Source organism: Arthrobacter sp. P1_D4, from assembly GCF_056406115.1.
This window is the reverse complement of the sequence record NZ_JBFUAU010000003.1, coordinates 1-111,304: the sequence shown is the minus strand read 5'-3', so window position 1 is coordinate 111,304 and position 111,304 is coordinate 1. Positions and strand designations below refer to the sequence as shown.

General features: G+C 67.1%; 105 protein-coding genes, 7 tRNA genes, 1 other RNA gene and 1 riboswitch. Of the genes, 35 read left to right on the top strand and 78 right to left on the bottom strand.

All coding sequences use genetic code 11. The features are described from left to right. Positions 1–107: 107 nt before the first annotated feature. The 7 genes from nrdF to AC1D0A_RS04750 form a co-directional block, all read right to left on the bottom strand. Positions 108–1,082 carry a class 1b ribonucleoside-diphosphate reductase subunit beta gene (gene nrdF / locus AC1D0A_RS04780; protein WP_018773326.1) on the bottom strand — a complete coding sequence of 325 codons (975 nt, stop codon included), beginning with the start codon at positions 1,080–1,082 and terminating at the stop codon, positions 108–110. A 90-nt stretch (positions 1,083–1,172) separates the two neighbouring features. Then, positions 1,173–3,293 (bottom strand): class 1b ribonucleoside-diphosphate reductase subunit alpha, encoded by a 2,121-nt coding sequence (gene nrdE / locus AC1D0A_RS04775; protein ID WP_476945329.1) that lies wholly within the window; start codon positions 3,291–3,293, stop codon positions 1,173–1,175. 65 nt (positions 3,294–3,358) lie between these two features. Then, a complete protein-coding gene (gene nrdI, locus AC1D0A_RS04770) occupies positions 3,359–3,763 on the bottom strand; it encodes a class Ib ribonucleoside-diphosphate reductase assembly flavoprotein NrdI (RefSeq protein ID WP_476943516.1) in 405 nt (134 codons plus the stop codon). 168 nt (positions 3,764–3,931) lie between these two features. After that, positions 3,932–4,177 carry a glutaredoxin-like protein NrdH gene (nrdH, locus tag AC1D0A_RS04765; RefSeq protein ID WP_018773329.1) on the bottom strand — a complete coding sequence of 82 codons (246 nt, stop codon included), beginning with the start codon at positions 4,175–4,177 and terminating at the stop codon, positions 3,932–3,934. A gap of 408 nt (positions 4,178–4,585) precedes the next feature. Next, positions 4,586–6,028 carry a class I SAM-dependent methyltransferase gene (locus AC1D0A_RS04760; protein ID WP_476945283.1) on the bottom strand — a complete coding sequence of 481 codons (1,443 nt, stop codon included), beginning with the start codon at positions 6,026–6,028 and terminating at the stop codon, positions 4,586–4,588. After that, positions 6,025–6,786 (bottom strand): DUF1365 domain-containing protein, encoded by a 762-nt coding sequence (locus tag AC1D0A_RS04755; protein WP_476945282.1) that lies wholly within the window; start codon positions 6,784–6,786, stop codon positions 6,025–6,027. Before AC1D0A_RS04755 ends, AC1D0A_RS04760 begins: the two co-directional genes overlap by 4 nt. Then, positions 6,783–8,228 carry an NAD(P)/FAD-dependent oxidoreductase gene (locus AC1D0A_RS04750; protein WP_476945281.1) on the bottom strand — a complete coding sequence of 482 codons (1,446 nt, stop codon included), beginning with the start codon at positions 8,226–8,228 and terminating at the stop codon, positions 6,783–6,785. Before AC1D0A_RS04750 ends, AC1D0A_RS04755 begins: the two co-directional genes overlap by 4 nt. Positions 8,229–8,545: 317 nt before the next feature. Here AC1D0A_RS04750 and AC1D0A_RS04745 point away from each other — a divergent pair, with 317 nt between their 5' ends. After that, on the top strand, positions 8,546–9,466 hold the full coding sequence (locus tag AC1D0A_RS04745; protein ID WP_476943513.1) for a LysR family transcriptional regulator: 921 nt from the start codon (positions 8,546–8,548) through the stop codon (positions 9,464–9,466). Between the two features lie 29 nt (positions 9,467–9,495). On the opposite strand, the gene AC1D0A_RS04740 is transcribed toward AC1D0A_RS04745, so the two are convergent. After that, positions 9,496–10,893 carry an aldehyde dehydrogenase family protein gene (locus AC1D0A_RS04740; RefSeq protein WP_476945280.1) on the bottom strand — a complete coding sequence of 466 codons (1,398 nt, stop codon included), beginning with the start codon at positions 10,891–10,893 and terminating at the stop codon, positions 9,496–9,498. 112 nt (positions 10,894–11,005) lie between these two features. Here AC1D0A_RS04740 and AC1D0A_RS04735 point away from each other — a divergent pair, with 112 nt between their 5' ends. After that, positions 11,006–11,512 (top strand): DUF2004 domain-containing protein, encoded by a 507-nt coding sequence (locus AC1D0A_RS04735; protein ID WP_026537142.1) that lies wholly within the window; start codon positions 11,006–11,008, stop codon positions 11,510–11,512. Between the two features lie 165 nt (positions 11,513–11,677). On the opposite strand, the gene metE is transcribed toward AC1D0A_RS04735, so the two are convergent. Both metE and AC1D0A_RS04725 read right to left on the bottom strand, forming a co-directional pair. After that, positions 11,678–14,020, bottom strand: a complete 2,343-nt coding sequence (gene metE, locus AC1D0A_RS04730) for a 5-methyltetrahydropteroyltriglutamate--homocysteine S-methyltransferase (RefSeq protein ID WP_243177243.1) — start codon at positions 14,018–14,020, stop codon at positions 11,678–11,680. A 58-nt stretch (positions 14,021–14,078) separates the two neighbouring features. After that, positions 14,079–15,053, bottom strand: coding sequence for a methylenetetrahydrofolate reductase (locus AC1D0A_RS04725; protein ID WP_243177242.1), 975 nt, complete (start codon positions 15,051–15,053; stop codon positions 14,079–14,081). Between the two features lie 429 nt (positions 15,054–15,482). On the opposite strand from AC1D0A_RS04725, the gene AC1D0A_RS04720 reads away from it, so the two are divergent. Beyond that, on the top strand, positions 15,483–15,680 hold the full coding sequence (locus AC1D0A_RS04720; RefSeq protein WP_018773338.1) for a hypothetical protein: 198 nt from the start codon (positions 15,483–15,485) through the stop codon (positions 15,678–15,680). Between the two features lie 18 nt (positions 15,681–15,698). Here AC1D0A_RS04720 and AC1D0A_RS04715 read toward each other — a convergent pair whose 3' ends face one another. The 20 genes from AC1D0A_RS04715 to AC1D0A_RS04620 form a co-directional block, all read right to left on the bottom strand. Beyond that, positions 15,699–16,901 (bottom strand): ROK family transcriptional regulator, encoded by a 1,203-nt coding sequence (locus AC1D0A_RS04715; protein ID WP_043436509.1) that lies wholly within the window; start codon positions 16,899–16,901, stop codon positions 15,699–15,701. Positions 16,902–17,056: 155 nt separating this feature from the next. Then, complete coding sequence (locus tag AC1D0A_RS04710) at positions 17,057–18,202, bottom strand: class I SAM-dependent methyltransferase (RefSeq protein ID WP_243177241.1); 1,146 nt, start codon at positions 18,200–18,202, stop codon at positions 17,057–17,059. Between the two features lie 115 nt (positions 18,203–18,317). Continuing rightward, entirely contained in the window at positions 18,318–19,433 is a 1,116-nt protein-coding gene (locus tag AC1D0A_RS04705; protein WP_243177240.1) for an NAD(P)-binding domain-containing protein, read from the bottom strand. Positions 19,434–19,447: 14 nt separating this feature from the next. Continuing rightward, entirely contained in the window at positions 19,448–19,807 is a 360-nt protein-coding gene (locus AC1D0A_RS04700; protein WP_028277874.1) for a zinc ribbon domain-containing protein YjdM, read from the bottom strand. A 108-nt stretch (positions 19,808–19,915) separates the two neighbouring features. Continuing rightward, positions 19,916–20,713 (bottom strand): amino acid ABC transporter ATP-binding protein, encoded by a 798-nt coding sequence (locus AC1D0A_RS04695; RefSeq protein ID WP_243177239.1) that lies wholly within the window; start codon positions 20,711–20,713, stop codon positions 19,916–19,918. Next, complete coding sequence (locus AC1D0A_RS04690) at positions 20,700–21,365, bottom strand: amino acid ABC transporter permease (protein ID WP_173403096.1); 666 nt, start codon at positions 21,363–21,365, stop codon at positions 20,700–20,702. The genes AC1D0A_RS04695 and AC1D0A_RS04690 overlap by 14 nt, the downstream gene beginning before the upstream one ends. 36 nt (positions 21,366–21,401) lie before the next feature. Then, positions 21,402–22,223, bottom strand: a complete 822-nt coding sequence (locus AC1D0A_RS04685) for an amino acid ABC transporter substrate-binding protein (protein ID WP_476945279.1) — start codon at positions 22,221–22,223, stop codon at positions 21,402–21,404. A gap of 219 nt (positions 22,224–22,442) precedes the next feature. Then, a tRNA-Ala gene (locus AC1D0A_RS04680) sits at positions 22,443–22,518 on the bottom strand. Positions 22,519–22,674: 156 nt separating this feature from the next. Beyond that, positions 22,675–22,747, bottom strand: a tRNA-Ala gene (locus AC1D0A_RS04675). Between the two features lie 162 nt (positions 22,748–22,909). Continuing rightward, on the bottom strand, positions 22,910–23,311 hold the full coding sequence (gene rsfS, locus AC1D0A_RS04670; RefSeq protein ID WP_018773346.1) for a ribosome silencing factor: 402 nt from the start codon (positions 23,309–23,311) through the stop codon (positions 22,910–22,912). 64 nt (positions 23,312–23,375) lie between these two features. Next, complete coding sequence (locus tag AC1D0A_RS04665) at positions 23,376–24,665, bottom strand: hypothetical protein (protein WP_476945278.1); 1,290 nt, start codon at positions 24,663–24,665, stop codon at positions 23,376–23,378. Between the two features lie 7 nt (positions 24,666–24,672). Continuing rightward, complete coding sequence (gene nadD / locus AC1D0A_RS04660) at positions 24,673–25,356, bottom strand: nicotinate-nucleotide adenylyltransferase (RefSeq protein ID WP_476945277.1); 684 nt, start codon at positions 25,354–25,356, stop codon at positions 24,673–24,675. A gap of 55 nt (positions 25,357–25,411) precedes the next feature. After that, positions 25,412–25,651 (bottom strand): hypothetical protein, encoded by a 240-nt coding sequence (locus AC1D0A_RS04655; RefSeq protein ID WP_028277870.1) that lies wholly within the window; start codon positions 25,649–25,651, stop codon positions 25,412–25,414. An 80-nt stretch (positions 25,652–25,731) separates the two neighbouring features. Continuing rightward, positions 25,732–27,117 (bottom strand): glutamate-5-semialdehyde dehydrogenase, encoded by a 1,386-nt coding sequence (locus AC1D0A_RS04650; RefSeq protein ID WP_028277869.1) that lies wholly within the window; start codon positions 27,115–27,117, stop codon positions 25,732–25,734. 26 nt (positions 27,118–27,143) lie between these two features. Next, positions 27,144–28,361, bottom strand: a complete 1,218-nt coding sequence (gene proB / locus AC1D0A_RS04645) for a glutamate 5-kinase (RefSeq protein ID WP_243177236.1) — start codon at positions 28,359–28,361, stop codon at positions 27,144–27,146. Next, complete coding sequence (gene obgE, locus AC1D0A_RS04640) at positions 28,351–29,940, bottom strand: GTPase ObgE (protein WP_028277867.1); 1,590 nt, start codon at positions 29,938–29,940, stop codon at positions 28,351–28,353. Before obgE ends, proB begins: the two co-directional genes overlap by 11 nt. A gap of 117 nt (positions 29,941–30,057) precedes the next feature. After that, positions 30,058–30,321: a 50S ribosomal protein L27 gene (gene rpmA / locus AC1D0A_RS04635; protein WP_009372867.1), complete on the bottom strand. Its 264-nt coding sequence runs from the start codon at positions 30,319–30,321 to the stop codon at positions 30,058–30,060. 61 nt (positions 30,322–30,382) lie between these two features. Further along, positions 30,383–30,691 (bottom strand): 50S ribosomal protein L21, encoded by a 309-nt coding sequence (gene rplU, locus AC1D0A_RS04630; RefSeq protein WP_018773353.1) that lies wholly within the window; start codon positions 30,689–30,691, stop codon positions 30,383–30,385. Positions 30,692–31,093: 402 nt separating this feature from the next. After that, positions 31,094–32,776 carry a bifunctional hydroxymethylpyrimidine kinase/phosphomethylpyrimidine kinase gene (locus AC1D0A_RS04625; RefSeq protein WP_476945276.1) on the bottom strand — a complete coding sequence of 561 codons (1,683 nt, stop codon included), beginning with the start codon at positions 32,774–32,776 and terminating at the stop codon, positions 31,094–31,096. Next, positions 32,759–32,856: riboswitch (TPP riboswitch) on the bottom strand. It overlaps the preceding gene by 18 nt. Before the next feature lie 148 nt (positions 32,857–33,004). After that, positions 33,005–36,265, bottom strand: a complete 3,261-nt coding sequence (locus AC1D0A_RS04620) for an Rne/Rng family ribonuclease (protein ID WP_476943501.1) — start codon at positions 36,263–36,265, stop codon at positions 33,005–33,007. 483 nt (positions 36,266–36,748) lie between these two features. Between AC1D0A_RS04620 and AC1D0A_RS04615 the strand changes: the two genes are divergently transcribed. The 4 genes from AC1D0A_RS04615 (at position 36,749) to AC1D0A_RS04600 (ending at position 39,597) form a co-directional block, all read left to right on the top strand. Beyond that, the gene (locus tag AC1D0A_RS04615; RefSeq protein ID WP_028277864.1) at positions 36,749–37,420 is read left to right on the top strand and encodes a vitamin K epoxide reductase family protein; all 672 of its coding nucleotides are present in this window, start codon (positions 36,749–36,751) and stop codon (positions 37,418–37,420) included. A gap of 165 nt (positions 37,421–37,585) precedes the next feature. After that, the gene (locus AC1D0A_RS04610; protein WP_476945275.1) at positions 37,586–38,131 is read left to right on the top strand and encodes a flavodoxin domain-containing protein; all 546 of its coding nucleotides are present in this window, start codon (positions 37,586–37,588) and stop codon (positions 38,129–38,131) included. Between the two features lie 64 nt (positions 38,132–38,195). After that, positions 38,196–38,912 (top strand): dienelactone hydrolase family protein, encoded by a 717-nt coding sequence (locus AC1D0A_RS04605; RefSeq protein WP_476945274.1) that lies wholly within the window; start codon positions 38,196–38,198, stop codon positions 38,910–38,912. Positions 38,913–39,108: 196 nt separating this feature from the next. Further along, a complete protein-coding gene (locus tag AC1D0A_RS04600; protein WP_476945273.1) occupies positions 39,109–39,597 on the top strand; it encodes a hypothetical protein in 489 nt (162 codons plus the stop codon). 92 nt (positions 39,598–39,689) lie between these two features. Here AC1D0A_RS04600 and ndk read toward each other — a convergent pair whose 3' ends face one another. From ndk to ileS, 4 genes are all read right to left on the bottom strand, one after another. Continuing rightward, positions 39,690–40,103 (bottom strand): nucleoside-diphosphate kinase, encoded by a 414-nt coding sequence (gene ndk / locus AC1D0A_RS04595; protein ID WP_018773361.1) that lies wholly within the window; start codon positions 40,101–40,103, stop codon positions 39,690–39,692. Positions 40,104–40,187: 84 nt separating this feature from the next. Beyond that, a complete protein-coding gene (locus AC1D0A_RS04590; RefSeq protein WP_028277860.1) occupies positions 40,188–40,643 on the bottom strand; it encodes a DUF4233 domain-containing protein in 456 nt (151 codons plus the stop codon). Positions 40,644–40,646: 3 nt separating this feature from the next. Further along, positions 40,647–42,005: a bifunctional folylpolyglutamate synthase/dihydrofolate synthase gene (locus AC1D0A_RS04585; protein WP_028277859.1), complete on the bottom strand. Its 1,359-nt coding sequence runs from the start codon at positions 42,003–42,005 to the stop codon at positions 40,647–40,649. Between the two features lie 3 nt (positions 42,006–42,008). After that, a complete protein-coding gene (gene ileS, locus AC1D0A_RS04580; RefSeq protein ID WP_476945272.1) occupies positions 42,009–45,383 on the bottom strand; it encodes an isoleucine--tRNA ligase in 3,375 nt (1,124 codons plus the stop codon). 480 nt (positions 45,384–45,863) lie between these two features. Here ileS and AC1D0A_RS04575 point away from each other — a divergent pair, with 480 nt between their 5' ends. Next, a complete protein-coding gene (locus AC1D0A_RS04575) occupies positions 45,864–46,886 on the top strand; it encodes an endonuclease/exonuclease/phosphatase family protein (RefSeq protein ID WP_476943496.1) in 1,023 nt (340 codons plus the stop codon). On the opposite strand, the gene AC1D0A_RS04570 is transcribed toward AC1D0A_RS04575, so the two are convergent. The 3 genes from AC1D0A_RS04570 to AC1D0A_RS04560 form a co-directional block, all read right to left on the bottom strand. Then, positions 46,883–47,947, bottom strand: coding sequence for a glycerophosphodiester phosphodiesterase (locus tag AC1D0A_RS04570; protein WP_476945271.1), 1,065 nt, complete (start codon positions 47,945–47,947; stop codon positions 46,883–46,885). The genes AC1D0A_RS04575 and AC1D0A_RS04570 overlap by 4 nt on opposite strands. A 171-nt stretch (positions 47,948–48,118) precedes the next feature. After that, complete coding sequence (locus tag AC1D0A_RS04565) at positions 48,119–48,910, bottom strand: SDR family oxidoreductase (protein WP_243177226.1); 792 nt, start codon at positions 48,908–48,910, stop codon at positions 48,119–48,121. A 27-nt stretch (positions 48,911–48,937) separates the two neighbouring features. Further along, positions 48,938–49,327, bottom strand: a complete 390-nt coding sequence (locus tag AC1D0A_RS04560) for a DUF488 domain-containing protein (protein WP_243177225.1) — start codon at positions 49,325–49,327, stop codon at positions 48,938–48,940. Between the two features lie 106 nt (positions 49,328–49,433). Between AC1D0A_RS04560 and valS the strand changes: the two genes are divergently transcribed. Continuing rightward, entirely contained in the window at positions 49,434–52,052 is a 2,619-nt protein-coding gene (valS, locus tag AC1D0A_RS04555; protein ID WP_476945270.1) for a valine--tRNA ligase, read from the top strand. Positions 52,053–52,139: 87 nt separating this feature from the next. Here valS and AC1D0A_RS04550 read toward each other — a convergent pair whose 3' ends face one another. Next, positions 52,140–52,433, bottom strand: a complete 294-nt coding sequence (locus AC1D0A_RS04550; protein WP_476945269.1) for a putative quinol monooxygenase — start codon at positions 52,431–52,433, stop codon at positions 52,140–52,142. A 285-nt stretch (positions 52,434–52,718) separates the two neighbouring features. On the opposite strand from AC1D0A_RS04550, the gene AC1D0A_RS04545 reads away from it, so the two are divergent. Next, positions 52,719–53,192 (top strand): DUF6325 family protein, encoded by a 474-nt coding sequence (locus AC1D0A_RS04545; RefSeq protein ID WP_243177222.1) that lies wholly within the window; start codon positions 52,719–52,721, stop codon positions 53,190–53,192. A 1-nt stretch (position 53,193) separates the two neighbouring features. Beyond that, positions 53,194–53,340: a hypothetical protein gene (locus tag AC1D0A_RS04540; protein WP_476945268.1), complete on the top strand. Its 147-nt coding sequence runs from the start codon at positions 53,194–53,196 to the stop codon at positions 53,338–53,340. A 509-nt stretch (positions 53,341–53,849) separates the two neighbouring features. On the opposite strand, the gene AC1D0A_RS04535 is transcribed toward AC1D0A_RS04540, so the two are convergent. The 6 genes from AC1D0A_RS04535 to AC1D0A_RS04510 all read right to left on the bottom strand — a co-directional run bounded on the left by AC1D0A_RS04535 (position 53,850) and on the right by AC1D0A_RS04510 (position 59,053). Further along, positions 53,850–54,455: a mycothiol-dependent nitroreductase Rv2466c family protein gene (locus AC1D0A_RS04535; RefSeq protein WP_243177972.1), complete on the bottom strand. Its 606-nt coding sequence runs from the start codon at positions 54,453–54,455 to the stop codon at positions 53,850–53,852. 113 nt (positions 54,456–54,568) lie between these two features. Next, positions 54,569–55,852: an ATP-dependent Clp protease ATP-binding subunit ClpX gene (gene clpX, locus AC1D0A_RS04530; protein WP_243177221.1), complete on the bottom strand. Its 1,284-nt coding sequence runs from the start codon at positions 55,850–55,852 to the stop codon at positions 54,569–54,571. 131 nt (positions 55,853–55,983) lie between these two features. Further along, positions 55,984–56,643, bottom strand: a complete 660-nt coding sequence (locus tag AC1D0A_RS04525) for an ATP-dependent Clp protease proteolytic subunit (protein ID WP_026266422.1) — start codon at positions 56,641–56,643, stop codon at positions 55,984–55,986. 38 nt (positions 56,644–56,681) lie between these two features. Next, positions 56,682–57,320 (bottom strand): ATP-dependent Clp protease proteolytic subunit, encoded by a 639-nt coding sequence (locus tag AC1D0A_RS04520; RefSeq protein WP_243177971.1) that lies wholly within the window; start codon positions 57,318–57,320, stop codon positions 56,682–56,684. Between the two features lie 195 nt (positions 57,321–57,515). Next, positions 57,516–58,910 carry a trigger factor gene (gene tig / locus AC1D0A_RS04515; protein ID WP_243177220.1) on the bottom strand — a complete coding sequence of 465 codons (1,395 nt, stop codon included), beginning with the start codon at positions 58,908–58,910 and terminating at the stop codon, positions 57,516–57,518. Between the two features lie 68 nt (positions 58,911–58,978). Next, positions 58,979–59,053 (bottom strand) — tRNA-Pro (locus tag AC1D0A_RS04510). A gap of 132 nt (positions 59,054–59,185) precedes the next feature. On the opposite strand from AC1D0A_RS04510, the gene AC1D0A_RS04505 reads away from it, so the two are divergent. Further along, a tRNA-Gly gene (locus tag AC1D0A_RS04505) sits at positions 59,186–59,256 on the top strand. Positions 59,257–59,365: 109 nt separating this feature from the next. Here the strand turns inward: AC1D0A_RS04505 and AC1D0A_RS04500 are convergent. From AC1D0A_RS04500 to AC1D0A_RS04490, 3 genes are all read right to left on the bottom strand, one after another. Continuing rightward, the gene (locus AC1D0A_RS04500) at positions 59,366–60,283 is read right to left on the bottom strand and encodes an Fpg/Nei family DNA glycosylase (protein WP_476945267.1); all 918 of its coding nucleotides are present in this window, start codon (positions 60,281–60,283) and stop codon (positions 59,366–59,368) included. Further along, complete coding sequence (locus AC1D0A_RS04495; RefSeq protein ID WP_028277845.1) at positions 60,283–60,774, bottom strand: ribose-5-phosphate isomerase; 492 nt, start codon at positions 60,772–60,774, stop codon at positions 60,283–60,285. Before AC1D0A_RS04495 ends, AC1D0A_RS04500 begins: the two co-directional genes overlap by 1 nt. A gap of 228 nt (positions 60,775–61,002) precedes the next feature. Beyond that, a complete protein-coding gene (locus AC1D0A_RS04490; RefSeq protein WP_243177219.1) occupies positions 61,003–62,004 on the bottom strand; it encodes a hypothetical protein in 1,002 nt (333 codons plus the stop codon). A gap of 378 nt (positions 62,005–62,382) precedes the next feature. Here AC1D0A_RS04490 and pepN point away from each other — a divergent pair, with 378 nt between their 5' ends. Together pepN and AC1D0A_RS04480 are read left to right on the top strand one after the other, a co-directional pair. Beyond that, a complete protein-coding gene (gene pepN, locus AC1D0A_RS04485; RefSeq protein ID WP_476945328.1) occupies positions 62,383–64,875 on the top strand; it encodes an aminopeptidase N in 2,493 nt (830 codons plus the stop codon). Further along, positions 64,865–65,350 (top strand): OsmC family protein, encoded by a 486-nt coding sequence (locus AC1D0A_RS04480; protein ID WP_243177217.1) that lies wholly within the window; start codon positions 64,865–64,867, stop codon positions 65,348–65,350. The genes pepN and AC1D0A_RS04480 overlap by 11 nt, the downstream gene beginning before the upstream one ends. 23 nt (positions 65,351–65,373) lie before the next feature. Here the strand turns inward: AC1D0A_RS04480 and AC1D0A_RS04475 are convergent, their stop codons facing one another. Further along, positions 65,374–66,399 (bottom strand): NAD-dependent epimerase/dehydratase family protein, encoded by a 1,026-nt coding sequence (locus AC1D0A_RS04475; RefSeq protein WP_476945266.1) that lies wholly within the window; start codon positions 66,397–66,399, stop codon positions 65,374–65,376. Between the two features lie 137 nt (positions 66,400–66,536). Here AC1D0A_RS04475 and AC1D0A_RS04470 point away from each other — a divergent pair, with 137 nt between their 5' ends. Then, positions 66,537–67,196, top strand: a complete 660-nt coding sequence (locus tag AC1D0A_RS04470; protein WP_243177215.1) for a mechanosensitive ion channel family protein — start codon at positions 66,537–66,539, stop codon at positions 67,194–67,196. A 4-nt stretch (positions 67,197–67,200) separates the two neighbouring features. Continuing rightward, on the top strand, positions 67,201–67,659 hold the full coding sequence (locus AC1D0A_RS04465; RefSeq protein WP_476943958.1) for a globin: 459 nt from the start codon (positions 67,201–67,203) through the stop codon (positions 67,657–67,659). 22 nt (positions 67,660–67,681) lie between these two features. Here AC1D0A_RS04465 and AC1D0A_RS04460 read toward each other — a convergent pair whose 3' ends face one another. Then, positions 67,682–68,341 (bottom strand): DUF8185 domain-containing protein, encoded by a 660-nt coding sequence (locus AC1D0A_RS04460; protein ID WP_476943959.1) that lies wholly within the window; start codon positions 68,339–68,341, stop codon positions 67,682–67,684. 62 nt (positions 68,342–68,403) lie between these two features. Between AC1D0A_RS04460 and AC1D0A_RS04455 the strand changes: the two genes are divergently transcribed. Then, positions 68,404–69,366, top strand: coding sequence for an acyl-CoA thioesterase (locus tag AC1D0A_RS04455; RefSeq protein ID WP_243177212.1), 963 nt, complete (start codon positions 68,404–68,406; stop codon positions 69,364–69,366). A 190-nt stretch (positions 69,367–69,556) separates the two neighbouring features. On the opposite strand, the gene ettA is transcribed toward AC1D0A_RS04455, so the two are convergent. After that, complete coding sequence (ettA, locus tag AC1D0A_RS04450) at positions 69,557–71,239, bottom strand: energy-dependent translational throttle protein EttA (RefSeq protein ID WP_026266424.1); 1,683 nt, start codon at positions 71,237–71,239, stop codon at positions 69,557–69,559. Positions 71,240–71,322: 83 nt separating this feature from the next. Beyond that, complete coding sequence (locus tag AC1D0A_RS04445) at positions 71,323–71,463, bottom strand: DUF6993 domain-containing protein (RefSeq protein ID WP_243177211.1); 141 nt, start codon at positions 71,461–71,463, stop codon at positions 71,323–71,325. Between the two features lie 141 nt (positions 71,464–71,604). Between AC1D0A_RS04445 and AC1D0A_RS04440 the strand changes: the two genes are divergently transcribed. Continuing rightward, positions 71,605–71,745: a hypothetical protein gene (locus AC1D0A_RS04440; RefSeq protein WP_476945265.1), complete on the top strand. Its 141-nt coding sequence runs from the start codon at positions 71,605–71,607 to the stop codon at positions 71,743–71,745. A gap of 268 nt (positions 71,746–72,013) precedes the next feature. Here the strand turns inward: AC1D0A_RS04440 and AC1D0A_RS04435 are convergent, their stop codons facing one another. Continuing rightward, complete coding sequence (locus AC1D0A_RS04435) at positions 72,014–72,580, bottom strand: single-stranded DNA-binding protein (RefSeq protein WP_476943961.1); 567 nt, start codon at positions 72,578–72,580, stop codon at positions 72,014–72,016. Positions 72,581–72,825: 245 nt separating this feature from the next. Here AC1D0A_RS04435 and AC1D0A_RS04430 point away from each other — a divergent pair. Then, a tRNA-Arg gene (locus tag AC1D0A_RS04430) sits at positions 72,826–72,898 on the top strand. 76 nt (positions 72,899–72,974) lie between these two features. Here AC1D0A_RS04430 and AC1D0A_RS04425 read toward each other — a convergent pair. After that, positions 72,975–73,991: a magnesium and cobalt transport protein CorA gene (locus AC1D0A_RS04425; RefSeq protein ID WP_243177208.1), complete on the bottom strand. Its 1,017-nt coding sequence runs from the start codon at positions 73,989–73,991 to the stop codon at positions 72,975–72,977. Between the two features lie 317 nt (positions 73,992–74,308). On the opposite strand from AC1D0A_RS04425, the gene AC1D0A_RS04420 reads away from it, so the two are divergent. Continuing rightward, positions 74,309–74,824 (top strand): LapA family protein, encoded by a 516-nt coding sequence (locus AC1D0A_RS04420; protein WP_243177207.1) that lies wholly within the window; start codon positions 74,309–74,311, stop codon positions 74,822–74,824. 31 nt (positions 74,825–74,855) lie between these two features. Further along, entirely contained in the window at positions 74,856–75,518 is a 663-nt protein-coding gene (locus AC1D0A_RS04415) for a GNAT family N-acetyltransferase (RefSeq protein WP_476945264.1), read from the top strand. On the opposite strand, the gene map is transcribed toward AC1D0A_RS04415, so the two are convergent. Next, positions 75,515–76,282, bottom strand: coding sequence for a type I methionyl aminopeptidase (map, locus tag AC1D0A_RS04410; RefSeq protein WP_459385064.1), 768 nt, complete (start codon positions 76,280–76,282; stop codon positions 75,515–75,517). The genes AC1D0A_RS04415 and map overlap by 4 nt on opposite strands. Before the next feature lie 78 nt (positions 76,283–76,360). Here map and AC1D0A_RS04405 point away from each other — a divergent pair, with 78 nt between their 5' ends. Continuing rightward, on the top strand, positions 76,361–77,044 hold the full coding sequence (locus AC1D0A_RS04405) for a DNA alkylation repair protein (protein WP_243177204.1): 684 nt from the start codon (positions 76,361–76,363) through the stop codon (positions 77,042–77,044). A gap of 12 nt (positions 77,045–77,056) precedes the next feature. On the opposite strand, the gene mptB is transcribed toward AC1D0A_RS04405, so the two are convergent. Beyond that, on the bottom strand, positions 77,057–78,682 hold the full coding sequence (mptB, locus tag AC1D0A_RS04400; protein WP_476945263.1) for a polyprenol phosphomannose-dependent alpha 1,6 mannosyltransferase MptB: 1,626 nt from the start codon (positions 78,680–78,682) through the stop codon (positions 77,057–77,059). Positions 78,683–78,850: 168 nt separating this feature from the next. Between mptB and orn the strand changes: the two genes are divergently transcribed. The 4 genes from orn to def all read left to right on the top strand — a co-directional run bounded on the left by orn (position 78,851) and on the right by def (position 81,618). Then, on the top strand, positions 78,851–79,483 hold the full coding sequence (gene orn, locus AC1D0A_RS04395) for an oligoribonuclease (protein WP_308197202.1): 633 nt from the start codon (positions 78,851–78,853) through the stop codon (positions 79,481–79,483). 201 nt (positions 79,484–79,684) lie between these two features. Then, positions 79,685–79,757, top strand: a tRNA-His gene (locus tag AC1D0A_RS04390). Positions 79,758–79,850: 93 nt separating this feature from the next. Further along, a complete protein-coding gene (locus AC1D0A_RS04385; RefSeq protein WP_476945262.1) occupies positions 79,851–81,005 on the top strand; it encodes an acyl-CoA dehydrogenase family protein in 1,155 nt (384 codons plus the stop codon). 40 nt (positions 81,006–81,045) lie between these two features. Then, positions 81,046–81,618 carry a peptide deformylase gene (gene def, locus AC1D0A_RS04380; RefSeq protein WP_476945261.1) on the top strand — a complete coding sequence of 191 codons (573 nt, stop codon included), beginning with the start codon at positions 81,046–81,048 and terminating at the stop codon, positions 81,616–81,618. Positions 81,619–81,780: 162 nt separating this feature from the next. Here def and AC1D0A_RS04375 read toward each other — a convergent pair whose 3' ends face one another. From AC1D0A_RS04375 to AC1D0A_RS04345, 7 genes are all read right to left on the bottom strand, one after another. Beyond that, positions 81,781–82,482, bottom strand: a complete 702-nt coding sequence (locus tag AC1D0A_RS04375) for an alpha/beta fold hydrolase (RefSeq protein ID WP_243177200.1) — start codon at positions 82,480–82,482, stop codon at positions 81,781–81,783. 9 nt (positions 82,483–82,491) lie between these two features. Continuing rightward, the gene (locus tag AC1D0A_RS04370) at positions 82,492–82,950 is read right to left on the bottom strand and encodes a DUF1579 family protein (protein ID WP_476945260.1); all 459 of its coding nucleotides are present in this window, start codon (positions 82,948–82,950) and stop codon (positions 82,492–82,494) included. Positions 82,951–82,980: 30 nt separating this feature from the next. Beyond that, positions 82,981–83,853, bottom strand: coding sequence for a polyphosphate kinase 2 (gene ppk2 / locus AC1D0A_RS04365; protein ID WP_243177198.1), 873 nt, complete (start codon positions 83,851–83,853; stop codon positions 82,981–82,983). 109 nt (positions 83,854–83,962) lie between these two features. Continuing rightward, a complete protein-coding gene (locus AC1D0A_RS04360; protein ID WP_476945259.1) occupies positions 83,963–84,760 on the bottom strand; it encodes an HNH endonuclease family protein in 798 nt (265 codons plus the stop codon). Positions 84,761–84,869: 109 nt separating this feature from the next. After that, positions 84,870–85,079, bottom strand: coding sequence for a hypothetical protein (locus AC1D0A_RS04355; RefSeq protein WP_018773403.1), 210 nt, complete (start codon positions 85,077–85,079; stop codon positions 84,870–84,872). An 88-nt stretch (positions 85,080–85,167) separates the two neighbouring features. Beyond that, positions 85,168–86,658 carry a glyceraldehyde-3-phosphate dehydrogenase gene (locus AC1D0A_RS04350; RefSeq protein WP_308197201.1) on the bottom strand — a complete coding sequence of 497 codons (1,491 nt, stop codon included), beginning with the start codon at positions 86,656–86,658 and terminating at the stop codon, positions 85,168–85,170. 229 nt (positions 86,659–86,887) lie between these two features. Then, positions 86,888–88,555 (bottom strand): GMC family oxidoreductase, encoded by a 1,668-nt coding sequence (locus AC1D0A_RS04345; RefSeq protein ID WP_243177195.1) that lies wholly within the window; start codon positions 88,553–88,555, stop codon positions 86,888–86,890. Positions 88,556–88,912: 357 nt separating this feature from the next. Here AC1D0A_RS04345 and AC1D0A_RS04340 point away from each other — a divergent pair, with 357 nt between their 5' ends. Then, complete coding sequence (locus tag AC1D0A_RS04340; RefSeq protein ID WP_243177194.1) at positions 88,913–89,917, top strand: hypothetical protein; 1,005 nt, start codon at positions 88,913–88,915, stop codon at positions 89,915–89,917. Positions 89,918–89,963: 46 nt separating this feature from the next. On the opposite strand, the gene rnpB is transcribed toward AC1D0A_RS04340, so the two are convergent. Then, positions 89,964–90,357: RNase P RNA component class A (gene rnpB, locus AC1D0A_RS04335), an RNA gene on the bottom strand. A 112-nt stretch (positions 90,358–90,469) separates the two neighbouring features. Here rnpB and AC1D0A_RS04330 point away from each other — a divergent pair. The 3 genes from AC1D0A_RS04330 (at position 90,470) to AC1D0A_RS04320 (ending at position 93,071) form a co-directional block, all read left to right on the top strand. Further along, the gene (locus tag AC1D0A_RS04330; RefSeq protein WP_243177193.1) at positions 90,470–91,315 is read left to right on the top strand and encodes a slipin family protein; all 846 of its coding nucleotides are present in this window, start codon (positions 90,470–90,472) and stop codon (positions 91,313–91,315) included. A gap of 26 nt (positions 91,316–91,341) precedes the next feature. After that, entirely contained in the window at positions 91,342–92,244 is a 903-nt protein-coding gene (locus tag AC1D0A_RS04325; RefSeq protein WP_476945258.1) for an alpha/beta hydrolase, read from the top strand. A gap of 62 nt (positions 92,245–92,306) precedes the next feature. Continuing rightward, positions 92,307–93,071, top strand: coding sequence for a YaaA family protein (locus tag AC1D0A_RS04320; protein ID WP_243177191.1), 765 nt, complete (start codon positions 92,307–92,309; stop codon positions 93,069–93,071). Between the two features lie 15 nt (positions 93,072–93,086). Here AC1D0A_RS04320 and AC1D0A_RS04315 read toward each other — a convergent pair whose 3' ends face one another. Next, positions 93,087–93,824 (bottom strand): zinc ribbon domain-containing protein, encoded by a 738-nt coding sequence (locus tag AC1D0A_RS04315; protein ID WP_243177190.1) that lies wholly within the window; start codon positions 93,822–93,824, stop codon positions 93,087–93,089. Positions 93,825–93,947: 123 nt separating this feature from the next. Beyond that, positions 93,948–94,871 carry a Nif3-like dinuclear metal center hexameric protein gene (locus AC1D0A_RS04310; protein ID WP_243177189.1) on the bottom strand — a complete coding sequence of 308 codons (924 nt, stop codon included), beginning with the start codon at positions 94,869–94,871 and terminating at the stop codon, positions 93,948–93,950. 99 nt (positions 94,872–94,970) lie between these two features. Between AC1D0A_RS04310 and msrA the strand changes: the two genes are divergently transcribed. From msrA to epsC, 3 genes are all read left to right on the top strand, one after another. Next, complete coding sequence (gene msrA, locus AC1D0A_RS04305) at positions 94,971–95,495, top strand: peptide-methionine (S)-S-oxide reductase MsrA (RefSeq protein WP_243177188.1); 525 nt, start codon at positions 94,971–94,973, stop codon at positions 95,493–95,495. Between the two features lie 65 nt (positions 95,496–95,560). Then, a complete protein-coding gene (gene cysK, locus AC1D0A_RS04300; RefSeq protein ID WP_459385078.1) occupies positions 95,561–96,496 on the top strand; it encodes a cysteine synthase A in 936 nt (311 codons plus the stop codon). A gap of 34 nt (positions 96,497–96,530) precedes the next feature. After that, positions 96,531–97,115 carry a serine O-acetyltransferase EpsC gene (gene epsC / locus AC1D0A_RS04295; protein WP_018773413.1) on the top strand — a complete coding sequence of 195 codons (585 nt, stop codon included), beginning with the start codon at positions 96,531–96,533 and terminating at the stop codon, positions 97,113–97,115. Positions 97,116–97,152: 37 nt separating this feature from the next. On the opposite strand, the gene AC1D0A_RS04290 is transcribed toward epsC, so the two are convergent. Together AC1D0A_RS04290 and gndA are read right to left on the bottom strand one after the other, a co-directional pair. After that, the gene (locus tag AC1D0A_RS04290; protein ID WP_476945257.1) at positions 97,153–97,995 is read right to left on the bottom strand and encodes an oxidoreductase; all 843 of its coding nucleotides are present in this window, start codon (positions 97,993–97,995) and stop codon (positions 97,153–97,155) included. 115 nt (positions 97,996–98,110) lie between these two features. Further along, positions 98,111–99,547 carry an NADP-dependent phosphogluconate dehydrogenase gene (gndA, locus tag AC1D0A_RS04285; RefSeq protein ID WP_018773415.1) on the bottom strand — a complete coding sequence of 479 codons (1,437 nt, stop codon included), beginning with the start codon at positions 99,545–99,547 and terminating at the stop codon, positions 98,111–98,113. Positions 99,548–99,823: 276 nt separating this feature from the next. Here gndA and AC1D0A_RS04280 point away from each other — a divergent pair, with 276 nt between their 5' ends. Next, positions 99,824–100,552 (top strand): FadR/GntR family transcriptional regulator, encoded by a 729-nt coding sequence (locus AC1D0A_RS04280; RefSeq protein ID WP_028277812.1) that lies wholly within the window; start codon positions 99,824–99,826, stop codon positions 100,550–100,552. 38 nt (positions 100,553–100,590) lie between these two features. On the opposite strand, the gene AC1D0A_RS04275 is transcribed toward AC1D0A_RS04280, so the two are convergent. The 3 genes from AC1D0A_RS04275 to AC1D0A_RS04265 are packed head-to-tail and all read right to left on the bottom strand — an operon-like array spanning position 100,591 to position 103,392. Then, positions 100,591–101,655 carry an L-idonate 5-dehydrogenase gene (locus tag AC1D0A_RS04275; protein WP_243177185.1) on the bottom strand — a complete coding sequence of 355 codons (1,065 nt, stop codon included), beginning with the start codon at positions 101,653–101,655 and terminating at the stop codon, positions 100,591–100,593. Beyond that, the gene (locus AC1D0A_RS04270; protein ID WP_079554757.1) at positions 101,655–102,425 is read right to left on the bottom strand and encodes an SDR family oxidoreductase; all 771 of its coding nucleotides are present in this window, start codon (positions 102,423–102,425) and stop codon (positions 101,655–101,657) included. Before AC1D0A_RS04270 ends, AC1D0A_RS04275 begins: the two co-directional genes overlap by 1 nt. 13 nt (positions 102,426–102,438) lie before the next feature. Continuing rightward, positions 102,439–103,392 carry an NAD(P)-dependent oxidoreductase gene (locus tag AC1D0A_RS04265; RefSeq protein ID WP_476945256.1) on the bottom strand — a complete coding sequence of 318 codons (954 nt, stop codon included), beginning with the start codon at positions 103,390–103,392 and terminating at the stop codon, positions 102,439–102,441. Between the two features lie 65 nt (positions 103,393–103,457). On the opposite strand from AC1D0A_RS04265, the gene AC1D0A_RS04260 reads away from it, so the two are divergent. Next, the gene (locus AC1D0A_RS04260; protein ID WP_476944042.1) at positions 103,458–104,522 is read left to right on the top strand and encodes a D-2-hydroxyacid dehydrogenase; all 1,065 of its coding nucleotides are present in this window, start codon (positions 103,458–103,460) and stop codon (positions 104,520–104,522) included. Between the two features lie 204 nt (positions 104,523–104,726). On the opposite strand, the gene AC1D0A_RS04255 is transcribed toward AC1D0A_RS04260, so the two are convergent. From AC1D0A_RS04255 to AC1D0A_RS04220, 8 genes are all read right to left on the bottom strand, one after another. Further along, on the bottom strand, positions 104,727–106,076 hold the full coding sequence (locus tag AC1D0A_RS04255; RefSeq protein ID WP_155855730.1) for an MFS transporter: 1,350 nt from the start codon (positions 106,074–106,076) through the stop codon (positions 104,727–104,729). Between the two features lie 163 nt (positions 106,077–106,239). Next, positions 106,240–107,037 (bottom strand): IclR family transcriptional regulator, encoded by a 798-nt coding sequence (locus AC1D0A_RS04250; protein WP_028277808.1) that lies wholly within the window; start codon positions 107,035–107,037, stop codon positions 106,240–106,242. A 167-nt stretch (positions 107,038–107,204) separates the two neighbouring features. Next, complete coding sequence (locus AC1D0A_RS04245; protein ID WP_476945255.1) at positions 107,205–108,035, bottom strand: fumarylacetoacetate hydrolase family protein; 831 nt, start codon at positions 108,033–108,035, stop codon at positions 107,205–107,207. Between the two features lie 247 nt (positions 108,036–108,282). After that, the gene (locus AC1D0A_RS04240) at positions 108,283–108,561 is read right to left on the bottom strand and encodes a hypothetical protein (RefSeq protein ID WP_243177181.1); all 279 of its coding nucleotides are present in this window, start codon (positions 108,559–108,561) and stop codon (positions 108,283–108,285) included. Positions 108,562–108,687: 126 nt separating this feature from the next. Further along, positions 108,688–108,763: transfer RNA gene (locus AC1D0A_RS04235), tRNA-Val, on the bottom strand. Between the two features lie 90 nt (positions 108,764–108,853). Then, complete coding sequence (locus tag AC1D0A_RS04230) at positions 108,854–109,786, bottom strand: NAD-dependent protein deacetylase (RefSeq protein WP_476945254.1); 933 nt, start codon at positions 109,784–109,786, stop codon at positions 108,854–108,856. A gap of 4 nt (positions 109,787–109,790) precedes the next feature. Next, complete coding sequence (locus tag AC1D0A_RS04225) at positions 109,791–110,306, bottom strand: peroxiredoxin (RefSeq protein ID WP_476945253.1); 516 nt, start codon at positions 110,304–110,306, stop codon at positions 109,791–109,793. After that, positions 110,303–110,722: a DUF3052 domain-containing protein gene (locus AC1D0A_RS04220; RefSeq protein WP_018773429.1), complete on the bottom strand. Its 420-nt coding sequence runs from the start codon at positions 110,720–110,722 to the stop codon at positions 110,303–110,305. Before AC1D0A_RS04220 ends, AC1D0A_RS04225 begins: the two co-directional genes overlap by 4 nt. Positions 110,723–111,304: the final 582 nt, after the last annotated feature.

Sequence of the window (111,304 nt, the reverse complement as noted above, 5' to 3'; positions counted from 1 at the left end):
GGGGTCGCGTCCCGCAAAAACGGCCCCGCACGCGTATGCGTGCGGGGCCGCCGTCCCGGTTTATGAGCACAACAGGAGCGAGCGATGGGACAGAGAGTTGGGAGGAACTAGAAGTCCCAGTCATCATCCTCAGTATTAACAGCCTTGCCAATCACGTACGACGAACCCGAGCCCGAGAAGAAGTCGTGGTTTTCGTCAGCGTTCGGCGACAGGGCCGACAGGATGGCCGGGTTCACGTCGGTGACGGAGGCCGGGAACATGGCCTCGTAGCCCAGGTTCATCAGGGCCTTGTTGGCGTTGTAGTGCAGGAACTTCTTGACGTCCTCGGCCAGGCCGACGGAGTCGTAGAGGTCGTGCGTGTACTGGACCTCGTTCTCGTACAGCTCGAAGAGCAGCTCGAAGGTGTAGTCCTTGATCTCCTGCTTGCGCTCCTCCGACAGGCCTTCCAGGCCCTTCTGGAACTTGTAGCCGATGTAGTAGCCGTGGACGGCCTCGTCACGGATGATGAGGCGGATGAGGTCGGCCGTGTTCGTCAGCTTGGCCCGGGAGGACCAGTACATCGGCAGGTAGAAGCCCGAGTAGAACAGGAAGCTTTCCAGCAGCGTCGAGGCCACCTTGCGCTTGAGGGGGTCGTCGCCCTGGTAGTAGTCCATGACGATCTGGGCCTTCTTCTGAAGGTTCTCGTTCTCGGTGGACCAGCGGAACGCCTCGTCGATTTCCTTGGTGGAGGCCAGCGTGGAGAAGATGGAGGAGTAGCTCTTGGCGTGCACAGACTCCATGAACGCGATGTTCGTGTAGACAGCCTCTTCATGCGGGGTGAGCGCGTCCGGAATCAGCGACACGGCGCCGACGGTGCCCTGGATGGTGTCCAGCAGGGTCAGGCCCGTGAACACGCGCATGGTGAGCTGCTGCTCGTCCGGGGTCAGCGTCGCCCACGACTGCACGTCGTTGGACAGCGGCACCTTCTCCGGCAGCCAGAAGTTGTTGACCAGACGGTTCCAGACATCCACGTCCTTGTCATCCTGGATACGGTTCCAGTTGATCGCCTCGACGTGGCTCAGCAGCTTGACCTTTTCGGTCATGTCATCCCCTAAATGTTGGGTTTAGTTCTTAGTTAAAGCGTACGACGGCGGGCGGGCGCCCGCCGTCGTACTGTCACGATTTAGTTGAAGCTACAGCATGCAGCTGACGCAGCCCTCTACCTCGGTCCCTTCCAGCGCGAGCTGGCGGAGACGGATGTAGTAGATGGTCTTGATGCCCTTCTTCCAGGCGTAGATCTGGGCCTTGTTGATGTCGCGCGTGGTGGCGGTGTCCTTGAAGAACAGCGTCAGGGACAGGCCCTGGTCCACGTGCTGGGTTGCAGCGGCGTAGGTGTCGATGACCTTCTCGTAGCCGATCTCGTACGCGTCCTGGTAGTACTCCAGGTTGTCGTTCGTCAGGTACGGCGCCGGGTAGTACACGCGGCCCAGCTTGCCTTCCTTGCGGATCTCGATCTTGGACGCCACCGGGTGGATCGAGGAGGTGGAGTTGTTGATGTAGGAGATCGAGCCGGTGGGCGGAACGGCCTGCAGGTTCTGGTTGTAGATGCCGTGCTCCATGACGGAGGCCTTCAGCTCGCGCCAGTCATCCTGGGTGGGGATGTGGATGTTCTTGAACAGCTCCGCGACCTTCTCGGTCTGCGGGACCCATGCCTGCTCGGTGTACTTGTCGAAGAACTCGCCGGAGGCGTACTTGGACTTCTCGAAGCCGCCGAAGGTCTGGCCGGTCTGGATGGCCAGCAGGTTGGAGGCGCGGACCGCGTGGAACACCACCGAGTAGAAGTAGATGTTGGTGAAGTCCAGGCCCTCTTCGGAACCGTAGTGGACCCGCTCGCGGGCCAGGTAGCCGTGCAGGTTCATCTGGCCGAGACCGATCGCGTGGCTCTGGTCGTTGCCGCGGGCAATCGAGGGCACCGAGGTGATGTTGGACATGTCCGAGACGGCCGAGAGGGACCGGATGGCCGTCTCGATGGTCAGGCCGAAGTCCGGCGAGTCCATGGTCTTGGCGATGTTCAGCGAGCCCAGGTTGCAGGAGATGTCCTTGCCGGTCTGGTCGTAGGACAGGTCATCGTGGTACGTGGTGGGCTGCGAGACCTGGAGGATCTCGGAGCACAGGTTGGACATGATGATCTTGCCGTCGATCGGGTTTTCCCGGTTCACGGTGTCCTCGAACATGATGTACGGGTAACCGGATTCGAACTGGATCTCGGCCAGGGTCTGGAAGAACTCGCGCGCCTTGATCTTGGTCTTCTTGATCCGGGAATCGTCCACCATCTCGTAGTACTTCTCGGTGACCGAGACGTCGGAGAACGGCATGCCGTAGACCTTTTCGACGTCGTACGGGGAGAACAGGTACATGTCCTCGTCCCGCTTGGCGAGTTCGAAGGTGATGTCCGGGATGACGACGCCGAGGGAGAGGGTCTTGATGCGGATCTTCTCGTCCGCGTTCTCGCGCTTGGTGTCCAGGAAGCGGTAGATGTCCGGGTGGTGCGCGTGCAGGTACACCGCACCGGCACCCTGGCGGGCACCGAGCTGGTTGGCGTAGGAGAAGCTGTCCTCGAGGAGCTTCATCACGGGGATGACGCCGGAGGACTGGTTCTCGATCTGCTTGATCGGCGCGCCGACCTCGCGGATGTTGGTCAGCGCGAAGGCCACGCCGCCGCCGCGCTTGGAGAGCTGCAGCGCGGAGTTGATCGACCGGCCGATCGACTCCATGTTGTCTTCGATGCGGAGCAGGAAGCAGGAGACCAGCTCGCCGCGCTGGCGCTTGCCGGCGTTCAGGAACGTCGGGGTGGCCGGCTGGAAGCGGCCCTCGATGATCTCGTCCACCATCTGGGTGGCGAGCTTCTCGTCGCCGCGGGCCAGGTGCAGGGCCACCATGCAGACGCGGTCCTCGTAGCGCTCCAGGAAGCGCTTTCCGTCGAACGTCTTCAACGTGTAGGAGGTGTAGAACTTGAACGCGCCGAGGAAGGTCTCGAAGCGGAACTTCTTCTTGTACGCGCGGTTGTAGAGCTCGCGGATGAAGTTCATCGTGTACTGGTCGAGGGTTTCGCGCTCGTAGTACTCGTTCTTGACGAGGTAGTCGAGCTTTTCCTCGAGGTCGTGGAAGAACACGGTGTTGTTGTTCACGTGCTGCAGGAAGTACTGGTGCGCGGCCTCGCGGTCGGCCTCGAACTGGATTTCCCCGTTGGGGCCGTAGAGGTTCAGCATGGCGTTCAGCTCGTGGTAGCCCAGGCCCTTGTAGGCGGCCGGCATCTCGTGCTTCTTCTCAACAGCGGCGGCGCCGGTGCCCGTGCCCGTGTTCAGGCCTGCGCCTTCAGTTACTGCTTTGTCTGCGACAGTCGTGTCCAAAACTCTTCCAATCCTTGTTGTACGCGGTTGACGTCTTCCGGCGTCCCCATGAGTTCGAAGCGATATAGGTGCGGGACCTTGCACTTGGCGGCGATGATGTCCCCTGCCATGCAGTAGTTGTCCCCGAAATTGGTGTTTCCTGCGCCGATCACTCCGCGGATCAGCTTCCGGTTGCCCGGATCGTTCAAAAACCTGATGACCTGCTTTGGAACAGATCCCTCTCCCCCGGTGCCCCCATAGGTCGGGAGCAACAAAACGTAGGGCTCCCGGGCCACCAGCGGAGCGTCCCTCGGGTAAAGGGGGATCCTGGCGGCCTCGACGCCCAGCTTCGCAACGAAGCGTGCCGTGTTTTCGGAGGTGGAGGAAAAGTAGATGAGCCGGCAGTGCGTTGTGGTGGCCGGTGCTGCAGTGCTGACCGCTTCCCCGCTGTCAGCCGTGGCAGCCACCCGATCTTCAGTTGTTACAGCCACGGTGGTCACCTCATCTACCGTGAATTCTTGCCTGGTAGCGGCGTCCCGGGCTTTTCAGGCGTCCGGAGCGTTTCAGGCTACAGCGACGGCGGCAGCCTGCGCCAGTTCTTCGATCTTGTCCGGGCGGAAACCTGACCAGTGGTCCTGGTCGGTGACGACAACGGGGGCCTGCATGTAGCCCAGGGACTTCAGGCGCTCAAGGGCTTCCGCGTCCTGGGAAATGTCGACGCTCTGGTAGGCGATGCCCTTCTTGTCCAGCGCGCGGTAGGTCGCGTTGCACTGAACGCAGGCCGGCTTCGTGTAAACCGTAACGGTCATGGTCCTGTCCCCTTTGTTGAAGTCTTCTGTGGAGCGCAATCCCGGCTCCGGATGTCCCGCGCTGATGCTCTGCTGGAACTGTATGTCGATACTACATGTAGTGCAAGAGCCTCATGTGGACCCCAAGATGATGTATTACAAGTATGTCATTTAACCCACCTTTAATCCACAGGAGGGGGCCCGCCAAATGTCCGGATTTTCGCCATTTTGGCGGACGAAATCCACACCCTGTGGAGTAGGTAGCCACATTAATCACGCCCGCGTGTCGCACCGCAGACGGCGTGTCGCGCGCCGCCGCGGGGACCCGGATCGGTGGCGCCGGCCACTACATCTGGTGTCCGGGCACACGAAAGAGGCGGGCACCGTGGTGCCCGCCTCAAGCGATTCGTGATTGTTCTAACACCGGCGCTAGGAGGCGGAGTCGAGCACGATCTGCTGCACGTCGAGGTAGCCCGTTTCAAACCCGGCCCGGCAGTAGCAGAGGTAGAACAGCCACATCCGCTGGAAGACCGCGTCGAAGCCCATGGCCCCCACCTCGTCTTCGCGGGCCATGAACCGTTCCTCCCAGAGCCGCAGGGTCTGGGCGTAATGCTCGCCCATGGCGAGGCGTTCGCGGACGCGCAGTCCGGTCTGCTTCGCGGTGATGTCCTCGATGGCGCGGACGGACGGAATGACCCCGCCCGGGAAGATGTACTTGTGCACCCAGGTGTAGCTGGTGCGGGTGGCCATGAGCCGGTCGTGGGCGATCGTGATGGCCTGGATGGCCACCTTGCCACCCGGGGCCAGGACCCGCTCGATAGTCTGGAAGTAGGTGGCCCAGTATTCGAAGCCGACTGCCTCGATCATTTCGACCGAGACGACGGCGTCGTACTCGCCCTCCACGGCGCGGTAGTCCTTGAGCTCGATCGTGACGGCGTCGGCGTAGCCGGCCTCGGCCACGCGCTGGCGGGCCAGTTCCTGCTGCTCGCTGGAGAGCGTCACGGAGTAGACGGTGGCGCCGCGGGCGGCGGCGCGCAGGGCGAGCTCTCCCCAGCCGGTGCCGATTTCCAGGACCCGGGTGCCTTCCTTCACGCCGGCCTTGTCCAGCAACCGGTCAATCTTGGCCTGCTGCGCGGCGGCCAGCCCGCCCCAGGCCACGTGCCGCAGGGCGTCGCCGCTTTCCGGGAAGAGGGCGCTGGAGTACGTCATGGTGCTGTCCAGGAACGAGGCGAAGAGCTCGTTGGAGAGGTCGTAGTGCCGGGAGATGTTGGAGCGGGTGTTCTTCTCCGTGTTCCGTTCCCTGCGCGGCTGGCGCGGCAGGTACAGCCCGCGCAGCTTCTGCAGCGGCTCGGGAACGAGCGTGCCGACGCGGGAGGCAAACACCTCCATGACGGCGGTGAGGTCATCGGCGTCCCAGTCGCCGGCCATGAAGGACTCGCCCAGGCCGATCAGGCCGCCGTCGCCGAGGCGGGTGGCGAAGGCAACGGGTCGGTTGATGGTCATGACGGGGTAGGCGGCGGCAGGCTCATCAGACACGGTGCCGGCGGGTACCTGGTCGGAGGGAGCCGTGCCCAGTGCTGCTTTGCCCAACACTGTGCCGTCCGGGTACCGGACTTCCAGCGGCAGCCTGCGCACGGCCGCCTTGAAGATGGCGTCCGCCGCGCGTCCGGCCACACGGGCCTTGAGGCTCGAGGGCACCGTGGCGATGCTGGGCCAGATGGCGGCGTCGATGGTGGCAGGAGGCTGGGGAACGGTGTACGGCACCCTGCCGGTGACGAGCCCGCTGTTGACGGCGCTGCCGTTTACTGCGCTGCCGTGCGTGGTGCCCTGAGCCCGTCCCGTACCGGATCCGGTCGCTTCGGTCATTGTCACTGAACTGCCTCCTGTGAAGGGTGGTGTGGTTTTTTGATGATGGGCAGGCGGCGCGCCCACAGTTTGATGCCCTGCCAGCGGATCTGCGCCGCGACACGCAGCGGGGCCGCGGGTACGGCGAGCGCCGCGGACACGATGTTCCGCACGCCCGCTTCGTGCCGGACGCCGTCCATGGTGGCGATGAAGGGCTGCTGTCCCTCCCGTTCCAGGACGATCGACACGGCGAGCCGTTCGCCGGGTTCGGGGAGCTTCATGCGGTACTCGCCGTCGACGTCGTTGAACGGCGAGACGTAAAACGCCTTCGGGACGCTCGCCCTGCCCGTGGCGTCGGTTTCGAGGAGGTAGCAGTGCCGCTCCCCGTACGTGTTGTGGACCTCGGCGACGACGCAGCGCAGCTCACCGGTGGCACTATGGCACCAGAACACGCTCAGCGGGTTGAACACGTGCCCGAACACCCGGGCACTGGCAAGCATGGTGATACGTCCGCCGTCGAGCTTTATCCCCTGGGTGGCAAGGTAGCTTTCCACGTTGCCGCGCAGGGTGCCGTCCGGATCGCCGAGGTGGTCCTCCACCCGGAATCCCGCCAGCGGCCGCAGCAGGCGCGGCAGCTGCGGGAGATGGTCGACGTCGACATACCAGCTGTAGCTGCGGTAGGTGAACGCGTTGCGCAGCGGAGTCCGCCGCACATGGGCGATGGCAGTGCGGTAGATGGCCGCGCCGTGGAGGGCGGCCGGATGGATGGTGGCCGGCGCGCTCATGGCACCTCCACCGTGGCCGGCTGAGCTGTGGCCGGCTGGACTGCGGCCGGGGCGAGGTCCGGGTCTACGGCCCCTGCGCCGATGTTGACCGTGCCGATGTTAACAGTGTCGCTGTTGACCGGGTCCCAGTCGCGGCCGAGCCGGGCGGCGGCCTTGAGGCCGGACAGGGCGCCGTCCTCATGGAATCCCCAGCCGTGGTACGCGCCGGCGAAGGCCAGCCGCCCGTCGCCGAGTCCGAGGATCCGCTGCTGCGCCGCCAGCGACTCCGGGGTGTACTGCGGGTGCTCGTAGACCATCCGGTCCAGGACCGTGGCGTCGTCGATCAGCTCGGATTCGCCGAGGCTGACGATGTACCGGCCGCCGTCGACGGGTTCCAGCCGTTGCAGCCGCGTCATGTCGTAGCTGACCAGGACCTTGTCCGGCCGGGCGTCGCAGGACGGCAGCCGGTAGTTCCAGGAGGCCTGGGCGTTGGGGCTGGCCGGCAGCACGGCCTCGTCACGGTGGAAGAGCGTCTGGTTCACCGAATACGGCATGCCGCCAAGGGCGGCCCTCTCGGCAGCCGAGGCGTCGGTGAGCATGCGCAGGGCCTGCGCCGGGTGGGTGGCGATGACGACGGCGTCAAAGGTCTCGCGCACGGTCCCGGCACCGAGCGCGGACGTGACGTCGACGCCGTCGGCGTGCCGGTGCACCGTGGTGACCGGGCTGGCGAGCCGGATGTCCGGGAGGGTCGCGGCGACTTTGTCGACGTAGCTGCGCGAGCCGCCGGTGACGGTCCGCCATTGCGGGGAGCCCTTGACGCCGAGCAGGCCGTGGTGGCCCAGGAAGGTGAACAGGTAGCGGGCCGGGTAGGCCAGCGCGGTGGTGGGGTCACAGGACCAAACGGCGCTGACCACGGGGGTCATGAAGTGCGAGATGAAGTAGCTGCTGAACTTCTCCTGGGCCAGGAACTCCCCCAGGGTGAGCTCGTGTCCGGCGGCTGCCGTGCCTGCGGCGGGTTCGGCCAGCAGTGCGCGGGCCCGGCGGTGGAACCGGGTGACTTCCAGCAGCATCCGCAGGTAGCGGCCACGCAGCAGGGTGGACGGCCGGGGAATGATCCCGCGCCCCTTGGCCCGTGCGCCGGCGTATTCCAGCCCGCAGCCGTCGCAGCGGACGGACATGCTCATTTCGGAGTCCTGGGTTTCGACGCCGAGCTCGGCGAACAGGCGCAGGAGCGTGGGATACGTCCGCTCGTTGTGGACGATGAAGCCGGTGTCCACGCCCAGCGTGGGTCCGTTCTGCTGCGTCACATCGTGGGTGTGGGCGTGGCCGCCGAGCCGGGAGTCGGCCTCGAAGAGCGTTACCCGGTCCTGCCCGTTCAGCACGTACGCGGCGGTCAGCCCCGCCACTCCGCTGCCGATGACGGCGACGCGCCGGCCTGCCGGTATCCCTGCTGCTTGCGACACTGATCTGCTCCTGTTGTCTGGCCCGAAGTCTCTTATGGGCAATTCGATGCTGTCGGGTGGCCGGATGAGTATGAATGTGGAATTTTTCAGTTTTGCTGTCAGACCGTCGCCAGTGACGCCGTCATCTGCCACGTGAGCTGGGTTCCTCGGATTCTCCTGCATGGGCCCGGCCGCGCAGCGCAGACTTTCCGTGCGGACATTCAGGCAGACACATCAGCACGCAGACCGGCACGGCCGCCGGAGGGCCGGATATGCCACAATGAAGCGGGAATTCCGGTCCCGTCTCCGTGGACCCGCAACCAGGCGAAGGGCAGCCCTTGATCAACCCCGTCCATCTCCGGACCCTTGTGGAAGTGATCCGGCTTGGCTCGTTTGCGGCCGCCGCCACCCGGTTGGGCTACACGGCTTCGGCCGTCTCCCAGCAAATGTCGGCACTGGAACGCGACACCGGCGTCACCTTGTTCCAGCGCGCGGCCCGCAGCATCCAGCCGACCGAAGCCGCCGTCGTCATGACCCGGCACGCCGCCAAGGTCCTGACGGACATCGAGACGCTGATGGCCGCCGCCTCCCGGGCGCAGGAGAGTCCCAGCCAGGAGCTGCGGCTGGGCATCTTCCCGAGCCTCGCCACCTATGTGCTGCCGCCGATCCTGCAGAACCCGGCCTGGAAGAAGCTCGGCATCGACCTGCGGGTCTCGGTCGCGGAGCCGGCCCAGACCATCCAGGGGCTGCGGACCGGCGGCGAACTCGACGTCGCCCTGGTGTACCAGGTGGGACAGTCCGGCCTCGCCTGGCCGCACACCGTGGACCGGCAGTGGATCGGCGACGACGACTTCCGCGTGGTGCTGCCGGCAGCCTGGGGCATCGGCACGGATTCCAAGGTCGCCGCGCCGCACCTATCGGACATGCCCTGGATCATGCACCACCCCGGCACGTCCGACGCCACGGTGATTGAACGGCTCTTCGCGAGCTGCAACCTGCACCCCCGCGTGGTGGCCTACAGCGATGACTTCCACGCGAGCCTGGAGATGGCCGCCGCCGGGCTCGGCGCCGCCTTGGTCCCCGACCTGGCCTTGCGGCACCGGCCTGCCGGGGTGGTGGTCCTCGATGTGCCGGAGATCCGGCTGGCACGGAATGTTTTCGCCCTGCTGATCAACGAGAAACGGACGGCCCAGGTCCAGCTCTTCGTGGAGCTGCTGGCCGAGACGATGCACCGGTCCGGGACCGCGCGAAAGGACTGAGCTGAAGCCCCCGTTAGCCCTGCGTGCGTTCAGCGCTTCCTGGCCCGCTTCCCGACCGGCGCCACCAGCGCGTCGATGATCCGGTGCTTGGTCCGGGTGTACGGCGGATAGATCAGTTCCAGCGTGTCCGGCCACAGCGGCTTGTCCAGGGTGGGGCGCTCATGCGAGAACGTCCGCACCGAATGTTCCCCGTGATAGGCCCCCATGCCGCTGCCGCCGACCCCGCCGAACGGCAGCCCGGGGACGGACAGGTGGGCCGCCGGAACGTCGAAGCACAGGGCCCCCGACGAGGTCCGCCCGGCGAAGGCGCGGCGCGTCTGCGGATCGTTGCTGAAGACGTAGAGTGCCAGCGGCTTGGCGCGCCCGTTGACCTCCTCGATGGCCTCGTCGAGCCCGTCCACGGGCACCAGTGGCAGCAGCGGTCCGAAGATTTCTTCCGCCATGACGGCGTCGCCGGGCGCCGGGCGCAGCAGGGTCGGCGCAAAGTAGCGGCTGGCGGCGTCGCGCTGTCCGCCGTGCACCACCGTGCTGGCGTCGGCGAGGGCCGCGAGCCGTGCGAAGTGGCGGTCATCGACTATCCGGCCGTACGACGGGCTCGCCGCCGGGTCCGGTCCGAAGAGCGCCGTAACGGCCTTGATCAGCTCGGCCTGCAGCGGCTCCAGGATCTCCTCCCGGGCCAGGACGTAGTCGGGTGCGACGCACGTCTGCCCGGCGTTCATGAACCGGCCCCAGGCGATGCGTTTGGCCGCCGTGGCCAGGTCCGTGGATGCATCGACGTAGGCCGGGGACTTGCCGCCGAGCTCCAGCGTCACCGGGGTCAGGTGCTCGGCCGCCGCGCGCATGACCACCTTGGCCGCGGCTTCTCCCCCGGTGAAGAAGATGTGGTCGAAGCGTTCGGCCAGGAGGGCGGTGGTCTCCGGGATGCCGCCCTCAACCACTTCGGCGGCGCCGGCCAGGTATTCGGGAATCCAGCGGGCCAGTACGGCCGACGTGGCCGGGGCATGTTCGCTCGGCTTGAGGACCACGGTGTTTCCCGCGGCCAGGGCGCCGGCGAGCGGGGCGAGCAGCAGTTGCAGCGGGTAGTTCCACGGCCCGATCACCAGCACCACGCCCAGCGGGGTGAGTTCGGTCCAGGCGCGGGCCGGCCGCACTGCCAGCGGCACCGGCACGCGGCGGGGCCGCAGCCAGCCTTCGAGGTGCCGCTCCAGGTGCGCCGCCTCGGCGTCCACGAACCCGATCTCCGCGAGCTGCGCCTCGGTGTGGTGCTTGCCCAGGTCGCGGGCGAGGGCTTCGGCGAAGTCCGCGTGCCGCTCCGCGAGCATGCGCCGAAGCCGGCGCAGCTGATCCAACCGCCAGGCGAGCGGGCGGGTGGTCCCGGCGTCGAACGCGGCCCGGGCACGGCCGACGGGTGAGATTACATGCTGCATCCGATCAATGTACAGTCATGCGGCCGTCCGCCCGTCCGGTACCGGATATTGCTCCGGTAGGGAAAACTCTTCAACGCTGGAATGGTCCGGTTTTCAGGACTATGTTGAAGATATGAACAAGGTAGCGAGCAAGCACTTCGGAGAGGTCGAGCTCAACCACGGACGGGAGCATAATCTCACCGCCACGCATGAGCTGGCGGGCCAGACCGTGGAGCTTGACCTGAACGTCAACGCGCATGACCATTTCGATGAAGCGGCCATGCATAAAGTTGACTACCGCTTGCGCTTCCTGCCCGAACTCGTGGACCAGGTCCGCGAAATGATCGCCGAGGAACTGGACCAGGAAGGCACCAGTCCGCAGGAGTACCGCCACTTCCATTGCAACGCGATCAAGGACGAGCACCTCAAGAAGGTCTTCGGCGTCGAGGACAAGAGCCAGCTGACCGACGAGGTCTTCCTCAAGGCGCTCAAGCTCGGCCACGTGGGCATCTACCCCGGCCAGCCGGAACGCTACTTCGTCCTCGATTTCACGCTGGGCCAGCACTTCACCGACGAGGTCCTCGTCGCGTCCGCGGATGAGGACGGCGTCGTCGACGACGAAATCCTCTGGGAGTCCTGACCCGGGCATCCTGAGTCGCCGGTAGTCCTGCATCGACTGCTCCGTAGATGCCCTTCCGGGCGCTCAAAACGGCGGCTGCTCAGCAATCGATACCTTGGAGGGTGACCGGCCGGCGTCGTTTGTGTGTGGAGCGGGCTCCTTGTCGGCTGCTTGCCTGGTGGCCTGTTACTTGGCGGCTGAGAGCAGTTCGGCTCGGACCGTCCTGGTGGCCGTGACGAGGTTGCGCAGGGACTCTTCAGTCTCGGCGTAGCCGCGGGTCTTCAGGCCGCAGTCCGGGTTGACCCAGAGCTGGCGGGACGGGACGTGCTTGACGGCGGTGCTGAGCAGTTCGGTGACTTCCTGTTCGCCCGGGACGCGGGGCGAGTGGATGTCGTAGACGCCCGGGCCAACGCCGCGGCCGAAGCCGTGGGACTCGAGGTCGTGGACGACCTCCATTCGGGAGCGGGCGGCCTCGATCGAGGTGACGTCGGCGTCGAGGCCGTCGATCGCGTCGATGATGGCGCCGAACTCCGAGTAGCACAGGTGCGTGTGGACCTGGGTGGCGTCCGCGGCACCTGCGGTGGAGAGCCGGAAGGACTTCACGGACCAGTCCAGGTACGCGGCCTGGTCGGCCTTGCGCAGCGGCAGGAGCTCGCGCAGCGCCGGCTCGTCCACCTGGATGACCTTGATACCGGCCGCCTCGAGGTCGGCGATCTCGTCGCGGAGGGCCAGTGCCACCTGGTTGGCGGTCTCGCCAAGCGGCTGGTCATCGCGGACGAAGGACCAGGCCAGGATGGTGACCGGGCCGGTGAGCATGCCCTTCATCGGCTTGCTGGTCAGGGACTGCGCGTACTCGGCCCACTTCACCGTGATCGGGGCGCTGCGGGTGACATCGCCCCACAGGATGGACGGTCGGGTGCAGCGCGAGCCGTAGGACTGGACCCAGCCGTGGACGGTGACGTCAAAGCCTTCGAGGTTCTCGGCGAAGTACTGGACCATGTCGTTGCGTTCGGGCTCGCCGTGGACCAGGACGTCGAAGCCGAGCTCTTCCTGCAGCTCCACGACGCGCTTGATCTCGTCCTTCATGAGCTGCTCGTACTGCTCCGTGGTGAGGTCGCCGCGGTTGGCGCGGGCCCGGGCGGTGCGGATTTCGCCGGTCTGCGGGAAGGATCCGATCGTCGTGGTGGGCAGCGGCGGCAGGTGCAGCGCCTTGTCCTGGGCTGCCTCGCGGACGGCGTAGGCGGAGCGGTTGAAGTCGGCGCCGGTCAGGGCGGCGGTGCGGGCCCGGACGTCGCCGCGGCGGACGCCTTCGGCCTCGGCGCGGGAGGCGATGACGCGGGTGGCCTCGTCGATAGCGGGCTGGACGGCTGCCTCGTCGGTCAGCAGACCGGCGAGGGTGACGACTTCAACGGCCTTCTGGTCGGCGAAGGCCAGCCAGCTGCGAAGCTGCTCGGAGAGCTGGACTTCCTCGTCGACGTCGTGCGGGACGTGCTGGGTGGAGGTGGAGGTGCTGATGGCCAGCTTGGCCACCGACTTCTTCAGTTCGGCGATCTTCTTCGCGGAAGCGGCGAGGTCGTTGCGCCAGATGTTGTGGCCGTCCACGACGCCGGCGACGAGAGTCTTGTTTCCCAGCGCCGCCAGGGCAGCGGCGGACGGGACCTCGCCCTTGAAGACGTCCAGGTGCAGGGCGTCGATGCCGGTGGCGGCGAGGGTGCCGAGCTGGCCGTTGAGCGCGCCGTACGGGGTGGAGACGAAAAGCTGCGGGCGCTGGGCCGCGGCGGCCAGGGCCTCGTAGGAACGGGCGACGGCGGCCTGGATTTCCACGGCCGGGGTGTCCTGGTCCACCACGAGGGCGGGCTCGTCGAGCTGGACCCAGCTGGCGCCGGCGGCGGCGAGCTTCTGAAGCAGCGCGGTGTAGACGGGGAGGATGTCCTCCAGGCGGGACAGCGGGCTGAAGCCGGCCGGGGCGTCGTCGGATGCCTTGCTCAGCAGCAGGAACGTGACCGGGCCGACGATGTACGGGCGGGTCTCGACGCCGTTGGCGAGGGCGTACTCGAATTCCTCGACGATCCGGTTCGAGGTCAGCGCAAAGTTGGTTTCCGGCCCGATTTCCGGCACGAGGTAGTGGTAGTTGGTGTCGAACCACTTGGTCATTTCCAGCGGCTGCTGGTCCTTGTTGCCGCGGGCCAGGGTGAAGTAGCCGTCGATGTCGAGCTGGCCCTGCGCGTTGAGGAGGTTCCCGAAGCGGGCCGGCACGGCGCCGAGGTGGGCGGCGGCGTCGAGCACCTGGTCGTAGTAGGAGAAGGTGCCGGGCACCGCGGCGGCTTCGGTCAGGCCCAGGCCCTGAAGCCGCTTGGCGGTGCCGAGCTGGATTTCCTTGGCGGCCGCGTCCAGGGCTGCGGCGTCGATCTTGCCGGCCCAGTAGGCCTCGACGGCCTTCTTGAGTTCGCGGCGGCGGCCGATGCGCGGGTAGCCCAGGATCGAGGCAGCCGGGAACGGAGTGGGGTTGGGGGTGTTCAGTGCAGTCATGGGAAGTCCTAAGTGTTGGTGGTGTGGTGCGGAGGGAAGTTGTGTTGTCTTGGCGCGGTCAGCTGGCGAGCTGGCGGCGGCTGGCCGTGTGCCGGTTGCCGCTGTTCCGGTTGCCGCGGTGCGGGCGGGGCAGCGCGAGTTTGTCCAGCACATCCAGGGCCGCGGCGTGCTCATTGAACGTGTAGAGGTGGATGCCGGGGGCTCCGGCGTCCAGGGCTGCGTTGGCGAGATCAACGGTGGCGCTGACCCCGATCCGGGTCCGGTCGGCGTCGGTATCGGCAGCCGCGAGGCGTTCGATCAGTTCCGGGGCCGGTTCCACGCCGGTCAGTTCGCCGAGCCGGGCGAGCCGCCGGAGGCTGGTGAGCGGCATGACCCCGGGAATGATCGGGATGGTCACCCCGGCCCGGCGGGCCCGGGCGAGGAGGTCGGCGTACTGCTCGGTGTGGAAGAAGACCTGGGTGATGGCGAAGTCGGCGCCGGAGCGCTGCTTGGCCAGCAGGACCTCGACGTCGTGTGCCTCGCTCGGGGATTCCGGGTGCCGGGTCGGGTAGGCGGCGACGCCGACCGCGACCCTGCCGGCGCACAGCAGCGCCGAGCGGCGTTGCTCCACGCGGCGGATGAGTTCGATCAGGTCCTGGGCGTACCGGAGTGATCCCGGCGGCGGGGTTTCTCCATCCTTGGGCCGGTCGCCGCGGAGGGCGAGGATGCCGCGGACGCCCACGTCGAGCAGTTCGCCGATGATCTCCGCCAGTTCCTGCGGGGAATTCCCCACGCAGGTCAGGTGGGCCAGGGGCCGGAGCGTCGTTTCCTGCACGAGCCGGTTGACGAGATCGACGGCGGTGCTGCGGTTCGAGCCGTTGGAGCCGTAGGTCACGGACACGTAGTCCGGGTCCGTGGCTTCCAGTTCGCCGATGGTGGTCCAAAGGGATTCCGCGGCTGCGGGAGACCTCGGCGGGAACAGCTCGTAGGACAGCGCAACAGGGGCCGCGCCGGCAAGATTGGGATGGGTATCGATAAGGCTTGGTGGTGACATTTGCGTCCTTGGCTTTGAACACTGCCGCCGGGAGATCCGGAATCCCGGAGGACCGGAACCAGAAACGGAAACTCCGTCGTCAGTGAATTGAGTTTGGGGAACACGGAGGGAACTTCAGCAGGGCGCAGCCGCGACTGTTACGCCTGATACGAAGTTGTCCGTGAGCAAATGTCAGGCCCACATGGGGGCACCCACACCCTCCTGGGCCGCCCGGGGGCAGCTTTCAGCGGAGGATCGCTGACACGTTACTGAGGTAACTTGTATAGAACTCTAAGGCCGGGCCGTGGGGCCCTTCAAGTCGGTCCCCGAATTAAGACGCACCTTTACGGCCGTTTGCGGCGCCGGGCAGAACAATGTTCGCCCAAGACGGCATTTTCGCCCCGCGCGGCTGCTCTCCCCAACGCACCCCGGCAGGACTATCCTGTTGCCATGATCCAGCTTCCAGCCAGCTACCAGCAGTACCTCGCCGGCAAGAGCGAGAGCTTCATCAACACCGTCCGGCCCGTGCTCATGCAGTCGGCCGCAGAGAGGTTGCACGGGGTCCGGATTCTCGTGCTTCCGCATGGCCACCAGGCGCATCTGGATGACACCATCCCGTATGGGACGGTGGTTGAGGACATCGACTGAGGCCCGGTTAGCCCCTGTCTAGTCGCCCAGGAGCAGCCGCTGGGAACGCGGGGCCAGCGTGTGTTCGAGCACCAGGCAGGCCGCACCGACGGCGCCGACGTCCTCGCCTACCCCCGTGCCCACGACTTCGATCCCGTGAATCCTCCGGGTGGCACTGTTCGCCTCAACCAGTCCGGGGACCAGCTCGAGGTAAGCCGCTGAGAGGCAGGTCCAGAACGGGCCGCCGAACACTACCCGGTCCACGTCCAGGGCGTTGGTGACGACCGACACCGCACGGGCCACGAGCACTGCGGACCCACGAATGATTTCCTTGGCTGCGTCGTTGCCGGCTTCGGCGATCGCGCACAACTCGGCGAAACGTTCCTGAACTGCCGGCGCGCTCCTGTCCTGGAGTGAACCATTCAATATCCCGGCTGCCTCAGCCTGCGCCACGAGGACCTGCGGAATGGCGGAGGACTTCACGCAGCCGTGTTGCCCGCAGTCGCAGAGGGCACCGCCCGGGTCGACGATGATGTGCCCGATTTCTCCGGCGTTGCCCGAGGTCCCGCGGACGACTTCGTCGTTGAGCACGATCCCGCAGCCGATCCCGGTCCCCATGTACATGAAGACGAAGCTGCCCTCGCCGCTGGGGCCCCCGGCCCAGGTTTCGGCCACGGCTGCGCTGGTGACGTCCTTGTCCATGAGTGTCGACAGGCCCGTGGCCTCCGCGAGGCCATCCCGCAGCCCCACGTGGTCCCAGCCCGGCAGCAGCGGCGGGTCCACGACGGCGCCCTCGTTGAGGTCGATGGGCCCCGGCGACGCAACCCCGAGCCCGGCGATCCGGTCCGGGTCCACCCCGGAGTCCAGGATGATTCTCTTGATTTCGCCCGCGATGGTGTCAATGACAGCCCTGGGGTCGGTGCCGGGCGGGGTGGTGATCCGTGAGTGCCGGACGACGGCACCGAGCAGGTCCAGCACGACGAACGTGAGGACGGCCGGGTCCAGGTGGACGCCCACGGCATACATCCCCGAGGGATTCAGCCGGAGCATGGTCCTGGGCTTGCCCGGCCCGGTGCCTTCCTTGCCTGCCTCGACGATCAGGTGCTGGTCCAGCAGGCGGCGGGAAATGTTGGAGATGGTCTGCGGCGAGAGTCCGACAATCTGGGCGAGTTCCACCCGGCTCAGCCCGCCCGGCGTGCGGCGGATGGCGTCGAGGATGACTGTGAGGTTGAAGTCGCCCATCTTCGGTAGGTTGGTCCCTCGCCTCGGCGAGGGTTGCCGGAACTCGGTCACTGATACCTCTAAACGTTTTGGCCACGCACAGCAGTTGTCAGAATCGTACGTTACGTGCAGGCGTGCGCCCACACTTGCGCTTTACCGACACAAAGTTTCTTGCGTCAAGGCCGCCGGGTGCTGGCCGTGACGGTGAATTTTGGATTCCTGCCGGCCTCGCGGGTGGGACCGATCAGCCGTTCCAGGGCCGGCCGGTAGTGCAGGTGGCTGTTGAACACGGTCCAGAGCTCCCCGCCCGGGGCAAGCACCCTGCCGGCCGCTTCGATCAGCTTGATCCCCGCGCCGGAGTGGACCGCCGCTTCCAGGTGGAAGGGCGGGTTGAGCAGCACCAGGTCCGCGCTGGCGTCCGGGAGGGAGCTCATGGCGTCGTCCTGAAGCACGTCGATCCGACCGTCCAGGCCGTTGGCCCGGGAGGTGGCCAGGGCTGAGTCGACGGCTGCGGCGGACCGGTCGGTCGCGGTGACGCGGGCGCCGGGGTTGGCGCGGGCGTACATCGCGGCGAGGATTCCGGTCCCGCAGCCAAGGTCGACGGCATGGGTGGCGTGCGGCATCCGGGGCAGGAAGTCCAGCAGGAACCTGGTCCCGATATCCAGCCCGGTGCCGGCAAAGACGGCGCCCCGGGCGCAGACCGTGAGGCCCAGTTCGTCGTTGACCTCAGTGACCGGGAAGGGCAGCGCGGCCGGGACCGGCCTGGGGTTCCGGGCCAGCAGGAGCCGTGATTTCTGCCGCGCCAGCTGGGGCTGGACATCCTCGAAGCAGCGCGCCAGGACGGCGTTCATGCCCAGGCTCATGTGTTTGACGCGTCCGCCCGCGACCAGCACCACCTCGGGCGCCGCGTAGCGGGCCACGGCGTCGGCGATTTCCTCAAGTTCCGCCAGGGACCGCGGCAACTGCAGCAAAACCAGGGAGGCTCCCTCCAGCAGTTCGGCACCCAACGGGAGCTGCTCGAAGCCGCCGTCGATGCCCAGGGCCTCGGCGTTCGCCCGCAGTGCCCGTTCACCGGTGATGAGGTCCTGCTGGACGCGCACGCCTTCCGCCCCGAGGGTCAGGGCGCCGAGGGTGAGGGCACCGTACCGGTCCCCCACCACCGCGAGCCTGCCCCCGGGCTGCAGCAGGCCGGCCGCGGGCATCTCCAGGGCAGAGTCGAGCAGGAGCCTGTCCGTGGCGTCCCAGGCCTGCAGGTTGTCGGCCTCGACGTCCGGGAATCTTCTCAGCCGGGCAAAGAGGGATTCGAAGCTGTTGTCCGCCACGCGCGTTGTGCCGCCGTTTCTTCTCGGGCTTGGGTATGGGTGCTGGCAGTGGGAGCCGGGTGTGAGGCCTCCCCCGGTGCTGCTCTGACCTGATTTACCTTTTAGGTCTTACGTTTTACGTTATACCGGACCGGGCCAGCAGGGTGCCGATTCCGGCGACGGCGGCCCGGCCGGCCCGGTTGGCGCCGATGGTGGACGAGGAAGGCCCGTAGCCGACGAGGTGCACCCGCGGCTCGCCCGCGACCTGGGTGCCGTTCATCGCGATGCCGCCGCCGGGTCCGCGCAGGTGCAGCGGGGCGAGGTGTTCGAGTTCGGCCCGGAATCCCGTGGCCCACAGGATGACCCCGGCGGCCAGGAAGCTGCCGTCAGCCATCCGGACCCCGTCGGGTTCGATCGCGGTGAACATGGGGTGCCGGTCCAGGGCGCCGCGCGCGGCGGCGGCGCGCAGGGCCGGGGTCCAGATCAGGCCCGTCACGGAGACGACGCTCTGCGGCGGCAGGCCCTGGCGCACCCGCTCCTCGACCAGGGCGACGGCGTCGTGGCCGGCCTGCCGGTCGAACGCGGCCTCGCGCCAGACCGGCACCCGGCGCGTGAACCATGTGGTGGTGGTGACCTTGGAGATCTCATCGAGCAGCCCGACGGCCGAGATCCCGCCGCCGACCACGATGACGTGCTGCCCGCGGAATTCGTCGGCGGAAACGTAGTCGGCGACGTGCAGCTGCCGGCCGCGGAAGCTGGCCTTGCCCGGATAGATGGGCCAGAACGGCCTGGTCCAGGTGCCGGTTGCGTTGATGAGGGCGCGGGCAGAGAAGCGGCCGCGGGAGGTTGCGATGCTCAGTCGCCCGGCGGGGTCATCGTCCTCGCGGCTCACCGACTGCACTTTGACCGGCCGCTCAATCGCGAGGCCGAGGTCGTGCTCGTACCCGCCAAAATAGCGGGTGAGGAAACTGGAGCTGGCCTCGGCGGGGTCCACATCGGGCTGCGGGATTCCCGGGAGATCGCTGATGCCGTTCACCGTGGCCATGAGCAGGCTCTTCCAGCGGTGCCGCCAGGCTCCGCCGGGCCCGTCCTCGGCGTCGAGCACGATGTACGTCCCGGCCGGTGGCGGGCCGGCCGCGTCAGCGCCGGCCGGGACGAAGCCGCGGCGCAGAAGATGGTAGGCCGCCGACAGGCCCGCCTGGCCGGCGCCGACCACGACGACGTCGGCGGCCCGCACCGTCTCTGCGGTCACGGTCGCGTCCCCGGTCAGATCTTCTTGACGACGCTGGACTTGAGCTGCATGGGACCCACGCCGTCAACCTTGCAGTCGATGTCGTGGTCGCCAACACCGTTGACCAGGCGGATACCGCGGACCTTGGTGCCGACCTTGATGACGGTGGAGCTGCCCTTGATTTTCAGGTCCTTGACCACGGTGACGGTGTCGCCGTCGGCGAGGACGTTGCCCACCGCGTCCTTGATGACGGCGGCCGCAGGGGCGTCGGCCTCTGTGTCAGTCTCCGCGGATGCGGACCATTCGTGCGCGCACTCCGGGCAAACCAGGAGCGCCCCCATTTCGTAGGTGTATTCGCTGGAGCATTCGGGGCACGGAGGCAGGGAATCGTTCACCCAACCAAGTTTAGTCGCCGCCTGTGCCCGCCCGTGTGCCCGCCCGTGTGTCCGCCCGAATTCTCGCCACTTTTTCTCGCCCCTTTTTCCCGCCGCTGGCGGGGCGCCCTAGAACGGGTTCAGCAGGCGGTCCACGAACTGCCGCGTGCGTTCCTCCCGCGGGTCCCGCAGAACGGTATCGGGGTGGCCGCGTTCGACCACCACGCCGCCGTCCATGAAGATGACCTCGTCGGCCACCTGACGGGCGAACGCGAGCTCATGGGTGACCACCACCATGGTCCAGCCTTCGTCCGCGAGTTCCTTGATGACGGCCAGGACCTCGCCCACGAGCTCGGGGTCCAGCGCAGAGGTGGGCTCGTCGAAGAGCAGCAGTTGCGGGCGCAGGGCGAGGGCACGCACAATGCCGACGCGCTGCTGCTGGCCGCCGGAGAGCTCGAACGGGTAGCTGTTCTCCTTGCCGGTCAGGCCGACGCGGGCCAACAGGTCCCGGGCCTCCTGGATCGCATCCGCCTTGGGCCGCTTCTGCACCTGGACCGGGCCCTCGATCACGTTCTCCAGGACGGTCTTGTGCGGGAATAGGTTGTAGTGCTGGAACACCATGGCGCTACGGTCCCGCAAGGCCAGAACCTGCTTCTTCGCCACGGGTGTGGCAAAGTCCACGGTCAGTTCCCCCGCGAATTCGGCGACGCCGGCGTCGGGCACTTCGAGGCCGTTCAGGCAGCGCAGGACTGTCGTCTTTCCTGATCCGGACGGCCCGATCAACGTGACCACTTCGCCGCGGCGGACTTCAAGGTCGATGGATTTGAGCACAACATGGTGGCCGAACGACTTGCGCAAGCCCGTGACGGTCAGGAGCGGCTCGTCCGGGACAGTAACGTCAGAGGGTTGAGGTTCAGTGGGCGACATAGCGGTCCAATCTCTTCTCCAGGGCGGACTGTCCGCTGGCGAGAACGAGGCAGATGACCCAGTAGATCACGGCCGCCTCCAGATACAGCAGCATGAACTCCTGGCTGAAGGCCGCCACCTGTTGCGCCACGCGGAACAGTTCGGTGACGAGGATCAGCGACGCCAGCGACGTGTCCTTGACCAGGCTGATGAAGGTGTTCGACAGCGGCGGAACCGAGACCCGGGCGGCCTGCGGCAGGATGATCCGCACTAGCGTCTGCCGGCGCGACATTCCGATGGTGTGGCCGGCCTCCCACTGGCCCTTCGGAACCGACAGGATGGCCGCCCGGATGACCTCCGCGGCATAGCCGCCGACGTTCAGGGAGAACGCGATGATGGCGCTGGGCCAGGGGCTGATGGTGATTCCGACGGAAGGGAGCCCGTAGAAAATGACGAACAGCTGGACCAAAAGCGGGGTTCCGCGGATGACGGAGATGTAGGTCCGCGCCACCGCCGAAACCAGGCGGTTGCGGCTCAGCCGCATGAGGGCCACCACCAGTGCCAGCAGCAGGCCCAGGCTGAACGAGGCCAGCGCCAAGGGAATGGTGCCGAAGATCGCACCCGTCAGGAGTGGGCCCAGCGATGACCACACGAGCTCCCAGTTGATGCTCATGCCCGGACGCGGCGTTTCTCTGCGGCTTGCACAGGGCTACTTCGAGACGTCGGCGTCGAAGTACTTCTGGGAGATCTTCGTCAGCGTGCCGTCGGCCGCCAGCTCGCCGAGGGCTTTGTTGATGGCATCGGTCAGGCTGGTGGATCCCTTGCGCAGGGCGAACGCGCTCAGCGACTTGTCGGTGGTCTCGGCGGCAATCTTGATGCCGGCGTCGTGGTCGGTCTTCTGGGAGTCCAGGTAGGTCAGCTTGTCGTTGATGGTGGCATCGACGCGGCCCTGCTTGAGCAGCGTGATCGCCTGCGCCCAGCCCTCCACGGCCTCGACATTCGCGCCGCTCTGCTGCGCCAGCTTGTACCAGTTGCTCGTCAGGGACTGCGCCGTGGTCTTGCCCTTGAGGTCGTCAAAGGAGTGGATGCTGTCGTTGTCCGACTTGGTGACGATCACGCCGGTGCTCACCGTGTACGGGGTGGAGAAGTCGTACTTCGCCTTGCGCTCGTCGGTGATGGAAACCTGGTTGGCGACGACGTCGAACCGTTTGGCGTCGAGGCCGGCGAAGATGGCGTCGAACTGCGTCTCCTGGTAGGAGGGCTTGACGCCCAGCTTCGCGGCGACGGCATTCATGATCTCCACGTCGTAGCCCGTCAGTTCACCGCTGCCGTTGGTGTGGAACGTGAACGGCTTGTAGGTGCCTTCCGTGCCGACCTTGAGCACGCCTGCGCTCTTGACGTCGCTGAGGGAGGTGTCCGCACCGGCTGCCGGCGCTGAGCTGGCCGGGGTGGTGGACGCCGACCCGCAGCCTGCCAGGGCGAGTCCTGCAGCAGCGATGAGGCCAATAACGGAAAGTCGTGTGCGCTTCATGATGTTCCTTAGTCGTGGAGCCGGAAATGGCCTTCCAGCTAAGCCGCATGGCGGCTGTCTCCTAGCGACGATAGCAAGGTCCAGCTCAGGGTGGAGAGCCTAAATGACAGTTTATGACGTCCGGTCATGAGACGGTTTTGACGGATGCGGCTTTCGAAGTCCCGCATAGCTGCGGAGGGTACGAAAAAGGGAACCACCGCCTAGCGGTGATTCCCTTTCTGGTGGAGCTGAGGGGACTCGAACCCCTGACCCCCTGCATGCCATGCAGGTGCGCTACCAGCTGCGCCACAGCCCCTCATTTGCCTGGAAGTTTCGTCCTCCCTGAAGCAACCTGAATAGCCTAAACCACAAATCGCGTTCGCGCTAATCGGCGCGCTGACGCATGGAACAGGACGCGGAACAGTGCACAAAAAAATCCGCCGGAATCTTTCGATTCCGGCGGATTATCCGGTGGAGCTGAGGGGACTCGAACCCCTGACCCCCTGCATGCCATGCAGGTGCGCTACCAGCTGCGCCACAGCCCCGAATTTTCGCTGCTCCGAGCATGTCTTCCGACGTGCGATGTTCCGGTTTTTTGTCCGGATTTCTCCGAAGCAACTCAAATATCTTAGACCAGCCCTCCGGAAAATTCCAAATCGGGCATATTCGGCCCGGTTTAGCGTCCGGAGGTGGCCTGAACGCGGGGGCTACTCCGTGTCGGTGCCGGCGGTGGCCTTGGCGGAGGCGTCGTCGCCGAGCTGCAGATCGACGACGGGGCAGTCCTTCCACAGGCGCTCGAGGGCGTAGAACACGCGGTCTTCCTCGTGCTGGACGTGGATGACGACGTTGGAGTAGTCCAGCAGCACCCAGCGACCGCCGGAGCGGCCCTCGCGGCGGACGGGCTTCTGGTCAAACTTGGAGAGCTCGTCCTCGATGCCGTCCACGATCGCGTTGACCTGGCGTTCGCTCGGGGCCGAGGCAATCAGGAAAACGTCGGCCAGGGCCAGCCGTTCGCTGACGTCCAGGGCCACGATGTCCTCGGCAAGCTTCTCCGAGGCAGCGCGGGCTGCGTGGCGGGCGGTAGTGATGGATGAATCGGTTGCAGTCACGGGACTCCTTGTAGTGATGAAAAACTATGGTGTTGAAAATGTGGCGCCAGTGGCGGCCTGAGACCTAGTGGGCCAGCCCGGTGACGATCAGCGTGATGCCGGCGATGAGGGCAACGATCCCCACCGCCAGGACGCCGAGCTGGAGCATGCGCAGGCGGCGCGCCCGGCCGAGCCCGGCGGTAGCGGCATCCAGGGGTTCGAGCCCGTAGGCGGCATTCGCGGCTACGGGTTCCCCGCCGACGAGTCTTTCCTCGGCCTCCCCCGCCGAATTTGCCGCGTTTGCCGCGTTCGCAGCGTTTGCCGCGTTTGCAGCGTTTGCCGGCCGTGCCGTTCCGGCTTTTGCGGCTGCTTCCGCACGGGCCAGGACGCCGGCCCTGCCAGCGGCAGAACCCGTCGCGGGACCTGCGGCCTTCTGGCGGGAGATGCCCGGCCGCCGCAGGCCGGGTTTCCGCGGCGTGTCCACGCGCGGACCCGGGTTGGTGACAACCGGAACGTACGACGTGGCAGGGCGCTTCATGACGGGCCGCTCCACGCCGGGAACCTTCTCGAATTCCAGGGGTGTGACCATGGCCAGGTTGTTGGCCGTGGTCGGATCGTTGCGGGGCGCCGCCGGCTGGCTGTTTTGTTCGGCGAGCTTCTGCTTGGCGGCGGCGCGGCGGTTCAGGATCGCGGCACGCTCGGCGAGGGCGATCTGCTCGGCCAGGACGGCCGGATCAACGGCATCCGGATCCGTGGCCGCAATGTGTTCCATCTTGGCCACTTGGTTCTTGGCCTGCTCCGCGAGGAGTTCGCGGGCGGCCAGCGCCTGCTCCACGGTCATGCCCTCGGGCGTCGCCCCGCCCGGTCCGGCGCCGTCGGCCGCGGGAGCCTTGGGCGCAGCGGGGGCCTTGGGCGCCGGGGCAGCCGCGCCAGCGGGGGCCTTGGGCGCCGGGGCCGCGTCCTTCGCGGCGGCGTCCTTCGCGGCCGGGGAAACCACCGGGGTGGCCCGGGTCCGCGGCGACACCGGGACAATGGTGTTGGCCTGGGTGGCCGGGGCCGTTTCGGTCGCCAGCTCCAAAAGCCTCAACTGGCGTCGCGTGGGCGGCCCTCCGCCGGCCAGCTGGCCTTCCTTCTCTGCGAGTTCCTTGATGGTGCGCAGCGCGGCGCGGTCCCGTGCCCGGACCTGGGAAGACCGCTCCGTGCCAGCGGGCACAGAATCAGCACGCACAGAGTCCACCGGGGCGTCGGCAACGCGACGGCTCCGGCCGGTGATTTCGGCCTCCGTCGGCTCGCCCGGGCCCGGAGTGTCCAGACGTTCATCTCTGGCCTGCCGCAATTCGCGGCGGCTGCGGATGGGAGGCTGTTGCTGACTCATGGCAAACTCATTCAGTGCTGGCTGGTTGGGTTATCTCAAAGGCTGGATCGTGCTGTGCGGTGGCAGTCCCGGCCGCGCCGTTTCCGTCGTTGGCGGTCGCGGCGTGTCCGGCTTCGAGGCGATCGGCGTTGGGGCTGGCGTGGTACAGGCCGTACTTGGCGATGTACTGGACCACCCCGTCCGGTACGAGGTACCAGACCGGGTTGCCTTCGGCCACCCTCGTGCGGCAATCCGTGGAGGAAATGGCCATGGCCGGGACCTCCAGGAGGCTGACGTCTTTGCGGCCCATGCCGTCCAGGACGTGGCCCGGCCGGGTTACGCCCACAAAGTGCGCGAGGGACCAGAGTTCATCGATGTCTTTCCAGGACAAAATCTGGGCCAGGGCGTCCGCGCCGGTGATGAAGAACAGATCGGCGTCCGGACGCAGGGTCCGCAGGTCACGCAGGGTGTCGATCGTGTAGGTCGGTCCCGGACGGTCCACGTCCACCCGGCTCACGGTGAAGCGCGGGTTCGAGGCCGTGGCGATGACTGTCATGAGATACCGGTGCTCGGCTTCGCTGACCTTCTTGGCCATCTTCTGCCAGGGCTGGCCGGTGGGCACAAAAACGACTTCGTCGAGGTCGAACTTGGCCGCGACCTCACTGGCCGCGACAAGGTGTCCGTGGTGGATGGGGTCGAACGTGCCACCCATCACACCCAGACGCAGGCGGCGCTGGGCGCCGCGCTGCTTCGTGGGGGCGGAAATATTAGTGACCTTGGCCGTGATCGTGCTTGTTCGGGTGCTGGCGGTGCGGGTCCGCGTGCTCCTCGACAACCACGTGGCGCCGGCCCAGGTTGGAGTAGGACAGGGTGATCATCAGCAGGACCACCAGGATCGCGAACATGGTGCCGCCAATGACAAACGGCGGTGCAATGAGCGGTGCGAGTTCCTCGTGGCCCGATTCGCCGGCGGCGGCGACGAAAGTGGCGATCTGCTGCGACAGCATGTTCTCCCCTAGTGAGTTCAAAATTTGACGACGGCGGAGGTGTCCGCCGTTCCGGTCTTCCGTTCCATGTTACAGCGTTGCTAGCCCCGGATCTGGCCCTCGCCCTGCACGATCCACTTGGTCGTGGTCAGCTCGGTCAGTCCCATGGGGCCGCGGGCATGGAGTTTTTGGGTGGAAATGCCCACTTCGGCGCCGAGGCCGAGCTCGCCGCCGTCGGTGAAGCGGGTGGAGGCGTTCACGATCACGGCGGCCGAATCGACCTCGGCGATGAAGCGCTCGGCGTTGGCGAGGTCGTTGGTCAGGATCGCTTCGGTGTGGCCGGTGGACCACTTCCGGATGTGCCTGACGGCCTCGTCCAGGCTGTCCACCATGGCCACGGCCAGGTCCAGGTTCATGTATTCGGTGGCCCAGTCATCTTCCGTGGCCGGCACGGACTGGACCGAGGCCGGCAGGGCGGCGCGGATGCGCTGGTCCACGTGCAGGGTGACCCCGGCAGCCCGCAATGCGGCGGCGACCGCGGGAAGGACGGTGGACTTGGAGTGCACCAGGAGGGTTTCGACGGTGTTGCAGACGCTGGGCCGCTGGGTCTTGGCGTTCAGGAGGATGTCCACGGCCATTTCCTCGTTGGCGGAAGCGTCCAGGAAGATATGGACGTTGCCTTCACCGGTCTCGATGACCGGCACGGAGGAGTTCGTCACGACGGTCTGGATCAGCTCGCGCCCGCCGCGGGGAATGAGCACGTCCACCCGGCCGCGCGCCCGCATAAGCGCGTTGGCGCCGTCGCGGCCGTATTGGTCCACGGTCTGGACGGCGTCGGCGGGCAGGCCCACCGATTCCAGCGCATCCCGGAGGATGGTGATCAGGGCGGCGTTGGTGGCAGCGGCGGCGGATCCGCCGCGCAGGATGACGGCGTTGCCGCTCTTGAGGGCCAGTCCGGCGATGTCGACCGTGACGTTCGGCCGGGCCTCATAGATCGCGGCCACCACGCCCATGGGTACGTTGATCTGGCGCAGGCGAAGCCCGTTGGGGAGGGTCTGGCCGCGCACCACGTTGCCGACGGGGTCGGGCAGGGTGGCGAGGTTTTCCAGTGCGGCGGCGAGGGCCGTGATGCGTGAGTCGGTCAGCGTCAGCCGGTCCAGCAGGGCGGCGCTGGTGCCGGCGGCCCGGCCGGCCGCGACGTCCTTGGCGTTGGCGGCCAGGATCTGGTGCTTGTGATCCACCAGCGCCTTGCCGACGGCGCGCAGGCCCCGGTCCTTCCAGGCCCGGTTGGCGCGTGCCATCCTGTGGGCGGCGTGGCGTGAGCGGTCTGCGACCGCGTGGACGGCTGCTTCGGTCTCCGTTGCCGTGCCCGGGACCGCTGCCGGATCCGGTACCGCGGCGAACCCTTGGGCGGGCGCGGCGTTATCGGCAGGAACGGTGCCGGCAGGCACATCAGTCACGGCAGCGGAAGTCAGGGCCTCAGTCATGCTTCCAGTTTAGGCGTCGGGGGAACCTAGACCAGCACCAGGTCGTCAACATGAACAACTTCGCGGTCATATCCGCGGCCCAGTGCCCTGCCGAGCTCATGGGTGGAGCGGCCCAGCATTTGGGGCAGCTCGGCGGCCGAATAGTTGACCAGCCCGCGGGCAATCACGGTGTTGTCCACGGACACCATCTCCACGGCGTCGCCGGCCTCGAAGTCGCCCTTCACCGCGGCGATTCCGGCCGGCAGAAGCGAGGTGCGGCGGTCGCGGACGGCCTTGACGGCACCGTCGTCGAGCACCAGGGTGCCGCGCACGGATGCCAGATGGGCCAGCCACAGGAGCCGGATCGGCTTGCGCGCCCCGTTGACGGAGAACCATGTGCCCACGTCCTCGCCGGCCAGCGCCGCGGCCGCATTGGCCGTGGATGTTACGAGGGCGTGGATGCCCGAACCAGCGGCGATGCTGGCGGCTTCGACCTTGGTGACCATGCCGCCCGTGCCCACACCGGCCTTTCCGGTGCTGCCGATCGAGACGCCGTCGAGGTCGTGGGGGCCGGACACATGCGGAATCCGCTTGGCGCCGTGCGACGGCGGACCGTCGTACAGGGAGTCGACGTCGGACAGCAGCACGAGTGCGTCGGCGCGGACCAGGTGTGCCACCAGGGCCGCGAGGCGGTCGTTGTCGCCAAAGCGGATCTCGTGGGTGGCTACGGTGTCGTTTTCGTTGACCACCGGGACAACGCCGAGGTTCAGCAGCCGGTCCAGCGCGCGGAACGCGTTGGTGTGCTGGCTGCGGCGCATGAAGTCATCGGCGGTCAGCAGCACCTGGCTGACGGTAACCCCGTGCGCGCCGAAGGCGTGGGTGTAGCGGGCCATCAGCAGGCCCTGGCCCACACTGGCGGCGGCCTGCTGGGTGGCGAGGTCGCGGGGGCGCTTCTCGAGGCCGAGCGGGGCGAGACCGGCGGCGATCGCACCGGAGGACACCAGGATGATCTCCGCGCCCGCGTTGCGCTTGTGCGCCAGGGCGTCGGCGAGCCCGGTCAGGGCCTCTTCGGAGATCCCGCCCTTGATGGACGTCAGCGAGGACGAGCCCACCTTGACGACGATCCGGCGCGCCCCGGACAGCGCGGTGCGGTCCGGGGCGTTGATGGTCTGGGCACCGATGTTTTGGGCACCGATGTTTTGGGCACCGATGTTTTGAGCGCTGGGCGGCTGGGACCCGTGCTCGACGACGGTCTTACTCGTCATCGGCTTCGCCCAGTCCACTCTCCTTGAGCGGCTGCCGCGCGCGGCGGCCGCTGACGGATTCGGTCCAGATGCCGGCCTTGCGTTCGGCTTCGAGCTCGGCGCGGGCGGCGGCCTTGGCGTCGCGGCGTTCCTGCTGTTCGTCGCGCTTCTGGCCACGCGTCGGGCGGTCGCCGATGTCGGCGAAGCGCACGTCGGTGCCGCGGGGCGAGGCGAGCAGCTCGGCACCGGCCATCATGGTCGGCTCCCAGTCGAAGACGACGCCGTCGTCCTCGCCGATGACCACCATGTCGCCCGGCTTGGCGCCCTGCTTGAACAGTTCATTTTCAACGCCGAGCTTGGCCAGGCGGTCGGCGAGGTAGCCGATCGCCTCCTCGTTGGTGAAGTCTGTCTGCTTGACCCAGCGCACGGGCTTGTCGCCGAGGACGCGGAAGAGCGGCTCGAGGTTCTTTTCTTCGCGGCGGATCGTGAAGCCGGTCTCGTTGACGGCGCGGGGGCGCAGCACGGGGGCGTGTACCTTCGGCGGGGTCGCGGCGACGGCGTCGCGGGCGGCCTTGACGATTTCGGCCATGGCGAAGCCGAGCTGGCGGAGGCCTTCGTGGCTCGTCGCCGAGATTTCGAAGACCTTGTAGCCCCTGGATTCGAGCTCCGGGCGGACGAACTCGGCCATGTCCTTGCCGTCCGGCAGGTCAACCTTGTTCAGGGCCACGAGGCGGGGGCGGTGGTTCAGCGGAACGACCTCGCCGTCGGACCCGCTGTAGCTCATGTCCACAGCGTACTTCTCCAGCTCGGCCTCGATGATGGCGAGGTCGGAGAGCGGATCGCGGTCCGATTCGAGCGTGCCGCAGTCCAGCACGTGCACCAGGGCGGCGCACCGCTCGACGTGGCGCAGGAAGTGGTGGCCCAGGCCCTTGCCCTCGCTGGCGCCCTCGATCAGGCCGGGGACGTCGGCAATGGTGAAGCGGACTTCACCGGCCTGGACGACGCCGAGGTTGGGGATGAGGGTGGTGAAGGGATAGTCCGCGATCTTGGGCCGGGCGGCGGACATGGCGGCGATCAGGCTGGACTTGCCGGCGGAGGGGAAGCCGACGAGGGCGATGTCGGCGATGGACTTCAGTTCCAGGACGACGTCGCTGGATTCGCCTTCGATGCCGAGCAGCGCGAAGCCGGGCGCGCGGCGCTTCTGTGAGGACAGGGAGGCGTTGCCGAGGCCGCCAATGCCGCCGGCGGCGGCGATGTATTCGTCGCCTTCGGCCACGAGGTCGGCGATGACGTCGCCGGACTTGGACTTCACCACGGTGCCCACCGGCACCGGAAGGATCAGGGTTTCGCCGTTTTTGCCGCCGCGCCAGTCGCCCATACCGGGGCCGCCGTTGGTGGCGTGCCGGTGGGGCGCGTGGTGGTAGTCGAGCAGGGTGGTGGTCTGGGGGTCCACGCGAAGGATGACGTCGCCGCCGTTGCCGCCGTTGCCGCCGTCGGGACCGCCGAGGGGCTTGAACTTCTCGCGGTGGACGGAGACACAGCCGTGACCGCCGGTACCGCCGGATACGTGCAGTACTACCCGGTCTACAAAGCTCGCCACGTGGATCTCCTCAGTGCTGTTCCCCGGACCCCCAAAGGGGCCCAAGATGATTGTAATGCGGTTAAAACACCGGTGGAGCGGACCTAATGGCCCGCCCCACCGATTTAGAACTTATTGTTACTCTGCAGCTGCAGCAGCCACGATGTTCACAACGCGGCGACCACGGCGGGTGCCGAACTCGACAGCACCGGGGGTCAGGGCGAACAGGGTGTCGTCCCCGCCGCGGCCTACGCCGGCGCCCGGGTGGAAGTGGGTGCCGCGCTGGCGGACGATGATCTCGCCTGCGGAAACTACCTGGCCACCGAAGCGCTTGACGCCGAGGTACTGGGCGTTGGAGTCACGACCGTTGCGAGTGGAACTCGCGCCTTTTTTATGTGCCATTTGAAATGCCTGCCTTCAAAAATTCTGGGGAATCTGCTGGAACCTGAACAGTAACGAAGAGTTACTTGATACCGGTGATCTTGACCTTGGTCAGTTCCTGACGGTGGCCCTGACGCTTCTTGTAACCGGTCTTGTTCTTGAACTTCTGGATGACGATCTTCGGACCACGGAGGTCTTCGAGGATCTCAGCCGTAACCGTTACCTTGGCCAGGTCCGCAGCAGCAGACGTGACTTTGTCACCGTCCACCAGGAGCAGTGCGGGCAACTCAAAGGTGCTGCCGGCTCCACCGGGGACGCGGTTCAGGGTAACGAAGTCTCCAACGGAAACCTTCTCTTGGCGGCCGCCTGCGCGGACAATCGCGTACACCACTGGGGAACTCACTTCTCTCGACGTTTATTACTAGATTTGCGTGCGGAACCAGGGGCCAAATTGTTTGGACCGGCTCACGCTGTGCCTCAACGCCGGTGGATTCCCCGGGGGAACCCATGAGCTACCCCCGGAACAAATCCATTTGGAATTCCAAGTGGACTGTTCTCAGGGTCATAACCCAAGTGTTGGCGTAAGCACCGAAGATCTAGAATACGCTAATTTTGCCTTCGGCCGCAAATGAGGCTGGTTCCGGCGGGTAGTCCGTGATAGGCGCCACAGTGTCTTGATGCAAAGTCCCCGCCAATGTTCTTGGCCGGGATCTTGACCATCCTGAGCTGTGTTGCCGCAACGACTTCCGGAACCGTGCCCCACCATCGTACCGGTAGTCCGGACCAGCTCGCGTCAGGCGTACAGCCGCGGCGCGTCGAAGAAGTCCACTTCGTAGCGCGATGACTGCCGGAAGGCCAGGGCCATGGCCTCCCGCTCGCTCTCCGATGCCCGCCCGGCCGCCGTGTCCGTGTACGCGATGGCCTGCCTGGTCGCGGCGGCGAAGTCCTCGTCGGCGTAGGTCCGCAGCCAGCCGGCGTAGGGGTGCTCCCCGGGGGCGCCGCCGGCCAGGAACTCCCGGTGCAGCGTGGAACCGACCTCGGCGTAGAGCCAGAAGCAGGGCAGCGCCGCCGCCACGAGGACGCCATAGCTGCCGGAGACCGAGGCGGCCAGCAGGTGGTCCACATACGCTTTCGTGACCGGGCCCAGGGTGGAGGCCGTGGGGCGGGCGCTAAGCCAGGACCGGTGCAGCTCGGATTCGACTTCCAGGCAGGTCTGCGCCGAACGGGCCCAGAACAACTGCTCGGCCTCGGTGGGGGCAATCGCCGCGGCCCGGGCCAGGACCCGGGAGTAGCCGTTGAGGTAGATGGCGTCCTGGGCGAGGTAGTACGCGAACTCGTGCTCGGGCAAGGTGCCGTCGGCCAGTCCGCGGACGAAGTCCAGGGCGTAGATCGCCTCAAGATCGCCCGCGGCTCCTGCGCGCAGGGCTGCGGCGAACTCCCCCGCCGCCGGACCGTGCCCGGCCGGGCGGTGCTGGCCGCGCTGGCCGTCTTTGAGGGCCTGCCCGCCCTGGAGGTGCTGGAGGTGGTGGAAGTGGTGGACCGGGCCGTTGCCGGTGCCGACGTCCAGGGCCGAGGCTTCTCGGAGCGCGCCCAGCAGCCACGGTTTGACTTCGCGCAGCGCCGCTTCCCAGTCCCCCACCCGGGCCTGCACGGTGGCCATAGCCGAGGACAGGGAGCAGCCGGTGCCGTGGCTGTTGCGCGTCGCGATCCGCTCCCCCGGCACCACCACCGTTTCCTGGCCGAGCAGGCCGCCGGTGTTGACCAGTGCGTCCGGGCAGCCGTCCGTGTCGCCGTTGCCGGCGGCGTGGCCGTCGGCGCCGGCGCCGTGGGCATGCCCGCCCCCCGGCCCGCCGCCCTGGAGGTGTCCGCCCTTAACCAGGACAGTGGTGCCGGTCAGGGCGGCCAGCCGCTTGCCCTGCGCCAGGGCCTCGGACCAGTCGGCCACGACGGGCTCCTTGAGCAGGATGGCGAGTTCGGCGAGGTTGGGCGTGATGAGGTCCGCCAGCGGCAGGAGGCCCTGCAGGGCGGCCTCGGCGGATTCCTGCAGGAGCCGGTCCCCGCTGGTGGCGACCATCACCGGGTCCAGGACCACGACGGCGGGGCGCACCTTTTCCAGCCAGACGCGGACGGCTTCGATCACGGCGGCGTCACCGAGCATGCCGATCTTGACGGCGTCGATGCCGATGTCGTCGCTGATGGCGTCCAGCTGCGCCGTGAGGAACGCCGCCGGGGGAACGTGGACGGCGCGCACGCCCTGGGTGTTCTGCGCTGTCAGGGCGGTGATGGCGGCCATGCCGTAGCCGCCGTTCGCCGCGATGCTCTTCAGGTCGGCCTGGATTCCGGCCCCGCCGGAGGGATCGGAGCCGGCGATGGCCAGCACACGGGGAATGCGCGGCGGGGCCGGCAGAGACTCGCTGTGCAGAAAATTGAGCGGGAGGAACTCGGACGGATTCGGTCTCGCGGACAAGGCAGACATCCCTTCGCCGGTGCTAACCGGACAGGTTCAACGGGTCTGGATCTCAGCCGGCCCGATGCCCGGCACCCCGTGTCAGTGTTCCAGCCTAGCCGCTGCCACCCTGCGGACCCGTTAACGCACGAGCGGGCCCGGGCCTGGGCGGACGTATGTTACGTCTGCCCCGACCCGGACCCGCAACCCGACCAGTCGAAATAATGACCGGACGGGGACGTGGTCAGTCGCGGAGGACTACAGCTCCGACGCCGGCACGCCGACGCCGAGGATGATCGGCTCGTTGCCGGCCGGGAGGGACGCAGGCCTGGCCGCAGCGGGAGCCTTGGCCTCGTGGACCGATCCGGCCGCGGCCGGCCGGGTTGCCTCTCGGTGCTCCACGGAGGTTTCGTTGGCTGCGCCCTGGGCGCGGCTGGCACTCCGGTTGCGGCGTGCGCGGCGGCCGCGCAGCGTCGTGGTGTCAGCTGTGCGTGACGCCGGCGCCTCCGCAGCGCGGACGGCCGCCGGCGCCTCGGGCGCCGTGGCTTCCGGTGCGGCAACAGCCGCTGCCTGACCGGCCGCCAGGCCGGCGGCCTGGTCCGGCTTGCCGGCCTCTGCTTCGCCCAGGTTTGCGAAAGCCTCGGTCAGCAGGTCCAGGGTCAGGGCCGGTGACGGCGCGTCCTCCGCGTGCTCGACGAAGGGCAGGGCCACCTGCTCGCCGCCAAACGTCAGCACCGTTGCGGGGCGGCCGGCTGCCTCGTCGGCGGCTGCGAGCTGCGTGACGGCGTCGACAGCGGCCTGGCGGGCCCCGGCGTCGCTGGCTGCGGCTGCCTCCCCGTCGTGCAGGTGCGCGGCATGCGCTGCGGCAGCGATGTTGGCCAGCGCTGCCCGGGTGGCCTCGGCCTTGGCGTGGCGTTCGGCCTCGGTGGGTTCGGCGTGGACGGGCGCGGGTGCGGCCGGCGCGGTCTCTCCGCCCTGGCCTCCCCTGCCGCGGCGACGGCTCTTGCGTTCCGGTCGGGCAGCAGGCTGCGCCTCGGTGCGCGGCACATAGTGCTCCGCGGCGACCGTGTTGGCGCGGCGGTGCTCCACCGGCTCGTCGTGGGTGACGATGCCGCGGCCCGCACATGTTTCGCACTGTTCGCCGAAGACTTCCAGCAGCCCGGTGCCCATCCGCTTGCGGGTCATCTGCACGAGGCCCAGCGAGGTCACCTCGGCCACCTGGTGCTTGGTCCGGTCCCGGCCCAGGCACTCCACCATGCGGCGCAGCACGAGGTCGCGGTTGGATTCGAGCACCATGTCGATGAAGTCGATCACGATGATGCCGCCAATGTCGCGCAGGCGCAGCTGCCGGACGACTTCCTCAGCCGCTTCCAGGTTATTCTTGGTGACGGTTTCCTCAAGGTTGCCGCCGGAGCCGGTGAATTTGCCGGTGTTGACGTCGACCACGGTCATGGCTTCGGTGCGGTCGATCACGAGCGAACCGCCCGAAGGCAGGAAGACCTTCCGGTCCAAGGCCTTGTGGATCTGCTCGTCGATGCGCCAGGCCGCGAAGATGTCCGTGTCCTTGGTCCACTTCTCGAGCCGGCCCACGAGGTCCGGTGCGACGTAGGTGACGTAGGCCTCGATGGTGTCCCAGGCTTCCTCGCCGGAGACGATCAGCTTGGAGAAGTCCTCGTTGAAGACGTCCCGGACCACCTTAATGGTCAGGTCAGGTTCGCCATAGAGCAGCTCGGGGGCGAGGATCTTGGTGGACGTCGACTGGCTCTCGATGCCTTCCCACTGCGCGCGGAGGCGGTTGATGTCGTGCGTCAGCTCTTCCTCGGAAGCTCCCTCGGCCGCGGTGCGGACAATGACGCCCGCGTCCTCGGGCAGGCGGTCCTTGAGGATCCGCTTGAGGCGGTTGCGTTCGACGTCGGGCAGCTTGCGGGAGATGCCGGTCATGGAACCGCCGGGCACGTACACGAGGTACCGGCCGGGCAGTGATATCTGGCTGGTGAGACGGGCGCCCTTGTGGCCGACCGGGTCCTTGGTGACCTGGACCAGCACGGAGTCGCCGGACTTCAGCGCGTTCTCGATGCGGCGCTGCTTGCCCTCGAGGTTGACGGACTCCCAGTTCACTTCACCGGCGTAGAGCACGGCGTTGCGGCCGCGGCCGATGTCCACGAAAGCGGCTTCCATGGAGGGCAGCACGTTCTGGACCTTGCCCAGGTAGACGTTGCCGATCAGGGAGTCCTGCTGGGTCTTGGACACGAAGTGCTCGGCCAGGACGCCGTCCTCAAGGACACCGATCTGGATTCTGTCGTCGCGCTGGCGGACGATCATCTGGCGGTCCACGGACTCGCGGCGGGCCAGGAACTCGGCCTCGGTGATGACGGTACGGCGGCGGCCGGTGTCGCGGGATTCGCGGCGGCGCTGCTTCTTGGCTTCCAGGCGGGTGGAGCCCTTGACGGATGTGACGCGGTTGTTCACCGGCGCCTCGGCCATGGCCCGCGGCGCACGGACGCGGGTCACCGTGTTGGGCGGATCGTCGCCTTCCCCGCCGGTCAGCTCCAGGTCCTGGTCTCCACGGCGACGGCGGCGGCGGCGGCGGGAGGTCACACCGTCTTCGAGGATTACCTCGGAGCCTTCGTCGCCCTCTTCTTCGGTGCCTTCCGACTCGGTGTCGGACTCGGCAGAGGTGCGGGTGCGGCCGCGCCGGCCGCGGCTGCGGCGCCGACGGCGATTGCCGGCGTCCTCGTCCTCGTCGCCTTCCTCGTCCTCGGGCTCAGCTGCTGCGGCGGCAACGGGGGCCGGACGCACCACAGTGCTCAGGTCCGGGGCCTGGAAGATGACGGAAGTGAGGGCACCCGGTTCCATGAACAGCGACGCGGCCGGGCTTTCCTCGGGGCGGGCTTCCGGCTCTTCAGGCTGGGCTGCGGCGGCTTCCGCGGTGGGTGCTTCCGCCGCGGCGGCTTCTTCGGCCGGGAATACTGCCGCGGGTGCTTCTTCGGCCTTCGGGGCGGCCTTGGCACGGCTGGCACGGCGGCGGACCGGCTTCTCTGCAACCGTCTCTGCGGCCGTTTCTGCGGCGGCAGCTGCGTCAGTGCCAGCTGCTGCCGGGGCCTCAGCCGCGGCAGGTGCGCCGGCTTCGGCGTCGCCGGCGAAGGCAGGCAACGGTTCCGGGGCTGCTACAGCTTTCCGGGTCCGGGTGCGCCGCGCGGGCGCCTTGGCCGCAGTCTGGGCTGCAGCAGTTTCAGATACAGCAGCTTCGGGTTCAACAGTGTCAGATCCGGCTGCTTCGACGTTGGCCGGCTTACGGCGGCCCCGGACGGGCTCATCTGAACCGGCCGCGTCGGCCAGGGCCGCGGCTTCGGCAACAGCCTCGGCCGCCTCCGCGGCGTTGACCTTGGCGACGGGCGCCTTCCGGCGGGTCCGTACGGCCCTCTTCGGCGCTACCGGAGCCTCTGCTTCCGCAGTTCCCTGCGCTTCCCCGGTGACTACTAGTTCTTCGTTTCCGGCTACTACCTGGTCATTATCCATATGTGGCGACACTCCTGCCCCTGATGCGCCGCCACATTCGGCGCCCCTTGGGGGCAAATATGCGTCAACACCCGCAGGCATTGACAGAAGTCAATTGGATACCCTCAGGTTCGCACCGGCAGTGGGGTGCGGCAGCCCTGGAGGGCCGGCGAGATTGTTTTGGAACCCGTTGACCTACACGCCACAACCAGGTGCCGTCCAATGGCATTGCGGGACAGCTGGAATCAGAGGATCCGCAGCTCCCTGCTCATCATTGGCGGTCTTGAAACAAAATCGCCGGACCGGAATCCGGATGTGGATCGGGTTCCAGCCACGATCATTGTCTCACAGGAGCCGTGAAAGCAGGGGCAGGCGGGGCCGGAAGTGCAGCAGGTGCGGCCGGGCGCGGCGGGCGGGGCCGTTCTCCGGCGCTGTTCAGCCTCCGGCGTTACAATCGGGGCAAGAAGTACCCGGTCAAGACGACTAAAAAAGGACTCAATTTCCATGCCCAGCATCTCCAGCACTGCCGGCGACGCGACCGTGCACCAACCGGGTTCCGGCCCGGCCCCTGCGGCGCGGCCCCTTCCCACGATGACCCGCGACCGCCCGTTCGCCTGGCTCCTGCTGATCACCGGCGTCATCGGCTGGCTCGCGTCCGGGGCCCTGGTGCTGGAGAAGCTGGAGGTCCTGAAGGACCCGAACCACGTCACGGTCTGCGACGTGAACCCGTGGATCTCCTGCGGCCAGGTCATGCAGACACCGCAGAGTTCCGTGTTCGGCTTCCCTAATATGTTCATCGGAATCGTCGCCTTCGCCGTGATCATCACCACGGCCATGGGTATCCTGGCCGGCGCCCGGTTTTCCCGGTGGTACTGGCTGGGGCTCCAGGCGGGCGTGACGCTGGGCTTCGCGTTCGTGGTCTGGCTCTGGTCCCAGGCCCTGTACGCCATCCACATCCTCTGCCCGTTCTGCATGATCGTCTGGGCCGTGATGATCCCGCTGTTCGTCTGGGTGAGCGTCCGGAACATCTCCCACGGCGTGATTGCCCTGCCCGCCGGTCCCACCAAGGTGATCGGCGACTCCGGCTGGATCATTACGGCGCTGCTGTACGTCGCCGTCGTCGCGACGATCTTCTTCGCCTTCATCCAGGTTTTCATCGGTACCTCCGGCTACTAAACGCCCCAACCGCGTCGAAGAGACTGTTAAGGCCAATGCTCGCGCCGGGCATTGGCCTTAGCCGTCTCTTCGATGAGAGGCTCCGGGCCCATGTCGGGACTTATGGCACGACCCCGCGCGCGCAGGTTACATAAGGCTGGAGGAAGGAAGACCGGAGGCCTCTTGATGACTGTTCTTATTGCGTATGCAAGCGCTTTGGGGTCCACCCGGGAGATGGCACAACATATGGCATCCCGCATGGCGGGTGTACTGGGCGAGGTGGAGTGCCGGTCCGTGGAGGACGTGGGGGCTCTCTCCCGCTATGAGGCTGTCGTGGTCGGCAGCGCCGTCCACAACCAGGCCTGGCTGCCCCCGGCTTTGCTGTTCTTCAAACACCATGCCCGCGAGCTGGCCAGTCGGCCCGTGTGGGCCTTCAGTGTAGGGATGGCGGATGCGCTGCCAAAGCCGATTCGCCGGCGCGGCGCGGCAATGCAACAGGAACATCTGGCAGAAGTCCTGATCAAAGAAGTTCCGCTTCGAGGCCACAAACTCTTCTCCGGCGTCTACCAGGCCGGCCAGATGCCGGCACCGCTCCGGGTGTTGTTCAGGCTCACCGGCGGCCGATTTGGGGATTTGCGGGACTGGGCGGCAGTCGACGAATGGACGGATCAGATTACGGCCCAACTCGCTAAACCTGCTTCGTCCACGTCTTCAGGCAGCATCACAGGCTAATGCCATCGAGACTGCGCATCCCGGCCGCGGCGCCCGGCGCGGTGGTGCGTGCACGGGAGGACCCATGACCGTTGTGAGCATTCACGCCGAACGAGGGGACATGCCTGCCTACGCGGCGACGCCGGCCGGTGCCGGTCCGTGGCCCGGCGTCGTCGTCATCCATGACGCACTCGGCCTGAGCCGTGACACCAGAGACCAGGCCGACTGGCTGGCCGGCGAGGGGTTCCTCGCCGTGGCACCTGACCTGTTTTATTGGGGCAGCAGGGCGGCGTGCTTGTGGTCCCTCATCCGCGGCTGGCGGCCCCTCGGCGACCTGGACCTCACCCGCGCGTGGCTGGCCGGACGGGACGGCTGCACCGGCCGGATCGGCGTGATCGGCTTCTGTATGGGCGGGGGGTTCGCCCTCATGCTGGCCCCGGACCATGACTTCGCCGCGGCAAGCGTCAACTACGGCGGACTCGATGACGGGACTGCCCGCGCAATGCCCCGGGCCTGCCCCATCGTTGGCAGCTACGGCGCCAGGGACCGCTGGCCCGGAGTGCGCAAGGTCCCGGCGCGTCTGGAGCCGCTGCTCGCCGACGTCGGGATAGACCATGACATCAAGGTCTATCCCGACGCCGGTCACGGCTTCCTCAACAGGCATGGCCCGTCGGAGCTCACATTCGGGGACAAGGTGCTCGCGAAGCTGGTTGCGGCCGGTTACCACGAGCCCTCCGCCGAGGACGCGCGCCTGCGCATCCTCGGCTTCTTCCGGGAACACCTGACCAATGAGAACACCTGACCAATGAAGGGGAAGCGCGATGATGCACCCTGCACCGAGGGGAGCCTTGCTGGCAGCGGGCGCTGTGGCCGGTTTCACTGCCGGCTACCTGACACTCGTGCGGCCACGCCTGCTTCGCTGGGGCGCGACCGTTGACGAAGTGCGGGGACCTTACCCGGGGGCGGGGTTGATTCCGGGCAGCACGCGAGGGGCGACCATGGCGGTGACCATCGATGCGCCCCCTTCGCACGTGTGGCTCTGGCTGGTGCAGATGGGAACGGATCGCGCCGGCTGGTACAGCTGGGACCGTCTCGACAACTTCGGGCGCCGCAGCACAGAGAGCATCCATCCCGAGTGGCAGGAGATCGCCGCTGGTGACCGCCTGGCGGCGAAGCCCGACGGCAGCGAGTGGTGGGCGGTCGCGGCGCTTGAACCCGAGCGGTTCCTGGGCCTGCGTATGTCGATCGATCTCCGGGGGCGTCCCTTCGACCCGGCACGAACCCGGCCGCGCTATTACACCGACTCGCTCTGGGGATTCGAGCTGCGGGAGTCCGCGGGTGAGCGCACCCGGCTGGTAGTCAGCGGGTACTGGTCGCTACAGCCACAATGGCTGCAACCCATCCTGAGCATCACCATGCTGGAGCCCGCGCATTGGGTCATGCAGACCCGCCAGTTCTCGAATCTAGTGCGCCTCGCCAGCCGCTGAGAGCAACCGCCGCGAGGGGACAGTTAAGGCCAATGTCCGGTACGAACATTGGCCTTAACTTTCCCCTCGGTGGGGGTGTCCCGAAATTCGGGCTAGAACCAGATCTTGATCTCGCGCTCGGCGGATTCCGCCGAATCCGAGCCGTGTACCAGGTTCTGCTGGACCTTCAGGCCCCAGTCGCGGCCGAAGTCGCCGCGGATGGTGCCGGGCGCTGCCGTCGTCGGGTCCGTGGTACCGGCCAGGGTGCGGAAGCCCTCGATGACGCGGTGGCCCTCGAAGATCGCGGCGACCACGGGGCCGCTGAGCATGAACTCAACCAGCGGCTCGTAGAACGGCTTGCCGACGTGCTCCTCGTAGTGCTGCTCCAGCAGTTCGCGGCTCGCGTCGACTTTCTTGAGCTCGGCCAGGGTGTAGCCCTTGGCTTCGATCCGGCTCAGGATGGCGCCGGACAGGTTGCGGGCGACTCCGTCGGGCTTGATCAGGACGAGGGTGCGCTCAATGCTCACAGCTGCTCCAATGTGTTGGGGTGGGATTTGGGTCAAGTCTACGGGGTTCGGGCCAGGTGCCCGGGCACAGGTTCAGGCTCTGTTTCAGGCGCTGTTTCCCGGCGCGGGGCCCTGGGGGTGGGCGGCATCCCAGTCGGCCTGCTCGCGCTCCCGCTGGGCAGCTTCCCGGTCAATCCGGATGCCGGTCCGGATCCCGTACCACCACGCCACGGCGAAGAGCGCGCCGACGAGGTACATGGCCGGTTCCACGATGCCGCCCAGGATCAGCACGAGCTGCAGGACCCAGCCCAGGGCCACTCCCCACGGCTTCGAGAGGACAGCGCAGGTGAAGACGAAGACCAGGCACAGGCCGATCCCGACCGAGAAGACCAGGGCCGCAGGGTATTCGTTCCGGTGCAGTCCAAAAACGGCCAGTGTCCCGAAGAGCACCACGAACGCTTCCAGCAGCAGGACCGTGGAGGCAAACATGACCTTCGTGGAACGTCGTTTCTTGGGCATGCCCGGGCGCCATTCGCGTTGGGCTTTGGTGAGTTTCGCCATCGCTTACGCGTCCGCCTTTCCGAGCAGGATCCGGGCGTCCGCGACGAGCGTGATGGAACCCGTCACGAGGACCCCGCCGGCGGGCTCGTCGTCGGCTTCGGCCCGTTCCACGGCCCATTCGAGGGCGTCATCGAGCTTCCCGGCGACGTGGATGTTCTCCTCGCCGAAGCCCAGGTCAACCGCGATTTCGGCCAGGTCCTCGGCCGGGACGGCCCGGGGCGAGTTGGACTGGGTGAAGCAGTATTCGGTGGCGAGGCCGCCCAGGGATTCCTTGAGCTGGCGCAGGATCTCCTCGGCGTCCTTTTCCCGCAGCACGCCGACCACCACCACGAGCTTAGTGAAGTTGAAGGCCTCGTGGATGGCCTCGGCGGAGACCCGGATGCCCTCCGGGTTATGGGCGGCGTCCACGATGATGGTCGGCGCGGTGCGGACCACCTCAAGCCGCCCCGGGGAGGTGACGGAGGCGAAGGCCTCCTGCAGGATCTCGGCGTCGATCGCCTTTTCCCCGCCAAAGAACGCTTCCAGCGCGGCAATGGCGACGGCGGCGTTCTCGGCCTGGTGCGCGCCGTGCAGCGGCACCAGCAGGTCCTCGTAGCGTCCGGCGATGCCCTGGATGGTGACCATCTGGCCGCCGACCGCGACGGTGCGGGATTCGACGCCGAACTCCACGCCCTCGAAACGGAACGGCACGTTGACTTCCTTGGCCTTCTCCAGCAGGACCTGGGCCGCGTCGACCGGCTGCGCCGCGCTGATGAGGAAGCTGCCGGGCTTGATGATGCCGGCCTTCTCGTAGGCGATGTCCCCGGTGGTGTCGCCCAGCAGATCGGTGTGGTCCAGGGAGATCGGGGTGACGACGGCCACCTGGCCATCGCCGACGTTCGTGGCGTCGGTGATGCCGCCCAGGCCCACTTCGATCACGGCGACGTTGACCGGCTGATCGGCGAAGACCGCGAAGCCCAGGATCGTCAGGCACTCGAAGTAGGTCAGCCGGGGCTCGCCCGCCGCCTCGAGTTCGCCGTCCACGATCTGCAGGTAGGGACGGATCTCGTCCCAGATCCGGACGAACGTCTCATCCGGCACCGGGGCGCCGTCGATGCTGATCCGCTCGGTGACCTTGGACAGGTGCGGGCTCGTGTAGCGGCCGGTGCTCAGGCCGTGGGCGCGCAGCCCGGCCTCGATCATCCGGGCCGTGGAGGTCTTGCCGTTGGTGCCGGTGACGTGGATGATCGGGAACGCCTTGTTCGGCTCCCCCAGGATTTCCATGGCCCGGTGCAGCGGGGCGAGCCGCGGCTCCATTTTGTTTTCCGGCGCCCGGCCCAGCAGCTCGGCGTAGACGCTTTCAACGGAGAATTCGTCGGTCATGGTTTAGGCTCCAACTTTCTTGGCAACGCTGACCTGTGGGTCCTTGACGTCGGCCGCCAGGGTTTCCAGCTCGACGGTCAGGGTTTCGGTCTTGACCAGCTCCGCGTTGGCCAGCAGCGCCTCGACGACGTCCTGCTTCGCCGTGACGGACGTGCTGATCCGGTCGCTGACATTGAGTCCGGCGTCCTTGCGGGCCTGCTGGATGGCGCGGACCATGTCACGGGCCATGCCTTCGGCTTCCAGCTCCGGGGTGACCTCGGTGTTGAGCACCACGAACCCGCCGCCGGGCAGGACCGCCGCTGCGCGGGATCCTTCGCCTTCCGCGGCCTCGGCCACGACGGTTTCCAGGGTGTACTCCTGCGGTTCGAGGTCGAGGCCGCCGGCGGTGACCACCCCGGCGTCGCTGACCGACCAGTCGCCGGACTTGGATCCCTTGATGGCCTGCTGGACGTTCTTGCCCAGGCGCGGGCCGGCGGCCCGGGCATTGACCACGAGCTTCTGCTCGATGCCGAACTCCTCCGGGGAGGCGTTCTCGGCGTCCAGCAGGCGGACCGAGCGCAGGTTCAGTTCATCGGCGACGACGCCGGCGAAGCCGCCCAGCGCGTCCGCGCCCGGTGCCACGACCGTGAGTTCCTGCAGCGGCAGGCGCACGCGCAGGTTCGCGGCCTTGCGCAGCGAGGAGCCGGTGGAGCAGATCTGCTGCACCCGGTCCATCGCCTCGACCAGGCCCGGGTTGGCAGGGAACAGTCCGGCATCCGGCCAGTCGGCCAGGTGCACGGAACGCCCGCCGGTGAGGCCACGCCAGATCTCCTCGGAGATCAGCGGCAGCAGGGAGGCGGCCACGCGGGTGACCGTCTCCAGCGCGGTGTAGAGCGCGTCGAAGGCGTCCACACTCTCGTCGAAGAAGCGCTGGCGGCTGCGGCGGACGTACCAGTTCGTGAGCATGTCCAGGTAGCTGCGCAGCTCGTCGCAGGCGCCGGAGATGTCGTAGCTGTCCAGCTGGGCGGTCATGTTCCGGACCAGGTCCCCGGTGTTGGCCATGAGGTACTGGTCCAGGGTGTCGCCGTAGCCGTCGTAGCGGAGCTTCGCGTCGTAGCCCGACGCTTGTCCTGCTGCAGCGTTAGCGGCGTTCGTGTACAGCGTGAAGAAGCTGTACACGTTCCACAGCGGCAGGATGACCTGGCGGACGCCGTCGCGTATCCCCTGCTCGGTGACCACGAGGTTGCCGCCGCGCAGGATCGGGCTGGACATCAGGAACCAGCGCATGGCGTCGGAGCCGTCGCGGTCCAGGACCTCGGAGACGTCCGGGTAGTTGCGCAGGCTCTTGGACATCTTCTGCCCGTCCGAACCCAGCACGATGCCGTGGCTGATGACGTTCCGGAAGGCCGGACGGTCGAACAGCGCGGTGGAAAGGATGTGCAGCATGTAGAACCAGCCGCGGGTCTGGCCGATGTACTCGACGATGAAGTCCGCCGGGTTGTGCGTGTCGAACCATTCCTCATTCTGGAACGGGTAGTGGACCTGGCCGTAGGGCATGGAACCTGAATCGAACCAGACGTCCAGGACGTCCTCGACGCGACGCATCACGGACTGGCCCTCTTCCGGGGTGCGCGGGTCATCCGGATTCGGGCGGGTGAGCTCGTCGATGAACGGCCGGTGCAGGTCCACCTGGCCGGCCTTGTTCAGCGGCAGGCGGCCGAAGTCGGCCTCGATCTCGGCCAGGGACCCGTAAACATCGGTGCGCGGGTAGTCCGGGTCGGTGGACTGCCAGACGGGGATCGGGCTGCCCCAGTAGCGGTTGCGGCTGATGGACCAGTCGCGGGCGTTGGCGAGCCATTTGCCGAACTGGCCGTCCTTGACGTTGCCCGGGATCCAGTTGATGTCCTGGTTGAGCTCGGACATGCGGTCCTTGAACTTGGTGACCTCGACGTACCAGGAGGACACGGCGCGGTAGATCAGCGGGTTGCGGCAGCGCCAGCAGTGCGGGTAGCTGTGCTCGTAGCTGGCCTGGCGGACCAGGCGGCCCTGGGCGCGGAGCACCTGGGTGATGGGCTTGTTGGCCTCGAACACCTGCAGCCCGGCGATTTCGGCGAGGTCGCCGTGGCCGAACAGCGGCAGGAACTTTGCGCCTTCGTCGACCGAGAGGACCACGGGGATGCCGGCCTCTTCACAGATCTTTTGGTCGTCTTCGCCGTAGGCGGGGGCCTGGTGGACGATGCCGGTGCCGTCGGTGGTGGTGACGTAGTCGGCCACGAGGAAGCGCCAGGCGTTCTCGGTGCCGTACTTTTCGGCGTCGTGGAAGTAGTCCCAGAGCGGCTCATAGCTCAAGCCGTTGAGCTCGGCGCCGGTGTGGCGGGAGGTGATGGCGGCTTCCGCGGCGGCGGCACCCTCGGCCCCGTCGCCGTAGCCGAGGTCCTTGGCGTAGGCGGCCAGGAGGTCAGCGGCGAGCAGGAAGCTGCCGGTGACTGGCGCGTCGGCCGCGGCGGCCTTGATCCCGTGCGGGCCGGCCGGCAGGACCACGTAGCTGATGTCGGGCCCGACGGCGAGCGCCAGGTTGGTGGGCAGCGTCCAGGGTGTGGTGGTCCAGGCAAGTGCCTGCACCCCGGCGAGCTGCCTGGACAGCTCCGATTCCCCTGCCGTGATGGGGAACGTGACCGTGACGGTCTGGTCCTGGCGGTTCTTGTAGACGTCGTCGTCCATGCGCAGCTCATGGTTGGACAGCGGCGTCTCGTCCTTCCAGCAGTACGGCAGGACGCGGTAGCCGTTATAGGTCAGGCCCTTTTCGTGCAGCTGCTTGAAGGCCCAGAGCACGGACTCCATGTACTCGACGTTGAGCGTCTTGTAGTCGTTTTCGAAGTCCACCCAGCGCGCCTGGCGCGTGACGTAGCTCTTCCATTCGTCGGCGTACTTCATGACGGAGGCGCGGCAGGCGTCGTTGAACTTGTCGATGCCCATGGCCTCGATCTGGGTCTTGTCCGTCATGCCCAGCTGCTTCATGGCTTCCAGCTCGGCGGGCAGGCCGTGGGTGTCCCAGCCGAAGCGGCGCTCCACGCGGCGGCCGCGCTGGGTCTGGTAGCGGCCCACGAGGTCTTTGGCGTAGCCGGTCAGGAGGTGGCCGTAGTGCGGCAGGCCGTTGGCGAAGGGCGGGCCGTCGTAGAAGACGAACTCGTTGGACCCGTCCTGACCAGCATCCCGCTGGTCGATGCTCGCCTGGAAGGTGCCGTCCTGGTCCCAGTATTTGAGGATGCGCTCTTCGATCTCCGGGAACTTCACGGAGGCAGACACACCGGAGGTGTTGGAAACTGCGTTGGAAGTTGCGTTTGACGTAGAGGTGGTGGAGCCGGCGCCTGAGGCGGAGGCCTTGGGGTAATAAGTCATCTCGACATCCTGGGTTGAGCTGGTGAACACTTGCATTCAGGATGCGAGGACGGCCCTGTTGTCTTCCGACACCACGGACCGCGGTACCACCTCACTTACCGCCACCGGTCCGCTCCCCTTCGCGAAGGGTCGTGCACCGGCGTCGGCCGCTCATTACTGCTGTGACGGGCTTACCCGTCCGGTTCTACTGGCCCGCGCACGCACCGTGGCGACTAAGTCTCCACCTCACGCGAGGGTGTTCTTCCGGAAGCTCACCGGTGATGGCCGGGTCAAAGCTGCTACGTCGATGGTACCGGAGAAAATAGTGCGTTTCACTGCCCCGCTGCAGCGACGGGCAGTGCCACTGCGTTTCCCGGTGCGGCAAACTCCGCTGTCAGGGGGCGACGCCGGCGGCCCGACTGCATAGACTCATGCCATGACCGTCCCTCGGCCGCCCCGGGCCTACCCGTGAAGCGCCGCAGCGCCAGCCGCCGGTGGCACGTGTCCTCTGCCCTTTGCGCCGCGCCCGTTGCCGTGGTGTCCGTGTTCCGGGCGGTCCCGGCGCCGTGGCCTGCCCCGGTGGTCCAACTCGTGGCCTTCACACCCTGGTTCGTGCTTCCCGCCGGCGCGGCCTTCCTGCTGGGGCTGCGGGCGCGCCGTCCCTGGCTTGCACTCCCGGCCGGCGCCCTCCTGGCCTTGCAGTTGCTCTGGCTGTTCCCGCCGGACCAGGTGGCGGACCGGCTTCTGGCCCGGCAGACGGATTCGCTGCCTGGAGAGCAACGGAGCACGGGGCAGGCGCAGTCCTCAGCGCCGTCGGCCGAACTGAAGGTCATGACCCTCAACGCCTGGAAGGGCCAGGCGGACGCCGCGGAGGTGGTCCGGCTGGTACGCGAAAACGGCGTCGCGCTCCTTGCCGTCCAGGAGCTCTCCCCGGCCCTGGAGAGACGGCTGGACGCGGAGGGACTGGGCGCGCTGCTTCCGCACCGGGTCAGCCGCTCGAGGGACGGCGCGGGCGGCGGCGCCGTGTACTCCGCCCGCCCGCTCGTTCCAACCGACTCCGTGGACGGTTCCGCCTTCCACATGCCTACGGTGCAGTTGGAGCTCGACGCCGGCGGCCGTCCGGTCACACTCGCCGTGACCAACGTGCACACCAAGGCGCCGGTGTGGGGCCGGGCCGGGCAGTGGCGGAGCGAATTGGCCGCCCTGGGCCGCCTCGCCGCCCGTCCCGGCAACATGCTGCTGCTGGGCGACTTCAACGCCACCCTCGACCACGCCGAGTTCCGGCAGATGCTTCAGGGCCAGGACAGGACCCGGCAGGGCGGCCCCCTCGTCGACGCGGGCGCCTCGGCCCTGGCCCGCCTGGTTCCGACCTGGCCCATGGCCGGTCCCCCGTTGCCGGGCGTCGTCATCGACCACATCGTGACCGGCCCGCAGGTGCACAGCAGCGGCTATGCCGTGCTGCCGGTGGCCGGGTCGGACCACGCGGCGCTCCTGGCCACGCTGTCCGTCCCGGCGGAGGGCTAGCTGCGCGGCAGTTTCATGCCGGACTCGGCCATCACGTCCCGGAGCCGGTCCGGGTAATCCGTGATCAGCCCGTCCACTCCGGCACCGATGAGCGCCCGCATGGTGGGTTTGTCATCAACGGTCCACGGGATGACCTGCATGCCTGCCGCGTGGGCACGGCGGACCATGTCGGCGGTGACGTAGGGAACATAGCCCGGATCCGTCACGGCGCCGTTCTGCGGCGTGCCGTGCACCGGAGAGATGGCGTCGAAGCCGAGGGAGGAGGCTGCGGCGACGAGGTCTCCGCCGAAGTCATCGGCGTCGATTCCGCCCAGCCACGGCGACTTGCCGGGCTGGCCTGCCTGGAGGAAGTCCTTGTTGGTCAGGGCCACGGTGCGAATCTGGGGATCGCGCTGTTGGACCAGGCGCAACGAGCCCCAGTCGAAGCTCTCAATCGAGACACGGCTCTGCATGTGGGCGGCCGTAATTTCACGGAGTGCGACGTCGACGAACTGCTCGCGCGGCGCGGTTTCCTGCGGCGCGCCCGCTTCCACCTTGGTTTCGATGTTGAACTTCACCTGGCTGGCCCGGTGAGAATCCGCCAACGCGAAGACCTCGGCCAGCGTGGGCATCTGGGCGCCCGGCGAGGCCGCCTGGCCCGGGAACTGGGGAAGCGTGAGGCTGCCGCAGTCCAGGCTGCGGACCTGCGCGAACGTCAGGTCCTTGACGTACTTGCCGACGTAGGGGAACTGGGGGTCGTTCGGCGTGACAGGAGCCGTGTCCAGGCACTTCTGGCCGCTGATCTTGCGGTCGTGGGTGATGACCTCGTGGCCGTCTTTGGTGATCTGGAGGTCAAGTTCGAGGGTGGAGACGCCGGTCTCGATCCCCTTCGCGAAGGACGCCAGAGTTGACTCGACAGTCAGGCCGATGCCGCCGCGGTGGGCCTCGAGGTCAAAGTGGTTGTCCTGGCCGTTGGTGTTCGTGTCGGCCGCGTGGGCCTGGGCGGCGTTTGCCTGGGCGGCGGCGGTGAGGAGCAGGGCTGCGCTGAGTACGGCAGCGCCGAGCTTCGTCGGGGTTCGCATGGGAAAGTTCTCCACTCTGGTGGTGTGCAGTTGCACGGGCCACCTTGCCCCGCCGCGGCCAACTCCGGACCAGCGCAGCCTGACCACCGCACCACGCCAGGGTGAACGTCCGGTGTCGCCACCGGACGTCCCGGCCCCTGGCCCCGCCCTTGGCCCCGCTCCTGGCCCGCCCTACTGGTTCTTGCGGATCAGCTTGTAGTTGGCCGCCTGCGCCACCGGGCGGATCACGATCTGGTCCAGGTTGATGTGGTGCGGCGCGACGACGGCGTAGCGGACCACGTCGGCCACGTCCTCGGCGGTCAGTGGCTTCTCGACTCCCTGGTACACCTTGGCCGCCGCGTCCTGGTCGCCGAGGCGGTTCAGGGCGAATTCCTCGGTCTGCACCAGCCCGGGGGCCACCTCGATCACGCGGAGGTTGTGCTCGGCCTCTTCGAGCCGCAGGGCGCCGGTCAGGGCGTGCTGGGCGAACTTGGCCGCGTTGTAGCCGCCGCCGCCCTCATAGGCCGAGAGCCCTGCGGTGGAGGTCAGGTTCAGCACGGTGCCCTCGCCGCAGGCACGCAGCATGGGCAGGAACGCGCGGATCAGCTTCATGCTGCCCAGCACGTTGACCTGGAACATCCATTCCCAGTCCTCGGTCTTGGCCCCGGCGACCTTGTCGGCGCCGCGGGCACCACCGGCGATGTTGATCAGCGTGTCGATGCCGCCGGCGCGGGTCACCTCATCGAGCAGCCGGGCCACATCGGCTTCATCGGTCACATCGGCGGGAAGGGCGACGGCGCCGGTTTCGGCGGCGAGCGCTTCGAGCCGGTCGGCACGGCGGGCGACGGCGAACACGGTCCAGCCTTCCTTGCGGAGCGCACGCACGGTGGCCTCGCCGATTCCGGTGCTGGCGCCGGTGACTACTGCTGCTTTGGCTCCTGCTGCAGTGAATTCTTGTGTGTTGTTGTCGATTCCCTCAGTCATGGCACCACAGTAACGGCAATGCCGGGCTCATTTCCTGCTGTTGCTGCCCCGCTCGAGGAACTCCTGCAGCACCCGGGCATGGTTGGTCTCCGGGTCCCGGGCGCCGAAGAGCAGCGTCACTTTCCCGTGCTCCGCCGCGAGGTCCCGGAGTGTCTGCACGGCCGGGTTGCCCTCGAGCTCGGCTTCGTAGGCCGCCCGGAAGTCCGCGAACCGTTCCTGCATATGGCCGAATTCCTTGCGCAGCGGCGGGGAGGGCGCCACGTCCTTGAGCCAGAGCTCCAGTTGGGCCCGTTCCTTGCTGACTCCGCGCGGCCAGAGCCGGTCCACCAGGACCCGGCAGCCGTCGTCGTCGGAAGGGTCCTCATAGATGCGTTTGACCGCAAAGGTTCCGGCAGAATTGCGCTGAGAATTGCCCATCTGCGCATGCTACTTCACGTTACTTGGGCGGCTCCCACACCCGGCGAACCCGCCGCCGGCCGCATCCCGTACATCAGGGAATGGGAGTTAGTGGAAGAATTGGCCCATGGCTGAAGACAATCAGGGTACAGACACGCCCACCACCGCCCCCATCAACGTTCCGGACAAGCCCGCCCTGGAGGGGCTGGAAGAAGCGCTCACGCGGCGCTGGCTTGACGAAGGGACCTACAAGTTCAACCCGGACACCACCCGGGAGCAGGTCTACTCGATCGACACTCCCCCGCCCACGGCGTCGGGATCCCTCCACGTCGGACACATGTTCTCCTACACGCAGACCGACGTCCTGGCGCGCTACCAGCGTATGACCGGCAAGAACGTCTTCTACCCCATGGGATGGGACGACAACGGCCTGCCCACCGAGCGCCGCGTGCAGAACTACTACGGCGTGCGCTGCGATCCCGCGATTACCTACGATGCCGGCTACCGTCCCCCGGCCGAGCCCGCCAAGAACCAGCGCGACTTTGACGTCATCTCCCGCAAGAATTTCATCGAGCTGTGCGAGGAGCTCGCGGTCGAGGACGAGAAGGTCTTCGAGCACCTCTTCCAGACCCTGGGCCTGTCCGTGGACTGGGACCTGACCTACCGGACGATCGATGACAAGTCCCGCGCCATCTCGCAGCGGGCCTTCCTGGCCAACCTGGCAGCAGGCGACGCGTACATGGCCGAGGCCCCCACCCTGTGGGATGTCACGTTCCGCACCGCCGTGGCCCAGGCCGAGCTCGAAGACCGCGAGGTCGCTGGCGCCTACTACCGCTACCCCTTCTTCACCGAAGACGGCGAAAAGATCTTCATCGAGACCACCCGCCCCGAGCTGCTGGCCGCCTGCGCCGCGCTCGTGGCGAACCCCGACGACGAGCGCTACAAGGCGCTGTTCGGCAAGAAGGTCACCTCTCCCCTGTTCGGTGTCGAGGTAGAGGTCAAGGCCCACCCGCTGGCCAAGGCGGACAAGGGCTCCGGCGTCGCCATGGTCTGCACCTTCGGCGACCTCACCGACGTCACATGGTGGCGCGAGCTGCAGCTGCCCACCCGCGCGATCGTGGGCCGCGACGGCCGCATCATCGGCGAGACCCCGGAGTGGATCACCACCGAAGAAGGCCGCGCCAACTTCGCGGCCATCTCCGGCAAGACGGTATTCAGCGCCAAGGAGTCCGTGGTGGAGCTCCTGGCCGGCGCGGAACTGCTCGACGGCGAGCCCAAGAAGATCATGCACCCGGTGAACTTCTTCGAAAAGGGGGACAAGCCCCTTGAGGTGGTCACCTCGCGCCAGTGGTACATCCGCAACGGCGGCCGCGACGAGGACCGGCGCGAACGGCTGATCGGCCGCGGCAACGAGATCGAGTTCCACCCGGCGTTCATGCGCTCCCGCTACGAGAACTGGATTTCGGGGCTCAACGGCGACTGGCTCGTGTCCCGCCAGCGCTTCTTCGGCGTGCCGGTACCGGTCTGGTACCCCCTGGATGCCGACGGCAACCCCGAATACGACGCGCCGATCGTCCCGTCGGACGCGCAGCTGCCCGTGGACCCCGCGGCGGATGCGGCCCCCGGCTACGAGGAAGCCCAGCGCGACGTGCCCGGCGGTTTCACCGGCGACGCGGACGTCCTCGACACCTGGGCCACGTCCTCCCTGACCCCCCAGATTGTGGGCGGCTGGAGCACCGACGAGGCGCTCTTCGCCAAGGTCTACCCCTTCGACGTGCGCCCGCAGGGCCATGACATCATCCGGACCTGGCTGTTCTCCTCCGCCGTCCGCGCCGACGCGCTGCAGAAGACCGCACCGTGGAAGCATGCAGCCATCTCCGGCTGGATCCTGGACCCGGACCGGAAGAAGATGTCCAAGTCCAAGGGCAACGTCATTGTGCCCACGGATGTGCTGGAGGAGTACGGCTCCGACGCGGTGCGCTACTGGGCTGCCTCGGCCAAGCTCGGCGCGGACACCGCCTACGAGATCGCGCAGATGAAGATCGGCCGCCGCCTGGCCATCAAGCTGCTCAACGCCTCCAAGTTCGTCCTGAACCTGGGCGCCACCGAGGACTCGGTCGTCTCCGACGACCTGTCCGTGCTGAGCAACCCGCTGGACCGGGCCGTCCTGGCCCAGCTCGCCGACGTCGTCGAGCAGGCGACCAAGGCATTCGAGGGCTACGACTACGCCCGGGCGCTGCAGATCACCGAGAGCTTCTTCTGGAACTTCACCGACGACTACGTGGAGCTCATCAAGGACCGTGCCTATGGTGCGGCCGGCGAGGAGCAGCAGGCGTCCGTGCTGGCCGCCCTCGCGACGAGCCTGGACACCCTCCTGCGGCTCTTCGCGCCGTTCCTGCCATTCGCCACGGAGGAAGTCTGGAGCTGGTGGCGCACCGGTTCCGTGCACCGCGCCCAGTGGCCCTCCGCCATCGCGGTCGACGGCGACACGACCCTCCTGGCCACGGTAGGCACCGCGCTCAGCGGCATCCGCAAGGCCAAGTCCGAGGCCAAGGTCAAACAGCGCACCGAGGTGCTGTCCGCGACGATCACCGCCTCGGAGTCCCTCACGACCCAGCTCAAGGCCGGCCTCGCCGACCTCAAGGCCGCGGCCAACGCCCGTGAACTGGCGCTTGTCGCCGGCGAGGGTGAACTGGCCGTCAGCGACGTCGTGCTGGCACCGGCCGAGCCGCCCGTCCAAGCGTAGTCTCCGGCGGAAACAACACGAAGGGGCCCTCGGTCCGGTTCAGAAGCAATTCTGATCCGCGGAGCCCCTTCGGCGTCGCGGGGAGGCTCAGACCGCGAAGGACGTCTCGAAGTGCGTCAGCACCGGCGGGGCGGCCAGGAGTTCTGCCAGCCCGCTCGCGCCGTCGCCTGCGCGCCAGGCGCGATAGGCGGCGTCGTGTTCCATCGATATCCACTGTTCGACCACGAGAAAATGCGCCGGATCCTCGCTGTCGACCAGCACGTCGACCCCGAGGCAGCCGTCAAAGGCGCGCGTATCGGAGAGAATATCGCGGAGCACCGCGGGCGCCGTGGGCAGGGCTTCGGCTTTGAGGTTCAAGTCAAGATGGGCTGTAACGGGCATGGCGCTCCAATGTTCGCAGGTGGGCACAGGAAAAAACCGGGTACAACCGGGCGGGTTGCCCGGAGATCACGGCACGGGGACCGCTGCCCCGTCATTGGAAGCAACAGCCGGGCCGCCGGGCTTGTTCCTTCGCCCGGAACCCGGGGCTGCACAAGCAAGTCCTACCGCTGAGGCGTGAGGTCACCCGGCACGGGTGAGGCGCCGCACCTCACCGGGGGCACAGAATGAAGATGCAGCGGTCCGTCGGATCGCCTTGAACCCCAAGAAGAAGCGGAGGTCATACGCATGACTGAGACACTCGATGAACTGGGGCCGGTCGACTGGATCGTCGTTGAATTCCCCGGACCCGATTTCGGCAAGGGCCAGATCGCCCCGTTCCTGGAGGACCTGGTCCAGCGTGACCTCGTCAGGGTGCTCGACATGGTGTTCCTGAGGAAGATGGAGGACGGCACACTCGAGACGGCGGAGATCTCCGACCTCGACCCGAGCGAGCTCGGCGAGGTGCGCACGGCCGAGGCCGACCTGGCCATGGTGCTCTCTGAGCAGGATGTCATGGACCTGGCCGAGACGATCGCGCCCGGCCACTCCGCCGCGGTGCTCGTCTGGGAGAACCTGTGGGCGGCCCCGTTCGGCACGGCAGTCCGCAAGGCCGGCGGCCAACTCGTGGCCAGCGGCCGGATCCCGACCCAGGCCGTCATCGCCGCCTTCCAGGCCGATGCCGAAGACCAGTCCCCTGAAGAAGCGATAGAAGGAGCCTGACATGCCACTGGCAGCACGACGCAGACGCAGGACCGCAGCCGCCGTCGGCGGGGCCGTTGTCGTCGCCCACGGGATCAACCGTCGCGGCGACCGGAGGGAAGACCGCCGTGACGACCGCGACGACCGCCGGGAAGACCGCCGCGACTGACACCCGTGGCTGACACCACGGAGCCAGTCCCCTGGCACCCTCAGGTGCGCATGACCCGCCCCGGGTCGTGCGCACCTGCACAATGCCCACTCTGCACCCGGGGAAGCGTCCTTGGACGGCGATCTGACGAATTTGGGCACACTGCTTTGGGCCCACTGTTTTTTGGGCAAGGTGTTTTTGGGCAAAGGGGAAGCCCCATCAGCGTTTAGCGGTTGGTGGGGCTTCGACTTTTCGATTGTCACGTGACGTCTTAGACAATCTGGCGGGATCCTTAGACTTTCAGGTCTTCCTACCTCGTCACTGGTAGCCATCATCTGACTTTGCCGAAGGCTGCGTCGGATGAGTGTCACTGAATCTTTGGTTCCTGCGTCCCTCTTCTTTCGAAGTGGGTAAGTTCTATTGTTGTCCCCCGGCCTGCTGTGCACAAGAGCCCCGGCAGAACTACAACAGAGTAGTTCTGCCGGGGCTCCCGGGAGGCCGGGCAGCGGCCCGGCCCGGCGTGTTCAGGCCTAGTTAAAGACCGGGCTTTCGGTACGGCTGCGCTTGATTTCGAAGAAGTACGGGAAGGATGCCAGGGTCACCGTGGCGTCCCAGATCTGTCCTGCCTCCTCGCCGCGCGGGATGCGCGTCAGAACCGGGCCGAAGAAGGCCGTGCCGTTGAAGGCGACGACGGGTGTGCCCACGTCCTGACCGACCAGCGAGATGCCTGCCTCGTGGCTGGCGCGCAGCTTTGCATCAAATTCGTCGCTCTGGCCCGCGCCCGCAAGCTCGGCCGGCAGTCCGGCCTCGGCCAGCGACTTGGCGATGACCTCGTCAATGTCCTTGATGCCTTCGTTGTGGATCTTGGTGCCCATGGAGTCATAGAGCGCCTTGATGTATTCGGCACCGTGCTGTTCAGCGGCGGCGGTGATGACGCGGACCGGAGCCCACGCCTTCTTCAGGAACTCGCGGTACTGCTCGGGCAGTTCCTCGCGGCCCTCATTGAGCACGGCGAGGCTCATGACATGCCACTCGGTCTTGATGTCGCGGACTTCTTCGACTTCGCCGATCCAGCGGGAGGTGACCCACGCGAAGGGGCACATCGGGTCGAACCAGAAGTCGGCTTTGTTGGTCATGGTTTCAGACACAGGTGTTCTCCTTAGGGAAGTCTGCGGGGAAAGCGCCGTGGCGGATCACGCACACGGCGCGCTAAAGATTACAGCGACCTTGGCCGCGATAATATTCCGGATCAGGCGGACTTGCGCCGTTTGACCTCGTCGTGGGCGATCATCGTGGGCGCTGCCTTCTTGGTCACGACCTCTTCGGTGATCACGACGCTGGCGACGTCGTCGCGGCTGGGGAGGTCGAACATGACCGGGAGCAGGACTTCCTCCATGATGGCGCGCAGCCCACGGGCCCCGGTGCCGCGCTCCAGCGCCTGGTCGGCAATGGTGTTGAGGGCCTCGTCCTCGAAGATGAGCTCGACGCCGTCGAGCTGGAACATCTTCTGGTACTGCTTGACGAGGGCATTTTTCGGCGTCGAGAGGATCTGGATGAGCGCGGCGCGGTCCAGGTTGGAGACGGTGGTGATGACGGGCAACCGGCCGATGAACTCCGGGATCAGCCCGAACTTGAGCAGGTCCTCCGGCATGACCTCGCCGTAGGAATCCGTGGTGTTCTTGACCTCGTTGAGCGGGGCACCGAATCCGATGCCCTTGCGCCCGGACCGCGAACCGATGATATCCTCGAGCCCCGCGAAGGCGCCGGCCACGATGAAGAGCACGTTGGTGGTGTCGATCTGAATGAATTCCTGGTGCGGGTGCTTGCGTCCGCCCTGCGGCGGTACCGAGGCCACAGTGCCCTCGAGGATTTTCAGGAGCGCCTGCTGCACGCCCTCCCCCGAAACGTCCCGGGTAATGGACGGATTTTCGCTCTTGCGTGAGATCTTGTCGATCTCATCGATGTAGATGATGCCCTGCTCAGCCTTTTTGACGTCATAGTCGGCGGCCTGGATAAGTTTGAGGAGGATGTTCTCAACGTCCTCACCGACGTAGCCGGCCTCGGTCAGGGCCGTGGCGTCGGCGACGGCAAACGGGACGTTGAGGCGGCGGGCGAGGGTTTGGGCCAGATAGGTCTTGCCGCAGCCGGTGGGTCCGATCAGCAGGATGTTGGACTTGGCGATCTCGACGTCGTCGTGGTGAACGCCGTCGGCGAGGCTGCCGCTCTTCGGCGCGTGGCCGGCCTGGATCCGCTTGTAGTGGTTGTACACGGCGACGGCGAGCGAACGCTTGGCGGGTTCCTGGCCAATCACGTATTCCTGCAGGAAATCAAAGATTTCGCGGGGCTTGGGCAACTCGAAACTGCCCAGGTCAGCTACTTCCGCGAGTTCCTCTTCGATGATCTCGTTGCAGAGTTCGATGCACTCGTCGCAGATGTAGACGCCGGGCCCGGCAATGAGCTTGCGGACCTGCTTCTGGCTCTTTCCGCAGAAAGAACACTTCAGCAGATCTGTGCTCTCGCCAATCCGAGCCATGTGTGAACCCCTTTAGTAGCTTGCTGCTGGCTGTGACATGTTCCACTCTAGGTCACTTTGGGCCCGTTGGGTGGAAAGCGGACGCCGGTGCGGCCAAGTAAAAATGCCGCACCGGCGCCGCGGAATGCTGATTAGCGCGCGATTGCCTGGGGCTTGATCTTGCGGGAATCGAGGACCTGGTCAATGAGGCCGTACTGCATGGCCTCGGCGGCCGTGAGGATCTTGTCCCGCTCGATGTCGTTGTTGACCTGCTCCGGCGTCCGGCCGGAGTGCTTGGCCAGCGTGTCCTCGAGCCAGGAGCGCATGCGCATGACCTCGGCGGCCTGGATCTCGAGGTCCGAGGCCTGCCCGCCCTGTCCGCCGGACAGCGAAGGCTGGTGGATCAGTACGCGGGCGTTCGGCAGCGCGAGCCGCTTGCCCGGCGTGCCGGCCGCGAGCAGCACGGCGGCGGCGCTGGCCGCCTGGCCGAGGCAGACGGTCTGGATCTCGGGCCGGATGTACGTCATGGTGTCGTAGATCGCGGTCATGGCGGTGAAGGAACCGCCAGGCGAGTTGATGTAGAGCGTGATGTCGCGGTCCGGGTCGGTGGACTCGAGCACCAGCAGCTGGGCCATGACGTCATCGGCCGAGGCGTCGTCGACCTGGACGCCGAGGAAGATGATGCGGTCCTCGAACAGCTTGGTGTACGGGTCCTGGCGCTTGAAGCCGTAGGGGGTGCGCTCTTCGAACTGGGGCAGCACGTAGCGGCTGCTCGGCAGGTTGCCGGCAGTCGAACCGAAGTTGTAGTTCATGTTCATTGCTCCTGAATTCATTGCTGTCTACCTGCCGGTCAGTTCTCGGTGGCTGTCGCAGCGCCGCCGCTGTTTCCGGAGCCGTTGGCGTTGGTTCCGCCGCCGCCTGCCACGGATCCGGCGTGTGCGGCGATCTTGTCGAAGAAGCCGTAGTCGAGGGCTTCCGGGGCCGTGAACCACTTGTCGCGGTCGTTGTCCTTGAGGATGGTGTCCACACTCTGGCCGGTCTGGTCGGCGGTCAGCTCGGCCATGACCTTCTTCATGTGCAGGATCAGCTCGGCCTGGATCTTAATGTCCGACGCCGTGCCGCCGATGCCGCCGGAGGGCTGGTGCATGAGGATGCGGGCGTTGGGGGTGGCGTAGCGCTTGCCCTTGGTGCCGGAGGAGAGCAGGAACTGGCCCATGGACGCGGCGAGGCCGGTGGCAACCGTGACAACATCGTTCGGGATGAACTGCATGGTGTCGTAGATGGCCATGCCGGCGGTGACGGAGCCGCCGGGTGAGTTGATGTAAAGGTAGATGTCCCTTTCAGGATTCTCCGCCGAGAGCAGCAGCAGCTGGGAGCAGATCGCGTTGGCGTTATCGTCGCGGACCTCGGAGCCGAGCCAGATGATGCGCTCTTTCAGCAGGCGGTTGTAAATGTAGTTATCCTGGGCTGCCGGATCGACCGTGGCCATCCGGGGTGCCCCTGCTTGCTGTGACATATGTACTTACCTCTCGCTGGCGACGGTGACGCCACTGGACGACATCACTGAACTTTCCTACAGCGACACTAACCGTTTTCACGCCCGCTTTGTTCGCTGGTGCCGGGCTGTTCGCTGAGCCCCCGGATCGGTGATCCGGGGGCCGACTGTTCTACGTCTCAGTGACTGCTAGAACTTCACTGCTGCGGGGTCATCACTCGGCGTGGCCTCGGTGGTGGCTTCTGCCGAAGCTGCTTCGTCCTCAACGGTCTCGGCGGCCGGGGCGGCTTCGTCACCGGGGCGGACGAAGTCGCTCAGGTCAACCTTGTTGCCCTCGGAGTCGGTGACCTCGGCCTGGCCCAGCACGACGGCCAGTGCCTTGCGGCGGCGGACCTCGGAAACCATCATGGGCACCTGGCCGCTCTGATCGATGATCTGGGCGAACTGGTTCGGGTCCATGCCGTACTGGCTGGCGGTGGTGACGATGTAGTCGATCAGCTCGTTCTGGCTGACGTTGACTTCTTCCTTCTCCGCGATGGCGTCGAGGATGATCTCGTTCTGGAAGGCGCGCTCGGTGTTGGCCTTGACCTCGGCGCGGTGCTCCTCGGTGTCGTGCTCGCCTTCACCGTGGGCGTTTTCGGCGTTGAAGTGCTGCTCGAGCTGCTCTTCGACGATCGACGCCGGGACGGGAACCTCGACGAGCTCAACGAGCTTGTCCAGGACCTTGTCGCGGGCCTCGACGCCCTGGTCAACAACCTTGGACTCGGCGGCCTGCTTGGCCAGGTCCTCACGGAGTTCCGCGAGGGTGTCGAACTCGCTGGCGAGTTGGGCGAAGTCGTCGTCGGCGACGGGGAGCTCGCGCTCCTTGACGGCCTTGACGGTGACCTTGACCTGAGCGGACTCGCCGGCGTGCTCGCCGCCGACCAGCGTGGTGTCAAAGATGGCGTCCTCGTCGGCGCTGAGGCCGGTGACGGCCTCGTCGAGGCCTTCGAGCATGGTGCCGGCGCCAACCTGGTAGGACAGGCCGGAAGCGGAGTCAACATCGGCGCCGTCGATCGAGGCTGCGATGTCGATCGTCAGGAAGTCGCCATCGGCGGCCGGGCGGTCCACGGACTTCAGCGTGCCGAAGCGGCCGCGGAGCTCGTCCAGGGCCTTGTCGACGTCGGCGTCGGAGGACTCGGCGGCGGCGACCTCAACCTTGATGCCTGCGTAGTCGGGCAGTTCGATCTCGGGGCGGATGTCAACCTCGGCGTGGAACTTGAGCTCGCCGTCGGTGGCGGACGGGTCCGGAACCTCGGTGATCTCGACCTCGGGACGGCTCAGGGGGCGGATGCCGGTTTCCTGCACGGCGGCCTGGTACCAGCCGTTGAGGCCTTCGTTGATGGCCGTCTCCAGGACGTAGCCGCGGCCAACGCGCTGGTCAATGAGCTTGGAGGGGACCTTGCCCTTGCGGAAACCGGGGACCTGGATCTGCGAAGCAACAGTCTTGTATGCCTCTGCGATGCTGGGCTTCAATTCCTCAAAGGGGACCTCAACATTGAGCTTGACCCGCGTGGGGGTGAGGTTCTCGACAGCGCTCTTCACAGTCTAAGTACTCCTGGTGTGGGGGGTATGGGGTTCTGCATTGCCACGTGCTGGCAGTGCTTGCAGAGTCGGGGTGACAGGATTTGAACCTGCGACTTCCTGCTCCCAAAGCAGGCGCTCTAGCCAAGCTGAGCTACACCCCGTAAGTGCACAGAACAGTCTACGGTCATACTGTGCCGATTTGCACATTTGACACCGGGGCCTTGAATTGGGTTTAGTTGTATCCGGCTTGAACAGCCGCCCGGAAGTTTTACTGGAGTTCCAGTGAGATCCCCGGGGACGTAGCTTAATGGTAAAGCCTCAGTCTTCCAAACTGATTACGCGGGTTCGATTCCCGTCGTCCCCTCAGAAATATGACGAAAAAAGCCCCTCTCCGGAGGGGCTTTTTTCGTTCCCTCCAGGCCCCGGCGGCCGGAGCTTGGAAGGGTTGGCTTTGGAAGGGCAGGCGTACCGGCTCAGGCCTGCTGGCAGGCCGGGCACCAATAGAGCTTCCTGGCGCCGAGCTCGGTCAGCGCCACCGGCGTTCCGCAGTCCCTGCAGCCGAGTCCGTGGCGCCGGTAGACGAAGTGGGCCTCCTCCGGGGCCGGCAGGACACCGCGGGATACGCCGGCTCCGGCCCCGTTCCAGTACTGCGGCGGCGTCGTGATGATCCGGCCGTCCCGGACGCCGTCGGTCATCATGTCTGCGGTGTCGTCCCAGAGCCGGCGGGCCGCGTCCGGTGTCAGTTCGGCGCCGGGCAGCCAGGGGTTGAGCCGTTGCCTGAACAGGAGTTCGGCCCGGTAGACGTTCCCGACGCCGGCAATCACCTTTTGGTCCATCAGCAGGGCCGCCAGCGGTGTACGTTTGGCCGCCACGGTGGCGCTGAAGGCGTCCCGGTCGCCGGGAAGGTTCCGCAACGGGTCCGGGCCGAGCCGCGCCAGTACGGCCGCCGCTTCCGCGTCCGTGATCGCCTCGCACGTGGTCGCGCCGCGGAGATCGGCCCAGCCGTGCGCGCCGGCGAGCCGGACGCGGACGGCACCGACCGGCGCGGGCGGGCCCTCATATGAGGCCGGCCCGGCCGCCTCAGCGTCGTCGTAGACTTCCCGCTCCCCCACCTTCCGGGGCGCGCCGATGCTGGAGGCGCCGCGGAAGGTGGCGTCGCCGCCGAAATCCCAGGCGCCATAGAGGCCCAGGTGGACGTGCAGGAGAAGCCCGTGCCCGAACTCCAGGAAGAGGTGCTTCCCGTGCGCCACGGAACTGACGAGGGTGTGGCCGTCCAGCAGCGCAGCGCCCTGGGCAAACCGGCCCTGCGGACTGGAGACCGCGAGCCGCTCCCCCGCGAAGACGTCCCCGAACTGGCGGGCCAGACGGTGGACGGAATGCCCCTCCGGCACTAGTCGATGACCTCGCCGGTGCGCTCGTACGTGGCGATCTTGCCGATCCGGCGGACGTGGCGCTCATCGTTGCTGAAAGGTTCGGCCAGGAACGCCTCGATGATTTCCGTGGCCTCGTCGACGCTGTGCTGGCGGCCGCCGACGGCGACGACGTTGGCGTCGTTGTGCTCACGTGCCAGCTGGGCCGTGGACAGGTTCCAGGCCAGCGCGGCCCGGACGCCCTTGACCTTGTTGGCGGCGATCTGCTCGCCATTGCCCGAGCCGCCGAGGACGATGCCGAGGGCGCGGGTTCCGGCTTCCTGGTCCGCGACGACGGCGAGGGCGGCGTTGATGCAGAACGACGGGTAGTCATCCAGGGCGTCGTAGACCTTCGGTCCGTGGTCCACCACCTCGTAGCCCTTGGCGCTGAGGTGGCTGACCAGGTGGGCGCTGAGCTCCATTCCGGCGTGGTCGGTGGCAATGTGCACGCGGGGCAGGTCAGAAATGGTCACGGCTGTTCCGTTCGGTTGCGGCGCCGGGCGGCGGCCGGGGCGGGTGGGGTCTGGTCCAAGCGTACTAGGCCGGGCCTCCCGGGACCGTGCTGCAGCCCGCCGGAACCCTCACTGGACGGTCGTGTTACACAGGCCCGGCACGCCGTCGTACTCCACCGTCTTGCCCCACCGTATAGCTCCACCGGGGACCGACACTGAGGACCGACACTGAGGACCGACACCGCGGTGCTAGACGGCGGGGGTCCCGCCGTTCCGCCGGGCCCTGTCCGCCACCCGGGACAGCGTTTGGGCGATATTGTCCGCCGCGGTGGCACTGCCGCCGCTGACCGCCAGCCGGCGCCCGTCCGAGCGGTCGATGACCACCGCGGGGCCGCTGCTGACCAGCATCGCGGTGGTGTTGCCATGGGTCCGGTAGCCCCACCCGCCATAGTCCGCCGCCGTGACGTCCCTGGGCGTCGCGGCGTCGATGGCCGCGGCCGGAACCTCCATGACCCGGACGAAGCCTGCCGCGAAGACGTGGAGGCCGCCGCGGTCAACCCGGATCCGGGCCACCAGGAACGCCGCGGCCACCAGGGCCGCCGCCACCAGGAGGACAGACAGCCACGGCACGGCAATGGTCAGGAGGGCGGCCGGCAGAAGCGTTGCGATGCCGAGCATGACGAAGATGGAGCTGCGGGCGTGGACCCAGAGGCTGACCCGGTCCCTGGCCAAATCCGGATCCTGTTCGCGCTCAAGGGCCTGCCGGACGGCGACGTCGTCATCGACGGACCAGCGCTCGTCGGCCTTGAAGACAAAACCCATCACGATGCCCAGGCCGAGGGCCGCGCCGCTGCCGAGCGCCAGGACCGAGACATCCACATGGGATCCCCGCGCATCGGGCAGGCCCAGCTGGCCCACGAGCACCGCGGCAAGGACTGTGGTGACGAAGAGGCTCATGGACAGGCCGGCGCCCATCATGATGCGGCGCATCATCGCGGGGCGCGACAGCGGCACGGCCTGCAGCAGCACGGCCCAGCCGATCACCACGATCAGCGAGGCTCCGGCTCCCGCGACTGTCACGAACGGCGCGAAGTCGGCGGCACCGGCGGCGGTCCAGCGGACGGCCAGCGGCTCGGGCAGATCCGGGCGCACCAGAAGCGCACACACCACGAATCCTGCCGCCAGCATCAAGGGGAAACCGATGGCAAAGCGCAAAGCCCTGGCATCGACGGAGTCACGGATCTTTCCCATGCTCCAACGCTACCCCGGACGCACCTTGATGGATCTGGGGACGTGCGCGCAGGTCAGGAGGTGGACGGGAAGCAAATGTGCGATCAGACACGTAGTCCGGCGCCCGGACCTCGCCACGACCAAGAAGAGATCGCCGGGGCAGCGTCAACGTGGCCGCCCCAACCGCACCCATCTGACACGAATGGCCGCTAAGGGCATCGGCTTAGCGGCCATTCGTGGCAAATCGTGGAGTGGGCGCCGAGGCCTTGGGGCCGGTTGTGACCGGGCTAACTTGCCAAGGGCCGCTAACGTGAAAGAATAATTTCACAGTATCGCCGGCGACCGCGGCCGCGGCCGGCCGGCAGTATCCATCTTCTTCTGGAGGCCCCTTTGCCCGGTATGAACCTGACCCGCGCCGAAGCCCGCGAGCGCGCCGCCCTGATCGACGTCGATTCCTACGAGGTCAGCCTGGACCTGACCCGCGGCGAGAAGGTCTTCGGCTCCACCACGGCCGTGAAGTTCCGGGCCAAGCCCGGCTCGTCGACCTTCATCGACGCCGTCACCCACGCCGTGCACAGCGTCAGCCTCAACGGCCGCGAACTGGATCCGGCCGAGGTCTCCGACGGCGTCCGGATCCAGCTCCCGGACCTCGCGGCCGAGAACGACCTGCTGGTAGTCGCCGAAGCCCCGTACATGAACACCGGTGAAGGCCTGCACCGCTTCGTGGATCCGGTGGACAACGAGGTCTACCTGTACACCCAGTTCGAGGTCCCGGATTCGCGGCGCATGTTCGCCGTCTTCGAACAGCCCGACCTGAAGGCCAGCTTCACGTTCACCGTCACCGCCCCCTCGCACTGGGATGTCGTGTCCAACTCCCCCACCCCGGTGCCGGTGGAGACCATCCCCGGCGCGGATGGGGCCGCCCGCTCTGTCTGGGAGTTCACGCCGACACCGCGGCTGTCCTCCTATGTCACCGCGCTGATCGCCGGGCCGTACCAGTCAGTGCGCAGCGAGGTCACGTCGGCGGCGGGCAACGTCACCCCGCTGGGCATCTTCGCCCGCAAGTCGCTCATGCAGTACCTCGATGCGGACAACATCTTCGAGCTCACCCGGCAGGGCTTCGAGTTCTTCGAGGCCCAGTTCGGCTGCCCGTACCCGTTCGAGAAGTACGACCAGCTCTTCGTGCCGGAGTTCAACGCCGGCGCCATGGAGAACGCCGGGGCCGTCACCATCCTGGAAGGCTACGTCTTCCGCGGCAAGGTCACCGATGCCCAGGTGGAACGCCGCGCCATCACCGTGCTGCACGAGCTCGCGCACATGTGGTTCGGCGACCTCGTCACCATGCGCTGGTGGAACGACCTCTGGCTCAACGAGTCCTTCGCCGAATATATGTCCCACCTGGCCGCCGTCGAGAACACTGAGTTCGGCCACGCCTGGACCACGTTCGCGTCCGTGGAGAAGTCCTGGGCCTACCGGCAGGACCAGCTGCCTACCACGCACCCGATCTTCGCCGAGATCAACGACCTCCAGGACGTCGAGGTGAACTTCGACGGGATCACCTACGCCAAGGGCGCGTCGGTGCTGCGCCAGCTCGTCGCCTGGGTGGGCCCGGAGCAATTCATGTCCGGGGTGCGGGAGTACTTCAGCAAGCACGCCTGGCAGAACACCGAGCTCAGCGACCTCATGGCCGAACTCGAGAAGGCCAGCGGCCGCGACCTGGAACGGTGGGGGCAGCTCTGGCTGGAGACCGCCGGCGTGAACACCCTGACACCGGAAATCTCGGCGTCCGCGGACGGCACCATCGAGTCCTTCGCCATCGTGCAGTCGGCGATCGAGAGCGAACCGACCCTGCGCCCGCACCGCCTCGCCGTCGGCTTCTACAACCTCAACGGGACCGGCAAGCTGGAGCGGGTGCACCGCGAGGAGCTCGACGTCGACGGCGAGCGCACCGAAGTTCCGGCCTTGGCCGGCCTGGCCCAGCCGGACCTGATCCTGCTCAACGACGACGACCTCGCCTACGCCAAGGTGCGGCTGGATCCGAAGTCCCTCGCCACCGCAACGGCGCACCTGAAGGACTTCAGCCAGAGCCTCCCCCGCACGCTCGTTTGGGGCTCGGCTTGGGATGCGGCGCGCGACGGCGAATCCCCGGCCCGCGGGTACGTGGAGCTGATCCTCGCCAACATTGCCGAGGAATCCGATTCCTCCGTGATCCTGGTCCAGCTCCGGCAGCTGGCCACCACGCTGACCTTCTACGTGGCCGAGGAGCACCAGGAGGCCACCGCCGTGGCCGCGGCCGACAAGCTCTGGGAGCTCGCATCGGCGGTGCCGGCCGGCTCGGACGCCCAGCTGCAGTTCGTGAAGTCCTACGCCCTGCTGGCCCGCAGTGCCGGGCAGCTGGACACGGTCTCCGGGCTGCTGGACGGCTCACTCACCCTCGATGGGTTGAGCGTGGACCAGGACCTGCGGTGGGAGCTGCTGGCTTCCCTCGTGGCCGGCGGCCGCGCCGGGCAGGAGCGGATCGACGAGGAACTGAAGCACGACAACACCTCCAACGGCCAGAACGCGGCGGCCCTGGCCAAGGCCGCCATCCCCACTCCGGAGGCCAAGGCCGCGGCCTGGGAATCGATTGTGGTCAAGGGCGATCTGTCCAACGCCCTGCAGGGCTCCGCGGTGACGGGCTTTACCCGGGTCCTGGACACGTCCCTGCTCGAGCCGTACGCCGAGAAGTACTTCGAGGCCGTCCCGGGCATCATGGCAAGCCGCACCCACGCGCTGGCCTCGCAGATCGTCGTCGGGCTCTACCCGGCCCAGCTGACCACGCAGGCCCCCCCCCCCCCCCCCGGGGGGCCCCCCCGGGGTTCTGTCGTTCTAGGCTGGAGTCATGAGCCTTGACGAACATCACTATGCGCTGACCGTCCGCTGGACCGGGAACCGCGGGGCCGGGACGTCCTCGTACCGCGGTTACTCTCGGGACCACGACGTCGAGATCCCCGGGCTGCCGGTGCTGCGCGGCTCGGCCGATCCGACCTTCCACGGGGACCGGGAGCGCTACAACCCCGAACAGCTGCTGCTGGCCGCGCTCTCGCAGTGCCACATGCTCTCCTTCCTGCACGTGGCCGTGAAGCACGGTGTTGTGGTGACGGCCTACGAGGACCGGGCCGAGGGCCTGATGCGGACCAACCGGGACGGCAGCGGGCAGTTCGAATCCGTCACGCTGAGGCCCCGGGTGACGGTGGCGGAAGCGGCGGCACCGGATGTCCTTGAGGAACTCCACGTGGAGGCCAACAAGGTCTGTTTCATCGCCCGCAGCGTGAATTTCCCGGTGTTGCACGAGCCGACGGCTGTGGTGGAGGGCCAGGCTGACTGAATAGTTTTCAGGCGGAATAGTTTTCAGGCGGCGCCGTCAGCCGGGCTGGTCGAGGCCTCTGCCCGGTACTCGGACACCAGCCGGCGCTCCGTCTCCGGGCTCATGCCGGCCTTGCGTTCACGGCCGAGTCCGCGGCGGCGTTCATCCGCCAGGGTGTCCCGCAGCGTGTCCATCCAGGGCCGGAGCCGCAGCCCTGCTGTCCGGGCAGCATCGTTGCTGCGGGTCGAGAAGCCCTCGTGGCCTGGCGGCAGCCACAGCGGCAGCGAGTCCGGGCCGGCCCAGTAGTTCGCACCGTGCGACGCCAGCCAGTCCTCGGGGGCGACAACCACCTCGGAGTCGGCGTCGGCGAGCTGGCGGGCTTCCTCCAGATAGGCGGCAAAGGGCACCGGCTCACCGACGGCGTTCAGCGCCCCAGTGGTTCCGTTCCCGGCGGCGGTGAGGATCCAGGCAGCGAGATCGCGGACGTCGATGATCTGGGTGGCGTCGGCGGGGATGTCCGGGACCAGGACGGGATCGTTGTCCCGGGCGAATCGGGCCGGCCAGTACCCGTAGCGGTCGGAGCCGTCCCCGGGTCCGCCGATCAGGCCGGCGCGGCAGAGGTGCGCCTTGCCGCCTGCCAGTTCCCGGGTCAGGTGCTCGATCGCGGACTTGGCCTCGCCGTAGTTTTCCATGGTCAGCTCCGTGCCCGGAGCCAGCGGCGGGAGCACCTGGGCGTCTTCGGCCTCGGCGGCCACTGAGTTGTCAGCGTAGACCGAGCAGCTGGAGATGAAAGTCCAGTGCCGGGCCGAGCCGGCCAGCGTCTCGAGGGCCTCACGTGCCTGGTCAGGGTCCCGCGAGACGTCGACGACGGCGTCCCACGCGCCGCTGCCGGCGGCCCCTTCGTACGCGGTCTTCCCCTGCGATCGGTCCGCGCGCAGCCAGGTGGCGCCGTCGGGCGGCGCGGCGGCGGAACCGCGGGCCAGGCATGTGACGTCGTGCCCGGCGGCGAGGGCCTGCCGGGCTACTTCAGTTGACAGGAAGGCCGTGCCGCCAAGGACCAGGATGCGCATGGGGCCACGCTACGGCGCTAATGTTGAAGTAGACCAGAGCGTTATGCGCCCGGCGAACGCAAGCCGCCTTTCCGGACGCCCAGCCCTGCTGCCGGCCGGCAGCAGGGCTGCAGTAAACAAGGAGTTTTCCCTCACCGATGATCAGCCTGACCACCATCGAACCAATCACCGCACCGGACATCTCGGCTGTCAACCTGCCAGGTGGCCTCATCAGCCTGGGCATCGGCGTCGCCGTGTGGCTGGCGGCATCCTTCGTGATCACCGGAATCACCAAACGGGTCGCGGCGGGCAGCACACTCTTCAAGAAGTCGCACTTCCGCTGGGTCGCTCCGGCGTTCCGCGCCCTGGACCACGAACGCCGCGTCCAGCGGGCAGAGACAATCGGCGCACTGCTCCGCAGCGTGGTCGGCGTCCTGATCGCCGTCCTCACCATCGTGTACGTGCTCAAGTACCTGAACGTGGACGTGGCTCCCATCCTGACGAGCGTCGGGATCCTCGGTGTGGCCATCGGCTTCGGTGCCCAGCAGTTGATCCGCGACTTCCTCGCCGGCATCTTCATTACCTTCGAGGACCAGTACGGCATTGGCGACATCATCGAGACTTCCGAGGTGGTGGGCACAGTCGAGGCCATGAACCTGCGGATCACCCGGGTCCGGGCCGACGACGGCACCATCTGGTACCTACGCAACGGCGAAATCCTGCGCGTGGGCAACCGCTCCCAGGGCACGTACATTCCGCCCGAGACGTCCCCGGCAGACGAGGCCGACAGCGCACCCCAGCAGAAGGCCGGAGAATAGTGAAATGACGATTCCCAGCGCCAGCGAACCCAGCCAGCCCAGGCAGCTGCTGCAGAACGATCCGTTCAGCCAGCCCGGCTACACGGACAACTTCTATGACGCCGTGGGCGGCCACGAGACCTTCGTGAAGCTCATCGATGTCTTCTACGACGGCGTCGCAACAGATCCGCTGTTGCGCGCCATGTACCCGGAAGAGGACCTTGGCCCGGCCAAGCGGCGCTTCCTGATGTTCCTGGAACAGTACTGGGGCGGGCCGACGACGTACGGCGAGGAGCGCGGGCATCCGCGGCTGCGGATGCGCCACATGCCGTTCCGGGTGACACCGGAGGCCAAGGAACGCTGGCTGTTCCACATGCGTGCCGCGGTGGATGCCCTGGAGCTGCCGCCGCTGTATGAGGGTACGCTCTGGGACTACATGGAGCGGGCAGCCCTGTCCATGGTGAACAGCCCGTCGGAGGGCTGAGCGCGGAGGGCGCCGGAGCTTCCTAGAGCCCGGTGCCGGTCCGGACCAGCACGTGGCCGCGGGTGCCGCTGAGCCGGAACCAGCGCCCGGCCCGGTAGAGCCGTTGCTCGCCCTCTGCCAGGAAGCCCAGGGTGAGCGCGGCGAACGCGGCCCCGGCCGGCAGGCCGCCGGCGTCGGGCAGTTCCCGGCCCCAGACCGTTGCCCTGGCGTTGTTGACGATCAACGCACCGGGCTTGTCCGGAATGATCGCGGCGATCTCCCTGATCCCGGCCTCCGCTGCGGTCCGCAGGGCGGTGTCCTGGACGGTGCCGAGCAGTTCCCAGCCGGCGCGCGGCGCGCCGATCCCGGCCCACGACTCGCTGACGGTCACCGGCGGGACGGGAAGTTCGACGTCGTGCTCCCCCGCCCGTGCCAGGCGGTCCAGCACGGCGGACAGCGGCACTGTCACGTCAGTGTCCGCCGGCTGTGCCAGCGCCATGGTCCGCAGGCCCAGGATGGTGGGGGTGGATTCGCCCAGGAGCCGGGGCCGCAGGACGCAGACGTAGGCGGCCAGGACGGGGCCAGCGGCCTGGAGCCGGATGGCGCCGTCGTCAATGGACTTGGCGCGCGTCGCGAAGGTGCGCAGGTCGTCGAGGTCGCGGGGATCGGTGAACTGCAGGGGCTGGGTTAGGACATCAGACACACTACTGACTCTACCGGCTGCGCTTCTTTGGAGCGGCGCTGGACGCCGTCTAGAGTCAGACCATGACTGAAGCCGAAGCCGGACTCTTGGGGCTCCCGACCCAGGACCCCACCTCCTCGCTCATCCAACTTCTCAACCTCGGCGAGCTCGAGGGCGCCCGGACGGACGAGGACATCTTCATGGGTCCCTCCCAGCAACAGCCCAAGCAGCGCGTCTTTGGCGGCCAGGTGCTGGCGCAGTCCCTGATAGCCGGCAGCCGCACCGTCGATCCGGACCGCAGCGTGCACTCCATGCACGGTTACTTCCTCCGGCCCGGAGACGCCAACAAGCCGATCACCTTCGGTGTGCAGCGCCTGCGCGACGGGCGGTCGTTCTCGGCCCGCCGGGTCCACGCCTATCAGGAGGGCATGCCCATCCTGTCGATGATCGCGTCCTTCCAGGCCGAGGACGAGGGGATCGAGCACCAGTCCGAGATGCCCGCCGGGATCCCGGACCCCGAATCGCTGCCGAGCACGGCCGACCTGCTGGGCAAGTTCGATCACCCCGTGGCCCGGCACTGGGCCTACGAGCGGCCGTTCGATATCCGCCACGTCGATCCGGCGCTGTATGTCTCGGCCAAGGGACCGCGGGAGGCCCGCAACGCCGTGTGGATGAAGACCTTCGGCCCGATGCCCGACGACGCCGGCCTGCACCGGGCGGCCCTGGCCTACGCGAGCGACTACACCTTGCTCGAATCCATCCTCCGCAGGCACGGCATGAGCTGGATTACGCCGGGGATGTCCGTGGCAAGCCTGGACCACGCCATGTGGTGGCACCGGCCGGTCAGGGTCGACGAGTGGCTCCTGTACGTCCAGGAATCGCCCAGCGCCCAGGGCGCACGGGGCCTCGCGACGGGCAAAATCTTCAGCCGGGACGGCCGGCACGTGGCGACGGTGGCCCAGGAAGGCATGATCCGCGTCCCGAACGACTTCAAAAACACCGACCTGAAGAACACCGCGAAGGGCGCCGTGCAGGCCGCCGTCTGACCGAGGGCGCTGCAGCACCTGATCCGCAAGGCCAAGGGCTGCCAGTACTCCCCCGTCCGGCGGCTGGGACACGGTGTCCTCGGCACACGGCGTCCTCGGCGCACAGGCCCACCGCACACAAAAAGCCGGCTCCCCCTGAAACAGTTCAGGCGGGAGCCGGCTTTTTCGCGGCGCTGTAAGTCTTGCGGGCTTAGTCGCGGGTGAGGCGGCGGTGGGTTACCCGGTGCGGCTTGGCCGCATCCGGGCCCAGGCGCTCGACCTTGTTCTCCTCGTAGGATTCGAAGTTGCCCTCGAACCAGTACCACTTGGACGGGTTCTCCTCGTCGCCTTCGTAGGCGAGGATGTGGGTGGCCACCCGGTCAAGGAACCAGCGGTCGTGCGAGACGACGACGGCGCAGCCCGGGAATTCGAGCAGGGCGTTTTCGAGGCTGCTGAGGGTTTCGACGTCGAGGTCGTTGGTCGGTTCGTCGAGGAGCAGCAGGTTGCCACCCTGCTTGAGGGTCAGCGCCAGGTTGAGGCGGTTGCGCTCACCACCGGAGAGCACCCCGGCCTTCTTCTGCTGGTCCGGGCCTTTGAAGCCGAAAGCGGCCACGTAGGCGCGGGACGGCATTTCGACGTGGCCGACCTGGATGTAGTCGAGGCCGTCGGACACGACTTCCCACAGGGTCTTGTTCGGGTCGATGCCGCCGCGGCTCTGGTCGGCGTAGGAGATCTTGACGGAATCGCCGATCTTCAGTTCGCCGCCGTCGAGCGGTTCCAGGCCCACGATGGTCTTGAAGAGGGTGGACTTGCCGACGCCGTTGGGACCGATGACGCCGACGATGCCGTTGCGGGGCAGGCTGAAGGACAGTCCATCGATCAGGGTGCGGTCATCGAAGCCCTTCTGGAGACCCTTGGCCTCCAGCACGAGTCCGCCCAGGCGCGGGCCCGGCGGGATCTGGATCTCTTCGAAGTCGAGCTTGCGGGTACGGTCTGCCTCGGCAGCCATTTCCTCGTAGCGGGCCAGACGGGCCTTGGACTTGGTCTGGCGTCCCTTGGCGTTGGACCGGACCCATTCGAGTTCCTCGGTCAGGCGCTTGGCCTGCTTAGCGTCCTTCTTGCCCTGGACTTCCAGGCGGGCGCGCTTCTTCTCCAGGTACGTGGAGTAGTTGCCCTCGTACGGGTACAGGTGGCCGCGGTCCACTTCGGCGATCCACTCGGCCACGTGGTCGAGGAAGTACCGGTCGTGGGTTACGGCAAGGACGGCACCGGAGTAGCTGGAGAGGTGCTGTTCCAGCCACAGCACGCTCTCGGCGTCAAGGTGGTTGGTGGGCTCGTCGAGGAGCAACAGGTCCGGCTTCTGCAGCAGGAGCTTGCACAGCGCGACGCGGCGGCGCTCACCACCGGAGAGCAGGGTGACGTCGGCGTCGGCGGGCGGGCAGCGCAGTGCGTCCATAGCCTGTTCCAGCTGGGAATCGATGTCCCAGGCGTCGGCAGCGTCGATCGCTTCCTGCAGCTGTCCCATTTCCTCGAGGAGGGCATCGTAGTCAGCGTCGGGGCTGGCCATTTCCTCGGAGATCGCGTTAAAGCGCTGGATCTTGCCGTAGATTTCGCCGACGCCTTCCTGGACGTTGCCCAGGACGGTCTTGTCTTCGTTCAGCGGCGGCTCCTGCAGCAGGATGCCTACCGTGTAGCCGGGGCTGAGCCGGGCCTCACCGTTGGAGGGAGTGTCCAGGCCGGCCATGATCTTGAGAATGGTGGACTTACCGGCACCATTCGGGCCGACAACGCCAATCTTGGCCCCCGGGAAGAAGGACATGCTTACGTCATCGAGGATGAGTTTTTCGCCGACAGCCTTACGGGCCTTGGTCATTGTGTAGATAAATTCCGCCATGCCTACAAATCTAGTGGTTCGGGCGGGATAACTCACATTCCGTGAGCCCGGATCGGCCACTTAACGGCGTTCGAGGGTTCGGCTCAGTCCCGGACGCCCACGAGGCAGCCCCCGGAGGCCAGACCCGGCAGCAGCACAGCGACGGTGACGGTGCCGGTGCGGATCTGGGCCACGATGCAGTCGTTGCCGTCGCGCACTCCGGCCTCGACGGCGTCGACAGCCATGCCGTGGGCGTCCGCCCGGCTGTGACTTCCACAGCGTCGGCCGGAATCCCTGCCTTAACCAACGACGCGCGGATGCCCGCCGTTTCGGGCTGACTGCCGCCGCGGATGGCGGCGTTCAGGACCGCCTCGACCGTGGACTTCATGGCGGATTCCCTGTCGGGTTTCAGGTCGGGGTTCGCCAGCGGCGACGTCGTGGATGCCGGTGCCGGCGACGCAGTGGCTGTCGGTGCCGGCGACGCAGTGGCTGTCGGTGCCGGGGACGTTGCGGAAGGTGTCCCCTGAGAGTCCGCGGCTTCAGAGGCCATAGCTCCGCTGCTACCGGCCGGCGTCGCACAGGCGAAGGCTGAAAGCAGGAGCACCAAGGTTGCGGCGGCCGGAGCGGCCCAGCCGACGCGACGGGCGGCCCCTCCCGCGGTGCGGGTGGGCGCCGCCCGTCCCGCAACGATCCTGGCGTGTTGCATCGGGCAATTCTGCCACGCGGCAGTGCCCCGTTCCGGCGTTCCGGTGACCAGTCCCGGCGCCCACGGCGCTGCCCGCCGGTCCTGCGGATTCAGGCTGCGGCCCCTTTCAGTTCTCCGGTTTCCTGGTCCACCTCCTCCTCCTCACCGCTCTCGTCATGGCTGAAGCTCGCGTGGTGGTCGGCACCGTGGTCGCCGTCCCCGTCGTCGTCCCCTGGCAGGCTCTGCGGTCCGCCGCCGTCGCCGTCGCCGCTACCGGGCGCGTCTGGGGAACCGGGTCCGGCGGCCGCCTGGCTTCCGGCTGCGGCTGAGCGCGTGAAGTTCGCAGAGCCCCACATGAGGTCGTGGCCAACTGACTCCGCGTCAATTTCGGCGACGTGGTAGACCCTGCCGTCCTTCTCCCAGCTCCGCATCTTCAGCCTGCCTACCACGATGACCCGCTGGCCCTTCTTGATGCTGCAGCCAATGTTGCCGGCCAGTTGCCGGTATCCCTGGACGGTGAACCAGTTGGTGTTGCCATCCACCCAGGTGCTGGAGCCGCGGTCGTAGCGGCGCTCGGTGGCGCCGAACCGGAAGGACGCCGTGGCCACGCCACCGGGTGTGGTCGAGCTTCTGATCTCCGAGGCGACGAAGCCACGGACCGTAATGTTGTCGCTCATTCTCATGTCCTGTCTCGAATTGTCGTGCCCTGCCGGGCAGTTCCAGCATCCCGCCGTGGACCGTGGCCGGGGAGGACCCGGCTGTGCCATGTGGATAACCGGCTGCCGGCAACGGTGTGGGGACCGTGTTGGGGAGAAGTCAGGGCCGGCAGGACCGGCCACCTGCCGGGCGTTGACCTCCACCGGCCGTCAGGCACTGTAAACTTTTTGAGGCGTCACCGGCAGCAGCCGGTGGGAGCCAGCGCGCCCCAGTAGCTCAGGGGATAGAGCAGCGGCCTTCTAATCCGCCGGTCGGGGGTTCGATTCCCTCCTGGGGCACAAGAGAGCGGCTCTGACCTGCGACAACGCACGGTCAGGGCCGCTTCCAATGTCAGCTCCTATTTCAACCAGACCATCAGATCCACTTGTTGTGTTTGAACGTCAGGAACAGGATCCCGCCCATGCCGAGCATGAGCGCGAGTGCCATCGGATAGCCGAAGATCCAGTCGAGCTCGGGCATGTCGCGGAAGTTCATGCCGTAAATCGAGGCGATCAACGTCGGCGCAAACAAGATGGCAGCCCACGACGAGATCCGCTTGACCTGCTCGTTCTGGGCGAAGCTCGACTCCGTCAGGAGCCGCATTTCGTCGTTCTGCCGCTGGGCAACGAGGGCCGCGTTGACGGCCAGCGCGTTCTGCAGCAACGCCCGGAAGGCAGACACCCGCTCCCCCAGCCTGATGGCGTGGTCCAGGACGTCGCGGAAATGATCCTGCAGTTCGGGATCCGGCACGCCGTCCGGTCCGCCGCCCATGAGGCTCTGCAAGATTCCGGCCAGCGGGGCCGTGGCACGCTGAAACGTGATGACCTGGCGGGAGAGTTCATAGATCCTGCGCGATACGCCGGGGTCGGCAGCGAACAGGTCGTCTTCGATTTCATCGATATCGTTTTCCAGCCCTGCCGCCACGGGCTCGTACTCGTCCACCACCTGGTCCAGGATCGCGTACAACACCGCATCCGGTCCGAGCGCCAGGAACTCCGGCTCGGACTCCATCCGCCGGCGCACCCGGGCCAGGTCGGGAGACTCCGCCCGGCGGACAGTCACTACAAAGTCCGGTCCGGAAAACACATGGATCTCGCCGAACTCGACCTTTTCCACGTCGTCCAGGTACCGCGCGGGCCGCAGCACCAGGAACAACGTCTCGCCATAGTGCTCCAGCTTGGCCCGCTGGTGGCCGGCGAGCGCGTCCTCTACGGCCAGGTGGCTCAGGTCAAATTCCTCGGCCACGGAGCGCAGTTCCTGGGCTTCGGGCCGGTAGAGCCCGATCCAGGCCATGCCCTGGCGCTGCCGCAGCAGAAAGTATGTCTCCTCGAGTCCTTCCGGGTCGGCGGTCCGGTGACCGTCCACATAGACGGCGTTGTCAATAATCGTCACGGCCGCGCCTCCTCTTCAAGGCATTCGCTTTGCTGTGACGTTATACCGTCCCCGGGCCGGTGCCAACAGCCTGCACTGCCCCGCGGGCGCCGCTGGTTTCCGGGAAGGACCCCGGAAAGAATGCCCGGGAGAACGACGCCGACGGCGGCCGCCAGGGACCGCCAAAGCACGGTTGCTGGCGTGGGACGGAGCGCCCGAACCGTGCACACCCTATGCCCTGAGCCCCGCCAGCCCTCAGCACGCTTAGTATTGAATGGACTGGCAGGCTGGCAGGGATAGCCTGTGCGCCCTGCCCGCAATCGAAAGGTACGGCCGCCATGACCGAGACACCCCGCAGATTCGACCCCACCAATCCAGACGACGCCCCCACCTCCCCGTACGCGGGGTCCGGTGACGCCACACCCGCGCCCGCGTCCGCGCCCGCCGAGCAGAGCCCCGGCATGGATGTGGCCGCGACCAGCACGGATGTGGCCGCCACGACGGCGGGGCGCGCCGAAACCACCCAGCCCGAGGAACCCACGGCTCAGGCTCCCGCGCCGGCGCCCGCTCCGGACACGCGCCAGGTCACCCGTGCGGGAATGGTCTGGGCCGCGGTTGCCTGCGCGCTCGTGGTGCTGATCCTGCTGATCGCTTTCATCCTGCAGAACCAGGAATACGTGCAGGTGAAGTTCTTTGGCCTCGAAGGCTCGGTCCCGCTCGGCATCGCCTTGTTCATCGCGGCCGTCGGAGGCGGCGTCCTGGTCGCCATCGCCGGAGCCGCCCGCATCATCCAGCTCCGGCTCGCCGCGCACCGCGTCCGCCGCCAGGCCAGCCCGGGCACGCGCACGCGCTGACGCTGAAGCCGCCAGGCGCTACCCTCTTTCCATGCGCGACGCAGAACCCCGGGCCCAGGCAGCCATCACCACCGCCGCGGCGAACTGGCCCGACGTCGAGCGTCTCTTTGGCGTGCGCGGCGAACCCTCACGATGCTGGTGCCGGTTCTTTGCCTGGACCGGCCCGCAGTGGTCCGCGTCCACCCCGGAGGAGCGGAAGAACCAGTTGCGGGACAAGTTCGACGGCGGCCAGCCGGCGCCCGGGGTCCTGGCCTTCCGCGACGGGAATCCGGTGGGCTGGTGCGCCGTCGAGCCCCGCGGGTGCTACCCAAGGATCCTGCGCTCGAACGTGCTGGCGTCGGCCCCTGACGCCGCCCGGGATCCCGGCGTGGACCAAGTGTGGTCCGTCAGTTGCTTTGTAGTCTCCCCTGACCACCGACGCACCGGCGTGGCGGGGGCGTTGCTTGCCGCCGCCGTCGAACACGCCTCCGCCCACGGCGCAACGGTGGTAGAGGGTTATCCGGTCGACCCCGCGCAACGGCCCAAGGCCGGCCCGGCAGACCTCTACCACGGCACGCTGGGACTCTTTTTGGCGGCCGGCTTCACGGCGGCCGGCTTCACGCTGGTCAGCGGCACAGTGGTCAGCGGCGCAGTGCCGGGACGCGCCGTCGTCCGCCTGACGGTGCCCCGGGCCGGCAGGGACCGAGGGCGCTAGGGCAGGGTCAGGATCACCGGCCCGTCGGCGGTGATGGCCACGGTGTGTTCGCTGTGCGCGGCGCGGCGGCCGTTCGCTGAGCGGAGGGTCCATTCGTCGTCGTCATGGTAGTAGTCGTCCTTGCGGCCGAGAATCAGCATTGGCTCGATGGCGATGACCAGGCCCTCGGTCAATTTGATGCCGCGACCGGGACGCCCGTCGTTGGGCACGTGCGGCTCGGCGTGCATGGTCCGGCCGATCCCGTGGCCGCCGTGGTCGGCGAGCAGCCCGTAGCCTGCCCGGCGCGCTGCACCGCCGATCGCATAGGCGAGATCCCCCATCTTGTTCCCGATCCTTGCCGCTTCGATCCCCCTCGCCAGGGCGGCGTCCGTGGCGTCGATGAGGGCCTGGTCCACCGGATCCACGGTCCCCACGATGAAGCTGACGGCCGCATCGCCGCACCACCCGGCCAGGAACGCGCCGCAATCCACGCTCAGGAGGTCCCCGTCCTGGAGCCGGTACTCGTTGGGGATGCCGTGCACGACGGCGTCGTTGACGGACGTGCAGATGACCCCCGGGAACGGCACGGACGCCCACCGCGGCCGGTAGTTCAGGAACGCCGGGGTGGCTCCCGCGTCGGCGATTGACGCCGCGGCGACATCGTCCAGTTCCTTGAGCGAAACGCCGACGGCGGCCGCCTCCCGGACCCGGGCGAGGGTGGTGGCGACCACCCGGCCGGCCTCGCGCATCAGAGCGATCTCTTCGGGACTCTTGATCATGGACATGGCTTTCCCTTCCGACGCGGAGCCGCGGCTTGCTGGCTTCAACTCTAAAGCCCGCCGCGGCGTGTCTACAGTGGCCTCATGACCACCACGGAACTGATTGACGCGATCCGCGGCAGCCTCCAGGCTGCTGCCGATCCGGGCCGCGCCGCGGGGGCCCAGGCCTACATGAAATCGCAGATGCCATCCCTGGGCGTGCGGGTTCCCGAGGTTCGCAGCATTGTCCGGGCCGCGGCCGCGGACCACCCGCCGGGCACCCTGGCGGAGCTGCAGTCCGCCGTGCTTGTGCTGTGGCGCAACGCCGGACACCGTGAGGAACGCTATGCCGCGATCGAGCTCACGGGGCTCAAGCCGGCAGCCGGGGAACTGGGCATGCTGGCCCTCTATGAGGAAATCATCCGCACCGGAGCGTGGTGGGACCTGGTGGACGGGGTGGCCCACCGGCTGGGCGCCCTGTTGCAGGCCCACCGGGCAGAACTGACGCCGGTGCTCGAACGCTGGAGCCGGGACGAGGACTTCTGGGTCCGGCGGGCCGCGATCACCGCACAGCTGGGGGCGAAGGACGCCACGGACACGGAGCTCCTGGCCGCTGTGATCGAGGCCAACCTCGAGGACCGGGAGTTCTTCATCCGCAAGGCGATCGGGTGGGCGCTGCGCCAGTACGGCAGGACGGATCCGGCCTGGGTGAAAGCGTTTGTGCGGCGGCATGCGGACCGGCTCAGTCCGCTCTCGCGCAAGGAAGCGCTCAGGAACTTGGCGGCCTAGCCAGAACCAGCCCTAGATGATCGGCCGCGTGGTGACCGGCTCGTCCGACTTGGTGAACAGCAGCTTCGTCTTCGGGTCAAGGAAGATCAGGTATAGCGCAAACAGCAACGCAATGATCGCCGCGGCGTTGCGGGCCAGCGCCAGGGCCAGGCCCAGATCCGCGGTCTGCAGGTACGGGAAGACGTCGAGCTGGTCCGAGATCGCGTACACCATGAAAAAGGACACGATGAAGTAGAGCGCCTTGACCTGCCAGTCGTCGCGGATGCCCGTGACGGCGAAGAGCGGGATGAGCCAGACGATGTACCAGGACTGGATCATCGGGGACAGCAGCACGACGGCGGCGAACGCCAGGGTGAGCCGGCGCATCAGCCGGTCGTAGTCGCCGCGGAAGATCTGCCAGGCGACGATGCCGACGGCGAGCAGCTTGCCGGCGTCGAACGCCCACTTGGCCAGTCCCCAGCCGTCGAGCCCGAAGGCGTTGGAGATGGAGGCCACGATCAGGCCCACCAGGCCAACAGGCGCGTACCAGATCCAGATGCTGCCCGGGGCGGACAGCCCGTTAATCCAGCCGAAGCCGAAGCCATTGACCCGGCTCATGAGATACAGCAAGGCCACACTGATGCCGGCCGTGAGGGCCCAGAAGACGAACTTGCGCGGCCAGCTGGCGCCCTTGCCCGCCCAGAGCAGGCCGATGAACGGCAGGAAGACCACCGTGATGGGCTTGACCGAGATGGAGAGCGTGACCAGCACGATTCCGAGGATGACCCGGCGCGTGGCGCAGTAATAAAGGCCCGCCAGGGCCAGGCCGATCATGAGGGCGTCGTTGTGGACGCTGGCGATGAAGTTGGTGAGGAACAGCGGGTTGGCCGCCGTCAGCCACAGGGCCCGGTTCGGGTTCACTCCGTGCAGTTCGGCCAGTTTCGGCACGTAGATCACGCAGAGGACCACGCCCACCAGGGCCGCGATCCGGAACAGCATGATGCTGCCTTCAGGGTGCACGTTGGTGGCCCAGACCACGAACTGTTCGATCCACAGGAACAGCTGCCCGTAGGGGACGGGAGCTTCGGTCCACATTCTGTCGGCGCCCAGCTGGAAGTAGTTGGACAGCGCCGAAATGCCGTTTTCGTAGGGGTTGAAGCCCTCCACCATGAGCCGGCCCTGGCCGATGTACGCGTAGACGTCGCGGCTGAACAGCGGCACAGAGAACATTAGCGGCAGCCCCCACGCCACCGTCGCTTGGAGCGTGGCCTTGCGGGCCCCGGCCCCCCAGACCCGGACGCGCTGGCCGAGCCGCAGCCAGGCGCGGACAAGCAGCATGCCGCCGAAGGCCAGCAGGACAATGCAGAGGGCGACGCCGAGGGCCTCGGTGCGCATCCAGATGAACAGCGGGACTCGGCGGAGTTCGGATGCGGGGGCAAGCCAGCCGACGCCGACCGAACCGATAGTCATGAACAGCGAGCCCAGGAACCCGGCAAGGATCGGGGACCGCGGGTTATCGACGTCGCCGACGGCCCCTTCCCCCTCAGGGGAGGCCGCAGCCGGGGTGAGCGCGGTCCGGCCGGCCGCAGAAGGGCGGGACGTGGACGGGCGGGACGTACCGGCAGCCGTTTCCCCCGCCGCAGGCACAGGCGCCGTCATGTCAGGATCGTCCAATCTGTTGTGGGCCACAATTCCGCCCACAGCCGGCCGCAGTGTCCGGCCCGGGGCGCCGCGTCGAAGAAATAAGTGCCGAAATAATTCGGCGGCCGCGTATTCGAAATCCTAGCACCGGACGGCTCTGTGACGTCGGAACGGTAGGCTGGGCGGGTGCCTATTACTAACGAACGCATCGTCTGGATCGACTGCGAAATGACCGGCCTGGACACCAAGAATGACGCCCTTATCGAGGTGGCCGCCCTGGTGACCGATTCGGAGCTCAACATCCTGGGGGACGGCGTCGACGTCGTGATCAAGCCCGACGACGCCGCGCTGGCCCAGATGAACGACTTTGTCCGCGACATGCACACACGGTCCGGCCTGCTGGCGGAGCTTCCGCACGGCAAGACGATGGCCGAAGCGCAGGCAGCCGTGCTCGCCTACATCAAGAAATGGGTGCCGGATCCCCGGAAGGCCCCGCTCGGCGGCAACTCGGTGGGCACCGACCGCGTGTTCCTTGTCCGCGACATGCCCGACGTGGTGGAGCACCTGCACTACCGGGTCATCGATGTGAGCACCATCAAGGAACTCTCCCGCCGCTGGTTTGCCCGGGCCTACTTCCAGTCCCCGGCCAAGCTGGGCGGCCACCGGGCGCTCGGCGACATCAAGGACTCCATCGACGAACTCCGGTATTACCGCGAGGCCGTATTTGTCCCCGCGCCGGGCCCGGACAGTGCCACGGCGCAGCGGATCGCCAAGCGCGTCATGGGCGGCGAAGCAGCCGAGCCCACCCCGGCGGAGTAGCGCCCGCACACCTCCCCTCCGCGCAGCAGAGCCTATGAAACGTCGCCGGGGACGTGGCGCGGAAAAGTAATCTGCGCCACGTTTCGCGGAAATTTCGGCGAAAATCGCAAAAGTGGCAAAACCACCCCCAAACAGCAGGTAAGCTATTTGTCGTTGCCTTTCCAGCCAGCCGGTTCGCCGGAGGGCGTGATATGGCACATGGTGGGCGTAGCTCAGTTGGCAGAGCGCCTGGTTGTGGTCCAGGAGGTCGCGGGTTCAACCCCCGTCGCTCACCCTCATGAAGGACGGCAGTGATTGTCCGACCTTTTCCAAAGGCCGCACCGGTTATCCGGTGCGGCCTTTGTTGTCTGTATTGGAAGGAATCGCAGTGAAGCGCAAGCTGTTTGAAGAAGACCACGAGATGTTCCGTGAGATGGCCGCCGAGTTCAACGCGCGTGCGGTCGCTCCCCACTACACCCAGTGGGACGAGGACCACATGATGCCCCGGGAACTGTGGTCCGCTGCCGGCGAGCAGGGCCTGCTGGGCCTGGCCGTGCCGGAAGAGTTCGGCGGCATGGGGATGTCCGACTACCGATTCCGGACAGTGCTGGACGAAGAATTCGCCAAGAGCAACCACCTCGCGGTCGGCCTGGCGTTCCACCTGCACGATGACATGGTCCTCCCCCACCTGCTGGCCTACGGCTCCGATGACCTCAAGGCCCGCTGGCTCCCGGGCATGGTCTCGGGCGAAAAGATCACCTCGGTCGCCTGGACCGAACCGGGGGCCGGCTCCGACCTGCGCGGCATCCGCACCAAGGCGGTCCGCGACGGCGACGACTGGCTGATCACTGGCCAGAAAACGTTTATCGGCAACGGCATCTCCGGCGACGCCTCCCTCGTCCTGGCCCGCACTGACGGCGGCACCGGACGCGGAAACCGCGACTCGTTCTCGCTCTTCATGGTCCAGAAGGGTGAGGGCTACAACACCGGCAAGCAACTGGACAAGATGGGCCTCAAGGCCTCCGACACGGCCGAGCTGTTCTTCGACAACGTCCGCGTCCCGCACGCGGACCTCGTCGGCGAGGAAGGCAAGGGCCTGCAGTACGCGGCCGAACAGCTCCCCCAGGGCCGGCTGGCGATCGCCGTGGCAAGCTCCGCCGTCGTGCGCGCCACCTACGAGGCGACTGTCCGCTACACGAAGGACCGCAACGCGTTCGGCGAGCGAATCATCGATTTCCAGAACAGCCGCTTCGAACTCGCCGACCTCCTCACGGAGGTCGAGGTCACCGAAGCGTACGTGGACCAGGCCATCCTGGCGTTCAACGCCGGAGAGCTCGACGCCGCAGGCGCTGCCCGTGCCAAACTGTGGGCGTCCGAGCGCGCCAAGTCCGTCACGGACCGTTGCCTGCAGCTGCACGGCGGGTACGGCTACATCATGGAATACCCGGTGGCCCAGGCCTACCTCGCCGCCCGGCTGCTGACGATCTTCGGCGGCACCAACGAAATCATGCGCGACGTCGTCGGCCGCACCATCGCCGGCTGAGACGCCCCGACTCCACCTGCATCCGAGGAACTTTCCTGATATGACCGTCCTGCCCATCACGATCTGGGGCGAGCCCGTGCTGCACCGCCGGGCCGCTGAAGTCGACGTCTTCGACGACGAGCTCCGCACCCTGATCGCCGACATGTTCGAGACCAACGACGCCGCCAACGGCGTCGGGCTGGCGGCCCCCCAGGTGGGGGTCGGCAAGCGGCTCTTCGTGTACAAGTACGACAACGACGACGGCGCCGCGCCCACCGGCGTCGTGGTCAATCCTGTCCTGACACTTTCGAAGATTTCCGGCGCGCTGCCGGACCCCGACGAGGAAGAGGAAGGCTGTCTGTCCTTCCCCGGCGGACAGTATCCGCTCAAGCGGGCCGAATGGGCGAGGGTCCAGGGCTTCGACGGTGACGGGAAGCCGGTGGAATTCGAGGCGACCGGCTGGTTCGCCCGGGTCATCCAGCACGAGTACGACCACCTCGACGGCAAGCTCTACGTCAACCGGCTCATTGACCGCTATGCCCGCCGGGCCATGAAGCAGGCCAAGCGCAGCGGCTGGGGCGTTCCCGGCCTGACCTGGATGCCGGGAGTAGACCCGGACCCGTTCGGCCACTGACGGCGGCAGTTAGGCGCTGCTGCACGCGGACTTTCCCCACGTTTGACGCCGACGCGCAGGAAATCGCCGGCGGTTTGGCGGGACGAGCCGGCGGCGGGTCCCAAAGGTGGGGAATTTCGGCGGGATTTCCCGGGTCAGCAGTGACCCGGCCGGCCAGTTCCTTTAGGTCCGGTCGACGGCGGCCAGGATCGCGGCTCCGAGCTCTGCCGGCCTGGTGAACTGCGGCCAGTGTCCTGTAGGCAGGTCCACGTAGTCGACCTGGCGGATCCGTCCGAGCTCCGCCACATACGGGTGGCCGCCGGCAACCATTTCCGTCAGCATCGAGGACGGGAATTCGCAGGCGATGACGGTGACCGGAACCTCGAAGCGGCGTTCATCCGAGAGCTGCTGCCGGTCCTGGGCCACGCCGCGCGGCTGCGGGATGGCACGGGCACGGAACATGGCGCGCAGCTCGTCGGTCAGGTCGGTGAGGTCCGCGTCCTCGAAAAGCTCCCACGGCGGCAGCGGCACCTCGTCGCCGTCGGCCGGGAGTTCGTCATTGATGACCCCGCCCTCCCCCAGCGGTCCGCTGTCCACGTAGACAGCCCGGGCCACCCGGTCCGGGCGGGCATCGACGGCGCCATGGATGATGGCCCCGCCGCCGGAGTGGCCCACCAGGACCACCGGCGCGTCGAAGGAATCGATCTTCGCCACCACGGCGTCGATGTGGGTGCGCAGGCCGATCCCGGCGCGCGGCGCATCGGCCGACTCCAGGCCCGGCAGCGTCAACGGGTGGACCTTGTGCCCGGCCGCGGTCAGCGGCGGGGTGACGTCAGCCCACGACGAGGCGTCCAACCAGAATCCGGGTACGAGGATGATGTCCATGCCGGTACCCTACCGGTCGAGTACCAGCTCCACCACCTGATACGGGTCCTCGCCCGGGACCAGGTTGTGCATGGTGATGCGTCCGCCCGGGCCGTCCGCCGGGTGCAGGTGGATCTGCCAGCCCCAGTCCGGGCCGGTCGGCGCCGCATAGGAGCCGTTGAGCCGGAGGACGCCGTCGCCGCCCACGGTCCCGGAAAACTGCATCAGCGCCTTGCCCGTGTGCCAGGAGTCCAGCCACACAGCGGTGGCGGGATCCGCGCCGGACGCGCCGCCGGCCAGGATCAGGAGGCCTTCCTGCTGGCTCTCACCGTCTGACCAGGTGTAGGCGACACTCGCGAAGTGTGCGGCGGTCACCGTCACCGTGGCGGTGGCCGCCGAAGCCTTGTAGTCGTCCGTGGGCATGAGCCGCAAGCGGTTTTGTCCATGCCAGGTGCCAAGGAACGGTGTCACGCATTTCACAATGTCCATGCGGCAGTCTACTGAACCAACCGATCCTGCTCAGTCCGCGGCCGGCTTTTCGAATCTCGCCGCGAAGTCCGGGACATAGCGGAACAGTTCCCGCGGCGGGCGCGTGTAGTTGACGGCCTTCGGCCGTTCCGGAAGGGTCACCGGCTCGGTCCGTACTTCGGTGTAATCGATGCTGGAGAGCAGGTGGGCGATGAGGTTGATCCGTGCCCGGCGTTTGTCTTCGGCTTCCACCACGTACCAGGGTGAATCCGCGGTGTCTGTCTGCACGAACATGTCGTCCTTGGCCCGCGAGTAGTCTTCCCAGCGCAGGATTGCCTCCCGGTCCATCGGCGAGAGCTTCCATTGCCGCATGGGATCATCCAGCCGGGATTTGAACCGCCGCTCCTGTTCCCCATGGCTGATCGAGAACCAGTACTTGAAGACAAGGATGCCGTCCTGGATGAGGAGCCGTTCAAAAACCGGGCACTGGGCCATGAAGCGTTTGTGCTCCGCCGGGGTGCAAAAGCCCATCACGTGTTCGACGCCGGCGCGGTTGTACCAGGAGCGGTCCATCAGGACGATTTCCCCGGCGGCGGGCAGATGCGCCACATAGCGCTGGAAGTACCATTCACCGCGTTCGCGCTCCGTCGGCGCCGGCAACGCGACTATCCGGGCAAACCGCGGATTCAGGTACTCGGTGACCCGCTTGATAGCACTCCCCTTACCGGCTGCATCCCGACCCTCGAAGATGATGAGGACCCGCGCCCCGGTGCTCCGGACCCACTCCTGGAGGGCAACCAGTTCTGCCTGGAGCCGCAGAAGTTCGGCCTTGTAGAGTCCGGCGTCGAGCCGGGCCGGCCGCCGTGCGGAGCCCTTCTTGTGGCCGGCGTGCCCCTTGCCTGAATTGTGCGTGCGATGTGCCATGGCTTCCGTTCCAGCATTTGGGGCGCGCGGTTTGTCCCACCGCGCCCATTGTCGCCGGGCAGCAGAACGGCTGCAAGGGTCCTCCAGCCCGGAAACTGCGAAGGGCGCGTCAGCGCGGCACGATCGTCTGTTGCCCTGGGCACGAGGCCAGGATCCGTTTCATCGCCTCCTTCTCTGCCGCCGTGACCCACAGCCGGTAGGCCGCCTTGACCGAAATTTGGCGGGCGACGTAGTGGCAGCGGAAAGCCTTGTTTGGCGGCAGCCAGGTGGCGGCGTCGGAGGCACTCTTGTCCTGGTTGGCGGGACCGTCGACGGCGATCAGGTTGAGGGGATCGTTGGCCAGGTGTTCGCGCTGCTGCGCGGTGAGCTGCTGGGCGCCTTTTTGCCACGCGTCTCCCAGCGCCACGACGTGGTCGATCTGCACCGCAGCACTGGTTTCGGCGCCGCGCCGGAAAACGATCGTGCGGCCGGTGTACGGTTCCTGGAACGTGCCGCCGGCCACCTGGCAGCGGGAGCCGCTGACGAATTCGGCGGCCGCCAGGTCGCGGCGGAGGATATCGTTGCGCGTATCGCAGCCGTTGCGGTCGACGTCGAGCCATGCCTGGCCGAAGGCACCCCGGTCATAGTTGTTCTTTGCCGACCGTCCCTTGACCGCGAGGGTGTCGAGCAGTGCGGCAGCGTTTCCCTGCGGCACTGCCCGGACGGCGTCCACCGCGTTCATCCACCCTCGGGCAATGACGGGGGCCTCGCGGGGGCCGGCGATTTGCGGCTCCGCAGCGGAAAACTGGCCGGCCGTGAAGAACCAGACCAGGCCGCCCAGGACGGCCAGGCCGGCTGCGGCAAGGAGGATCCAGGCCTGGCGGGAGTGGCGGCGGGCGCGGCGGAAATCCATCCAGGTGGCGCTCATGTGGGCGGCCGCTCGCGGCGTTTTGGCTGCACGCCCTGAGCCTATGCGGACGCCACGCCACTCGGGCGGTTGTCCACAGTGTTGGGGACCGGTGGCGGAACGCGGGGGCCTATTGCTCCCGTGTGACCCGTTTCAGGTCTTCGTTGGCCAGATCCAGCAGGCCCTGGAGCTGGGTCACCCGGTCGTCGTTGACTTCACCGGACTGGCGTTTGACGAGGGCGTCGTCCAGCAGCCGCTTCGCTTCTTTCGCGTTGCTCCGCGCGACGTCCAGCGCGTGTTCCAGGGTGGTCTCGTGTTCAACAGCCGGGTTCGGTTCCATGGCTCCATTGTGGTTCCCTTTCCCGGCCGATTCCAGTGCATCGGCCGGGAAAGGAGGAACATGTCCCGGTCAGGGACATTCGCCCTGGCTAGACCTCGACGGGCAGCCCTGCGGCCTCGAGGATGGACGCAGCATCCTTGGCGGGGAAGGACGGCGGGTTGACCCCGGCCATTTCCTCCATGACGCGGACCACCTGGCAGCTGTAGCCGAACTCGTTGTCGTACCAGACGTACAGGACGAGGTTCTTGTCGTTGGAGATCGTGGCCAGGCCGTCGACGATGCCTGCCCGGCGTGAGCCGACGAAGTCCGTGGAGACAACCTCGGGCGAATCGATGTAGTCGATCTGCTTGCGCAGCTCGGAGTGCAGCGACATTTCCCGCAGATAGTCGTTGACCTCATCCTTGGTGGTGCCGTTCTCCAGGTTCAGGTTCAGGATGGCCAGCGAGACGTCCGGGGTGGGGACGCGGATGGAGCTGCCCGTGAGCTTGCCGAGCAGTTCCGGCAGGGCCTTGGCCACGGCCTTGGCGGCACCGGTCTCGGTGATTACCATGTTCAGCGCGGCAGAGCGTCCACGGCGGTCGCCCTTGTGGAAGTTGTCGATCAGGTTCTGGTCGTTCGTGAAGGAGTGGACCGTCTCCACGTGGCCGTGCACCACGCCGTAGCGGTCGTTGATCGCCTTGAGCACAGGGGTGATGGCGTTCGTGGTGCAGGACGCCGCCGAGACGATCGTGTCCGAGTCGTCGATGGTGCCGTGGTTGATGCCGTGCACGATGTTCTTCAACTCGCCCTTGCCCGGTGCGGTGAGGAGAACGCGGGCAACACCCTTGCTCAACAGGTGCTGGGAAAGGCCCTCGGCGTCGCGCCAGCGGCCCGTGTTGTCGACGACGAGCGCGTCGTGGATGCCGTAGGCGGTGTAGTCCACCGTGGAGGGGTTGTCCGAGTAGATGACCTGGATCTGGACGCCGTTGGCCGTGATGGTGTTGTTTTCGAGGTCAACCTTGATGGTGCCTTCGAAGGAGCCATGGACGGAGTCGCGGCGCAGCAGGCTCGCGCGCTTGGCAAGGTCGTTGTCTGAACCGCGGCGGACCACGATGGCACGCAGGCGCAGGCCGTGGCCGCCGCCTGCCTTTTCGATCAGGAGCCGGGCCAGGAGCCGGCCGATGCGGCCGAAGCCGTAGAGGACGACGTCGGTGCTGGTGCGGTCGTCGCCGCCGCGCTTGCCGACAACCTCGGCGAGTTCGGCGCGGAGGAACTCATCCAGGCTGGCGCCGTCGCCCTCGGCGCGGTATTTCTCGGTGAGGCGGGCAATGTCGATCGCCGCGGCGCCGAGGTCCAGCTTGGTCAGGGCCTCCAGCAGCGGGGCTGTCTCCTCGAGGCGCAGTTCTTCCTTGCTCATCCTGCGGGCGAAGCGGTGGGCCTTGAGGATATTCATGGTGGACTTGTTGATCAGGCTGCGTCCGTGGATGGAGGTCACCACGTTGTTCTCGCGGTACAGCCGGCCGATCACGGGGATCATGGCCTCGGCGAGTGCCTCACGGCCCATCCACGTATCAAGACAAGAATCTGACGTCTGGCTCACAGAACTACCTTCCTAGAATCCACCCCCTACGTCCTCGTAGGGGGAAGTCGGCCGCCGGAGGGTGTCCGGTACCGGGCACCGGCGGGGATTCGGTCCACCCCGGGCGCCTCATCGAGCGCAAAGAAAAACCGCCGGCTGCGAACGCAGACCCGGCGGCAGAACTTCTACGTTCACCATCAATTCTACGGGCGGCCAGGCAGGGTGGGGTGCCTGTTGCGCGTGAATTGACTCACACACTGTCTGGGGCCACGTCGAAGTCGGCAAAACCATCCGCGCCGGGCGTAAGCCCCTCTGCGTCCTCAAGGATCATGTCGACGGCCTTTTCCGCGATCATGATGGTGGGTGCCTGGGTGTTGGCACTGACCAGCCGGGGCATGATCGAGGAGTCAACGACCCGCAATCCCTCCAGCCCGTGGACCTTCAGCCGCGGGGAGACAACGGAATCGTCGGTGGTACCCATGGCGCAAGTGCCGACCGGGTGGTACGAGGTCCGTCCGTAGGACCGCACGAAATTCACGTACTCGTCGCGGGTTGCCACCCGGGAGCCGTCGCCGATGTGCTCCTTCTGGATGAACGCCGCCATCGATGACTGTTCCATGATTTGCCGGCTCTGCTGCACGCCTGCGATCGTCATCTCCAGATCGTAGTCATCTGCCAGGAAATTCGGATCGATGATCGGTGTCATTGTGGGATCTGAGGACGCGACGCGAACTGTCCCCCGGCTGCGGGGGCGCAGGAAGTACGAGTTGAGCGTCGCCCCGAATCCGGGCCGCAGCGACGCAATGCCCGGCTCCGACCTCGCCGCGGGCAGGAAGTGGAACTGCAGGTCCGGGGTCTTCTCATCTGTGTTGGCGTAGCTGAAGCCGCCGGCCTCGACGAGGTTGGACGCGAACGGTCCCGTGCGGAAGGCCAGATACTCGAGGCCCGCCAGGACTGTCGCCGGGCGCACCCGATTGAACCGGTCCAGGCTGTGGTCATCGGTGAGCTCGTAGATGATGTCCAGGTCAAGGTGGTCCTGCAGGTTCTTCCCGACCCCTGGCAGGGCGTGGAGCACGTCGATGCCGGCGGCGGCAAGGTCTGCCGGGTCGCCGATGCCTGAAAGCTGCAGCAACTTGGGCGAGCCAAACGCGCCGCTGGCGATCAGCACCTCGCGCCGGGCCCCGTAGGTTCGCGCGACTCCGCCTTCAATCGTCTGGATGCCGACGGCGCGGCCATTCTTGATGACCACCTTGGAGACGGTCACATTGACGCGGACAGTGAGATTGGGCCGCCTGCGCGCGGGTTTCAGATAGGCGACGGCTGCGCTGCACCGGCGCCCATTCCTGGTGGTGGTCTGATAGAAGCCAACGCCGAGCTGCTTCGCCCCGTTAAAATCGTTGTTGTAGGGCAGCCCGAACTCCTGGCCCGCCTGCACGAATGCCGCCGAGAGCGTGTGCGGACGCCGGAGATCAGAGACGCCGAGCGGCCCTGTGGTTCCATGGTGGGGTCCTGAGAGCCTGGTGTTTGACTCCGAGCGAATGAAATACTTGGACACCTCGACGGCGGACCAGCCCTCGCATCCGTAGTCCCCGGCCCACCCGTCGTAGTCCCCAGCCACGCCGCGGGTGAAGACCTGGGAGTTGATGGACCCGCCGCCGCCAAGCCCGCGGCCTTGAGGGAGCGGGATGCTGCGGCCGTTGCTGTGCTTTTGCGGAACACTGCTATACGCCCACTGATACGGGCCCCCCTTCAGTCTCGGGAAGCCCGCGGGCATGTGGATGAAGGGATGGCGGTCGGACCTGCCCGCCTCGAGCAGAAGCACACGGACTGAGGGGTCTTCACTCAATCTGCCAGCCAGAACGCTGCCGCCGGTACCACCCCCGGCGATCACATAGTCGTACTCAGCATCGTCCGGCACTATGACTCCTCAACCATCGCCGAAGCTACCGCTCCTTGAAGCGTTGATTGAAGTGTGTTAGTTCCGCGGCCATGATGTCAAGCATCCGGGCTGGCGTGCACCGCCGCACGTAGGCGGCACACGGCGGAACGGACGGGGCGGCCGTGTGCCGCCTTGAGAAATGAGGCCGACAGGAGGCCTGAGCAAATTTGTGCGCGACTCATGGAGCCGTGGGGCCAGTCAGACTTCCGGAGACCATAGACGGCTGGGGACCTCAAGAGTACCTTACGTCTTATGACGGGCTCTGAAATGAGGCCATCGCCCCGAGGAACTCCATTCAGCGCAGCGCAGTGGCTGATCTTGACACGGCGGGCCTGGTTGGCAACCGCGCTGGCAGCCGTGGCCGCAGCCTTGAACAACTCCGCAGCGGCGGCACAAATCGGCGCGGCCGCCGACCCCACCGTCCCTGGGGCCGCCGACCGTGGCACGCTCCAGATGACCCAGGACCCCCTCGCCCTGCTCGACAGCGTGGCGCTCCTCTGCGAGTTCCCCGTCCGGGAAAACGGTGAAACAACATGGCCGCAAGGCGTGTCCATCAACGAGGGCGCACAGGAAATCTACGTGTCAAACCAGAATGGCACCGAATTGCGAATTGACGTCCGAACCCTCCCCGCAGGGATCAGGAGGTCGTCGAGAATCGTCACAACCGAAGATCTGTGCTGGACGGAAGCATTGCCCTGGTTCTACAACGAAAGAGGGCAGCTTTGCTTCATCATCAGGGCAACCGGTGGGGCGCGGGCGAATGCGTCCACCTATGCTGTCTACAACTACACCACCGGCACCAAGGGTGCCAACATTCCAATCAACGGTATATGGCGCGCGGACGTGTCCGGCAGATACATGGCAACAACTGACGCCGGCACCACTTCGGTGAGCAGCTTTTACGTCTACGACTGGGCCAGCGTTCAAGCCGGCAATCCCGCTCTGATAGCAACCATCCCCGCCCAGGCCGGTGCGCGGACCGCCGGTAAGAACCAGGGCCTGGCATGGGTCGGCAACTATTTCTACCTGATCCAGGGCAGTCAGTCGGAGAGCCCGACCTTCCAGGCCTGGGACTCCAACGGCAAACTGTCGATCTCCAGCAAATACACGCGCGCCGACTTCATGGATTTGGTCAACAAACTCAAGCCCGGATATCTCACGAACGCGAACTACACCTACGAGGCAGAGGGCGCATTCAACCACGAAGGCAAACTCGTCTCGGTACAGATTGTGAACAACAACCCTTCAGTGGCCACAGACGGGCGGGTCCTGGTACTCCAGCACAACCGCACCGACGGTGTGCGGGGCAAAATGCAGCCGGCGGATGTGGCAGGTCAATGACGTCGGCCGGATCCGGCAAACCTCATCGAAGATTGTCGGCGTTGGGTGGATGGGTTGACCGATACGCCGGGTTCTGTGTTCCCGCGCTGTTACCGGCGCGGGAGTAGCGGCCATCCATCTACGGACGCCGTTGCCGACGCCCTCCAGCGGCCTACCCGAACACTCGGGCGAGCAGCCCTCAAACGTGTCCTGTCTGGCCTTGCTCCGGGTGGGGTTTACCTAGCCTTCCCGGTCACCCGGGAAGCTGGTGGTCTCTTACACCACCGTTTCACCCTTACCTGCCCTGCGGTCTGTGCAAGCACACGCCGCACGCAGGCGGTCTGTTCTCTGTGGCACTGGCCTGCGGGTTACCCCGAGTGGGCGTTACCCACCACCCTGCTCTGCGGAGCCCGGACGTTCCTCGAGCCACTTGCGTGACGCGCGGCCGCCTGGTCAACCCATCCGCTGTTCATTCTACGTTCTCCCGGCCGGCGCAGCCGCACCACGGACTTTCGGGGCTGCCGGTGGGAGAATTTAAGCAGGGTTCCTGCTAGTCAAGAAAGAGTGATCCCGATGAACTGGACCGCCATCATCATCTGGCTGTTGGCCATCGTCCTGGTGGCTATTCTCGCCAAGATGTCGATCAAGATTGTGCGCCAGTACGAACAGGGCGTCCTGTTCCGTCTGGGCCGGGTGGTCGCGGTACGGATGCCCGGCCTGCGGTTCATCATCCCGGTGGTGGACCGGCTTCAGCTGGTGAGCCTGCGGATCGTGACAATGCCGATCCAGTCACAGGGCATCATCACCCAGGACAACGTCAGCGTCGATATCTCGGCAGTGGCGTACTACCGGGTGATCGACTCCGTGAAGTCCGTCGTGGCGATCGAAGACGTGGCCGCGGCCATCAACCAGATCGCCCAGACCACCCTGCGGAAAGTGGTCGGCCGCCACAGCCTGGACCAGACGCTGTCGGAGACTGAGCGCATCAACAGCGACATTCGGATAATCCTGGACGCGATGACCCTGGAATGGGGTGTCGAAGTGACGCTCGTCGAACTCAAGGACATCCAGCTCCCGGAGAGCATGAAGCGGGCGATGGCCCGGCAGGCGGAGGCCGAGCGGGAGAAGCGGGCCAAGATCATTTCGGCCGAAGGAGAGGCGATCGCCGCCGTGGCCCTCGGCGCGGCATCTGACACGATGATGGCCCACCCGGTCGCCCTGCAGTTGCGGAATCTTCAGTCCCTTGTGGAGATCGGGGTGGACAAGAACTCAACCGTCGTCTTCCCGGCGCCTCTGATGAGCACCATCGCCGAACTGGCCGCTTTCCTGGCACGCGAGGACCATGTGGCCAAGACGGCGATCTCGGCGACGGCGACGCCAGAGGCACCGACAACGACGCCACCAATAAAAGCGGCGTAGCGTCCCCCCGGGCCTATTATCGAGGGATGGACAAATCTGCCCTGACCCGGCGCCGGCTGCTTGAGCTGGCAGGAATCGGCCTTGGCGCGTCCGCGCTCTCTGCCTGCACAGAGGGCATCGCGCATCCCGAGACGTCTCCGCCCGCGCCAGCGAGCCCAGCCAGCCCGACGGCGTCAGGGCCGCGGGCCGGCGCCGGCGCGCTGACGGTCCGGACCAGCACGGGTTCGTTCGTCTCGGCTTTCCGCCCCGGCATCGCCAGCCATTGGTCGCTGGCCGCACCCGAATTGCCGCCCGGCGGCGCGCGGCCCGAATTGCCCGTGGCTGTCTTTCTTCACGGACTCCACGGCAGCCACAAGGCACTGTTCGAGGGCTTATCGGCGCATAAGGCCCTCCAACGGCACCTCGACGCCGGCGGCGCGCCCTTCGCGATCGCCGCGGTGGACGGCGGAAACACCTGGTGGCACCCCCGCGCCGACGGCAGCGACACCCAGTCGACGCTGGTGAAGGAGTTTGTCCCGTTCCTGGGCAAGCGGGGCTACGACCTTGGCAGGATCGGCCTCTTCGGTCTCTCCATGGGAGGCTTCGGTTCGCTCCTGCTGGCCTCCCAGGGCCGGCTGCCCGGAATTCGCGCCGTCGCCGCCATGAGTCCGGCGGTCTGGGACAACTACGACGCACGCATGGACACAGCATTCGACAGCCCGGCTGACTTCGCGGCCCATGACGTGTTCGCGCTCCGGTCCCGGCTCGCGGCGGTGCCCAAGCGGATCGATTGCGGCACAGGGGACGCGCTTGCCGCCACGGTTCGTGCCTACCGTGCAGGGCTGAAGGGCGACGTGGAGGGTGGTTTCCGGCCCGGCGGCCACGACTACAGCTACTGGCGGACCGTGCTGCCCGAGGTGTTCTCATTCCTGGGCCACAACCTCGCCTGAACCCGCCACCGCCGGCCGCGTACTGCGGCGCCCGCGGAACGCGCCGCCGGTAGGATCGTACGGTGCTAATTCTGTTGCCGCCCTCCGAGGGCAAGACTCCCGCTGTGCGCGGGGACGCCGCCGACTGGGGCGCCTTGAGCTTTCCCGCCCTCAACAGCTCCCGCGCCAAGGTCCTGGAGGCGCTCGGCACCGTCAGCGCCCACGAGGACGCGCTGGCGCTGCTGGGCGTCGGCGCCTCCCTGAGCGCCGACGTCGAACGCAATACGCGGCTGCACGCGGAACCTGCCGCCCCGGCCCACCAGGTGTATTCCGGGGTGCTCTTTGACGCCCTCGGCTACAACACGCTGACCCCGGCGCAGCGGAGGAAGGCCGACGAATCGGTGCTGGTGGTCTCCGCCCTGTGGGGAGCCATCCGCTTCGCCGACCGCGTGCCCGCCTACCGGCTGTCGATGGGGACTTCGCTGCCCGACGTCGGACGGCTCGCCTCATTCTGGAAGCCGCAACTGAACGACGCCCTGGCGGCGGCCACTACGGGTGAGCTGTTAGTGGATTGCCGGTCGAGCACCTACGCCGCGGCGTGGACTCCCCCGCCGGTACAGACGGTGGCCGTGAACGTCTTCACCGAGACCGCGGGCGTGCGCAAGGTGGTCAGCCACTTTGCCAAGCACACCCGGGGCGAACTGGCACGGCATTTGCTCAGCCGCCGGGGCAAGGCGCCCCAAACCCCCGCACAGTTGCAGAAGGCGGCGGCGGAGAAGTGGGTTGCCGAACTCGTTGAGGGCACGGACCGGAAGCCGCACACCCTGAACATTATCCTGCCGAGCTGAGGCGCAGGCGGGTGCTTAGGCCCACTCGGACGAGCGCACCAGGATGCAGCCGGAGTCCGGGCAGAACACGATGTCGTCCTCGGCCGCGGCCTTGATCTCGGCCAGGTCGCCCGGGCTCAGGTGCATGCCGGAGCCTTCCGAGGTGCCGTGGAAGAGCCGGGCAGCGCCGACGCCGCGCTTGGCCAGGGTCTTCTCGTAGACGGCGAGCATTCCGGCGTCGAGTCCGGCGGCGAACTCGGCACGCTGCCCGCGCACCACCGTGGCTTCGGCGGCGATCTCGGCCAGCTGCTCGTCCAGCTCCGCACGGATGGAGCCGAAGGAGCCCTGGATGTCGTCCACAATCTGCTGCTGGGCCGCCTGGCGGGCGCGGAGCGAGTCGAGCCGTTCAAGGACTTCGAGCTCCACGTCCTCGAGGTCCGAGCGGCGCTTGTTCAGCGATACGAGGTCCCGCTGCAGGGCGACGAGGTCCTTGGACAGCCCCGTGCCGCTGTTGAGCCTGGCCTCGTCGCGTTCGATCCGGGAGGCGACTTGCTCGACGTCGGCCTCTGAGCGCTTGAGCTCCAGTTCAGCATCGTGGACGGCCACCTTAGCGGCACCGAGCTCACCGTTGGCCACGCTGAGGGCGGCTTCCAGGTCCGTGATGCGGGAATCGCTTTCAAGGCTTCGCCGGCGGTTGGACAAGGACTTGAGCTTGGCATCGAGCCCCTGCAATTCGAGCAACTTCAACTGTTCCGCCGGTGCTGCCTTGGCCACTATTTACCTCCGCTAAATCCAATCCGGCCGAAGCCGGGCACCGTCCCGGCGCTCCTTAGACTCTAGCGCCTAGCGTACTCCCCGGCCTCGCTACGCTCACCCGGGGCCCCTCGCACGCCAGGCTTAGCCCGGAGTCAGAATGAAGTCCCACGGGTCGCTGTTGGTGCTGCTGACCCGGATCTCGACGTCGTGGCCTTGGTCGGTGAGCACATTGCCCAGCGCTTCGGCGGCCGCAGGCAGCCACAGCCATTCACTGGCGAAGTGGGAAACGTCGATCAGGTACGGCCGGTCGTTGACCGCCGCCTCCCGGGCTTCCGATGCCGGGTGGTGCCGCAGGTCCGCCGTGACGTAGACGTCCGCGTTGCTCGCCCGCACCTCGCCGAAGAGCGAATCGCCGGCGCCGCCGCAGACAGCCACCCGCCGGATCAGCCCGTCCCGGTCCCCCGAGACACGCACACCGCCGGCCACCGAGGGCAGGATGCCGTACACGCGGGCCGCGAAATCACCCAGCGTCAGGACCTCGTCGAGGTCGCCGACGCGGCCAATGCCTTCCTCGGGGAGCCCGTTCGCGGCCGGCGTCAGCGGGGCCACGTTCTGCAGGCCCAGCGCGTCCGCCAGGACGTCGGAAACGCCCCCGACGGCGGAGTCACCGTTGGTGTGCACGGTCAGCAGCGCGGTCCCGGACTCGATGAGGCGGTGCACTGCCTTGCCCTTGGCCGTATTCGCGGCCACGGACGTCACGCCCTTGAGCAGCAGCGGATGGTGCGTGATGAGCAGCTCGGCACCGAAGTCGATCGCTTCCTCGATCACGTCAATTGTCGGATCGACCGCGAACATGACCCGGTGCACCTCGGCGTTCGGGTGGCCGGCCACCAGACCCACCTCGTCCCAGTCCTCCGCCAGGGATTCGGGCCAGAGCTCCTCCACCGCCAGCTGGATCAGGCCCAGCGTCGCGGCGCCGGTGTCCTCCCCGGTGCCGGTACCGGCGTCGACGGCGGCAGCAGGGCGGTCGGATTCCGCTGAAACATCGGTGTTCACAGGTTCCATACCCCCATTTTTACCCTATCCGCGGGCGGCCCGGTCACTCGTAACACTCTCGTAAGGTGGGTGGGGAATCATCGGGGCCCTCGAACCATTGAAGAGATCATGAGAACTTTTGTCCTCGGCGGAGGCTGCTTCTGGTGCCTCGACGCCGTCTACCAGAAAACCAAGGGCGTCAGCTCAGTCGTGTCGGGCTACACCGGAGGCCATGACCGCAGCCCCGACTACTACTCTGTGTGTTCCGGGACCACAGGCCACGCCGAGGTGGTGGCAGTGACATTCGACGAGGACGTCATTCCCGCCGAGGTCATCCTGGACATGTTCTTCGCCCTCCACGACCCCACCACGCTGAACCGGCAGGGCTACGACGTCGGGACACAGTACCGTTCCTCAATGTTCTACGAGACCACCGAGGAAAAGATCCTGTTCGAGGAGGCGATCGAGCGGAACCAGTCCCTGTGGCGGCACCCGATCGTCACCGAGGTCAGCCGGCTGCCCCAGTTCCATGTGGCCGAGGAAATCCACCAGGACTACTTCGCCAAATACCCGGAGCAGGGCTACTGCCAGGTCATCATTAACCCCAAGCTGGCCAAGGCGAGGAAATATTACTCTGCATGGCTTAATGCTTAGCTAGGGCCTGTAGGCGCTCGTTAGGCTGACCTCAGTCAACCCTCTTCAAAGACAGGCATACATACATGGCACCGATCTATGACGATGTAACCCAGCTGGTAGGCGGAACTCCGCTGGTCCGGCTGAACCGGCTGACCGAAGGCCTTGACGCCACCGTGGCCGTCAAGCTGGAGTTCTACAACCCGGCCAACAGCGTCAAGGACCGGATCGGCGTCGCGATCGTTGACGCTGCCGAGAAGTCCGGTGCCCTCAAGCCCGGCGGCACCATTGTCGAAGGCACGTCCGGCAACACCGGAATCGCCCTGGCCATGGTGGGCGCGGCCCGCGGCTACAAGGTCATCCTGACCATGCCCGAGACCATGTCCACCGAGCGCCGGGTCATGCTGCGCGCGTACGGCGCCGAGATTGTCCTGACCCCCGGTTCCGAGGGCATGCGCGGCGCCGTGGAGAAAGCCCAGGAGATCGTGGCCAACACGGAGAACTCCATCTGGGCCCAGCAGTTCGCCAACGAGGCCAACCCGGAGATCCACCGCCGCACGACGGCCGAGGAAGTCTGGGCCGACACCAACGGCAAGGTGGACATCTTCGTCGCCGGCGTCGGCACCGGCGGCACCGTCACCGGCGTCGGACAGGTCCTGAAGGAACGCAAGCCGGAGGTCCAGATCGTGGCCGTCGAGCCGAAGGACTCCGCCATCCTCAACGGCGGCGCCCCCGGCCCGCACAAAATCCAGGGCCTCGGCGCGAACTTCGTCCCCGACATCCTGGACACCAACGTCTATGACGAGGTCATCGACGCCACGCTGGAAGATTCCGTCCGGGTGGCGCGCGAACTCGGCATCAAGGAAGGCATCCTGGGCGGCATCTCCTCCGGCGCCATCGTCTGGGCGGCCCTGGAGCTCGCCAAGCGCCCGGAGAACGCCGGTAAACTCATTGTTGCTGTGGTTTGCGACTTTGGTGAGCGCTACATCTCCACCGTGCTGTACGACGACATCCGCGGCTAAGTCCGCTGACCCACGATTGCCCAGAAAGGTCTTTGTGAGCTTCTTCGCAAGACTGAAGGAAGACCTCGACGCCGCCCGGTCCCACGACCCGGCGGCTCGAGGTTCTTTTGAGAACTTCTTCGCCTATTCCGGCCTGCACGCGATCTGGTTCCACCGCCTGACGCACCGGCTGTGGCAAAACCCGGCACTGCGGTTCCCGGCGCGGCTGATCTCCCAGCTCGCCCGGTTCCTGACCGGCATCGAGATCCATCCCGGCGCGACCATCGGCCGGCGCTTCTTCATCGACCACGGCATGGGTGTCGTCATCGGCGAGACGGCCGAGATCGGCGAGGACGTCATGATCTACCACGGCGTGACCCTCGGCGGCCGTTCGCTCGCCAAGATCAAACGCCACCCCACCATCGAGGACCGTGTGGTGATCGGCGCGGGCGCCAAGATCCTGGGCCCCATCACGATCGGCCGGGACAGCGCCGTCGGCGCCAACGCCGTGGTGGTCAAGGACGCCCCGGCCGAATCAATCGTCACCGGCGTGCCGGCCACCTGGCGGCACCGCGACGCGCAGCGCGAGACCAAGCCCGCCGTCGACCCTGCCGAATACCTGATCGAATACCGGATCTAGACCGGGCTCTGGACCGGCTCCCGACTGAACCGGGTACCTAGGCAGCCTTACCCGGGAACCTCTTGTAGATGTTCCACAGGACGGCGTCGAACGCCCGGTCCGGCAGCAGGTGGCGCAGCAGCAGGATCCCGCGGGCGCTGGCACCCACCGGGTAGCGGGTCTTGGGCCGCTGGGCGGTCGCGGCGTGCAGGATCGCCTCGGCAGCGAGCTCGGGCCGCGACGACGTTGCGGGGTTGTCCGTGGTGCCCAGCGCCGCCGCCACCACCTTGGCCTGGGCCGCATAAGGGCCGTTTCCGGAGCTGGCCAGCAGCCCCTGCGCCGCAATGGCGCCCCACTCGGACTGCGTCCCGGCCGGCTCGATGACGGCCACATCAATACCGTGCGGCTTGAGCTCGAGCCGCAGCGAATCGCTCAGGCCCTCCACGGCGAACTTGGTCGCATGGTACCAGGCACCCAGCGGCTCGTACATTTTGCCGCCGATCGATGAGATGTTGATGATCCTGCCCGCACGGGCGGCCCGCATGGCGGGGATCACGAGCTGCGTCATGCGCGCCAGGCCGAAGACGTTCACGTCGAACTGCCGCCGGCCCTCAGCCAGCTCGACCTCCTCGAGCGACCCGTACGTCCCGTAGCCGGCGTTGTTGACCAGGACGTCGATCCGGCCGTGCGCGGCCAGCACGTCCCCGACGACGGCGCTCATCGAGGCCTCATCGGTCACGTCCAGCGCCACCACCTTGACCCCGGATGCCTTCAGCGGCTCCATCAGCTCCACACGGCGGGCCCCGGCATAAACGGTGAAGCCGGCCGAGGCAAGCTTTTTCGCGGTTTCGAAGCCGATGCCGGTGGAGGCACCGGTGACAAACGCTACGGGCTGGGGCATGAGTTGAACTCCTTGGGCGCTGAACTCCTGGGGCAGGAGCGGTGCGGAAACACGGACGGCCGGCGCCTCCCAGCGTATCTGGAAAGTACCGGCCGTCGCGTTGGAACGGGGTGGGTCAGTGGGTGTCGACTGCCTCGATCTCGGACTTGTCCTCGCCCCAGAGGGTGTGGAAAGTGCCCTCGGCGTCAACGCGGCCGTAGGTGTGCGCCCCGAAGAGGTCACGCTGGCCCTGGATGACGGCGGCCGGCAGGCGCTTGCGGCGCAGGCCGTCGTAGTAGGCCAGCGAGGAGGAGAACACCGGCACCGGGATGCCGAGCTGCACCGCGGTGGACACCACCCGGCGCCAGGCCGGAAGGACTTCGGCGATCGCCTTGGTGAACGCCGGGGCGAAGAGCAGGTTGGCCGGCTTCTCCGCAGCGGCGTAGGCCTTGGTGATCTCCTTGAGCAGTTCCGCGCGGATGATGCAGCCGCCGCGCCACAGCGAGGCGATTTCATCCAGCTTCAGGTCCCAGCCGTATTCCTTGGCCGCGGAGGTGAGCATGTCCAGTCCCTGGGCGTAGGAGACCAGCTTGGAGGCGTAGAGCGCCTGGCGGACGTCCTCGACGAAGCTCTCGGGGACCTCGACGGCGGCCTCGCCGCCAGCCAGCAGCTCCTGTGCCAGCACGCGCTGCTCGGCCTGGGAGGACAGTGCCCGGGCGAAGACGGACTCGGCGATGCCCGACGTCGGGGAGCCGAGCTCAAGGGCGGAGATGACCGTCCAGCGGCCCGTGCCCTTCTGGCCGGCGGCATCCACCACGACGTCGACGAACGGCTTACCGGTCTTCGCATCGACGTGGCCGAGGACCTCGGCGGAGATTTCAATCAGGAAGGAGGCGAGGTCACCCTTGTTCCACTCTTCGAAGATCTTGGCCTGCTCGGCCGGTTCGATCCCGGCGCCGGAGCGCAGGAGGTCGAAGGCCTCTCCAATGACCTGCATGTCGGCGTATTCGATGCCGTTGTGGACCATCTTGACGAAGTGGCCGGCGCCGTCGGTGCCGATCCAGGCGCAGCAGGGCTGACCGTCGACGTGCGCGGCGATCTTTTCCAGCAGCGGGCCGAGGGCGTCGTAGGACTCCTTGGAACCGCCCGGCATGATTGAGGGGCCGTTGAGGGCACCCTCCTCGCCACCGGAGACACCGATGCCGACGAAGTGCAGGTCCTTCTTGGCGAGCGCAGCCTCGCGGCGGCGGGTGTCCTCGTAGTGCGAGTTGCCGGCGTCGATGATGATGTCGCCCGCTTCCAGCAGCGGCTCGAGCTGTTCGATCACGGAGTCCACCGGCTTGCCGGCCTTGACCATGATCAGGACGCGGCGCGGCTTCTCCAGCGAATCAACGAGTTCCTGGAGGGTCTCGGTGCGGACGAAGTCGCCCTCATCGCCGTATTTGGCGAGAAGGGTGTCTGTCTTTTCCACGGACCGGTTGTGCAGGGCAACGGTGAAGCCGTTCCGGGCCAGGTTGCGTGCGAGGTTGGCCCCCATCACCGCGAGGCCGGTAACACCGATGTGTGCTGACATCAAAAACTCCAATTCATTTTTGTACACGGTGATTTCTGTAGACCACGTGTACGGCGATTCGTCTCAGACGTTCATCTAGGACTCGGCAGGTCGCGCCGCGGAGGGCGGAACCCACTCTTGAGGATTGTGGCTGTCCTTAAACCATATGTATTTCCGCGGGCCGCGGGAAAGCCGCGCCCACGGAGCGGAATGCTGCGCGTCATAAACAGTCTATGATCACCGGCGCCCGCCACTCCGGTCGGCCCGGACCAGGCCCACCGCATTATGCTTACGACTATGTCAACCAGCCTCCACCACCGCGCCATTGAGCACCTCGGGACCCGGATCGTGGCCGGCGAGCTTCCGGCCGGGCACGTCATGCTTGCCGAGCACCTTGAGGACGAACTCAAGGTCTCCCGCTCGGTGGTCCGGGAGGCGGTCCGGGTCCTCCAGTCCCTGGGCCTGGTGGAGACCATCAAACGCGTCGGCATCCGGGTGCTGCCCTCGAACCGTTGGAACCCCTTCGACCCGCTCGTGATCCGCTGGCGGCTGGCCGGCGAGGGCCGCGGCGCCCAGCTGCGCTCCCTGGCCGAGCTCCGCACCGCCGTCGAGCCGGTGGCCGCTGAGCTGGCCGCGGCCAACGCCCCCGAGGAGCTCCGCCGCGAACTCGTGGAGATCTCGCACGCCATGCGCGACGCCGGGCAGGCCGGGGACGTGCCCCGGTTCCTCGAGCTGGACATCCTGTTCCATTCCCTGCTGCTGACCGGCTCGGGCAACGAGATGTTCGCCAACATGGTGGGCCAGGTGACCGAGACGCTGACCGGCCGCACCATCCACGGCCTGATGCCGGACCACCCGCGGGAGACGGCGCTGCGCTGGCACGTGGAGGTCGCCGAGGCCATCGCCGCCGGGGATGCCGCCGCCGCCCGCGAGGCCTCGAACCGGATCATGCGCGAGACCATCTCGGAGATGGAGCCGAGCTGGAAGAACCAGCCGCGGGTGTTTGTCCCGGTCGAGCGCCACTAACCCGCCACTGGCCCTCCCGGCCCCGACGGCGGCGCTCCTCACGCCGGCGCCCGCCTGAAGTCCAGCAGCACCTTCCCCGAAACAGCCGCGTTCCTGGCGACCTCGAACGCTTCCAGTCCGCGGTCCAGGCCAAAGGTGTGGGTTACCACGGGGTCCACCCGCAGGGAGCCGTCGGCGAGCGCCGCTATGACGTCGTCGATTTCGTCATTGAAGCGGAAGGAGCCCACCAGCTCCAGCTCGCGGGTAATGGCCAGGGAGATCAGGACCGGCTGCGGGCCGGAAGGCAGCAGCCCCACCATCACCACCCTGCCGCCACGGACCGCGCCCGTGATCGCCGAGGCCAGGCCCCGGTGGCTGCCCGAGGACTCGATGACGACGTCCGCCTCAACCGCGGCGATCGCCCCGGCGTCGTCCCCCTTGAGGACCGCGTCGGCCCCCACGGCACGGGCTATCTCCAGCGGCCGCTCGTGCATGTCCACGGCCACGATCCGGCCGGCGCCGGCGCGTTTGAGCACGGCCACGGCCAGGGCCCCGATGGGACCGCTGCCGATCACCAGCGCCGTCTTTCCCGCCACGTCCCCGGCGCGCGCCACGGCGTGCCAGGCGACGCTGGCCGGTTCCGCCAGGGCCGCGGTCTGCAGGTCCAGCCCCGCCGGCAGCGGCCGGAGCATCCGGGCCGGCAGGTTCACATACCGGCTGAACGCGCCGTCGGTGTGCGGAAACCGCGCGGCGCTGCCCAGGTAGGTGCAGCCCGGCGACAGATTCGGACGCTCCGCCGGGTACAGGGCGCCGCCAGGGCCCGGCGTGGCGGGATGCACCGCGACGGCCGTGCCGGGCCCCGGCCCCGAGCCGTCAGCGGCGGCGCGGATCACGGTCCCCACGATCTCGTGGCCCAGGACCATGGGAGCCTTGAGGACGGATTCGCCCGCGGCGCCGTGCAGCCAGTAGTGCAGGTCGGAGCCGCAGATGCCGCCGAAGGCGACGTCGATGACGGCTTCATCGGGCGCCGGCGCGGGCACGGGGATGTCCTCGATCCGCAGATCGCCCGCCGCGTGGGCCACCACCGCCGCGGCCGTGGCCGGAAGTGCTGCCACGCCGCCCATCAGACCACCACCGTCATTCCGCCGTCGATGAAGATGGTCTGGCCATTGACGAAGTCGGATCCGTCGGAGGCCAGCCACACGGCGGGTCCGGCCAGGTCCTGCACGGTCCCCCAGCGGTGCGCGGGGGTCCGGCCCAGGATCCAGGCGTTGAACTGCTCATCGTCAACAAGGTTTTGGGTCATCTCGGTGTGGATGTAGCCCGGCGCGATCCCGTTGATCTGCAGGCCCGAGGCGGCCCATTCCGCGGTCATGGCCCGGGTCAGGTTCCGCAGGCCGCCCTTCGCCGCGATGTAGGGCGCGATGGTGGGCCGGGCGAGGTCGGTCTGGACCGAGCAGATGTTGATGATCTTGCCCCGGCCCCGCGGGATCATGTGCCGGGCCGCTTCCCGCCCCACCAGGAACGCGCTGGTCAGGTCCGTGGAGATGACCCGCTCCCAGTCGGCCACGTCGAGCTCAAGCATCGGGACCCGGTGCTGGATGCCGGCGTTGTTGACCAGGATGTCCAGCGGGCCCACGTTCTCCTCCACCCAGGCGATGCCCCGGGCGGCCCCGGTGTCGCTGGTGACGTCGAAGGCGCAGCTGTGCACCCGGCCCGGCGCGTAGTCCGCGGCCATCGCGGCCTCGGCGGCCTTGAGCCGCTCGGGGTTGATGCCGTTGAGCACCACGGTGGCGCCGGCGTCGGCCAGGGCCCGGGCCAGGGCGTTGCCGATTCCCCGGCTCGAACCGGTCACCAGGGCCACGCGCCCGGTCAGGTCAAAAAGTCCGCTCATGGTTCACTGATCCTCATTTGGTCTTTGCTGCTGTGTTGGCTGTTGGCTTGTCGCTGGGGTTGTCACGCGCGTTGTCGCTGAGGTTGGAAATGGCCTGCCGCACGACGGCGAGGTCCCGGTCCCCCAGCCCCTGGCGCTTGAGTTCCGCGTAGAGCTCGGCGCCGGCGGCCGCCATCGGTACTGCGGCACCCGCGGCTGCGGCGCTCTCGAGCACGAAGGAGAGGTCCTTGTGCATGAACTTGGCAGGCCCGGTGGGCTCGTAGTCCCTGGCGGCGAGTCGTGGGCCCACGATGTCCAGGACCCGGCTGCCCGCGAGTCCGCCGGCGAGCACCTCGTAAAGGGCGGGCACCTCCATGCCGGAGCGTTCGGCGAGCTCCGCGGCCTCGGCGAGCGCCGCCGTCGTGGTTCCCACGATCAGCTGGTTGCACGCCTTGGCGAGCGACCCCGATCCCAGCGGTCCCAGCCGCCGCACGGTGCTGCCCATCGCGCCGAAGAGCGGCAGGAGCCGGCGGAAGTCGCCGTCGCTGGCGCCCGCCATGATGGCGAGGGTGCCGTCCGCCGCGCCTTTGGTGCCGCCGCTGACGGGCGCATCGACGACGACGGCGTTGCCCCCGCTCGCCTCGGCGACCCGTGCCCCGAAGTCCCGCACGCCGGACGGCGACACGCTGCTCATCACCACGACGGCGGTTCCGGGCGCGGGCGGGCTGGCGGCCCAGCCGGCCAGGAGCGCGGCACTCGCATCCTCAATGTCGGACAGATCCGGCAGCATGAAGACAATGACGGGCTGGTCGCGAAGCGTCTCGACCCTGGCCACGCGCGAGCCGCCCAGGGCCTCGAAGGCGTCCAGCGCCGCCGGCGAACGGTTCCAGGCGGTGACGGTCCATCCTGCCGCGAGGAGGTTGGCGGCCATCGGCGCGCCCATCAGGCCGAGGCCGACAAACCCTGCCTCCCTGCGGTCAATCTCCATGCGTTGCCCTCGATTCGTCGTGGTTAATCTTGAGATTCTGTTCAGCATCCTAGCCTCCATTCAGTATGATGAACACTATGACGCCCAAAACCACCGTCGCGATCGCCGTCCCGCTCGAAGCAGAGCTGGTGGACCGCATCCGCGCCGTAGATCCGTCCGTGACCGTCCTCTACGACCCCGAGCTCTTGCCGCCGGAACGTTTTCCCGCCGACCATGCGGGTGACCCGGACTTCCGCCGGACGCCGGAGCAGGAAGAGCGCTACTGGGACATGCTCAACAAGGCCCAGGTCCTGTACGGGCTCCCCAACGAAAGCCCGGCAGGCCTCGCCCGGATCGCCGGCAGCAATCCCCGGCTAGAGTGGATCCATGCCATGGCGGCCGGCGCCGGCGGTGCCGTGAAGGCATCGGGGCTGGACGCCGCGACGCTGCAGAAGTTCAGGGTCACCACCTCGGCCGGGGTGCACGCCCTGCCGCTCGCCGAGTTCGCCGCCCTGGGCATCCTCAACGGCTTCAAGCGCAGCGCCGAGCTGGCCCAGGACCAGGCGGCCAAGCTCTGGCCCGAGCTCCGCACCCCCACCCGCCTGGTCAACGGCTCCCGCCTGGTGGTCACCGGGCTCGGCGAGATCGGGCTCGAGACCGCCCGGATCGCCCGCGCCCTGGGCATGAGCGTCAGCGGGACCAAGCGGACCGTGGAGGCCATCGACGGGATCGAGACGGTCACGGACAACGACCGCCTCGCCGGCCTGCTGGGCACCGCAGACGCCGTCGTCAATACCCTGCCCGGCACGCCGTACACCGAGAAGCTCTTCAGCCGCGACGTCTTCGCCGCCATGAAGCCCGGAACGGTCTTCGTCAACGTGGGCCGCGGCACCGTGGTGGATGAAGAGGCGCTTCTGGAGGCCCTGGGCAACGGCCAGGTCTCCTATGCCTGCCTCGATGTCTTCGCCGTGGAGCCGCTGCCGCAGGACAGCCCGCTGTGGAACCACCCCAGGGTGATGGTGTCCCCGCACACCTCGGCGCTCAGTGCCGCCGAAAACCGGCTGATCACCGAACGCTTCTGCAGCAACCTGCGGACCTACCTCGACGGCGGCGAACTCCCACACCTTGTGGACACGGTGCACTTCTACTGAGTCCACTCTTCCGCACTGCACAGCGCCGTAGCGCACACAGGGCGGCCCACCGGAAACGGTTGGGCCGCCCTTTGCGTTGGGCGAGGCCGGTTCCACCCGGCGACGCGGGTATTCGGGTCGCGCAGAAACGGCCGTGGCCCCCTCCTGGGTGGAAGGGGCCACGGCCTGTGCTGCGCGGAAGGAGCGTCTGCTGCCCGGATTCGCCTAGTGCGCATCCTCCGTCAGGAGAAGGTCGCGTCCCACCGTCTCGGGTGTGAAGAAGGTGGTGACGAAAGAGATCAGCGCCAGGACCAGCGAGTAGATGGCGAGCACCAGCCAGGAATGGTCCGTGGCGGCCAGCAGCGCGGCGCCGACCAGCGGGACCAGGCCGCCGGCCAGGACGGCGGAGAGCTCCCGGCTCATGGCCACGCCGGTGAAGCGGTACTGCGAGCCGAAGAGTTCAGGCAGCAGCGGGCACTGCGGGCCGAGCATGGACTGAACGCCGAGGGCGATGCCCACCACCATGACAATCCAGACCAGCGTGACATTGCCCAGCGTCACCAGGTAGAACGCCGGAAGCGCGATGAGCGCCTGGAACAGTGCACCGTAGCGGTAGACCGGCACCCGGCCGAACCTGTCGGACAGCGCACCGAAAGTGATCACCATGACGGCCGCGAAGCCCGCGGCGATGAGCAGGCCGACCGGACCGATGAACTTGTCGCCGGGAAAAACGCCGTCCTTGGCCGCCAGGAACGCGATGAGCAGGGCGGAGTAGATCGAGGAATTGCCGTTTTCGCCCATCCGCAGGCCGATGCCGATCAGCACGTTCTTCTTCGAGTGCTTCCACAGCTGGCCGATGGGGTTCTTGACTACATTCTTGTGCTTTTCCAGTTCCTGGAAGACGGGCGTTTCCTTCAGCCGGAGCCGGATGAAGATGGCCACCACAACCAGGAGCACGCTGGCCAGGAAGGGCACCCGCCACAGCCAGCCCTCCAGGACGGCCTTGTCTGCCATGGCAATGAGCGCGAACGTTCCGGCGCCGAGCAGGGTTCCCAGCTGGATGCCGACGAACGGGAGCGAAGCGAAGAAGCCACGACGGCGGCGCGGCGCGACTTCGGAAATCAGCGTGGTGGCGCCGGCCTGTTCAGCGCCGGCACCCAGTCCCTGCAGGATGCGCAGCGTCACCAGAAGAACGGCGCCGAGCATGCCGGCCTGTTCGTACGTCGGCAGCAGGCCGATGGCGAAGCTGGCGGTCCCCATCAGGCCGATGGTGAGGATCAGGACCATCTTGCGGCCGAACCGGTCGCCGATGTAGCCGAAGACCATCCCGCCGAAGGGCCGGGCCGCGAAGCCCACACCGTACGTGGCGAAGGATGCAATCAGGGCCCCGTCCTCGCCGAGCGGCTTGAAGAACAGCGGGCCAAAGATCAGGGCGGAGGCCAGCCCGTAGATGTAGAAGTCGTAGTACTCCAGCGCGGAGCCCACAGAGCTGGCAAGCGTTGCCCGTCGCAGCTGTTCCGGATCGACGACGGCGCCGTCCGCTTCAGCGAGCGGTGTATTAGTACTAGTTGTCACAAGCACTCCCTCAAGAACACTCCAGACCCCCGTTGGTCTGGTGGGTGTGAGCAACCCCAAGGAGTCGATCACTATGCTGAACAGAGTACAGCATAGTGATCGCCTAGCCAATGAATAATCAGATTTATTCCGGACGTCCCGAAACGCTCAGCAGCGCTGGCCCCTAGCCCATGGGATTGCCGAGGGACCGGGCGAGGTCCTGGAGTTCCTTCACCATCATGGCGCCCTGCTCCTGCGAGTAAGTCGCCTTCAGCGCGGTGACCGAAAGGCCGAGGCTGGGCCCGTGTGCGCCCCGGGTCGGGACGGCGACGGCCAGGCACACGACGCCGGTGGTGGATTCCTCGTCCTCGAACGCATACCCCTGCTCCCGGATGAGCGTGAGCTGCGCCTTGAGCTCGGCACCCGTGCGCAGCGACTTCGGCGTCAGGACCGGAAGAGTCGCGTCGTCGGGAAACATCTCGTCGACGTCGTGATCATGCAGCCGCGCGATCAGGGCCTTGCCCACGGCACAGAGGGACACAGGCATCTTGTCGCCGATATTGGACGTCAGGCGCACCGCCGGGTGCCCTTCGTAGCGGGCGAGGTAGATGACATTTGTTCCGTCCAGCATGGCGATCCGGACCGTCTCTCCCGAGAGTGTCGGGGCCTGTTCACAGAAGCGGTAGAACTCCTGGACCTCGTCGAGGCGGCTGAGGTAGGCAGCACCCAGCTCAACCAGCTTCCGGCCGAGGGTGAACTCCGCGCCCTGGCGGCTGATAAGCCTCGCCTCCTCGAGCGCGAGCAGGAGGTTGGAGGTGGAGGACTTAGGGATTCCCAGTTCCCGGGACAGGTCACTGAGCGTGAGGCGTCCGGTCGCGGATGCCGCCAGGGCTTCCAGCACGGCGGCGGCACGGGTGACAGCCGGTGCGGGTGACGCGCTCCCCAATCCGTCGGAGGGTCGGGAAACTCGGGAATCGGCCATGATTCTCCTTCAGGTATCGCGCGCAAGTCGCCGCGCCACTCGTTCGAATGCCGTCCAGTCAGCTGAACACTAACCATCATAATGTCTGGCGCCTCGAACCGGGACCGGCAAAGCCCGTGCATCCATTGCTCCCCTGTCGGCGGGCCTCGTCGGGGACCGCCGGCCCCTTAGGCGGCAGACACCACGGGGTTCGTCAGCTCGCCGATGCCGGCAATGTGGCACGTGACGGTGTCGCCGGGGACGATCGGCGCACACTCGGCGGGGAATCCCGTCAGCACCAGGTCACCCGGGTGAAGAGTCATGAAGGAAGTGAGATAGGTGAGGATTTCCTCCACCTTCCAGCCAAGGTCGGCGGAGCTGGCTGCCTGGAGTTCCCGACCGTTGTGTTTGATGCCGATCGCCAGGTCGTCACCGTTCAGGTCCGTGACGATCCAGGGCCCCACGGGCGTGAACGTGTCCTGGCTCTTGGCGCTGATCCACAGCTCATCGGATTCCTGCAGATTCCTGGCGGAGACGTCATTTCCTATGGTGTAGCCCAGGACCGCGCCCATGGCGTTGCCGGGCGTCAGTCCGCGGGCCCTGCTCCCGATGACGAGGGTCAGTTCGGCCTCCGGCTCGACGCGCCCCACGCCCGGCCGGAGTTCAACCGCGTCCCCCGGGCCGACCACGCTGGTGGACGCCTTGTGGAAGGCCTGCGGCGGAAGCCCGCGACCGGCGGCACCGGTATTGTGCGCCATGCCCAGGACGTTGGCCGGGACACAGGGCGCGAGGAACGTGAACGACGCTTCCTCCACCGTCGCGCCGGCCCCCCAACCGCTGCGGGGCAGGCTGCCGGCATTGGCGGCAGAACCCGGGAACGGAGAGGGTGTCACCGTCCACGCCCTGCCCGCCGCACTGCCAAAGTCCGCTGTGTCGTTGGCGACGAAGAAGTATTCGTCCGCGGCAGCCGGGGAAAGCGGGCGGACTCTGGCGATTCGGCGGGCACTCGTAGCGGTCATGAAAACATCCTAGGCGGCGGACTCCCGGGGCCCGCGATTAGGCCATCGAGTGGCGTAATTCCGGCGCGCAGAAACCCCGCCGGTGTTTCACATTTCCAAGCGTTCACGGTATATTCATTACAAGCCTTCCACCGCGGCATCCCCCAATAGTCGCGGTGGAAGGCTTTTCCAATGCCCGGGTGATACCAGGGTCCGGGGTCCCCATTTTTGCTGGCCGGGCCGGGCGATTGTTGCCCGCGCAGGCAGCCTACGCGGCGTCCGCAACGGCCCCCCGCAGCCGCCAGCCCCCACCGAGGCCGTCCCGGATCAGTTCCATGGTGGTCAGGGCAGACCCGCGGTTGCGGCCGAGCTTCGCCTGGACCTGCCAGACTTCGACGTCCACGCGGCTCAGGCCCTTGGGCATCCGGCGCTCGGCCTCCCACCAGCTGACCCGCTCGAACCAACGCACGGGCTCGGCCCCGATCAACCATTCCCTGCCCCCGCGCACTACCGCCAGGGGCCGCCCGTCCGGGCCTGTTTTCACCATCACGTGTTCCATGCCCGTCACAGTAGGGCGGAGCCCTGACATTTTCGGGGCGCACAGCATCCCCCGCCGGAACGCACAAAACCCCGCCCTTCCGGACCGCGTGGTCCGGAAAAGCGGGGTTTTCTGTGGTGGGTCCTACCGGGATCGAACCGATGACATCCACGGTGTAAACGTGGCGCTCTACCAGCTGAGCTAAAGACCCAAACCGCGGCATCCGCGCCTCAGCGCTTCAACCAACGAACAGCTACTGTACCGGATGTCACCGGCCAAGCGCCAATCGGCCCGGCCGTCGCTACAGGGGCGGCAGCTCGGCGGCGAGCCAGGTCAAGGCCCCGCTGACGCCTGCCTCCAGCTTGATGGTGGCGAGGCCGTCCCCGCGGGTCGGTCCCCTGTTGATGATGACCACGGCTTTGCCCTGCTTCGCCGCATGGCGGACAAAACGCAGGCCGCTCATCACGGTGAGCGACGAGCCGGCCACCAGGAGCGCCCGGGCGGCGTCGACCATGGCGTACGAGCGCTCCACCCGGTCCTTGGGCACGTTTTCCCCGAAGTACACGAAGTCCGGTTTTAGGGTGCCGCCGCAGGCCGGACAACGGGCGACGATGAACGATCCAATCAGTTCGGTGTCCTCGACGGCGGCATCGGCGTCCGGCGCCATTTCAACCACCCCGGCCGCCTGTGCCCGTTCCAGGAACCCGGGGTTGAGTTCTTCCAGGACTCCGGCCAGCATCCGGCGGCTGAACCGCCGGTGGCAGTCCAGGCACATCACCTGGTCGAACCGGCCGTGCAGGTCCACGACGTTGACGCTGCCGGCGTCCTCGTGGAGCCGGTCCACGTTTTGTGTGATGAGGCCGGTGAGAAGCCCCCGTTGCTCCAGCCGGGCTACAGCGGCATGGCCATCGTTCGGATCCGCCCTGCGCAGATGTGACCAGCCGATGTGGTTGCGGGCCCAGTAGCGCTGCCGGTTTCCCGGCTCGCCGATGAATTCCTGGTAGGTCATGGGGGTCCGCGGTGCGGCGCCGGGCCCGCGGTAGTCGGGGATGCCTGAATCCGTACTCAGGCCGGCGCCTGTCAGCACGGCGAACTGCTCCCCGGACAGGAGTCCGTGGATGTCTTGCAGGGCCTCCAATTCGGTGCGCTGGAGTTCCGCGGCGCTCCCGGCGGCCGTAACCGGCGGGAGGCTGGCAAACCCGGTCATGCCGATTCCTGGCCGCCGCTGCCTCACCGGATCAGCTCCCGCCGAGTCCTGTGAGGGCCGCCCGGTATTCGGCGAAGTCGCGGGCCTGGCCGCGCGGATTCACCACGACGTAGCGGACGATTCCCGCAGCGTCGATGATGAAGGTGCCGCGCAGCGCCATGCCGCTGTCAGGGTCGAACACACCGTAAGCCGAGGCCACGGCGCCGTGCGGCCAGAAGTCGGCCAGCAGATCGAAGCCGTAGCCTTCCTTTTCGGCATAGGCACGCTGGGCGAATTTGCTGTCCACCGAGACTGCCAGCACGACGGCGTCGGCATCCTCGAACAGTGCCAGGTTGTCCCGGATTTCGCAGAGTTCCCCGGTGCAGATCCCGGAGAAGGCAAACGGGTAGAAGACTATGGCGACGTTGCGGCCGCGGAAGTCCGAGAGGCGCACCGGTTCGCCGAATTGATTGGCGAGCTCGAAATCCGGTGCGGGATCGCCGACGCCGGGAACGGGACTCACGGCGGAGCCCGGCCCGGAGGCCTCGCGCTGGACCGCTTGGCTCACTTGTTCTTCCGCGTGACCAACCGGGTGGCGCTCCAGTCCTTCGAGACGCCGGCGGAGGTGGTGTAGTGGAGCCCTGCGGTGGGCGCGGCGTCCTGGATGTCCGCAGGCGAGACGTAGCCGTCCCGGCCGGACTTGGGAGTCAGGACCCAGACAACGCCGCCCTCGGTGAGAGTGGTCAGCGAATCGACCAGCGTGTCCACAAGGTCTCCGTCACCTGCCCGCCACCAGAGAATGGCGGCATCGACCACCTCGTGATCGTCCTCATCGAGAAGCTCAGAGCCCGTGAGATCTTCGATATCGTCCCGCAAGTCGAAGTCGACATCGTCGTCATAACCGAATTCCTGAATCAGGTCCCCGTCTTTGAAACCCAGTTTCTCCGCCACATTTACCGAAGTGGCGGCGTCGGCCTCGCTCACGTGTTGCTCCTATGCTTTTTGAATTGCTTCATGTTTTCAATGGCACTAGTGATTTCCATTACTCCAAGCCAACACCCTTTGAGCTCTCGCTTCAAGCTGTTGGCACCGCGATCCGCCATATTCTGCGTCACACAGGCCGATCCGGAGGCTGCCGGGCAGCGCTTCGTCACACAACCAGTATGCCCGTGAAATACGGGGACGGGTCCATAGGGCGGCTACGCATCCATCAGCCCGCACGGCTAGAGTGGCTGATGACGACTACGCCTGCGCGGGCAACCGCCCGGCTAATACACAGGCAGGCGTACCGTGATTGGACCTTGCCCGGCGCATACGACCGGGCTGATGTAACCGATATGTCGCACACGTCGCGTTCACGCCAGGCAGTCACCCTGCCCGGAGCTGAGGGTGCCGATAGATGCGCTCAAAGAGAGGTTGGACGTGGCTGCAGGAGAAGATACCTCCCATATCCTCAGCGGGTTGACAAACCAGCTGCCTGATCGTGATCCGGAAGAGACCGCCGAGTGGCTGGAGTCCCTGGATACCCTGATTCAGGAACAAGGCACCGAACGTGCCCAGTACATT

What these genes read in the sequence shown, in the direction of transcription:
- AC1D0A_RS04535 (WP_243177972.1), bottom strand. Translation starts at nt 54,455, where the DNA reads ATGACCAACAAAGCCGACTTCTGGTTCGACCCGATGTGCCCCTTCGCG.
- AC1D0A_RS04420 (WP_243177207.1), top strand. Translation starts at nt 74,309, where the DNA reads ATGACCGAGACACCCCGCAGATTCGACCCCACCAATCCAGACGACGCC.
- AC1D0A_RS04435 (WP_476943961.1), bottom strand. Translation starts at nt 72,580, where the DNA reads ATGAGCGACAACATTACGGTCCGTGGCTTCGTCGCCTCGGAGATCAGA.
- AC1D0A_RS04615 (WP_028277864.1), top strand. Translation starts at nt 36,749, where the DNA reads ATGCCCAGCATCTCCAGCACTGCCGGCGACGCGACCGTGCACCAACCG.
- AC1D0A_RS04270 (WP_079554757.1), bottom strand. Translation starts at nt 102,425, where the DNA reads ATGAGCGGACTTTTTGACCTGACCGGGCGCGTGGCCCTGGTGACCGGT.
- AC1D0A_RS04375 (WP_243177200.1), bottom strand. Translation starts at nt 82,482, where the DNA reads ATGGACATCATCCTCGTACCCGGATTCTGGTTGGACGCCTCGTCGTGG.
- AC1D0A_RS04540 (WP_476945268.1), top strand. Translation starts at nt 53,194, where the DNA reads ATGCCACTGGCAGCACGACGCAGACGCAGGACCGCAGCCGCCGTCGGC.
- pepN (WP_476945328.1), top strand. Translation starts at nt 62,383, where the DNA reads ATGAACCTGACCCGCGCCGAAGCCCGCGAGCGCGCCGCCCTGATCGAC.
- AC1D0A_RS04245 (WP_476945255.1), bottom strand. Translation starts at nt 108,035, where the DNA reads ATGACCGCTACGAGTGCCCGCCGAATCGCCAGAGTCCGCCCGCTTTCC.
- AC1D0A_RS04740 (WP_476945280.1), bottom strand. Translation starts at nt 10,893, where the DNA reads ATGCAGCATGTAATCTCACCCGTCGGCCGTGCCCGGGCCGCGTTCGAC.
- AC1D0A_RS04665 (WP_476945278.1), bottom strand. Translation starts at nt 24,665, where the DNA reads ATGAGTCAGCAACAGCCTCCCATCCGCAGCCGCCGCGAATTGCGGCAG.
- AC1D0A_RS04275 (WP_243177185.1), bottom strand. Translation starts at nt 101,655, where the DNA reads ATGGGCGGCGTGGCAGCACTTCCGGCCACGGCCGCGGCGGTGGTGGCC.
- gndA (WP_018773415.1), bottom strand. Translation starts at nt 99,547, where the DNA reads ATGTCAGCACACATCGGTGTTACCGGCCTCGCGGTGATGGGGGCCAAC.
- AC1D0A_RS04755 (WP_476945282.1), bottom strand. Translation starts at nt 6,786, where the DNA reads ATGAGCGCGCCGGCCACCATCCATCCGGCCGCCCTCCACGGCGCGGCC.
- nrdH (WP_018773329.1), bottom strand. Translation starts at nt 4,177, where the DNA reads ATGACCGTTACGGTTTACACGAAGCCGGCCTGCGTTCAGTGCAACGCG.
- valS (WP_476945270.1), top strand. Translation starts at nt 49,434, where the DNA reads ATGGCTGAAGACAATCAGGGTACAGACACGCCCACCACCGCCCCCATC.
- map (WP_459385064.1), bottom strand. Translation starts at nt 76,282, where the DNA reads ATGTCCATGATCAAGAGTCCCGAAGAGATCGCTCTGATGCGCGAGGCC.
- AC1D0A_RS04550 (WP_476945269.1), bottom strand. Translation starts at nt 52,433, where the DNA reads ATGCCCGTTACAGCCCATCTTGACTTGAACCTCAAAGCCGAAGCCCTG.
- AC1D0A_RS04655 (WP_028277870.1), bottom strand. Translation starts at nt 25,651, where the DNA reads ATGCTGTCGCAGCAGATCGCCACTTTCGTCGCCGCCGCCGGCGAATCG.
- def (WP_476945261.1), top strand. Translation starts at nt 81,046, where the DNA reads ATGACCGTCCTGCCCATCACGATCTGGGGCGAGCCCGTGCTGCACCGC.
- AC1D0A_RS04475 (WP_476945266.1), bottom strand. Translation starts at nt 66,399, where the DNA reads ATGCGCATCCTGGTCCTTGGCGGCACGGCCTTCCTGTCAACTGAAGTA.
- AC1D0A_RS04470 (WP_243177215.1), top strand. Translation starts at nt 66,537, where the DNA reads ATGATCAGCCTGACCACCATCGAACCAATCACCGCACCGGACATCTCG.
- AC1D0A_RS04415 (WP_476945264.1), top strand. Translation starts at nt 74,856, where the DNA reads ATGCGCGACGCAGAACCCCGGGCCCAGGCAGCCATCACCACCGCCGCG.
- AC1D0A_RS04310 (WP_243177189.1), bottom strand. Translation starts at nt 94,871, where the DNA reads ATGGAACCTGTGAACACCGATGTTTCAGCGGAATCCGACCGCCCTGCT.
- AC1D0A_RS04465 (WP_476943958.1), top strand. Translation starts at nt 67,201, where the DNA reads ATGACGATTCCCAGCGCCAGCGAACCCAGCCAGCCCAGGCAGCTGCTG.
- AC1D0A_RS04405 (WP_243177204.1), top strand. Translation starts at nt 76,361, where the DNA reads ATGACCACCACGGAACTGATTGACGCGATCCGCGGCAGCCTCCAGGCT.
- AC1D0A_RS04545 (WP_243177222.1), top strand. Translation starts at nt 52,719, where the DNA reads ATGACTGAGACACTCGATGAACTGGGGCCGGTCGACTGGATCGTCGTT.
- AC1D0A_RS04240 (WP_243177181.1), bottom strand. Translation starts at nt 108,561, where the DNA reads ATGGTGAAAACAGGCCCGGACGGGCGGCCCCTGGCGGTAGTGCGCGGG.
- clpX (WP_243177221.1), bottom strand. Translation starts at nt 55,852, where the DNA reads ATGGCTCGGATTGGCGAGAGCACAGATCTGCTGAAGTGTTCTTTCTGC.
- AC1D0A_RS04570 (WP_476945271.1), bottom strand. Translation starts at nt 47,947, where the DNA reads ATGCGAACCCCGACGAAGCTCGGCGCTGCCGTACTCAGCGCAGCCCTG.
- AC1D0A_RS04445 (WP_243177211.1), bottom strand. Translation starts at nt 71,463, where the DNA reads ATGGCTGTCGACGCCGTCGAGGCCGGAGTGCGCGACGGCAACGACTGC.
- mptB (WP_476945263.1), bottom strand. Translation starts at nt 78,682, where the DNA reads ATGACGGCGCCTGTGCCTGCGGCGGGGGAAACGGCTGCCGGTACGTCC.
- AC1D0A_RS04260 (WP_476944042.1), top strand. Translation starts at nt 103,458, where the DNA reads ATGATGAACACTATGACGCCCAAAACCACCGTCGCGATCGCCGTCCCG.
- nadD (WP_476945277.1), bottom strand. Translation starts at nt 25,356, where the DNA reads ATGGGTGGCACGTTCGACCCCATCCACCACGGACACCTTGTCGCGGCC.
- AC1D0A_RS04330 (WP_243177193.1), top strand. Translation starts at nt 90,470, where the DNA reads ATGAACTGGACCGCCATCATCATCTGGCTGTTGGCCATCGTCCTGGTG.
- AC1D0A_RS04685 (WP_476945279.1), bottom strand. Translation starts at nt 22,223, where the DNA reads ATGAAGCGCACACGACTTTCCGTTATTGGCCTCATCGCTGCTGCAGGA.
- AC1D0A_RS04455 (WP_243177212.1), top strand. Translation starts at nt 68,404, where the DNA reads ATGACTGAAGCCGAAGCCGGACTCTTGGGGCTCCCGACCCAGGACCCC.
- AC1D0A_RS04360 (WP_476945259.1), bottom strand. Translation starts at nt 84,760, where the DNA reads ATGAGCGCCACCTGGATGGATTTCCGCCGCGCCCGCCGCCACTCCCGC.
- AC1D0A_RS04250 (WP_028277808.1), bottom strand. Translation starts at nt 107,037, where the DNA reads ATGGCCGATTCCCGAGTTTCCCGACCCTCCGACGGATTGGGGAGCGCG.
- ileS (WP_476945272.1), bottom strand. Translation starts at nt 45,383, where the DNA reads ATGACTTATTACCCCAAGGCCTCCGCCTCAGGCGCCGGCTCCACCACC.
- AC1D0A_RS04440 (WP_476945265.1), top strand. Translation starts at nt 71,605, where the DNA reads ATGGCGGATTCCCTGTCGGGTTTCAGGTCGGGGTTCGCCAGCGGCGAC.
- AC1D0A_RS04625 (WP_476945276.1), bottom strand. Translation starts at nt 32,776, where the DNA reads ATGTCTGCCTTGTCCGCGAGACCGAATCCGTCCGAGTTCCTCCCGCTC.
- AC1D0A_RS04605 (WP_476945274.1), top strand. Translation starts at nt 38,196, where the DNA reads ATGACCGTTGTGAGCATTCACGCCGAACGAGGGGACATGCCTGCCTAC.
- AC1D0A_RS04620 (WP_476943501.1), bottom strand. Translation starts at nt 36,265, where the DNA reads ATGGATAATGACCAGGTAGTAGCCGGAAACGAAGAACTAGTAGTCACC.
- AC1D0A_RS04525 (WP_026266422.1), bottom strand. Translation starts at nt 56,643, where the DNA reads ATGAACTACAACTTCGGTTCGACTGCCGGCAACCTGCCGAGCAGCCGC.
- AC1D0A_RS04695 (WP_243177239.1), bottom strand. Translation starts at nt 20,713, where the DNA reads ATGTCGCCCACTGAACCTCAACCCTCTGACGTTACTGTCCCGGACGAG.
- ppk2 (WP_243177198.1), bottom strand. Translation starts at nt 83,853, where the DNA reads ATGGCACATCGCACGCACAATTCAGGCAAGGGGCACGCCGGCCACAAG.
- AC1D0A_RS04715 (WP_043436509.1), bottom strand. Translation starts at nt 16,901, where the DNA reads ATGGGCGACTTCAACCTCACAGTCATCCTCGACGCCATCCGCCGCACG.
- AC1D0A_RS04720 (WP_018773338.1), top strand. Translation starts at nt 15,483, where the DNA reads ATGATCCAGCTTCCAGCCAGCTACCAGCAGTACCTCGCCGGCAAGAGC.
- AC1D0A_RS04490 (WP_243177219.1), bottom strand. Translation starts at nt 62,004, where the DNA reads ATGGGAAAGATCCGTGACTCCGTCGATGCCAGGGCTTTGCGCTTTGCC.
- nrdE (WP_476945329.1), bottom strand. Translation starts at nt 3,293, where the DNA reads ATGCCGGCCGCCTACAAGGGCCTGGGCTACCACGAGCTGAACGCCATG.
- AC1D0A_RS04690 (WP_173403096.1), bottom strand. Translation starts at nt 21,365, where the DNA reads ATGAGCATCAACTGGGAGCTCGTGTGGTCATCGCTGGGCCCACTCCTG.
- AC1D0A_RS04355 (WP_018773403.1), bottom strand. Translation starts at nt 85,079, where the DNA reads ATGGAACCGAACCCGGCTGTTGAACACGAGACCACCCTGGAACACGCG.
- AC1D0A_RS04585 (WP_028277859.1), bottom strand. Translation starts at nt 42,005, where the DNA reads ATGACCGACGAATTCTCCGTTGAAAGCGTCTACGCCGAGCTGCTGGGC.
- AC1D0A_RS04265 (WP_476945256.1), bottom strand. Translation starts at nt 103,392, where the DNA reads ATGGAGATTGACCGCAGGGAGGCAGGGTTTGTCGGCCTCGGCCTGATG.
- AC1D0A_RS04520 (WP_243177971.1), bottom strand. Translation starts at nt 57,320, where the DNA reads ATGGCCACGGTCGATCCGGCAGCCCAGGATAACTACATTTACAACCGC.
- AC1D0A_RS04290 (WP_476945257.1), bottom strand. Translation starts at nt 97,995, where the DNA reads ATGCCCCAGCCCGTAGCGTTTGTCACCGGTGCCTCCACCGGCATCGGC.
- AC1D0A_RS04560 (WP_243177225.1), bottom strand. Translation starts at nt 49,327, where the DNA reads ATGGGCAATTCTCAGCGCAATTCTGCCGGAACCTTTGCGGTCAAACGC.
- AC1D0A_RS04480 (WP_243177217.1), top strand. Translation starts at nt 64,865, where the DNA reads ATGAGCCTTGACGAACATCACTATGCGCTGACCGTCCGCTGGACCGGG.
- cysK (WP_459385078.1), top strand. Translation starts at nt 95,561, where the DNA reads ATGGCACCGATCTATGACGATGTAACCCAGCTGGTAGGCGGAACTCCG.
- AC1D0A_RS04590 (WP_028277860.1), bottom strand. Translation starts at nt 40,643, where the DNA reads ATGGCGAAACTCACCAAAGCCCAACGCGAATGGCGCCCGGGCATGCCC.
- proB (WP_243177236.1), bottom strand. Translation starts at nt 28,361, where the DNA reads ATGACGAGTAAGACCGTCGTCGAGCACGGGTCCCAGCCGCCCAGCGCT.
- AC1D0A_RS04370 (WP_476945260.1), bottom strand. Translation starts at nt 82,950, where the DNA reads ATGGACATTGTGAAATGCGTGACACCGTTCCTTGGCACCTGGCATGGA.
- AC1D0A_RS04565 (WP_243177226.1), bottom strand. Translation starts at nt 48,910, where the DNA reads ATGACTGAGGGAATCGACAACAACACACAAGAATTCACTGCAGCAGGA.
- AC1D0A_RS04325 (WP_476945258.1), top strand. Translation starts at nt 91,342, where the DNA reads ATGGACAAATCTGCCCTGACCCGGCGCCGGCTGCTTGAGCTGGCAGGA.
- AC1D0A_RS04735 (WP_026537142.1), top strand. Translation starts at nt 11,006, where the DNA reads ATGAACAAGGTAGCGAGCAAGCACTTCGGAGAGGTCGAGCTCAACCAC.
- ettA (WP_026266424.1), bottom strand. Translation starts at nt 71,239, where the DNA reads ATGGCGGAATTTATCTACACAATGACCAAGGCCCGTAAGGCTGTCGGC.
- AC1D0A_RS04280 (WP_028277812.1), top strand. Translation starts at nt 99,824, where the DNA reads ATGTCAACCAGCCTCCACCACCGCGCCATTGAGCACCTCGGGACCCGG.
- rpmA (WP_009372867.1), bottom strand. Translation starts at nt 30,321, where the DNA reads ATGGCACATAAAAAAGGCGCGAGTTCCACTCGCAACGGTCGTGACTCC.
- nrdF (WP_018773326.1), bottom strand. Translation starts at nt 1,082, where the DNA reads ATGACCGAAAAGGTCAAGCTGCTGAGCCACGTCGAGGCGATCAACTGG.
- AC1D0A_RS04610 (WP_476945275.1), top strand. Translation starts at nt 37,586, where the DNA reads ATGACTGTTCTTATTGCGTATGCAAGCGCTTTGGGGTCCACCCGGGAG.
- AC1D0A_RS04725 (WP_243177242.1), bottom strand. Translation starts at nt 15,053, where the DNA reads ATGTCACCACCAAGCCTTATCGATACCCATCCCAATCTTGCCGGCGCG.
- msrA (WP_243177188.1), top strand. Translation starts at nt 94,971, where the DNA reads ATGAGAACTTTTGTCCTCGGCGGAGGCTGCTTCTGGTGCCTCGACGCC.
- AC1D0A_RS04650 (WP_028277869.1), bottom strand. Translation starts at nt 27,117, where the DNA reads ATGACTGAGGCCCTGACTTCCGCTGCCGTGACTGATGTGCCTGCCGGC.
- metE (WP_243177243.1), bottom strand. Translation starts at nt 14,020, where the DNA reads ATGACTGCACTGAACACCCCCAACCCCACTCCGTTCCCGGCTGCCTCG.
- AC1D0A_RS04600 (WP_476945273.1), top strand. Translation starts at nt 39,109, where the DNA reads ATGGCGGTGACCATCGATGCGCCCCCTTCGCACGTGTGGCTCTGGCTG.